The organism is Rhodococcus sp. IEGM 27 (assembly GCF_033142305.1).
GTDB lineage: Bacteria > Actinomycetota > Actinomycetes > Mycobacteriales > Mycobacteriaceae > Rhodococcus_F > Rhodococcus_F oxybenzonivorans.
Genome location: NZ_JAWLSG010000001.1, coordinates 399,765 through 511,151 on the forward strand (window position 1 = coordinate 399,765; position 111,387 = coordinate 511,151).

120 protein-coding genes and 1 pseudogene are annotated in these 111,387 nt (G+C 66.2%); 50 read left to right on the forward strand and 71 right to left on the reverse strand.

Going from position 1 to position 111,387, the window contains the following annotated elements:
* Positions 1 to 120: 120 nt before the first annotated feature.
* The 3 genes from R4P95_RS01830 to R4P95_RS01840 are packed head-to-tail and all read right to left on the reverse strand — an operon-like array spanning position 121 to position 2,272.
* A complete protein-coding gene (locus R4P95_RS01830; RefSeq protein ID WP_109327928.1) occupies positions 121 to 567 on the reverse strand; it encodes a DUF6918 family protein in 447 nt (148 codons plus the stop codon).
* Between the two features lie 45 nt (positions 568 to 612).
* Positions 613 to 1,614: an o-succinylbenzoate synthase gene (locus R4P95_RS01835; protein WP_213573079.1), complete on the reverse strand. Its 1,002-nt coding sequence runs from the start codon at positions 1,612 to 1,614 to the stop codon at positions 613 to 615.
* Positions 1,615 to 1,618: 4 nt separating this feature from the next.
* Entirely contained in the window at positions 1,619 to 2,272 is a 654-nt protein-coding gene (locus R4P95_RS01840) for a PaaI family thioesterase (protein ID WP_159920355.1), read from the reverse strand.
* A gap of 72 nt (positions 2,273 to 2,344) precedes the next feature.
* Between R4P95_RS01840 and R4P95_RS01845 the strand changes: the two genes are divergently transcribed.
* The 8 genes from R4P95_RS01845 to menE all read left to right on the forward strand — a co-directional run bounded on the left by R4P95_RS01845 (position 2,345) and on the right by menE (position 7,578).
* A complete protein-coding gene (locus R4P95_RS01845) occupies positions 2,345 to 3,238 on the forward strand; it encodes a 1,4-dihydroxy-2-naphthoyl-CoA synthase (RefSeq protein ID WP_213573080.1) in 894 nt (297 codons plus the stop codon).
* Between the two features lie 75 nt (positions 3,239 to 3,313).
* Positions 3,314 to 3,763: a hypothetical protein gene (locus R4P95_RS01850; protein WP_109327920.1), complete on the forward strand. Its 450-nt coding sequence runs from the start codon at positions 3,314 to 3,316 to the stop codon at positions 3,761 to 3,763.
* Between the two features lie 3 nt (positions 3,764 to 3,766).
* Positions 3,767 to 4,162, forward strand: coding sequence for a VOC family protein (locus tag R4P95_RS01855; RefSeq protein ID WP_208962342.1), 396 nt, complete (start codon positions 3,767 to 3,769; stop codon positions 4,160 to 4,162).
* Positions 4,163 to 4,241: 79 nt separating this feature from the next.
* Positions 4,242 to 5,456 (forward strand): inorganic phosphate transporter, encoded by a 1,215-nt coding sequence (locus tag R4P95_RS01860; RefSeq protein ID WP_213573081.1) that lies wholly within the window; start codon positions 4,242 to 4,244, stop codon positions 5,454 to 5,456.
* A 12-nt stretch (positions 5,457 to 5,468) separates the two neighbouring features.
* Complete coding sequence (locus tag R4P95_RS01865; protein WP_213573082.1) at positions 5,469 to 5,738, forward strand: hypothetical protein; 270 nt, start codon at positions 5,469 to 5,471, stop codon at positions 5,736 to 5,738.
* Between the two features lie 47 nt (positions 5,739 to 5,785).
* Positions 5,786 to 6,133, forward strand: a complete 348-nt coding sequence (locus tag R4P95_RS01870) for a DUF3349 domain-containing protein (protein ID WP_213573083.1) — start codon at positions 5,786 to 5,788, stop codon at positions 6,131 to 6,133.
* Positions 6,134 to 6,136: 3 nt separating this feature from the next.
* Entirely contained in the window at positions 6,137 to 6,436 is a 300-nt protein-coding gene (locus tag R4P95_RS01875; protein ID WP_208962346.1) for a DUF3349 domain-containing protein, read from the forward strand.
* Positions 6,433 to 7,578 (forward strand): o-succinylbenzoate--CoA ligase, encoded by a 1,146-nt coding sequence (gene menE, locus R4P95_RS01880; protein ID WP_317743439.1) that lies wholly within the window; start codon positions 6,433 to 6,435, stop codon positions 7,576 to 7,578. Before R4P95_RS01875 ends, menE begins: the two co-directional genes overlap by 4 nt.
* Positions 7,579 to 7,841: 263 nt before the next feature.
* Here the strand turns inward: menE and tatA are convergent, their stop codons facing one another.
* Genes tatA through R4P95_RS01895 form a run of 3 tightly spaced genes read right to left on the reverse strand, consistent with a single transcriptional unit; the run spans position 7,842 to position 10,317 of the window.
* Entirely contained in the window at positions 7,842 to 8,009 is a 168-nt protein-coding gene (gene tatA / locus R4P95_RS01885; protein ID WP_109327910.1) for a Sec-independent protein translocase subunit TatA, read from the reverse strand.
* Entirely contained in the window at positions 8,009 to 8,683 is a 675-nt protein-coding gene (locus R4P95_RS01890) for a Rid family hydrolase (protein ID WP_317743441.1), read from the reverse strand. Before R4P95_RS01890 ends, tatA begins: the two co-directional genes overlap by 1 nt.
* A gap of 29 nt (positions 8,684 to 8,712) precedes the next feature.
* Complete coding sequence (locus R4P95_RS01895; protein ID WP_317743925.1) at positions 8,713 to 10,317, reverse strand: flavin monoamine oxidase family protein; 1,605 nt, start codon at positions 10,315 to 10,317, stop codon at positions 8,713 to 8,715.
* 201 nt (positions 10,318 to 10,518) lie between these two features.
* Here R4P95_RS01895 and R4P95_RS01900 point away from each other — a divergent pair, with 201 nt between their 5' ends.
* The 3 genes from R4P95_RS01900 to R4P95_RS01910 all read left to right on the forward strand — a co-directional run bounded on the left by R4P95_RS01900 (position 10,519) and on the right by R4P95_RS01910 (position 13,737).
* Positions 10,519 to 12,033, forward strand: a complete 1,515-nt coding sequence (locus R4P95_RS01900; RefSeq protein WP_317743442.1) for an APC family permease — start codon at positions 10,519 to 10,521, stop codon at positions 12,031 to 12,033.
* Positions 12,033 to 12,773, forward strand: coding sequence for an IclR family transcriptional regulator (locus R4P95_RS01905; protein WP_213573088.1), 741 nt, complete (start codon positions 12,033 to 12,035; stop codon positions 12,771 to 12,773). The genes R4P95_RS01900 and R4P95_RS01905 overlap by 1 nt, the downstream gene beginning before the upstream one ends.
* A 94-nt stretch (positions 12,774 to 12,867) precedes the next feature.
* The gene (locus R4P95_RS01910; protein ID WP_213573089.1) at positions 12,868 to 13,737 is read left to right on the forward strand and encodes a 1,4-dihydroxy-2-naphthoate polyprenyltransferase; all 870 of its coding nucleotides are present in this window, start codon (positions 12,868 to 12,870) and stop codon (positions 13,735 to 13,737) included.
* Positions 13,738 to 13,743: 6 nt separating this feature from the next.
* On the opposite strand, the gene R4P95_RS01915 is transcribed toward R4P95_RS01910, so the two are convergent.
* From R4P95_RS01915 to R4P95_RS01930, 4 genes are all read right to left on the reverse strand, one after another.
* Positions 13,744 to 14,124, reverse strand: coding sequence for a phage holin family protein (locus tag R4P95_RS01915; RefSeq protein ID WP_213573090.1), 381 nt, complete (start codon positions 14,122 to 14,124; stop codon positions 13,744 to 13,746).
* A gap of 62 nt (positions 14,125 to 14,186) precedes the next feature.
* Positions 14,187 to 14,750 (reverse strand): Clp protease N-terminal domain-containing protein, encoded by a 564-nt coding sequence (locus tag R4P95_RS01920; protein WP_213573091.1) that lies wholly within the window; start codon positions 14,748 to 14,750, stop codon positions 14,187 to 14,189.
* A gap of 6 nt (positions 14,751 to 14,756) precedes the next feature.
* Positions 14,757 to 14,972, reverse strand: a complete 216-nt coding sequence (locus R4P95_RS01925) for a helix-turn-helix domain-containing protein (protein ID WP_109327895.1) — start codon at positions 14,970 to 14,972, stop codon at positions 14,757 to 14,759.
* 62 nt (positions 14,973 to 15,034) lie between these two features.
* On the reverse strand, positions 15,035 to 15,787 hold the full coding sequence (locus R4P95_RS01930; RefSeq protein WP_317743443.1) for a lysophospholipid acyltransferase family protein: 753 nt from the start codon (positions 15,785 to 15,787) through the stop codon (positions 15,035 to 15,037).
* Positions 15,788 to 15,916: 129 nt separating this feature from the next.
* Between R4P95_RS01930 and R4P95_RS01935 the strand changes: the two genes are divergently transcribed.
* Positions 15,917 to 16,462 carry a GNAT family N-acetyltransferase gene (locus tag R4P95_RS01935; protein ID WP_213573093.1) on the forward strand — a complete coding sequence of 182 codons (546 nt, stop codon included), beginning with the start codon at positions 15,917 to 15,919 and terminating at the stop codon, positions 16,460 to 16,462.
* A 31-nt stretch (positions 16,463 to 16,493) separates the two neighbouring features.
* Here the strand turns inward: R4P95_RS01935 and R4P95_RS01940 are convergent, their stop codons facing one another.
* Positions 16,494 to 17,603: a PLP-dependent cysteine synthase family protein gene (locus tag R4P95_RS01940; protein ID WP_213573094.1), complete on the reverse strand. Its 1,110-nt coding sequence runs from the start codon at positions 17,601 to 17,603 to the stop codon at positions 16,494 to 16,496.
* Entirely contained in the window at positions 17,600 to 17,983 is a 384-nt protein-coding gene (locus tag R4P95_RS01945) for a DUF4229 domain-containing protein (RefSeq protein WP_208962352.1), read from the reverse strand. Before R4P95_RS01945 ends, R4P95_RS01940 begins: the two co-directional genes overlap by 4 nt.
* 187 nt (positions 17,984 to 18,170) lie before the next feature.
* Between R4P95_RS01945 and R4P95_RS01950 the strand changes: the two genes are divergently transcribed.
* Positions 18,171 to 18,398: a BldC family transcriptional regulator gene (locus tag R4P95_RS01950; protein WP_109327888.1), complete on the forward strand. Its 228-nt coding sequence runs from the start codon at positions 18,171 to 18,173 to the stop codon at positions 18,396 to 18,398.
* A gap of 194 nt (positions 18,399 to 18,592) precedes the next feature.
* Positions 18,593 to 18,796 (forward strand): hypothetical protein, encoded by a 204-nt coding sequence (locus R4P95_RS01955; protein WP_249353950.1) that lies wholly within the window; start codon positions 18,593 to 18,595, stop codon positions 18,794 to 18,796.
* A gap of 25 nt (positions 18,797 to 18,821) precedes the next feature.
* Here R4P95_RS01955 and R4P95_RS01960 read toward each other — a convergent pair whose 3' ends face one another.
* From R4P95_RS01960 to hppD, 9 genes are all read right to left on the reverse strand, one after another.
* The gene (locus R4P95_RS01960) at positions 18,822 to 20,165 is read right to left on the reverse strand and encodes a MinD/ParA family protein (RefSeq protein WP_317743444.1); all 1,344 of its coding nucleotides are present in this window, start codon (positions 20,163 to 20,165) and stop codon (positions 18,822 to 18,824) included.
* Between the two features lie 96 nt (positions 20,166 to 20,261).
* The gene (gene ccsB / locus R4P95_RS01965; RefSeq protein WP_213573096.1) at positions 20,262 to 21,233 is read right to left on the reverse strand and encodes a c-type cytochrome biogenesis protein CcsB; all 972 of its coding nucleotides are present in this window, start codon (positions 21,231 to 21,233) and stop codon (positions 20,262 to 20,264) included.
* On the reverse strand, positions 21,230 to 22,894 hold the full coding sequence (locus R4P95_RS01970) for a cytochrome c biogenesis protein ResB (RefSeq protein ID WP_317743445.1): 1,665 nt from the start codon (positions 22,892 to 22,894) through the stop codon (positions 21,230 to 21,232). The genes ccsB and R4P95_RS01970 overlap by 4 nt, the downstream gene beginning before the upstream one ends.
* Positions 22,891 to 23,721, reverse strand: coding sequence for a cytochrome c biogenesis CcdA family protein (locus R4P95_RS01975; protein WP_317743446.1), 831 nt, complete (start codon positions 23,719 to 23,721; stop codon positions 22,891 to 22,893). The genes R4P95_RS01970 and R4P95_RS01975 overlap by 4 nt, the downstream gene beginning before the upstream one ends.
* Entirely contained in the window at positions 23,718 to 24,317 is a 600-nt protein-coding gene (locus R4P95_RS01980; RefSeq protein WP_317743447.1) for a TlpA disulfide reductase family protein, read from the reverse strand. Before R4P95_RS01980 ends, R4P95_RS01975 begins: the two co-directional genes overlap by 4 nt.
* Positions 24,314 to 24,973, reverse strand: coding sequence for a histidine phosphatase family protein (locus R4P95_RS01985; RefSeq protein WP_109327872.1), 660 nt, complete (start codon positions 24,971 to 24,973; stop codon positions 24,314 to 24,316). Before R4P95_RS01985 ends, R4P95_RS01980 begins: the two co-directional genes overlap by 4 nt.
* A gap of 73 nt (positions 24,974 to 25,046) precedes the next feature.
* Positions 25,047 to 26,372 carry a glutamate-1-semialdehyde 2,1-aminomutase gene (hemL, locus tag R4P95_RS01990; protein WP_213573100.1) on the reverse strand — a complete coding sequence of 442 codons (1,326 nt, stop codon included), beginning with the start codon at positions 26,370 to 26,372 and terminating at the stop codon, positions 25,047 to 25,049.
* A gap of 75 nt (positions 26,373 to 26,447) precedes the next feature.
* The gene (locus R4P95_RS01995; protein WP_317743449.1) at positions 26,448 to 26,933 is read right to left on the reverse strand and encodes a VOC family protein; all 486 of its coding nucleotides are present in this window, start codon (positions 26,931 to 26,933) and stop codon (positions 26,448 to 26,450) included.
* An 81-nt stretch (positions 26,934 to 27,014) separates the two neighbouring features.
* Positions 27,015 to 28,223, reverse strand: coding sequence for a 4-hydroxyphenylpyruvate dioxygenase (gene hppD, locus R4P95_RS02000; protein ID WP_213573102.1), 1,209 nt, complete (start codon positions 28,221 to 28,223; stop codon positions 27,015 to 27,017).
* Positions 28,224 to 28,341: 118 nt separating this feature from the next.
* Here hppD and R4P95_RS02005 point away from each other — a divergent pair, with 118 nt between their 5' ends.
* Positions 28,342 to 28,824 (forward strand): Lrp/AsnC family transcriptional regulator, encoded by a 483-nt coding sequence (locus R4P95_RS02005; RefSeq protein WP_213578218.1) that lies wholly within the window; start codon positions 28,342 to 28,344, stop codon positions 28,822 to 28,824.
* Here the strand turns inward: R4P95_RS02005 and R4P95_RS02010 are convergent.
* Positions 28,779 to 29,000, reverse strand: a complete 222-nt coding sequence (locus R4P95_RS02010; RefSeq protein ID WP_317743955.1) for a hypothetical protein — start codon at positions 28,998 to 29,000, stop codon at positions 28,779 to 28,781. The two genes, R4P95_RS02005 and R4P95_RS02010, sit on opposite strands and share 46 nt — an antisense overlap.
* 35 nt (positions 29,001 to 29,035) lie before the next feature.
* Between R4P95_RS02010 and R4P95_RS02015 the strand changes: the two genes are divergently transcribed.
* Positions 29,036 to 30,982: an acyl-CoA dehydrogenase gene (locus tag R4P95_RS02015; RefSeq protein WP_317743451.1), complete on the forward strand. Its 1,947-nt coding sequence runs from the start codon at positions 29,036 to 29,038 to the stop codon at positions 30,980 to 30,982.
* Here the strand turns inward: R4P95_RS02015 and R4P95_RS02020 are convergent.
* The 9 genes from R4P95_RS02020 to R4P95_RS02060 form a co-directional block, all read right to left on the reverse strand.
* Entirely contained in the window at positions 30,914 to 31,249 is a 336-nt protein-coding gene (locus R4P95_RS02020) for a hypothetical protein (protein ID WP_317743452.1), read from the reverse strand. The two genes, R4P95_RS02015 and R4P95_RS02020, sit on opposite strands and share 69 nt — an antisense overlap.
* Positions 31,246 to 31,725 carry a hypothetical protein gene (locus R4P95_RS02025; RefSeq protein ID WP_213573105.1) on the reverse strand — a complete coding sequence of 160 codons (480 nt, stop codon included), beginning with the start codon at positions 31,723 to 31,725 and terminating at the stop codon, positions 31,246 to 31,248. The genes R4P95_RS02020 and R4P95_RS02025 overlap by 4 nt, the downstream gene beginning before the upstream one ends.
* Positions 31,726 to 31,984: 259 nt before the next feature.
* Positions 31,985 to 32,623: a hypothetical protein gene (locus R4P95_RS02030; RefSeq protein ID WP_317743453.1), complete on the reverse strand. Its 639-nt coding sequence runs from the start codon at positions 32,621 to 32,623 to the stop codon at positions 31,985 to 31,987.
* A gap of 37 nt (positions 32,624 to 32,660) precedes the next feature.
* On the reverse strand, positions 32,661 to 33,638 hold the full coding sequence (gene hemB, locus R4P95_RS02035) for a porphobilinogen synthase (RefSeq protein ID WP_213573107.1): 978 nt from the start codon (positions 33,636 to 33,638) through the stop codon (positions 32,661 to 32,663).
* A gap of 78 nt (positions 33,639 to 33,716) precedes the next feature.
* Positions 33,717 to 35,282 (reverse strand): uroporphyrinogen-III synthase, encoded by a 1,566-nt coding sequence (locus R4P95_RS02040; RefSeq protein ID WP_109327853.1) that lies wholly within the window; start codon positions 35,280 to 35,282, stop codon positions 33,717 to 33,719.
* 75 nt (positions 35,283 to 35,357) lie between these two features.
* A complete protein-coding gene (gene hemC / locus R4P95_RS02045; protein ID WP_109327851.1) occupies positions 35,358 to 36,323 on the reverse strand; it encodes a hydroxymethylbilane synthase in 966 nt (321 codons plus the stop codon).
* Positions 36,320 to 37,741, reverse strand: a complete 1,422-nt coding sequence (locus R4P95_RS02050) for a glutamyl-tRNA reductase (RefSeq protein WP_213573108.1) — start codon at positions 37,739 to 37,741, stop codon at positions 36,320 to 36,322. The genes hemC and R4P95_RS02050 overlap by 4 nt, the downstream gene beginning before the upstream one ends.
* Positions 37,738 to 38,607, reverse strand: a complete 870-nt coding sequence (locus R4P95_RS02055) for a redox-sensing transcriptional repressor Rex (RefSeq protein WP_317743926.1) — start codon at positions 38,605 to 38,607, stop codon at positions 37,738 to 37,740. Before R4P95_RS02055 ends, R4P95_RS02050 begins: the two co-directional genes overlap by 4 nt.
* A 140-nt stretch (positions 38,608 to 38,747) precedes the next feature.
* Positions 38,748 to 39,008: a glutaredoxin family protein gene (locus R4P95_RS02060; RefSeq protein WP_159920287.1), complete on the reverse strand. Its 261-nt coding sequence runs from the start codon at positions 39,006 to 39,008 to the stop codon at positions 38,748 to 38,750.
* A gap of 179 nt (positions 39,009 to 39,187) precedes the next feature.
* Between R4P95_RS02060 and R4P95_RS02065 the strand changes: the two genes are divergently transcribed.
* Complete coding sequence (locus R4P95_RS02065) at positions 39,188 to 40,165, forward strand: HAD-IB family hydrolase (protein ID WP_317743454.1); 978 nt, start codon at positions 39,188 to 39,190, stop codon at positions 40,163 to 40,165.
* Between the two features lie 44 nt (positions 40,166 to 40,209).
* Here R4P95_RS02065 and R4P95_RS02070 read toward each other — a convergent pair whose 3' ends face one another.
* The 10 genes from R4P95_RS02070 to R4P95_RS02115 all read right to left on the reverse strand — a co-directional run bounded on the left by R4P95_RS02070 (position 40,210) and on the right by R4P95_RS02115 (position 48,781).
* The gene (locus tag R4P95_RS02070; protein WP_213573111.1) at positions 40,210 to 41,235 is read right to left on the reverse strand and encodes a lysophospholipid acyltransferase family protein; all 1,026 of its coding nucleotides are present in this window, start codon (positions 41,233 to 41,235) and stop codon (positions 40,210 to 40,212) included.
* On the reverse strand, positions 41,232 to 42,308 hold the full coding sequence (locus tag R4P95_RS02075; protein WP_201453527.1) for an NAD-dependent epimerase/dehydratase family protein: 1,077 nt from the start codon (positions 42,306 to 42,308) through the stop codon (positions 41,232 to 41,234). Before R4P95_RS02075 ends, R4P95_RS02070 begins: the two co-directional genes overlap by 4 nt.
* Before the next feature lie 162 nt (positions 42,309 to 42,470).
* Entirely contained in the window at positions 42,471 to 42,572 is a 102-nt protein-coding gene (locus R4P95_RS02080) for a 30S ribosomal protein bS22 (protein WP_003402602.1), read from the reverse strand.
* A gap of 194 nt (positions 42,573 to 42,766) precedes the next feature.
* A complete protein-coding gene (locus R4P95_RS02085) occupies positions 42,767 to 43,003 on the reverse strand; it encodes a helix-turn-helix domain-containing protein (protein WP_109327837.1) in 237 nt (78 codons plus the stop codon).
* Positions 43,004 to 43,127: 124 nt separating this feature from the next.
* Positions 43,128 to 43,943 (reverse strand): pyrroline-5-carboxylate reductase, encoded by an 816-nt coding sequence (proC, locus tag R4P95_RS02090; RefSeq protein ID WP_213573112.1) that lies wholly within the window; start codon positions 43,941 to 43,943, stop codon positions 43,128 to 43,130.
* 36 nt (positions 43,944 to 43,979) lie between these two features.
* The gene (locus R4P95_RS02095) at positions 43,980 to 44,822 is read right to left on the reverse strand and encodes a thioesterase family protein (protein WP_317743455.1); all 843 of its coding nucleotides are present in this window, start codon (positions 44,820 to 44,822) and stop codon (positions 43,980 to 43,982) included.
* Positions 44,819 to 45,451, reverse strand: coding sequence for a MerR family transcriptional regulator (locus R4P95_RS02100; RefSeq protein WP_213573114.1), 633 nt, complete (start codon positions 45,449 to 45,451; stop codon positions 44,819 to 44,821). Before R4P95_RS02100 ends, R4P95_RS02095 begins: the two co-directional genes overlap by 4 nt.
* Before the next feature lie 111 nt (positions 45,452 to 45,562).
* Positions 45,563 to 46,504, reverse strand: a complete 942-nt coding sequence (locus R4P95_RS02105; RefSeq protein WP_317743456.1) for a sugar phosphate isomerase/epimerase — start codon at positions 46,502 to 46,504, stop codon at positions 45,563 to 45,565.
* Positions 46,505 to 46,511: 7 nt separating this feature from the next.
* On the reverse strand, positions 46,512 to 47,831 hold the full coding sequence (locus R4P95_RS02110) for a hypothetical protein (protein WP_317743457.1): 1,320 nt from the start codon (positions 47,829 to 47,831) through the stop codon (positions 46,512 to 46,514).
* A complete protein-coding gene (locus R4P95_RS02115) occupies positions 47,828 to 48,781 on the reverse strand; it encodes a Ppx/GppA phosphatase family protein (protein ID WP_213573117.1) in 954 nt (317 codons plus the stop codon). The genes R4P95_RS02110 and R4P95_RS02115 overlap by 4 nt, the downstream gene beginning before the upstream one ends.
* A gap of 66 nt (positions 48,782 to 48,847) precedes the next feature.
* Between R4P95_RS02115 and R4P95_RS02120 the strand changes: the two genes are divergently transcribed.
* Both R4P95_RS02120 and R4P95_RS02125 read left to right on the forward strand, forming a co-directional pair.
* Positions 48,848 to 49,633 (forward strand): hypothetical protein, encoded by a 786-nt coding sequence (locus tag R4P95_RS02120; RefSeq protein WP_109327823.1) that lies wholly within the window; start codon positions 48,848 to 48,850, stop codon positions 49,631 to 49,633.
* Positions 49,634 to 49,730: 97 nt separating this feature from the next.
* Entirely contained in the window at positions 49,731 to 50,075 is a 345-nt protein-coding gene (locus R4P95_RS02125; RefSeq protein WP_213573118.1) for a hypothetical protein, read from the forward strand.
* A 7-nt stretch (positions 50,076 to 50,082) separates the two neighbouring features.
* Here R4P95_RS02125 and R4P95_RS02130 read toward each other — a convergent pair whose 3' ends face one another.
* From R4P95_RS02130 to R4P95_RS02160, 7 genes are all read right to left on the reverse strand, one after another.
* Complete coding sequence (locus R4P95_RS02130) at positions 50,083 to 50,772, reverse strand: response regulator transcription factor (RefSeq protein ID WP_109327819.1); 690 nt, start codon at positions 50,770 to 50,772, stop codon at positions 50,083 to 50,085.
* Positions 50,769 to 51,977, reverse strand: a complete 1,209-nt coding sequence (locus tag R4P95_RS02135; protein ID WP_213573119.1) for a sensor histidine kinase — start codon at positions 51,975 to 51,977, stop codon at positions 50,769 to 50,771. The genes R4P95_RS02130 and R4P95_RS02135 overlap by 4 nt, the downstream gene beginning before the upstream one ends.
* Before the next feature lie 150 nt (positions 51,978 to 52,127).
* Positions 52,128 to 52,883, reverse strand: coding sequence for a phosphoglyceromutase (locus R4P95_RS02140; RefSeq protein WP_213573120.1), 756 nt, complete (start codon positions 52,881 to 52,883; stop codon positions 52,128 to 52,130).
* Positions 52,884 to 52,954: 71 nt separating this feature from the next.
* Positions 52,955 to 54,544 carry an AMP-binding protein gene (locus R4P95_RS02145; protein ID WP_317743458.1) on the reverse strand — a complete coding sequence of 530 codons (1,590 nt, stop codon included), beginning with the start codon at positions 54,542 to 54,544 and terminating at the stop codon, positions 52,955 to 52,957.
* 149 nt (positions 54,545 to 54,693) lie between these two features.
* Positions 54,694 to 55,185 (reverse strand): YbjN domain-containing protein, encoded by a 492-nt coding sequence (locus tag R4P95_RS02150; protein ID WP_109327811.1) that lies wholly within the window; start codon positions 55,183 to 55,185, stop codon positions 54,694 to 54,696.
* The gene (gene mshA / locus R4P95_RS02155) at positions 55,182 to 56,552 is read right to left on the reverse strand and encodes a D-inositol-3-phosphate glycosyltransferase (RefSeq protein WP_397517667.1); all 1,371 of its coding nucleotides are present in this window, start codon (positions 56,550 to 56,552) and stop codon (positions 55,182 to 55,184) included. Before mshA ends, R4P95_RS02150 begins: the two co-directional genes overlap by 4 nt.
* A 25-nt stretch (positions 56,553 to 56,577) precedes the next feature.
* Positions 56,578 to 57,405, reverse strand: a complete 828-nt coding sequence (locus R4P95_RS02160; RefSeq protein WP_213573122.1) for an alpha/beta fold hydrolase — start codon at positions 57,403 to 57,405, stop codon at positions 56,578 to 56,580.
* A gap of 54 nt (positions 57,406 to 57,459) precedes the next feature.
* On the opposite strand from R4P95_RS02160, the gene R4P95_RS02165 reads away from it, so the two are divergent.
* Entirely contained in the window at positions 57,460 to 58,233 is a 774-nt protein-coding gene (locus tag R4P95_RS02165) for a PIG-L family deacetylase (RefSeq protein ID WP_250772736.1), read from the forward strand.
* Between the two features lie 118 nt (positions 58,234 to 58,351).
* Positions 58,352 to 59,383 carry a tocopherol cyclase family protein gene (locus tag R4P95_RS02170; RefSeq protein WP_317743927.1) on the forward strand — a complete coding sequence of 344 codons (1,032 nt, stop codon included), beginning with the start codon at positions 58,352 to 58,354 and terminating at the stop codon, positions 59,381 to 59,383.
* A gap of 80 nt (positions 59,384 to 59,463) precedes the next feature.
* On the opposite strand, the gene R4P95_RS02175 is transcribed toward R4P95_RS02170, so the two are convergent.
* Positions 59,464 to 60,738: an ROK family transcriptional regulator gene (locus R4P95_RS02175; protein ID WP_213573125.1), complete on the reverse strand. Its 1,275-nt coding sequence runs from the start codon at positions 60,736 to 60,738 to the stop codon at positions 59,464 to 59,466.
* A gap of 373 nt (positions 60,739 to 61,111) precedes the next feature.
* Here R4P95_RS02175 and R4P95_RS02180 point away from each other — a divergent pair, with 373 nt between their 5' ends.
* Together R4P95_RS02180 and R4P95_RS02185 are read left to right on the forward strand one after the other, a co-directional pair.
* The gene (locus R4P95_RS02180; protein ID WP_317743459.1) at positions 61,112 to 62,074 is read left to right on the forward strand and encodes a TauD/TfdA family dioxygenase; all 963 of its coding nucleotides are present in this window, start codon (positions 61,112 to 61,114) and stop codon (positions 62,072 to 62,074) included.
* Positions 62,075 to 62,097: 23 nt separating this feature from the next.
* The gene (locus R4P95_RS02185; RefSeq protein ID WP_109327803.1) at positions 62,098 to 62,844 is read left to right on the forward strand and encodes an SDR family NAD(P)-dependent oxidoreductase; all 747 of its coding nucleotides are present in this window, start codon (positions 62,098 to 62,100) and stop codon (positions 62,842 to 62,844) included.
* A gap of 228 nt (positions 62,845 to 63,072) precedes the next feature.
* On the opposite strand, the gene R4P95_RS02190 is transcribed toward R4P95_RS02185, so the two are convergent.
* On the reverse strand, positions 63,073 to 64,263 hold the full coding sequence (locus R4P95_RS02190) for an Ig-like domain-containing protein (RefSeq protein ID WP_317743460.1): 1,191 nt from the start codon (positions 64,261 to 64,263) through the stop codon (positions 63,073 to 63,075).
* A gap of 34 nt (positions 64,264 to 64,297) precedes the next feature.
* Positions 64,298 to 65,389: a UDP-N-acetylmuramate dehydrogenase gene (locus R4P95_RS02195; protein ID WP_249354679.1), complete on the reverse strand. Its 1,092-nt coding sequence runs from the start codon at positions 65,387 to 65,389 to the stop codon at positions 64,298 to 64,300.
* A gap of 25 nt (positions 65,390 to 65,414) precedes the next feature.
* On the opposite strand from R4P95_RS02195, the gene R4P95_RS02200 reads away from it, so the two are divergent.
* The 3 genes from R4P95_RS02200 to R4P95_RS02210 all read left to right on the forward strand — a co-directional run bounded on the left by R4P95_RS02200 (position 65,415) and on the right by R4P95_RS02210 (position 67,343).
* On the forward strand, positions 65,415 to 65,912 hold the full coding sequence (locus R4P95_RS02200; protein ID WP_204164888.1) for a DUF2505 domain-containing protein: 498 nt from the start codon (positions 65,415 to 65,417) through the stop codon (positions 65,910 to 65,912).
* Positions 65,913 to 65,996: 84 nt separating this feature from the next.
* Positions 65,997 to 66,497, forward strand: coding sequence for a DUF2505 domain-containing protein (locus tag R4P95_RS02205; RefSeq protein WP_213573130.1), 501 nt, complete (start codon positions 65,997 to 65,999; stop codon positions 66,495 to 66,497).
* A gap of 21 nt (positions 66,498 to 66,518) precedes the next feature.
* On the forward strand, positions 66,519 to 67,343 hold the full coding sequence (locus R4P95_RS02210) for a class I SAM-dependent methyltransferase (protein WP_213573131.1): 825 nt from the start codon (positions 66,519 to 66,521) through the stop codon (positions 67,341 to 67,343).
* Between the two features lie 82 nt (positions 67,344 to 67,425).
* On the opposite strand, the gene R4P95_RS02215 is transcribed toward R4P95_RS02210, so the two are convergent.
* The gene (locus R4P95_RS02215) at positions 67,426 to 68,043 is read right to left on the reverse strand and encodes a type IV toxin-antitoxin system AbiEi family antitoxin domain-containing protein (protein ID WP_213573132.1); all 618 of its coding nucleotides are present in this window, start codon (positions 68,041 to 68,043) and stop codon (positions 67,426 to 67,428) included.
* Between the two features lie 113 nt (positions 68,044 to 68,156).
* On the opposite strand from R4P95_RS02215, the gene R4P95_RS02220 reads away from it, so the two are divergent.
* Complete coding sequence (locus R4P95_RS02220) at positions 68,157 to 68,924, forward strand: DUF2993 domain-containing protein (RefSeq protein WP_317743461.1); 768 nt, start codon at positions 68,157 to 68,159, stop codon at positions 68,922 to 68,924.
* 13 nt (positions 68,925 to 68,937) lie between these two features.
* On the opposite strand, the gene deoC is transcribed toward R4P95_RS02220, so the two are convergent.
* The gene (deoC, locus tag R4P95_RS02225; protein ID WP_213573134.1) at positions 68,938 to 69,603 is read right to left on the reverse strand and encodes a deoxyribose-phosphate aldolase; all 666 of its coding nucleotides are present in this window, start codon (positions 69,601 to 69,603) and stop codon (positions 68,938 to 68,940) included.
* Between the two features lie 57 nt (positions 69,604 to 69,660).
* Between deoC and R4P95_RS02230 the strand changes: the two genes are divergently transcribed.
* Positions 69,661 to 70,494 (forward strand): class I SAM-dependent methyltransferase, encoded by an 834-nt coding sequence (locus R4P95_RS02230; protein WP_213573135.1) that lies wholly within the window; start codon positions 69,661 to 69,663, stop codon positions 70,492 to 70,494.
* Between the two features lie 13 nt (positions 70,495 to 70,507).
* A complete protein-coding gene (gene purU, locus R4P95_RS02235) occupies positions 70,508 to 71,392 on the forward strand; it encodes a formyltetrahydrofolate deformylase (RefSeq protein WP_213573136.1) in 885 nt (294 codons plus the stop codon).
* Between the two features lie 13 nt (positions 71,393 to 71,405).
* Here the strand turns inward: purU and R4P95_RS02240 are convergent, their stop codons facing one another.
* Genes R4P95_RS02240 through R4P95_RS02250 form a run of 3 tightly spaced genes read right to left on the reverse strand, consistent with a single transcriptional unit; the run spans position 71,406 to position 74,144 of the window.
* Entirely contained in the window at positions 71,406 to 72,437 is a 1,032-nt protein-coding gene (locus R4P95_RS02240) for an alpha/beta fold hydrolase (RefSeq protein WP_213573137.1), read from the reverse strand.
* 52 nt (positions 72,438 to 72,489) lie between these two features.
* Complete coding sequence (locus R4P95_RS02245) at positions 72,490 to 73,260, reverse strand: MerR family transcriptional regulator (RefSeq protein ID WP_213573138.1); 771 nt, start codon at positions 73,258 to 73,260, stop codon at positions 72,490 to 72,492.
* Positions 73,260 to 74,144, reverse strand: a complete 885-nt coding sequence (locus R4P95_RS02250) for a diiron oxygenase (protein WP_317743929.1) — start codon at positions 74,142 to 74,144, stop codon at positions 73,260 to 73,262. Before R4P95_RS02250 ends, R4P95_RS02245 begins: the two co-directional genes overlap by 1 nt.
* A 234-nt stretch (positions 74,145 to 74,378) precedes the next feature.
* Between R4P95_RS02250 and R4P95_RS02255 the strand changes: the two genes are divergently transcribed.
* On the forward strand, positions 74,379 to 74,819 hold the full coding sequence (locus R4P95_RS02255; protein ID WP_213573140.1) for a VOC family protein: 441 nt from the start codon (positions 74,379 to 74,381) through the stop codon (positions 74,817 to 74,819).
* 115 nt (positions 74,820 to 74,934) lie between these two features.
* Positions 74,935 to 76,407, forward strand: a complete 1,473-nt coding sequence (locus R4P95_RS02260) for an FAD-dependent oxidoreductase (RefSeq protein WP_317743462.1) — start codon at positions 74,935 to 74,937, stop codon at positions 76,405 to 76,407.
* A 121-nt stretch (positions 76,408 to 76,528) separates the two neighbouring features.
* On the opposite strand, the gene R4P95_RS02265 is transcribed toward R4P95_RS02260, so the two are convergent.
* The 5 genes from R4P95_RS02265 to R4P95_RS02285 all read right to left on the reverse strand — a co-directional run bounded on the left by R4P95_RS02265 (position 76,529) and on the right by R4P95_RS02285 (position 80,164).
* Positions 76,529 to 77,026, reverse strand: coding sequence for an SRPBCC family protein (locus R4P95_RS02265; RefSeq protein ID WP_213573145.1), 498 nt, complete (start codon positions 77,024 to 77,026; stop codon positions 76,529 to 76,531).
* 34 nt (positions 77,027 to 77,060) lie between these two features.
* On the reverse strand, positions 77,061 to 77,354 hold the full coding sequence (locus R4P95_RS02270) for a DUF2516 family protein (protein WP_213573146.1): 294 nt from the start codon (positions 77,352 to 77,354) through the stop codon (positions 77,061 to 77,063).
* Positions 77,355 to 77,427: 73 nt separating this feature from the next.
* On the reverse strand, positions 77,428 to 78,285 hold the full coding sequence (gene tadA / locus R4P95_RS02275) for a major lipid droplet protein TadA (protein WP_213573147.1): 858 nt from the start codon (positions 78,283 to 78,285) through the stop codon (positions 77,428 to 77,430).
* On the reverse strand, positions 78,278 to 78,784 hold the full coding sequence (locus R4P95_RS02280; RefSeq protein ID WP_213573148.1) for a helix-turn-helix domain-containing protein: 507 nt from the start codon (positions 78,782 to 78,784) through the stop codon (positions 78,278 to 78,280). The genes tadA and R4P95_RS02280 overlap by 8 nt, the downstream gene beginning before the upstream one ends.
* Positions 78,785 to 78,892: 108 nt before the next feature.
* Entirely contained in the window at positions 78,893 to 80,164 is a 1,272-nt protein-coding gene (locus tag R4P95_RS02285) for a DUF445 domain-containing protein (protein WP_317743930.1), read from the reverse strand.
* A 191-nt stretch (positions 80,165 to 80,355) separates the two neighbouring features.
* On the opposite strand from R4P95_RS02285, the gene R4P95_RS02290 reads away from it, so the two are divergent.
* Genes R4P95_RS02290 through R4P95_RS02300 form a run of 3 tightly spaced genes read left to right on the forward strand, consistent with a single transcriptional unit; the run spans position 80,356 to position 82,308 of the window.
* Positions 80,356 to 81,045, forward strand: coding sequence for a TetR/AcrR family transcriptional regulator (locus R4P95_RS02290; RefSeq protein WP_249354681.1), 690 nt, complete (start codon positions 80,356 to 80,358; stop codon positions 81,043 to 81,045).
* 49 nt (positions 81,046 to 81,094) lie between these two features.
* A complete protein-coding gene (locus R4P95_RS02295; RefSeq protein WP_159920200.1) occupies positions 81,095 to 81,400 on the forward strand; it encodes a DUF4873 domain-containing protein in 306 nt (101 codons plus the stop codon).
* Between the two features lie 47 nt (positions 81,401 to 81,447).
* Positions 81,448 to 82,308 carry a polyphosphate kinase 2 family protein gene (locus R4P95_RS02300; protein WP_317743463.1) on the forward strand — a complete coding sequence of 287 codons (861 nt, stop codon included), beginning with the start codon at positions 81,448 to 81,450 and terminating at the stop codon, positions 82,306 to 82,308.
* Positions 82,309 to 82,323: 15 nt separating this feature from the next.
* On the opposite strand, the gene R4P95_RS02305 is transcribed toward R4P95_RS02300, so the two are convergent.
* Complete coding sequence (locus R4P95_RS02305) at positions 82,324 to 82,545, reverse strand: hypothetical protein (RefSeq protein ID WP_109327758.1); 222 nt, start codon at positions 82,543 to 82,545, stop codon at positions 82,324 to 82,326.
* A 121-nt stretch (positions 82,546 to 82,666) separates the two neighbouring features.
* Between R4P95_RS02305 and R4P95_RS02310 the strand changes: the two genes are divergently transcribed.
* The 3 genes from R4P95_RS02310 (at position 82,667) to R4P95_RS02320 (ending at position 84,782) form a co-directional block, all read left to right on the forward strand.
* The gene (locus R4P95_RS02310) at positions 82,667 to 83,224 is read left to right on the forward strand and encodes a DUF2231 domain-containing protein (RefSeq protein ID WP_213573151.1); all 558 of its coding nucleotides are present in this window, start codon (positions 82,667 to 82,669) and stop codon (positions 83,222 to 83,224) included.
* 19 nt (positions 83,225 to 83,243) lie between these two features.
* The gene (locus R4P95_RS02315; protein WP_201453523.1) at positions 83,244 to 83,399 is read left to right on the forward strand and encodes a DUF6131 family protein; all 156 of its coding nucleotides are present in this window, start codon (positions 83,244 to 83,246) and stop codon (positions 83,397 to 83,399) included.
* 186 nt (positions 83,400 to 83,585) lie between these two features.
* Positions 83,586 to 84,782, forward strand: coding sequence for a glycosyltransferase (locus tag R4P95_RS02320; protein ID WP_317743931.1), 1,197 nt, complete (start codon positions 83,586 to 83,588; stop codon positions 84,780 to 84,782).
* Between the two features lie 32 nt (positions 84,783 to 84,814).
* On the opposite strand, the gene R4P95_RS02325 is transcribed toward R4P95_RS02320, so the two are convergent.
* Together R4P95_RS02325 and R4P95_RS02330 are read right to left on the reverse strand one after the other, a co-directional pair.
* Positions 84,815 to 85,123 carry an STAS domain-containing protein gene (locus R4P95_RS02325; RefSeq protein ID WP_249353953.1) on the reverse strand — a complete coding sequence of 103 codons (309 nt, stop codon included), beginning with the start codon at positions 85,121 to 85,123 and terminating at the stop codon, positions 84,815 to 84,817.
* Positions 85,124 to 85,481: 358 nt separating this feature from the next.
* Complete coding sequence (locus R4P95_RS02330) at positions 85,482 to 86,171, reverse strand: ANTAR domain-containing protein (protein ID WP_213573152.1); 690 nt, start codon at positions 86,169 to 86,171, stop codon at positions 85,482 to 85,484.
* Between the two features lie 222 nt (positions 86,172 to 86,393).
* Between R4P95_RS02330 and R4P95_RS02335 the strand changes: the two genes are divergently transcribed.
* A complete protein-coding gene (locus tag R4P95_RS02335) occupies positions 86,394 to 86,828 on the forward strand; it encodes an ATP-binding protein (RefSeq protein ID WP_213573153.1) in 435 nt (144 codons plus the stop codon).
* Positions 86,825 to 87,622 carry a SigB/SigF/SigG family RNA polymerase sigma factor gene (locus R4P95_RS02340; protein ID WP_213573154.1) on the forward strand — a complete coding sequence of 266 codons (798 nt, stop codon included), beginning with the start codon at positions 86,825 to 86,827 and terminating at the stop codon, positions 87,620 to 87,622. Before R4P95_RS02335 ends, R4P95_RS02340 begins: the two co-directional genes overlap by 4 nt.
* 1 nt (position 87,623) lies before the next feature.
* Here the strand turns inward: R4P95_RS02340 and R4P95_RS02345 are convergent, their stop codons facing one another.
* From R4P95_RS02345 to aceA, 4 genes are all read right to left on the reverse strand, one after another.
* Positions 87,624 to 88,664, reverse strand: coding sequence for an NAD(P)-dependent alcohol dehydrogenase (locus R4P95_RS02345; RefSeq protein ID WP_317743464.1), 1,041 nt, complete (start codon positions 88,662 to 88,664; stop codon positions 87,624 to 87,626).
* Between the two features lie 81 nt (positions 88,665 to 88,745).
* On the reverse strand, positions 88,746 to 91,040 hold the full coding sequence (gene metE / locus R4P95_RS02350; RefSeq protein WP_317743465.1) for a 5-methyltetrahydropteroyltriglutamate--homocysteine S-methyltransferase: 2,295 nt from the start codon (positions 91,038 to 91,040) through the stop codon (positions 88,746 to 88,748).
* 117 nt (positions 91,041 to 91,157) lie between these two features.
* Positions 91,158 to 92,054, reverse strand: coding sequence for a 3-hydroxybutyryl-CoA dehydrogenase (locus R4P95_RS02355; protein ID WP_213573157.1), 897 nt, complete (start codon positions 92,052 to 92,054; stop codon positions 91,158 to 91,160).
* A gap of 126 nt (positions 92,055 to 92,180) precedes the next feature.
* Entirely contained in the window at positions 92,181 to 93,470 is a 1,290-nt protein-coding gene (gene aceA, locus R4P95_RS02360) for an isocitrate lyase (RefSeq protein WP_109327738.1), read from the reverse strand.
* A gap of 538 nt (positions 93,471 to 94,008) precedes the next feature.
* On the opposite strand from aceA, the gene ramB reads away from it, so the two are divergent.
* The 8 genes from ramB (at position 94,009) to R4P95_RS02400 (ending at position 101,802) form a co-directional block, all read left to right on the forward strand.
* Positions 94,009 to 95,421, forward strand: coding sequence for an acetate metabolism transcriptional regulator RamB (gene ramB / locus R4P95_RS02365; RefSeq protein WP_109327734.1), 1,413 nt, complete (start codon positions 94,009 to 94,011; stop codon positions 95,419 to 95,421).
* A 209-nt stretch (positions 95,422 to 95,630) separates the two neighbouring features.
* Entirely contained in the window at positions 95,631 to 96,884 is a 1,254-nt protein-coding gene (gene urtA, locus R4P95_RS02370) for an urea ABC transporter substrate-binding protein (protein ID WP_109327731.1), read from the forward strand.
* Between the two features lie 40 nt (positions 96,885 to 96,924).
* Positions 96,925 to 97,809 carry an urea ABC transporter permease subunit UrtB gene (gene urtB, locus R4P95_RS02375; protein WP_317743466.1) on the forward strand — a complete coding sequence of 295 codons (885 nt, stop codon included), beginning with the start codon at positions 96,925 to 96,927 and terminating at the stop codon, positions 97,807 to 97,809.
* Positions 97,806 to 98,924, forward strand: a complete 1,119-nt coding sequence (gene urtC, locus R4P95_RS02380) for an urea ABC transporter permease subunit UrtC (protein ID WP_317743467.1) — start codon at positions 97,806 to 97,808, stop codon at positions 98,922 to 98,924. Before urtB ends, urtC begins: the two co-directional genes overlap by 4 nt.
* Positions 98,921 to 99,766 (forward strand): urea ABC transporter ATP-binding protein UrtD, encoded by an 846-nt coding sequence (urtD, locus tag R4P95_RS02385; RefSeq protein ID WP_213573159.1) that lies wholly within the window; start codon positions 98,921 to 98,923, stop codon positions 99,764 to 99,766. Before urtC ends, urtD begins: the two co-directional genes overlap by 4 nt.
* Positions 99,753 to 100,466 carry an urea ABC transporter ATP-binding subunit UrtE gene (gene urtE, locus R4P95_RS02390; protein WP_208962389.1) on the forward strand — a complete coding sequence of 238 codons (714 nt, stop codon included), beginning with the start codon at positions 99,753 to 99,755 and terminating at the stop codon, positions 100,464 to 100,466. The genes urtD and urtE overlap by 14 nt, the downstream gene beginning before the upstream one ends.
* Complete coding sequence (locus tag R4P95_RS02395; RefSeq protein ID WP_213573160.1) at positions 100,466 to 101,164, forward strand: GntR family transcriptional regulator; 699 nt, start codon at positions 100,466 to 100,468, stop codon at positions 101,162 to 101,164. The genes urtE and R4P95_RS02395 overlap by 1 nt, the downstream gene beginning before the upstream one ends.
* A 104-nt stretch (positions 101,165 to 101,268) precedes the next feature.
* Positions 101,269 to 101,802, forward strand: coding sequence for a carboxymuconolactone decarboxylase family protein (locus R4P95_RS02400; protein ID WP_317743468.1), 534 nt, complete (start codon positions 101,269 to 101,271; stop codon positions 101,800 to 101,802).
* A gap of 28 nt (positions 101,803 to 101,830) precedes the next feature.
* Here R4P95_RS02400 and R4P95_RS02405 read toward each other — a convergent pair whose 3' ends face one another.
* A complete protein-coding gene (locus R4P95_RS02405) occupies positions 101,831 to 102,448 on the reverse strand; it encodes a GyrI-like domain-containing protein (protein WP_317743932.1) in 618 nt (205 codons plus the stop codon).
* Between the two features lie 155 nt (positions 102,449 to 102,603).
* Between R4P95_RS02405 and R4P95_RS02410 the strand changes: the two genes are divergently transcribed.
* From R4P95_RS02410 to atzF, 3 genes are all read left to right on the forward strand, one after another.
* Positions 102,604 to 104,040 (forward strand): short-chain fatty acid transporter, encoded by a 1,437-nt coding sequence (locus R4P95_RS02410; RefSeq protein WP_213573162.1) that lies wholly within the window; start codon positions 102,604 to 102,606, stop codon positions 104,038 to 104,040.
* Between the two features lie 80 nt (positions 104,041 to 104,120).
* Entirely contained in the window at positions 104,121 to 107,753 is a 3,633-nt protein-coding gene (gene uca, locus R4P95_RS02415; RefSeq protein ID WP_317743469.1) for an urea carboxylase, read from the forward strand.
* 5 nt (positions 107,754 to 107,758) lie between these two features.
* The gene (gene atzF, locus R4P95_RS02420) at positions 107,759 to 109,510 is read left to right on the forward strand and encodes an allophanate hydrolase (protein WP_397517675.1); all 1,752 of its coding nucleotides are present in this window, start codon (positions 107,759 to 107,761) and stop codon (positions 109,508 to 109,510) included.
* Between the two features lie 171 nt (positions 109,511 to 109,681).
* On the opposite strand, the pseudogene R4P95_RS02425 reads toward atzF, so the two are convergent.
* Positions 109,682 to 110,029: pseudogene (locus tag R4P95_RS02425) on the reverse strand (IS21 family transposase); the annotation flags it as partial.
* 446 nt (positions 110,030 to 110,475) lie between these two features.
* A complete protein-coding gene (locus R4P95_RS02430; RefSeq protein WP_317743471.1) occupies positions 110,476 to 111,216 on the reverse strand; it encodes an SDR family oxidoreductase in 741 nt (246 codons plus the stop codon).
* Between the last annotated feature and the right edge of the window lie 171 nt (positions 111,217 to 111,387).

Consider the following 111,387-nt stretch of genomic DNA (forward strand, 5'->3'; position numbering starts at 1 on the left):
CCACACCCCCCCCCACGCCGGGCCGGGCCCGGCCCGGCCCCCCCCCCCCCCCCCCCCCCGCCCCCCCGGGGGCGGGGGCGCGGCCCCCCCCCCCCCCCCCCCCCACTTCCAGAGGTTCGTTCAGTTGGCGTGCTTCTGGACGAGTGCGCCCAGACGCGGAAGTGCTTCGATCACATTCTTCTTCGCGGACGGGCGCAGCGAGTTGTACACCTTCTTGACCGCGCCACGGTCACTGTTCTCGATGCGCTCGTCGGTGACACCGAGGAGCGAGTCCGACACGTCGTCGCCGCGGGCGACGAGGTAATCGGCGAACGAATCCTGGCCGCTGGCGGTGAAATCCTGCCAGTACGGCTCGAGCTTGGTGACGAACTCGGGCAGCAAGCCCTCGATAGCATCCGGCACGATGGACGGTCCCACCTTCTTGACCGCGGCGTAACCACCCTTCAATGCCAGCCCCGAGGCCCCCGACTTGTCCGAAACCTCCGCGTCGATCAGAGCCTGCACATCGGCGATGACCGCCGGCACGCGTGCCTCGTCGAGCAGGGTTTCGTTCAGAGCTGCAACCACTTTCAATGCCTCCGTATTGACTGAGCGATCAGGTCCGGCCAGACACTATACGAAAAGCTGCGGGTCGCGTTGTTCGAGCAGGCCATGACACCGGCGCACCCGCTCGATCCACCAGCGGGCACGCTCGGGCGTTGCCGCGAGGTCGGCGACCCGGGCGGGGTCGGGAGTCACGGATGCGACGCCCAGTTCACCGTCCACGGGCTCTCTGGGCTCGGCCACATCCGACTCGAAGAGTCCACCGGTTCCCAGTCCACACGCGAAATGCAGGTCGGGTAGTGCGGCCGCGGCCGCGACACCGGCGGCGATTCCCACGGCGGTGTCCAACGCACTCGACACGACCACCGGGACCCCGTACTCGGACAACTCGTCCGCGAGCGCGAGGAGGCGGCGCATTCCACCGAGGGGGGCGACCTTCACGACGGCGATGTCGGCGCCGCCTGCGCGAACCACCTTCGACGGATCGTCCGCACGTCGAATGCTCTCGTCGGCGGCCACGCGCACACCGGGCACACGTCGACGCACCTCTACCAGCTCCGGCACACTCGCGCACGGTTGTTCCGCGTACTCGAGCGGCCCGTCTGCCGTGAGTGCGTGCAGCGCCGTCACCGCCTCGTCGACCGACCATCCACCGTTCGCGTCGACGCGTACGCAGGGAATGTGTGCGCGGACGGCGTTCACCCGTGCGACGTCGTCGGCGAGAGTCTGACCGCGCTCGGCTACTTTCACTTTCGCGGTTCGGGCGCCCGGGTATCGCTCGAGCAGGGCGGGAACCTGTGCGGCGTCCACCGCGGGAACGGTCGCGTTGACAGCGACCCGGTCGCGGAGCGCGGGCGGCGGACCGAGCCAGGCGGCCTCGATCGCCGACTGCAGCCAGTGCGAGGCTTCGTCGTCCGCGTATTCGGGGAAGGGCGCGAACTCCCCCCATCCCGCGGGACCACGCACGAGCACGGCTTCTCGGGTGGTGATGCCGCGGAAGCGGACCCGCATGGGCAAACTCACCACGACCGCGTCGGCCAGGACCTCGTCGAGGGTCGGCAGAGTGGACACGAGGTCAGGGCTGTCCGGGCAGAAGCTCGAGCATGAGGGCCTCACAGTCGGCGAGCAACGTGTCGCCCTTCTTCAGCTGCGCAGTGATGAACGTCTTGCGCCCCTCTACCCGGTCGACGCTGCCCTCGACGGTGAGCGGTGTGTTGAGCGGTGTGATCGCCCGATAGTTCACATGCAGGTACGCCGTGCGACTGATGGGCCGTCCGTACGCGTGGACGATCATTCCCATCAGGTCGTCGAACAGCAGCGGCAGCGTGCCGCCGTGCGCGGCGCCGTTGCCACCGAGGTGGTAGCGACGGAACTCGCCCGCGCTGCGCACCCCGTCGGGTCCGAACTTCTCGATATGCCACGGCGGCATCAGCAGGCTCCCCCGGCCCGGCAGCTCGATCGTCCGCCCGGCCGGCGACCGTCCCTCGGGAACCACGTACGGTGTGAGCACTGCGGCCAGCTTCTCCACCTGGTCAGCCGCCTGCGCGACAACGTCGTCGGGGGCGTCCACCGACACCGCCAGATCCTGCAGGGTGCGCATTCCTTCCACGAACCGCGCCCAATCCGGGCCGGGGGTGATCGCCTCGTACTTGGGGAACCCGCCGTGGTGCTCGTAGTCGTCGTCGCGCTTCCCGTCGACACCGGTGACGTCCGCAGCCTGTTCGCTCATACCTGCACGGTAAACCCGGGCCGGACTCCCGCGCGCGGACACCCACGGGCGGCACCCGATAATCTCGGAGCCGTGACCTTCAACCCGCAGCACTGGCGACCCGTACCCGGCTTCGAGAACCTCACGGACATCACCTATCACCGGCATATCAGCGAGGGCATCGTCCGGGTGGCGTTCGACCGTCCCGAGGTGCGCAATGCCTTCCGTCCACACACCGTCGACGAGCTCTACCAGGCACTCGACCATGCCCGGATGACCTCCGACGTGGGCGCCGTCCTCCTCACCGGCAACGGGCCGAGCCCGAAGGATCAGGGCTGGGCGTTCTGCTCGGGCGGAGATCAGCGCATCCGCGGCCGCAGCGGATACCAGTATGCGGAAGGGGAAACCGCGGACACCGTCGATCGGGCACGCGCCGGGCGCCTGCACATCCTCGAGGTTCAGCGATTGATCCGGTTCATGCCGAAGGTCGTCATCTGTCTCGTCAACGGCTGGGCCGCAGGCGGCGGGCACAGCCTGCACGTGGTGTGCGATCTGACACTCGCCAGCCGTGAGCACGCCCGCTTCAAGCAGACCGACGCCGACGTCGGCAGCTTCGACGGCGGCTACGGCAGCGCCTACCTCGCCAAGATGGTCGGGCAGAAGTTCGCCCGTGAGATCTTCTTCCTCGGCGAGACGTACACCGCCGAGGAGATGCACCGGATGGGCGCCGTCAACAAGGTCGTCGACCATGCCGAACTCGAGGACGTCGGAATCGAGTGGGGCGCCAGGATCAACGGAAAGTCCCCGCAGGCGCAGCGCATGCTGAAGTACGCGTTCAACCTGCAGGACGACGGGCTCGTCGGACAGCAGTTGTTCGCGGGAGAGGCAACCCGCATGGCGTACATGACGGACGAGGCCGTCGAAGGTCGCGACTCCTTCCTCGAGAAGCGCGAACCCGACTGGAAGCCGTATCCCTGGTACTTCTGAGCCGCTCCCCTTCCCGGGCATCGTGGAAATGGCCACGCGCCAGCGCGGATTCACCGATTCCGGCACACTGACCACATGAGCACCGACCGCGAGCTCCCGGCCCCGGAACACCGCCGTCCGCCCGGAACCGGCGACGACACCGTCGCCGCGCTCGGGAAGTTGTCCGAATCCCTCGAAACCGTCGAGCGGGCCCGCGGACTGCTGTACTCGTTCCACCAGCTGATCGGGCACGCCGACCTCCAGCTCGGTGACGCCGTCGACGCGTTGCGGTCGGCCGGTCACGGCGCGACGGCGGACCGCCTGGAGACCGAGTTGGTCGGCCTCAACGTGCTCGACGGACGGTGGACCTTCCAGGTCGTGGAAGAGTTCGACGACGGGTATTGGTCCACCTTCCGTGAACTCGAGCGCGCCGCCCGTGACGAACTGTTGGACGGTCGTCGCCACCTGTTCGAGGCGGAGATGAAGGAAGCGCGACGCACACACGGCCGGGCAGGTCACGAAGCCCGCCCGAGCAAAGGAGAGTGACGGGTGGAAATCCTCAGCAGCAGGACGATCCTGCGGCCACGGGACTACGCGACGACGCTGAGTTTTTACCGCGACATCCTCGGACTCGCCACCGCCCGCGAATACCCCGGGGGCACGGTCTTCTTCGCGGGGCAGGGACTCATCGAGGTGGCCGCCCACGGCGCCGCGGACACTCCGTCGACGTTCGACGGTGCCCTGTGGCTGCAGGTCCGCGACCTCACCGCAGCGCAGACCGAACTGGTCCTCGCCGGGGTCAAGATCAACCGCGAAGCCCGGCAGGAACCGTGGGGACTGCACGAAATGTGGATCGCGGACCCCGACGGAATTCCGATCGTCCTGGTGCAGATTCCGGAGGATCACCCCCTTCGGCGCGACACCCGGCCGGTGAACGACAGGTGACACGGGGCCAAACGCCGGGCCGCCTCGAGGTGTCCGACCCCAGCTGTACTTTTCGAACTTCGATCCGCACAATCTGGGTGTGACCGCAGAGCTCGTAGTTCTTCTGGTGGTGGTCGTCACCGCCCTCGCTTTCGACTTCACCAACGGCTTCCACGACACCGGAAACGCAATGGCCACCTCGATCGCAACGGGAGCTCTGCGACCCAAGACCGCGGTCGTGCTCTCCGCGTCGCTGAATCTGGTCGGCGCATTCCTGTCGGTCGAGGTGGCCGCGACAGTGGCCAAAGGTGTCGTGAACCTGGGAACGGTGGGCGGTGAAGATCTCCTGCTCATCGTGTTCGCGGGACTTGTCGGCGGCATCATCTGGAACCTCGCGACCTGGCTGCTCGGTCTGCCGTCGAGCTCCTCGCACGCGCTGTTCGGTGGCTTGATCGGTGCGGCCATCGCGTCCATCGGCATGAGTGGTGTCGAGTGGGGCGGGGTCCTCGGCAAGGTCGTCATTCCGGCACTTCTCGCCCCTGTCGTCGCAGCACTGGTCGCCACGGCCGGCACTAAACTCGTATACCGCATCACCTCCGCCGTGCCGGAGGGAACGAAGGAGCACGGGTTCCGCGTCGGTCAGATCGGTTCCGCCTCGCTGGTGTCGCTCGCGCACGGAACCAACGACGCCCAGAAGACAATGGGTGTGATCTTCCTCGCACTGGTCGCGCACGGCAGCATCACCGCCGACGACGAGATGCCGTTCTGGGTCAAGCTCAGCTGCGCCGTCGCCATTGCCCTCGGCACCTATCTCGGCGGCTGGCGGATCATCCGCACCCTCGGCAAGGGGCTCGTCGAGATCGCCGCCCCGCAAGGCATGGCCGCCGAATCCTCGTCGGCCGCGATCATCCTGACGTCGAGCCACCTCGGACTTCCGTTGTCCACCACACACGTCGCCACCGGTTCCATCCTCGGCACCGGACTCGGCCGCAAGGGCGCCGAGGTTCGCTGGGGCATCGCCGGACGTATGGCGGTCGCGTGGCTGATCACTCTCCCCTCGGCCGCGTTCGTGGGCGCCGTGTGCTGGTTCCTCGCGCACATCATCGGCGGCCTCGCCGGCGTGCTGGTGGTGTTCGCGGCACTCATCCTCCTCGCCGGGTTCATGTACCTACGGTCCCGCAAGCAGCCGGTGCACTCCGGCAATGTCAACGCCGAGTGGGAGCCGGGTGCAGAGCATCCCGCGACCACGGCTGTACCACCCCCGGCCGACTTGGAGATCTCCGAGTCGCCCAGACCCACCACCACCAACCACTGACGGGAGCTGCTCATGACCCTCTTGACCACCACCGTCAACTCGCTCTGGCAAGTGATCCTCGTCGGACTGCTGTTCGGTGCGGGACTCCCCGCCATCTTCGCTCTCGGACTGAAGTCGCTCAGCATCGGAGCCGGAGGTGACACCTCCGCACCGCAGGCGTCCGTCGCAGGCCGGATCGGTGCCGTGGCCTGCTTCGCCGTCGTGCTGATCGCGATCATCACTGGGATACTGCTGTTGATGAGCGACTTCCTGGCCAGCACGTTCGGTATCCACATCTTCTGAGCGGCGACCGCGAGGTCCCCACTCCATCGACGAAAGAGGCCGAACGCGTGCCCAAATATTCACTTCGTTCCGTACTCGATTGGCTCCGCGCCGGATACCCCGAGGGGATCCCGGCGAAGGACCATTTCGCGTTGCTGGCGGTGTTGCGTCGTCGACTCACCGATGAGGAAATCGAGCAAGTGGTGGCGCTGTCGATCGAAACGGCCCACGAACACCCGAATCGCCACGTCGATTACGACAGCATCCGGCGCCTCATCAGTGAAATCACCCACGAAGAGCCGTCGGAGGAGGACGTTGCGCGGGTCACCGCGAACCTCACCACGGGAGGGTGGCCGGTCGCCGGTGACACCGACGAGGGTGCGGGCGATCCGAAAGAAACACGCGACGCGGGATAGCCGATGAGCCTTCCACCGTTCCTCACTTCCATCGTCGGGTGGCTGCGAGCCGGCTATCCCAATGGTGTGCCCGAGCAGGACTACATCCCGCTGTTCGCGTTGCTCACTCGCCGCCTGTCCGAAGACGAGGTGGATGCCGTCGCCGACGCTCTCGTCGAGGAAGGTGACCTCCCCATCGAGAAGACGGACATCCAGGTCCTGATCACCAAGGTCACCGACGAGCTGCCACTCGAATCGGATGTCGACCGGGTTCGCAGCAATCTTGCCGCGGGCGGATGGCCGTTGGCCGGGCCCGCCCAGTGAGCGAACTCCAGGTCCTTCCCGTCCCGTCGGGCGTCGGGGTCGTCGGCATCCTGCCGCAGCTGTCGGAGATGCTCGACGGAACCGCCCCCGCCGCGCTGCCCGTCCCCGCCGCGGACGAGCGGGAGACCCGGCGACTGACCGACGCCCTGCGTCCTGGGGAGCCGATCGACGACGGCGTCGCACTCGTCGTGGCGACTTCGGGTACGACGGGCGTGCCCAAAGGTGCGATGCTCACAGCGGCTGCGCTGCGCGCGAGCGGTGAAGCGACACACGCGAGACTCGGCGGGCCCGGCTCCTGGCTCCTGGTGCTGCCCGCCCACCACATCGCGGGGATGCAGGTTCTCCTGCGCAGTGTGCTGGCGGGCACCGAACCGGTCGTGGTCGATGTGACGGGAGGTTTCGATCCCGCAGCGCTGCCCGCCGCGGTCGAGACCATGACCTCGCGTCGCCGCTACACGTCGCTGGTTCCGACGCAGCTCGTCAAGGCCCTCGACCACCCCGGCGCGGTGGCGGCACTGGCCTCCCTCGACGCCGTCCTGCTCGGCGGCGCAGCCACACCTGCCCCGGTGCTGCAGCGTGCCCAGGAGGCTGGGATCACCGTCGTCCGCACCTACGGCATGAGCGAAACGTGCGGCGGATGCGTGTACGACGGCATTCCTCTCGACGGTGCGCGGGTCCGGATCGACGACGACGGCCGCGTCCTGCTCGGTGGTCCCATGCTGGCGACCGGTTACCGCGGCATTCCCGACCACCCCGCGTTCGCCGAACCCGGCTGGTTCCGCACCGACGACTCCGGGTCGCTCACCGACGGAATCCTCAGCATCACCGGCCGACTGGACGAGGCCATCTCGACCGGCGGCCTCACCGTCGTACCGCAAGTAGTCGAGCGCGCACTCAACGAGCACCCGGCCGTGCGTGAATGCGCCGTCTTCGGCCTCCCCGACGAACGACTCGGCCGGCGTGTCACCGCCGCCGTCGTCGCCGAACCCGGAACCCTCCCCACGCTCGACGAACTGCGGCAATTCGTCGAACGCACCCTCGACCCCACCGCTGCCCCCCGCGAACTGCACCTCGTCGACGCCCTCCCCCTCCGCGGTCCCGGCAAGGTCGACCGCCGGGCCCTGGAGTCCAGGTTCGGGTAAGGCGCGCCTGTTTGCGTAGATATTTGCCAGCCGCGGGCGCAATGGTCGCGCGTCTGGCCAATGTCTCCAGATGGAGTTGTCCACAGGCTGACCTCCATCCACAGGGTTGCACTGAAGTCCTGGTGAGCACACCAGTCCTGTCTGCCGCGTGCTGCACGATGCCCGCCATGACCGACGCTGACTCGCAATCACACGTCCGGCTGCGGCCGAACTGCTGAAGTACACGTCCACGCTGCACCATTCGGCGCCTCCCGCTCGGGCGCCTACTTCTCCAGTTCGGGGGCGTCCGCCTGCAACTCGCCCACCTCGGTTTTGAGGATTCGCATGGACCGGCCGAGACCGCGCGCAGCGTCGGGCAATTTCTTCGACCCGAAGAGCACCACCAGAACCACCGCGACAATCGCCCAGTGTGACGGGCTCATCGCTCCCATTACTGCGGTTCCTCACCGTCGGGGTACACGGCGTCCACCTCGACTTCGACGAGCCATCCCGCTGCCGGCAGGCTCGCCACCTCGAGGGCGAATCGGCTGGGACGCGCGGAGTTCCGTTCCATCGGGGCGGCCGGTTCCGCGGTGCCGAGGGGAACCAGTTCGGTGTCGCCGGTGTCGAGGTTGGTGTTCGCGAAGAATTGCCGGTAGGCGCGATTCCAGCCGGCGTAATCGGCGCGGTCCGTTCCGGGGGCGTTGTCGAGGAACACCCGCATGGTCACGACATCCTCGAGCGTCAGCCCCTGCGCCTCGAGATTGTCGCGAATTCGCTTCAGGGCATTGATGCCTTGCGCTTCGGTGATCGTGACCCCGCCGGGAAGCATGCCGCCTGCGAACACGTCCGTGTCGATGTACGACTCCGGGGTGCCCTCGGGCACAGCTTTGTTGGACACACCCGGTCCGATCCCGCTCGACTTGTAGACCGCGGTGCCACCGCCGATCGCCACCCCCTGCGCGATCATCGGACTCGCCTCGCCCGCTTCAAGAATGGATTTCGAGACGAAGGTGCTGCCGGGCGCCTCCGCTGCGGCTTCGTCGGAGGAGCACGATGTCGCCCCGGCGATCAGAGCGGACGCTGCGAGCGCGGCGGTCACGGCCTTGGTACGAAAAGACTTCACAGTTCAGAACTCCTTGTTAGAAGGGAAGGTCAGGCTTCCTGGGCCACGCGCTCGTGGATGTGGGTGACGACGTCGCGGGCGGACGTCAGAGCGCCGTGCTGCCAGGCGATCGCATTGGACAGGTGGTCGCCGGCGAAGTAGATCTTCTCGACCGGTTCGAGCAACTTCTCGTACTCGGGGGTGGCCGCCCCGCCGTGGGAGCCACCGCTTCCCGCCCAGTTGACCCACGCGCTCTCGGAGTACTTGGTGCGACGCCAGCTGCCGGAGAACGACGAGGAGATGTCGCGGGTGTACTTCTCACCGTGGATTTCGGAGCCCTCGGCGATCGCCTTGGCGAGCCGCTGCCGGTGGGTGAGCGACTCGAACGCCTCCTGCCTCTTGCCGCTGCTGTAGTAGGCGACGACCACGCCTCGATCGGAGTTGTAGTGGTCGTAAGGGAACATGATCTGCGAGATGTCCTTGTCGGTGTTGGACGCGCCACCGTAGATGCGGTCCTCCGTCTCCCACCACCGGCGCGAGTACTCGATGCCGAGCTTGCCGGACGACGACGGCTTGGCCGCCTTCAGCGCGGTGAGCACGTCGGCGGGCAGGTTGTTCTGCAGACGTCCGATCAGGTGTGGCGGAATCGTGCAGATCGCGTAGTCGGCGGTAATCGACTTCTTCGAGCCTCCGGCGGTGTATTCGACGGTGACGCCCTCGGACACGTCCTTCATCGACGTCACCTCGGCGCCGAAGACGATGTTGTCGGTGCCGATCCTGTCCTGAAAGGCGTAATAGATGCGGTCCATGCCGCCGACCGGGGTGAACATCATCATCGCCTGGTCGTAGCCGAAGTCGAAGCTGAAGTTTCGTCCGATGCCGCTGCGGATCACTTCCTGCATCGCGAACGGCTTCTTCTCGCTGCCGAAGTTCAACCCGGCACCGGGCTCGGAATCGTAACCGCGACGCGAGGATCCGAGGTATCGGCCGTCGTCGGACAGGTCACCGAAGTCACTGAGGAACTCCGACAACGCGTCTTTGTCCTCTTGGGTCAGCACCTGGTCCAACGCGCCCTGATCGGTTGCCTTCTTCAACAGTTCCGACATGTAGCCGAACGTGTCGGCCTTCGCGGCCCGGTACGTGACGGACTGGCCCGACAACGACGTGTCGCTCTGGTAGTTCACATACGTATTGGCGTTCTGGTTCCCGAAGCCCTGGATCTCGACGCCGAGTTCCCGGCAGTAGTCGAGGGTGATGTGGCTCTGCGGGATGCGGGTGGCGCCGACGTTGTAGAAGTGGCCCTCGGAGAAGGTGCACTTCTGCGTCTCACCGCCCAGGTCCGTTTCCTCGGTGCCGGCCCGCGCCGTCCAGACACGTCCGCCGGGGCGGGTGCGTGCCTCGAGGACGGTCACCGTGTACCCCGCCTTCTGCAGTTCGTACGCAGAACACAGACCGGCGGGACCGCCGCCGAGTACGACCACCGAATGGCTGCCCTTCACCTTGCCGATCAGGTCACCGGCGGCGAGTGGCGTGAAGGTGCGGGCGGGCGCGGCGGTCGACGGCGCCAGCCCGAGCGTCGACATCGCGCCGTACGCAAGGCCTGCGCCTCCGGTGGCCCCCAGGCCCTTCATGAAAGATCTACGTGTGAATGCCAATTCGCGCTCCCATTCGTGCGCCCGGTGACCCGGGTATCTGTCGGCACTCATCCTGGGAGCACTACGAGTCGGGAACTTGTCGGCCGCGAAACAGTTCTGGGCATTCGAGCGAGAAGGGGCACACCGCTTTCTCACTCCCGGGGCGTAATTCGACCCTGAACCGAAACTTTCCCGCAACACGGGCGGACTAGTTTTCGGCCAATGTCAGCCCTTTCCGACGCAATCGTGCGCTCGTTCGCCACCGGCGAGCCCGAGCGTCAGGCTCTCTCTCCGTTGCGAGCCCTGGGGCGACGGCAACTGTCGGGGCTGGAGGTTCTCGCGCAGTCGGTGGCCACCACCGCCCCCGCGGTCTCGATGGTCGTCCTGCCCGTCACCATGTTCACCCATCAGATGCTTCTGAGCGGTGTGGTCACCATCGTCGTCGCTACGGTCGTGATCACGCTGATTGCGGTGTGCGTCTCCCAGTTCACGCGGCGGATGGCCGCGGCGGGCGGCATCTACAGCTTCGTATTCCAGGGACTCGGTACCCGGGCCGCCCTCACCGCCGGCGTGGCCATGCTCACCAAGTACGTCGGTAGCGCCGTCATGACCCTGTACCACGGCGGTCAGGCCGTGATCACGACACTCGGTTTCCTCGGACTGGAGATGCGTGGTCCCGCCGACCGGGTACTGATTTATGCCGGCATCGGACTCGTCATTCTCGGATGTCTGGTGCGGGGCGTGCGGTTCGCAGCCCTCGCCATTCTCGCCATCGAAACATGTTCGCTGCTCTTCATCATCGGCCTGATGGTGGTGACGGGCGCGGGCGGGCAACACGCCGTGGTGCCGCCCGAAGACTCTTCGCACGGTCTCCTGACCATGGCGCTCGTTGCCGTGTTCGCTCTCGCCGGTTTCGAGAGCGCCACTTTCTTCGGACCCGAGGCCAAGCGGCCCCTCGCGACGGTGACCCGGACCGTCCTCCTCACCCCGATGATCTGCGGTGCCTTGTTCATCTTCGCCGGCTGGGCCGCGTGGTCCGGCCGCGCCGACACCCTCGTCAACGCCTACCTCCACGGCACGTCGACCGGTGTCGCCCCAGCGGTCGTCATAGCGCTGAATCTCGGGCTCGGGACGTCGTGGCTGGCCTCGGCGATGGCGTCGTCCAACGCCGCCTCACGCCTCGTGTATTCGATGGGCGTCGAATCAGTGGTTCCGCGGCTGTTCGCGCGCGTGCAGCGCGGCTACCGCACTCCGTATCCCGCTCTGGCCCTGATTGTCTGCACCGTATGCGTGGGCGCAGCGACCTTCGGAATAGTCGGCAAGTCGACCGCATTCGGTCACGTTCAACTGGCAGCACGCACGGCGGTGATCGCCGCCTATGTGCTGGTTGCGGTGGCGTCGGTTCGATTCCTCCTCCGAATTCAGGAGCACACCGCATTGACCTTGTGCGCCGGGGTCGCGGGCAGCGCAGCCGGTGGAACCGTCCTCACCTACCTGTTGTTCACCACTGCCTCACACGGCCTCGTCATGGTGCCCGCGGTGATGCTCACGCTGCTGCTGTCCGGTTCTGCCTGGCACCTTTTCCTTCAATGGCACCATCCCGCGAGTCTGGAGTCGATCGGCGTTTTCGACAGCGCCGAAACGGAGGACGTACTGCCGGGTGCGGGCGTGTTCGTCACCGACGCGACGGGCAACCTGGCATTGACCGCGAGTGCGCGAACCCACGAGATGCGCTGATGGCGAGGAGGACCGGGGAGCTCGCGGGACACGAACCCCGCGCCGTGCAGAAAGCACTCGCACTACTCGAGGCCGTCGCCCAACTGGGCTCGGGAGCTACCGCCAAGGACGTCGCCGCCCATGCGGGTATCCCCCAGGCGACGGCCTATCGGCTTCTGAATCTGCTCACCGCCGACGGCTATCTGGTGCGAATCTCCGACCTCTCCGGATTCGCACTCGGTCGCCGCACCCGGCAACTCGCGGGCGCCGACACGCCGGACCCAGTCGATCAGCACGCGATCGTCGAGGGACTGCGGTCTCAGGTGCGGTTCGGTGTCTACCTCGCATCGTTCACGGGGGGCGCGGTCCGGCTCGTCGACAAAGACCCCGACCACGAACTCAGCGGTGAAGGCACCATCACGGCGCATCCGCATGCGTCCGCCATCGGGAAGATCCTCCTCGCGGCGCACCCCGAACTCGTACAGCAGCAACTACGCCGGGTCACGTCCCGCACGATCACCGACATCTCGATGCTGCACGCCGAGCTGGAGACCATTCGGCACACCGGTTCGGCCCAGGAAGTGGACGAGATTCGTATCGGCCGCAGTTCCGTCGCCGTCCCCGTGCGCGACGCCCGACACGGCGTGGTGGGCTGCCTCGCCGCGATCGGGAAGACCGGACGGCTGGCCGTCGGCGATCCGGAGTTGACCGACCTCCTGCACGCTTGCGCCCACCGCCTCGGCGCCGGTGTGTCGGCCTGAACAGATCGCAGCCGTTACCAGTTCGCCCCGCCCGGTAACACTCAGGTACTGGTCCACCGCATTCGGCGGTGGTGCGGAGTGCAAAGATCGACACATGGCAACGGCTGCTCAATGGATCGAAGGCGCTCGTCCGCGCACCCTCCCGAACGCGATCGCCCCGGTGCTGGCGGGCACAGGCGCAGCGGCGTCGCTCGGCGGCGCAGTGTGGTGGAAGGCGTTACTGGCGCTCGTCGTCTCTCTCGCGTTGATCGTCGGGGTCAACTTCGCCAACGACTACTCCGACGGCATTCGCGGCACCGACGACGAACGGGTCGGACCGCTGCGGCTCGTCGGTTCCAAGTTGGCGAAGCCGTCGGCGGTGAAAGCTGCTGCCATCGCCTGCTTCGCCGTCGCCGCCGCCGCCGGACTCGTACTCGCCGTCACCACGGCGTGGTGGCTGGTTCTGATCGGCGCGCTGTGCATCGTAGGCGCCTGGTTCTACACGGGCGGCAAAAAACCCTACGGGTACAGCGGTTTCGGCGAGATTGCCGTCTTCGTGTTCTTCGGTCTCGTCGCCGTGCTCGGGACCCAATACGTGCAGGCGGAGAGGGTGGACTGGGCGGGCCTCGTGACGGCCGTTGCCGTCGGATCGTTCTCCAGCGCGGTGCTCGTGGCGAACAACCTCCGGGACATCCCCACGGACACCGAATCGGGCAAACGCACACTCGCTGTCCGTCTCGGCGATGCCCGCACCCGCATCCTGCACCTCGTCACCTTGACCGTCCCGTTCATCGCGACTCTCGTCCTCCTTGCGCGCACCCCCTGGGCGCTTCTCGGACTATTGGCCGTGCCCCTTGCGATCCGGGCGAACTCGCCGGTTCGTTCCGGCGCCACAGGCCTGGCCTTGATACCGGCGTTGCGAGATTCGGGCCTGGCCATGCTCATCTGGGGCGCAGCGACGGCCGTGGCGTTGTCGCTGGCCTGACCGAGCTCAGTCGCGGTCCGGAACGACGATGTTGACCAGGAAATTGACGACCGAGATGATCAGGCCGCCCCAGAGAGCCGTCCAGAAGCCGTCGACCGTCATGCCATAGTCCGTCTGTGAACTCAGCCAAGCGGTGAGCATCAACATCAGCGCGTTGATCACCAGGGTGAAAAGTCCGAGCGTGAGAACCAGGAGCGGCAACGACAACAGCTTCACCAGCGGTTTGACGAAGATGTTGACCACCGTGAATACCAGCGCGATACCGAGCAGCACCACGATGTCCCACGCAGTGCCGTTGCCCGAACTCGAGATGTCTATGCCCGACACCCAGGCGGCCGCGAGCCAGATCGCGAACGCGTTGACGACGAGACGTACCAAGAAGGTCATCTGTGCATGCTGGCACATCACTGCGACACACGGGCACCGCCCCCATTCGCGGAGAGCCCGGTTCAGGCCGCCCGGTCGAGCGCGGCGTGCACCCGACGCCGAAGTTCGTCCACAGTCACCGAAACCTCGAGTATCTCGCGGGCCGTGCCGTCCGCGGCTCGGAGCACGCCCAGCAGCACGTGCTCGGGTCCGATGTGATTGTCCTTGCGGGCAAGGGCTTCCCGTAGGGACAGTTCGAGCGCTTTCTTGGCGTCCTTCGTGAACGGGATGTGGCCCGACTTGCGCCCGAACCAGCCGCGCGGCCCCTTGGGCGGCTCGGGATCGAGGACGCCCTTACCGAAGGTCTGTTCGAGACTGCGGCGGACGGCGTCGAGATCGATGCCGATCGATCCGAGTGCGTCCGCATCCGCATCGCTGAGCGCTATACCCCGTTCGGCGACAGTGCGTCTCGCGGCCGCAAGGACAAGGCCGGAATCGGCGAGGATGCCCTGGACGGGTTCGGTCGGCACGGACAGAAGCCCGAGAACGAGGTGTTCGGGACCGATCCGCGGCGACTTCAGAGCGCGAGCCTCCTTCTGGGCATCGATCACCACGGCACGGGCATCCGTCGAAAATCGTTCGAACATGGGGAGCTACCTCCCTTTCCGATTGTGCTTCTGATGGACCGCTTGCCTGCTCACCTCGAGCGAGTCGGCAATCGCCTGCCAGGACCAGCCCTGAGCGCGAGCGTTGTCGACCTGAATAGCTTCGAGCCGCTCCAGAAGACGTCGCAGGGCACGCACGGCCCGTAACCCCTCGGCGGGATCCGGGCTTCCCGCTGCAGCTGCGAGTGTCGTTGCCTCCGTCATGCATGTCAATCTAGGTTGACAACCGGTCGGGTGTCAACCTTTCTTGACGCCTTCTCGACGGCTCAGTACGCGGCGACCGCCCCGTCGACCGCCTTCTGCAGCTCGCACTGCGCGGTGTGGGCAATGTCCATCGGCTTGGCGGGGAGAGCAGTGAGCGGTTGAGCGACATACACACTCGCGCCCTTCACCAGCTCGGTATCGGCGCCGTGCGCGTCCGGGCCGTAGCTGATGCCGATCGAGAGCAGCGTGGGAGCGACACCTCGATCGACAGCGCGCTTGGCGATGTGACCGATGCCGCTGTTGATGTGCTGGAGCCGGGTCGGGTCGCTCTCATTGCAGGTGCCCTCCGGGAAGATCGCGAGGTTGTCTCCCCGGCACAATCTTTCGGCCGCCACGTCCATCATGAGACGCCCCGCATCCGCCACGGCGCGCAAGCCGTAGTTCTTACTGCGGAACACTGGGATCCCGCCCATCATGTCGACCTTCTTGCGGAGATCGGGGTCGGTGAACAACTCGTCCTTGGCCAGTACGCGGGTCCTGCCGATCACTCGGCGCAGAGGCGTCTTCCATGCAGTCGCGGCAAGCGTGTACTGATCGCTGTGCGTCACATGATTGGCGGCCACGAGCAGTACCGCTCCGGACTTGACGAGCTCGGTCAGCTGCTCCTCGGCGCCGTCGGCGTATCGAACCCGCGGCCGGTACTTCATGCTCAACATCGCGTACGCCAGCTTGGCCAGCACCCGGTTCTGCTGATGATCGCGGTAATAGTCGTACACCGCACGGTAGTTCTCGAGGGTTACCTCGGGCCTGTCCATACCTAGTCCCCGATCGCATCGTCCTGACCTCAGGCTACCAACCTACGGTTCCGTAGCCTACGGAGGCGTAGGTACTGGGATCGTGCTGCAAAGGTGTATGAATTGACTGGTTTCGGGTAAAACAGACCTGTGATCCGCTCGGCCATCGTCACCGACCTGCCCACTCTCCAACAGATCGAAGTTGCCGCAGGAGCTCCGTTCCGCGACATCGGAATGGACGCGATCGCGGAGGATCCGCCGCCCTCACTCGACGAGTTGAGGGAGTTTCTGGATGCGGGGAGGATTTGGGTCGCCGCGGACGCAGACGGCGACCCGGTCGCATATGCCCTGGTTGCGCTCGTGGACGGCGCCGCGCACATCGAACAGGTCTCGGTCCATCCCAGCGCCGCCCGGCAGGGACTCGGCGCGCTCCTCCTCGACGAGATCTCGTCCTGGGCGGCGGAACGCGGCCTTCCGGCCCTCACACTGACCACCTTCGTCGACGTTCCGTGGAATGCGCCGTACTACGAGCGGCTGGGCTTTCGGCCCCTGCAGGATTGCGAACTCACCCCCGGGCTGTCGCAGATTCGCGCGGACGAGGCACGCAACGGACTGGCAGCGTGGCCGCGCGTCACCATGACGCGACCTGTCGCCACGCCCGCACGCCGGGCGCAGCCGACGAGTCAGCCGGCCTGACTCAGCCACTCCCGGTCTGACTCAGCCACTCTCAGGCGGTATGACCTGGCCAGACTCCGGTATGCGCGAACTCGTCCAGCAACGCAGTCGGCCCGGTGAGGTCGATGCCCTCGGCGCTGACCCACCGGTCGTCGTAATAAGTGTCCGCGTAGCGCTCACCGCCGTCGCAGAGGATGGTCACGACACTGCCGGAGCGGCCGGCCGCGAGCATCTCCGCCACCACCGAGAACGCGCCCCACAGGTTCGTGCCGGTGGAACCGCCCACACGCCGGCCCAGAGCCGAACTGGCATGGCGCATGGTGGCGATGGAAGCGGCGTCGGGTACGCGCATCATCCGGTCGATGACCTGTCCGACGAACGAAGGTTCCACGCGAGGCCTGCCGATGCCCTCGATACGGGACGGCAGCCCGGTCGCGTAGTCACAGGAATTGGTGTCGTACCCACCGAAGAAGGCCGAGTTCTCGGGGTCCACCACGAGGAGTCGGGTGGCGTGCCTGCGGTACCGGATATAACGCCCCAGCGTCGCGCTGGTGCCTCCGGTACCGGCACTCATCACGATCCACTCCGGCACCGGGTGCTCCTCACGCGCCATCTGCTGATAGATCGACTCGGCGATGTTGTTGTTGCCCCGCCAGTCGGTGGCCCGCTCGGCGTGGGTGAACTGATCCATGAAGTGGCCGTTCGTCTCCGCCGCGAGCCTGCGGGCCTCGCTGTAGATCTCGGGCGGGCGATCGATGAAGTGACAGCGCCCACCTTGCGCCTCGATCAGCGCGACCTTGGCGCCGCTCGTGCTGCGCGGCATCACCGCCACGAAGTCGAGGCCCAGCATCTTGGCGAAGTAGGCCTCACTGACCGCTGTCGAACCGGACGACGCCTCGATGACCGTGGTTCCCTCGGTGATCCACCCGTTGCAGATCGCGTACAGAAATAGTGAACGGGCCAACCGGTGCTTGAGGCTTCCCGTGATGTGCGTCGACTCGTCCTTCAGGTACAGCTGCACGCCCCACGCCGGGGGAAGCGGGTATCGGAGCAGATGCGTGTCGGCACTGCGCTGCGCGTCGGCCTCGATCAGACGAACCGCATTGTCCACCCAGTCTCGGGACCGGCTCCGGTCGATGACGACGCAGTCGGCGTCCGTCACCGGTCCTCGCCGCGGAGTTTCGCGCGCAGGTCAGCCTGGTCCGCGCGGCGCTGCGCGTCGAACGCAGCGATCCCCTCGTTCACCCGGCGCCGAAGTGTCGCGAACAACAGCAGAGACAGCGGAAGGGCGATCAGGACCCCGAAGATGGCGGCGACGAGCAGCGGGATCGTCACCCCGACCAGCGCCGCGACTCCGAGGATGATGCCCGCGATGACGACGACGAGGAGCAGTCGAGCGAAGGAGTAGAGCGCGACGTCGCGAGCCAGACGACCCTTCGTGACCCGTTCGGCCGGCTGCGGGGCCGCCGACCCTGCGGTCACGGGGGGCTCGGCCTGATCGGCTGGCTTCGGGTTCTTCGGCTTCTCACTGGGCTCGCTCACGACCCCCAGATTACCCACCCACCGGGGCGCGCTCGAACGTCCGACTTATCCGATTTGTCTATTACCTCCCCTTTACCAACATTAGATCGTTCGAGTACCTGAGGGTTGTGATGCCACGATGACCGTATTCAGTCGCGATTGCGACCAGCTGCAGCACTGACAGAACGAAAACAGCGGAGGACCGTCGATGAGCGCACCCACCTACAACGGATCCGGTTTCAGCGGACCGAACGAAGCCCTCATGACCCCGGGCCAGGTGGCCGCCCTGTTCCACGTCGACCCCAAAACCGTCACTCGGTGGGCGCACGCGGGCAGGCTCGGCTCGCTCCGGACACCCGGTGGCCACCGCCGGTTCCGTGAGGCCGAAGTGATGCAACTGCTCCGCTCGCTCACCACGGAGGCTGCCCGACCCTGAACACCTTGGCTGCCCGACCCTGAACACCTTGGCTGCCCGACCCTGAACACCTTGGCTGCCCGACCCTGAACACGGAGGCTGCGCGACCTGGAACCTATGGACGGGCCCGCCCCTGAGGGGGTAGGTGCCGTCGGCTTCTTACACGGCTACGCTCGAGGGATACCGGCTACCCGAGCGGTGTAAGGAGGTGCGCGGTGCTGTATTTGTTGGCGCTCATCGGGCTCGTGGTCGTGGCGTTTCTACTCTGGAAAGCGTTCGGCCCGAATACGAAGCCAGTTCTCGGCGACAGGGTTCTCGGACCCGACGACGATCCAGATTTTCTGTGGCGCATGAGTCGGGACGCCCGACGGAGGAAGTCGGACGAGCCCGACACGGGTTCGCCGGATACCACTGGGTGATTTCCCCCGCGGTTCGGTTACTGCGTCAGCGATGATCCTGGAGCGCGAAGGTGGAGGCTGGAAAGTCGGACGCCACCGCTGCAGCGAGTTCGAGTAGGGCATTGCGCGTCTTGGGCCGCAGGCGATCGAGTTCGATCTCGGCGCCTTCTTCGAGGTGTGGATCGAACGGGATGAGCCGGACCAGCCGGCACCGCTGTTCGAAGTGTTCGACCACTTTCGGCAGATCAACTTTGCCGGAGCGCGGGCGGACGGCGTTGACGACGGCCACGGACTTCGCGACGAGTTCGCGGTAGCCGTGCGCATCGAGCCAGTCGAGCGTCGCCGAGGCGCTGCGGGCACCGTCGACCGACCCCGAGCTGACCACCACGAGTGCGTCGGCCTCTTCCAGAATCGTCTGCATCGCGGAGTGCATCAGCCCGGTGCCGCAGTCGGTGAGGACGATGCTGTAGAACTTCTCGAGCATTGCGACCGTGCGCGCGTAGTCGTCCGCGCTGAACGCCTCCGACACCGCCGGGTCGCTGTCCGATGCGAGTACCTCGAGCCGATGCCGACTCTGTGACGTGTAACTGCGGACGTCACTGTACTTTTCGATGCTGTGTTCGTCGCGGAGCAGGTTCCGCACGGTAGCGGGGGTTTCCAGGGGGATCTTCTGGCTGAGCGTGCCGCGGTCCGGGTTGGCGTCGACCGCGATCACTCGATCACCGCGCAACGATGCGAACGTCGATCCCAGTGTGGCCGTGGTGGTGGTCTTGCCGACTCCACCCTTGAGGCTCAGCAGAGCGATCTTGTAGCAGCCCTGCAACGGCTGGTTGACCTGCTTGGTGAGCTCGATGCGGCGCTGTTCCTTGGCGCTGTTCCCCAGGTTGATGTAGCGACCGGACACCTGGTACAGCATTCTGCGCCACCCCGTGGTGGGGGCAGGCTTGACCTGCTTGAGCAGAAGTGACGTGGACAGGTCTCGCGCGGATACCGCGTACTGCTGCTGCTCGGGACGCACGGTCTGCGGACGGCTCGCCGGATGCTGCTCGGGAGCCGACGTGTACGCGGCGGGAGCAGGTTGCTGCGTGTGCGACGGCTGCTGTTGCGCGGGGGCCGTGAACGTCGGAGCCGGGGCGGGCTGCGGAGATCCGGGAGCCAGTGTGGGCGGCGGTGCCTGAGTGGGAGCCGCGGCCGGGGGCTGCGTCTGAGGACGCGCCGGCGTCGCGGCGGGGGCCTGATGCCCCGGCTGCGCGAAGGGGTTGGGACCCTGCGGCTGAACGTACGGCGCCTGCCGCGCGGCGTTGTGCGGTGTGGATCCCACGGTGGTGTCGGCGGGCGGGTTCGATGCCGGCCGCACCGGCTCCCACACGCCAGCGTTGTTTTCGGACATGGCCGAACATCCCCCCTAGATGAAGTCTCCGTAGTCCCCACCGCTTCACACCGCTGGGAGACGTCGCGGCGGAAGAATATCAGTCGGTGGTGACCGTCAGGTCAGGCCCGCATACGAATGCAGTCCCGACACCACCATGTTGATGATGAACAGATTGAACAGCATCGCGACGAAGCCGGCGATGTTGATCCATGCGGCTTTGGTATCGCGCCATCCGGAGGTCGCTCGGGCGTGGAGATATGCCGCATAGATCACCCAGGCGATGAACGACATCGTTTCCTTGGGATCCCATCCCCAGAACCGCCCCCAGGCGGCTTCGGCCCAGATCGCCCCCAGGATGACACCGGCGCCGAACAGCGGGAACCCGATGATCGTGGTCTTGTACGCCAATCGGTCCAAGGTCTGCGCGTCGGGCAGGCGCTCCGCCACCCGCGCGAAGACGCCCGTTCCTTCCTCGCCGCGCGGGTAGCGCATCCGCAGCAGGAACAACAGGCTGGCGATGCCCGACACCAGGAAGACGCCCGAACCCACGCTGACGATGGTGACGTGGATGGGAAGCCAGTACGACCGCAGCGCCGGCACCACCGGTGCCGCATCCGCGTAGAGCACCGTGGCGGCGAGGAACATCAGGATGAGAATGGGGACGAGCAGGAAAACCCACATCGGCCGGTATGCCGGCTTCGACAGGAGCGCCAGCCCCACGACGAGCGCCGCCCCGCAGGCCATGGTGACGAACTCGTACATGTTGCCGAGCGGGAAACGCTCGGTGGCAAATCCCCGGAGCACGATCGACGCGAAGATGAGAACAGTGCCCACCACGAGCACCGCAGACCCCATGCCGCCGAAACGCTCGGCCATCGGCTTCTTCGGCTGCTCGACCACGCGTCCGGGAACCGTCGCCGAGCCGGCGGGCCTGGCACCCGCCGCCACGAGCTCCTTGTCCTGCACGGCGCGCGCCCTCGTCGACGCGTACTGCACGATCAGCAGCACGAGCGCGAGCGCGAGCACCGTGAACGCTGATCGGAAGGCCCAGTCGCTGTACTGCGCCAGTGTCTCGTTGGTCGTCATCGTCGCTTCTCCTGCGCGTCAGGCTTCGTGTCGTCCGTCAGCAGACGGGCGCAGAGCCGGTCGAACTCGTCACCCCAGCCGGCCTGATCGGTCCGGGCGAGTCCGCCAAGCTCTACTACAGTACGTCGTGGGTCAAGATCGGCGGGGTCCGCGGGATAGATGCGGGCCCAGACGCGGCGCCGCTTGATCAGCAGCGACACCAGCAGCCCCGCCATCATCGTCAGAGCCGACACCAGCACCCACTGTTGCGCCGGATCGTGCGACACCTGCACATTGACGAAGTCCACGGCGCCGTCGAACCGCACCTGCGTGCCGTCGGCGAGCGTCGCGCTCTCCCCCGGCATGAGGTTGACCCGATCCTGCTTCACCAGCCGGCCCTGGTTGATCAGTTCGGTATTGAGGGAGAACAGCGACTGCGGGTTGCCGGTGTCGAGGCCGGTGTCGCCCTTGTAGATGTCGATTGCCACCGCCGGGTCCTTCATCGCCGGATGACTCGACGCGAGCAGGTTGCCGTGGAACAGCGCGGTGGGGGCGAACAAGCCCTCGATCGCGATCTGATTCTTACGGCGTTCGTCCGTGTCGGGGTACATGCCGCCAGGCGGATCGAATCGCATGGCCCCGCTGCTGAGGAACGTCGTCGCATCGTCGGGTCGCCATTGCAGCGTTTCGGTCCGCGTCTCACCGCCAGGGAACGTGACGGTGAATGTCGGCGCGTATCCGTGTCCCTGCAGGTAGACACGGTCCCCCTCGACACGGAGAGGATGATTGACCTGCAACTGATTGTCGCGCCAGGTACCGGTTTCGAGGTCGTCACCGGCCTGGTACGAAATGTTCGACGTGAACATCTCGGCCTGACCGTTGTCGAGGTAGTCGGCGGTGAAATCCTTGACCTTGAGACACAGCGGGGTCATTCCCGTGCCGTCCTGCGTGTTTCCTGCCTTGAACGAATCGAACACGGCAGGGGACGTGGTGCAGAAGCCGGGACCGTTGTTGGCGACCACGATCACGTTGCCCTCGTACCCGAACAGTTTGCCGACGGCGATGGCCACCAGCAGACCGACGAGCGAGAGGTGGAAGACGAGGTTGCCGAGTTCGCGCGTGTAGCCCTTCTCCGCAGAGAGCGTGATCTCACCGTCGCGGACCGGGCGTGCGCCGCCGGTGCGGGTCTCCACCCGCCACCCTTTCAGCGAAATACGGATACGGGCGGCGAGTTCGTCGGGCGTCTCGTCGACCCGGCGCTCGACGTGGTGGGGCAGACGCGCGAGGTTGCGGGGCGCCGCCACCGGACGCGTGCGCAGTGCTTTCGCATGGTCGACACAACGCGGAAGGATGCAGCCGACCAGCGAGATGAAGAGCAGGACGTAGACCGCGGTGAACCAGAAACTGCCGAATACGTCGAAGAGTTCGAGCCGGTCCATCCAGGGACCGAGGGTCGGCCGATTCGCGATGTACTCGTCGACCTTGCCCGCATTGAGGCTGCGCTGGGGCAGCAAGGCCCCGGGTATCGCCGCGAGCGCCAGCAGGAACAGCAACACCAGGGCCGTCCGCATCGACGTGAGCCCACGCCAGGTGTTGCGGACCAGCGCGAAAGCCCGGCCCGGCAGCGATTGGCGGGGTACCGGTGCGGCTTCCGGGGCCTCGGGGATCTGGGTGTCGCTCATATGGGCAAAGTCACTTCCGAGATGAAGGCGTCGCGAATCCAGCCGACGAATTGATCCCACGCGCCGGTGACGAGGGCGATGCCCACCGCCACGAGCATGATGCCGCCGAAGATTTGGATGGTTCGCGCGTTGCGGCGCAGCCAGCCCACACCCCGCAGCGCGCGGGAGGAGCCGAGGGCCAGGATGACGAAGGGCAGGCCCAGGCCGAGGCAGTAGGCGACGATCAGGGCGACGCCGCGGGCCGCGGTGGCGCCGTCGGTGCCGGCGGCAAGGGAGATGACGCCGGCCAGTGTCGGACCGAGGCAGGGTGTCCACCCCAACGCGAATACCGCACCCAGCAGCGGGGCTCCAGCCAGGCTGGAGATGCGCCGCGGCTCGAGCCGGGTGTCACGCTGCAACGCCGGGATCAAGCCGATGAACACCAACCCCATGGCGATCGTCACGACACCTCCGACCCGCATCAGTACTTCGCGGTTGACGGAGAGGACCGAGATCGCGCCGAAGACCGACGCCGTGGCCATGACGAACACGACCGTGAAACCGGCCACGAACAGAGTTGCGGCCCCGGCGACGCGCAGGCGTCCGTCTGTCACCGTCTTCGTGCGCGTCGCGGCTTCTTCGGCGGTGACGGCTGGAGCGTCGGCTCCCACGACACCCGCCAGGTACGACAGGTAACCGGGGACGAGCGGAACTACGCACGGCGAGGCGAACGAGACCAGGCCGGCGAGAACGCAGGCGCCGAGCGCAAGGAACAGAGGTCCCGACGAGGCGGTGGACTGGAAGGCCTCGCCGACGCCCCCGGCGAGAAGGGTGGTACCGGTAGTCACGATTCCTGCGCCACCCGTTCGACTACCGGCTGCAGGTCGTCCGCCAGCAATTCCTTCAGGAACACCGCTGCGACACGGTGTTCACGATCGAGCACGACCGTGGTGGGAATGACACTCGTCGGGTAGTTCGCCCCCAGGGCGATCATCGTCCGCATGGCGGGGTCGTAAATCGACGGATACGACACGTTGTTGTTGATCACGAAGTCCTGCGCCTTGTCTTGCTGATTGTCCCGGACGTTGATCCCGAGAAACGCGACACCTTGGTCTTTGGTCGCCTCGTAGACCTGCTCGAGGTCGTTCGCCTCGCCGCGGCACGGCCCGCACCACTGCCCCCAGACGTTGAGGACCACTACCTGGCCCTCGTAGTCGTCGAGGGAGGTGGTCTTGCCCTCCGTCATGAGGTCGGGTCCGGACACGGTGCCGATGGTGCCGCGATCGGCCGGTGGATCGTAGAAGATTTCCGTCTGACCGCCTGGGGAGACGAAGTCGAACGTGCCTCCCTGGGCCACGGCGTCGTCGCCGGACGCACACGCCGACAGCGACACCGCGGCCATGCAGATCACCGCGAGAAGCCCGGCGAAGCGCCCCCGAATCATGCCCCGCTCACCCTCGGATCCGATGCGCCCGCGGGCTCCGAGTACACGATGTCGATGAGGGTGTCGCCCTCGTAGACGAGCGACGTCAGCGACGCCAGCGAGCACTGGCGGTGACGCGGGTCGTGCCACAACCGCTCCCCCTGCAGGAATCGGCGCAGCGTCCAGACGGGAAGTTGGTGGCTGACGACCACGGCCTCGTGACCGACGGCGGCCACGCGCGCGCTGTTGACGGCGGCAAGCATTCGGTGCGCGATCTGCAGGTACGGCTCACCCCAGGACGGAGTGAACGGATCTCGCAGCTTCCACCAGTGACGGGGGCGTGCGAGCGCGCCGTCGCCCACCGACACCTTGAGTCCCTCGAACTCGTTACCCGCCTCGATGAGGTTCTCGTCGGTTGCGATCTCGAGTCCGTGCTTCTCGGCGATCGGCGCCGCCGTTTCCTGCGCCCGTTGCAGCGGCGATGCAACCACGTGGGTGATGTCGTGGGTCGCCAGGACGGACGCTACGGCGCGGGCCTGTGCCTCACCCGTCACCGACAGGCGGAAACCGGGAAGCCTGCCGTAGAGAATTCCTCGCGGGTTGTGCACTTCGCCGTGCCGGAGCACGTGCACGATCGTGCGGGTCTGGGTGTGGTCGGGGTGAGCGGCATCGGTCACGGTGCGGTTCCTCGGGTCGGGGCGGGGAGTCGGGTGGCTGAATCGACGCGGCGCGTCAGGACTGGACAGACGGTCAGGGCTGGGTGGCCGCCGCGGCGGCCTTCGCTGCATGCGGCAGGGCGTCGGCGATGATGGAGAAGGCTTTGTCGTCCATGGCAGCCGAGACGAACCAGGCCTCGAACGCGCTGGGCGGTGGGTACACCCCGCGCGAGAGCAGGCCATGGAAGAAGGCCGGGAACCGCCACGTCTGCGCCGCTTTCGCCTCGGCGTAGTTGGTGACCGGTTCTTCGGTGAAGAAGACGCTGAGCATCGTTCCTGCGGTCTGCACTCGATGGGGCACGCCTGCCGCGGTCAGCGATTCGGACAGCAAGTTCTGCAGGGTGACGCTGTTGCGCTCGAGGGCGTCGTAGACACTCGCATCGGCCGCGCGCAGGCTCGCGAGACCGGCGGCGACGGCGACGGGGTTTCCCGACAGCGTGCCCGCCTGGTAGACGGGACCGGCGGGCGCCAGGTGAGCCATGACGTCGGCGCGGCCACCGAAGGCGGCAGCGGGCAGACCGCCGCTCATCACCTTGCCGAACGTGTAGAGGTCGCCTGCGACACCCTCCAGTCCGTACCAGCCGGCCGAGCTGACGCGGAATCCCGTCATCACCTCGTCCATGATCAGCAGCGCGCCGTGCTCGCGGGTGAGCGTGCGCAGTCCCTCGTTGAATCCGGGCTGGGGTGCGATGGCACCCATGTTGCCTGCGGCGGCCTCGGTGATGACGCACGCGATCTGGCCCTCGTTGGCGGCAAACGCCTGCGCGACGGCCTCGAGGTCGTTGTAGGGCACGACGATGGTGTCCTCCGCCTGCGCGCCTGTCACGCCGGGCGATGTCGGCAGGCCGAACGTGGCCAGGCCGGAACCGGCGTCGGCGAGCAGGGCGTCGACGTGGCCGTGGTAGCAACCCGAGAACTTCACGATCTTGCTCCGGCCGGTGAATCCCCTGGCAAGTCGGACCGCGCTCATGGTGGCCTCGGTGCCGGAATTGACCAGCCGCACCTTGTCCACCGGCGCGACGCGGGCGACGATCTCCTCGGCCAGTTCGATCTCACCCTCGGTGGGTGCTCCGAAGGACAGCCCCGTGGCGGCCGCCTTCTGGACTGCCTCGACGACAGCGGGATGGGCGTGGCCGAGAATCATCGGACCCCAGGAACAGATGAGGTCGACGTAGTCGTTGCCGTCGACGTCGGTGAGTGTGTAACCGGCAGCCTTCTCGATGAAGCGCGGGGTTCCGCCGACCGAACCGAAGGCCCGCACCGGTGAGTTGACGCCGCCGGGAATGACCACGTCGGCCCGGTCGAAGAGCTGAGCGGAACGGGAAGCGTGCACGTCGGGGCCACCGGAGGAAACAGTCACGGCCTCCAGTGTCCCAGTTCTGTCGAATTTGCCAACGACAGGGTGTAGTGGGTGGCCAGTATCACTTGTGTGCGGTCACCCGGGGACGAGGGAGTCGAACATCGCCCGCATCTCCTCGGACAGCTTCATCAGCTCGACGTAGCCGCCGAGGGGGCCGCCGTCGAGGTAGGCGAATTCCATCCCGACTCCCTCGAACCGCCCCTGCTGGACGACGGCCAGCCCGCGGCGCGCCGCCTCCGCCAGCGTGGCCTCGAAGTCGTCGGGAACCCACGCCACGTGGTGCACTCCGGGACCGCTCCTCTCCAACTGCTCGACATAGAGGTTGCGGCCCGACACCGGCTCGATGAGTTCGAGCTGCTGCCCTCCGGCGTACCCGAGCGACACGTGGACGACGTAGTCGGCGGGCTCCCCGCGGTACGTGCAGTGATCGGGACCGAAATGCACATTCGGCAGTCGCAGCCATTTCGCGACTCCGAACTGGTCGGTGAAATGGCGCTCCGCCGTGTCGAGGTCCTCGACCACCCAGCAGACCTGAAATATCGGTCCGGTGACGAGACTCATGCCCCGGGCTCCGTCAGGCCGCGCGGAGATGCGGTTTTCGTGTCCATTCCCTGGATGATGCCCTGTTCGCCGTTCGGGTACTCACAGATTGCCGCGCGCCGCCTGCTCCCGCTCGATGGACTCGAACAGCGCCCGGAAGTTTCCCGCGCCGAAACCGAGGGATCCGTGCCGCTCGATCAGTTCGAAGAACATGGTGGGCCGGTCGCCCAGCGGCCTGGTGAAGATCTGGAGCAGATAGCCGTCCTCGTCTCGGTCGACGAGGATTCCGCGTTTGTGCAATTCCTCCACCGGCACTCGGACCTTGCCGATCCGGGAGCGAAGCTCTGGATCCTCGTAGTACGCATCGGGGGTACTCAGAAATTCGACACCCTCCGCTCGCAGAGCGTCGACGGCCGCGAGGATGTCGCCTGTCGCCAGTGCGAGGTGCTGGCATCCCGGCCCACCATAGAACTCGAGATACTCGTCGATCTGCGACTTCTTCTTGCCGACGGCGGGCTCGTTGAGCGGGAATTTCACGCGGTGGTTTCCATTGGCGACCACTTTCGACATCAGTGCCGAGTACTCCGTGGCGATGTCGTCACCGACGAATTCGGCCATGTTCGTGAATCCCATGACCCGGTTGTAGAAGCGGACCCAATGGTCCATCCGGCCCATCTCGACGTTGCCCACCGCATGATCGAGCGCCTCGAACAACCGCCTCGGCCTTCCCGGCCTCGGTACGAAAGCGCTACTGCGCGAAACGTATCCCGGCAGGTACGGGCCGTCGTACCGGCTGCGGTCGACGATGGTGTGCCGAGTGTCACCGTAGGTGGCGATCGCCGCCAGCCGGACGGTACCGAACTCGTCGGCGACGTCGTGCGGCTCTTCCAGGATCGTGGCGCCCTGCGAACGCGCGTGGGCGATGCACCGGTCGACGTCCAGCACCTCCATCGCGAGATCCGTGACGCCGTCGCCGTGCGTCCGGTGATGATCAGCGAGAGAGCTTTTCGGGTCCACCGCACCGTGGAGCACGAATCGCGCCGAACCCGACTCGAGCACGAACGACTTGTGCGTGCGCTGACCGGTCTCGGGGCCGGCGTACGCAACGAGTGCCATCCCCCAAGTCGACACGTAGTACTGCATGCTCTGTGTCGCATTGCCGCACACGAACACCACGGCGTCCAAGGCGACCACGGGAAAGGGATCCGAGGCGTCGTCGTGTTCGACGAGGCCGACCAGTTGCCGGAGCCCGGCGGTGTCGAGCCGGGCGGCCACTTCACGCGGAGTCAGTCGAATGTCGGCAGTAGTCATGCAAAAACTGTGATTCAGATCACTGCCATGCGCAACTGTGCGATTTTAGGATGGTCAATGTGTACACAATGTTGGACACTATCCGCATTTCATCGTACAAGGTGACCAAGGGATGACGATGGCTCTCGACCGGCTCGACGCCGCACTCCTCGATCTTCTCCATGACGAACCGAAGGTCGGGGTCCTCGAGGCCTCACGCCGACTCGGGGTGGCGCGTGGCACAGTCCAGGCGCGGATCGACCGCCTCGAACGCTCCGGGGTGATCACCGGCTCGGCGCCGACCCTCGATCCCGAGGCCCTGGGTTTTCCGGTCATCGCATTCGCCACCCTCGAGATCGCCCAGGGCACCGGACACGCCGCCGTGGTCGAGCATCTGACCGCCATCCCCGAAGTGTTGGAAGCGCATACGATCACGGGCGCCGGTGACGTCCTGGTGCGGGTGGTGGCGCGCACGAATGCCGATCTGCAACGTGTGATCAATTCGATCGTCGACGGCCGCAACGTCTTACGCTCGTCCACCGTGATCGCTACGCAGACCCAGATCGCACTACGCCATCAGCAACTCGTCCGGGCTGCGGCCAACGGTTCCGCCACCCGGTAGAACTCGGCCGCGTTCCCGACGACACCGAGTCCGGCCACCCGTCCCGTGTAGTGGGACACGGTGAACTCCGGCGGCAGATAGCCGTCGTTCGGGACAAGTGGGAAGCGAGGATCCACGACGTGCAGATGTGCGTCGAAAACCCGTCGTCCGCCCGTGCCGTCGTTGCCGGTACTCACACCCGCAACTGTAGGGCTCCCGCTAGGGTCGACTCATGGCCACCACAGCTGACCACCTGAGAAGCACACTCGACGGGCGCTGGAGGGAAGTACGCGAGCGCGTGCGGGCGGAATTGTCCGCGACGCCCGATTTCGCTCCGCACTACACCCCCGATCTGGAAGAGGCGCGAGCCAAGACGCTCGAGCAGATGCGTCTACTCGCAGGCAACGGCTACGCAGCCGACGGGTTCAGGAAGGACCACGGCGGAACCGGGGACGCCGGGGCCGCGGTGACGAGCATCGAAATGCTGGCGATGTCCGACCTGTCGCTGATGGTCAAGGCGGGCGTGCAGTGGGGACTTTTCGGCGGAGCCATCGAAAATCTGGGCACCGCTCGCCACCACGAGGCATACGTCAAGCCTCTCATCGACCTGGACCTGCTGGGTTGCTTCGCGATGACGGAGACCGGCCACGGCAGCGATGTCCAGGCACTCGAGACCACCGCCACCTACGACGCGACCACCGGTGAATTCGTCGTCCACTCCCCCACCCCGTCGTCCCGCAAGGACTACATCGGCGGGGCCGCACAACACGCGACGATGGCGGCCGTCTTCGCGCAATTGGTGACGCAGGGTGAACACCACGGCGTGCACTGTTTCCTCGTCCCGATTCGCGACGAGGACGGCAACGACCTTCCGGGCGTTCACACCTCCGACTGCGGCTACAAGGGTGGGCTCCCCGGAGTCGACAACGGCCGCATCACCTTTGATCAGGTGCGCATTCCGCGGGTGAATCTGCTCAACAGGTACGCCGACGTCGCGGAGGACGGCACCTATTCCTCCCCGATCGACAACGCCAATCGCCGCTTCTTCACGATGGTGGGAACCCTCGTGCGGGGACGCGTCACCGTCGGTGGATCAGCCGGCGCCGCGGCCCGCGTCGCACTGTCGATCGCGACCCGATACGCGTTGCAGCGCCGCCAGTTCAGTGCGCCGCAGAGCGAAGACGAAGTGCTGCTCATGGACTACCTCGTGCACCAGCGACGGCTCTTCCCGTTGATCGCACGGTCCTACGCGCTGCAGTTCGCGCAGAACGAACTGGTATCGAAGATGCATGACATCCAGAGCATCGAGGATGCCGATCCGCAGGAGCAGCGCGAACTCGAGGGTCGGGCGGCCGGCCTCAAGGCAGCGAACACCTGGCACGCCACCCGCGCCATCCAGGAAGCCCGGGAAGCGTGCGGCGGCGCCGGGTACATGGCGGAGAATCGGCTGACGGCTCTCAAGGCGGACACCGACGTGTTCACCACTTTCGAGGGCGACAACCACGTGCTGACCCAGCTGGTTGCCAAGGAACTGCTCACGTCCTACGCCGACGAGGTCCGCGGGATGAGTCCCGTCGAGTGGATGCGTTTCGCCGCCACGACCGTGTCGGACGTCGTCAAGACCCGCACAGCGGCGCAGCAGATCATTCAGACCATCCTCGACACGCGTCAGGACAACGAAGAGGACGGCAGCCTCTTCAACCGCGGGACACAGCTCACCATGTTCGAGGACCGCGAGCAGTACCTGCTCTCGACCGCGGCTCGCCGGCTCCAGGGTGCGCAGAAGCGTGAGGAAAACCCGTTCGACGCGTTCAACTTCGTCCAGGATCACGTAATGCACGCCGCGCAGGCGCACATCGACCGGGTGGTGCTCGAAGCATTCATCGCCGGTATCGACGAATGTCAGGACGAGGAAGCACGCAACCTTCTGAGCGACGTTTGCGACCTTTACGCGCTCAGCATCATCGAGGAAGACAAGGCGTGGTTCATGGAACACCGCCACCTGTCGGTCGAGCGGTCCAAAGCGGTGCAGCGGGGAATCAACGACCGTTGCCGGAAGCTGCGCCCCCACGCGGCGACGCTCGTCGAGGGACTGGGAGTGCCGGAGGCGCTACTCGGCTCCGCGATGATCGACGGGCCGGGAACCGACACGATCCGCAAGACTCAGATCTTCCGGTGACGTCGACGGCTCGGCGGGGTGACCCGTCGGGCCGGCAACCCGCCTGCGGACCGCGTCGATCACGAGCAGGCCCGCAACGGTGACGAGGGCGGCGGCGCCGGCGATCCACGAACCCGAGTACTCGGTTCCCTGGTAGGACGGGGCGCCCGGTGCGACCGGACCGAAATCGGAGGTAACTCGTGCCGAGGTCCAGCACCACACCGCCAGAATTGATAGGACGATGGCCGAGGCGATCTCCGCCGCCGACCCTATGGCGCGTCGATTCACTGTTCGGCCCCTCCGTCGGCCTTTGCGAGCAGTGACTCGAGCTGCGCCCGCAACCCCTCGTCGTCCTTCGCCCATGCTTGCACCAGTGCGCCGCCCCGCAGTCGAAGCCCGATACCCGATCGTCGCCGGGGCACCGCGGACAGCTCACCGAGCGTCCGGGCCGTCTCCCAGGGCTGGGGTGTGTACGTCTCGGTGTCCGGCGGAGGCAGGATCTTCACGATCTCGCTGATCGGTAGTTCCTCGGTGCCCTGCCGCAGCAGAGTAGGTGTGAGTTCCACGCTCGCGTGCCGGCGGGCGGCAACTACCTGCACGTAGAGGAACCCGCTGAGGAGGGCGGCGAACAACGGCAGGGCGAACCAGTGCACCACCGGACCTGTCAGAAGTTCGATTACCAACGCGACAGTGCAGAACACCGGGCCGAATGCCACCAACCGCCAGCGCGCGCCGGGCTCACTGAACAAAATCTCCTCAGCCACGGACTGCCCGGCTTCTTGCGGTCGCGCGGTGGTCCACGCCCGGCGGGATCACCTCAGGAAACGGCACCGGGAATGACGACGAGCAGCAAGGTCAGCAGTACGAAGGCCACGATAATGGCGAACATCAGTGCTTCCCTGCGTGACCCGTGTGCCCGATCTTCAGCGCGCATGTAGAAAAGCCCTTCGGTAGAAGAAGTCTGCCGTGTGCTGTTGTGACGTACTTCACGGTACATCTTTATGTTTCACGATCAAACTCGAGCTACGACGCGGGCAGCTTCGAGAAATAACTGTTCGAGTCTTTCCGGTGCATCAGCACGACGGCACCCACCGCCACCACAGCCTGCAGGATCTGCACACCTCCGACGGCGAGCGCGATACTACTGCCGTCCGATCCGATTCCGAACAGCACCGGCACCGTCCAGACCACCATCGTGACGCTCACGACCGTCAGCAAGGTTCTCGCCCAGTTCCTGCCCTTCCGCATGAAATGGACGAAAAGGACGAACAGGCCCGTCAGGAGCACAATGACGACACCAGTGACGGCTATACCTACGTAGAAGAGCATCTCCACGTTCTCCCGCGTCATCGCGACCTCGCCGGATTTCACGCTGGGATTGGTCATCAGTTCGTCGACGAAGGTCGACTTCTCACGAACGACCAGGACCATCGCCGCCACCGCCTGGATCACACCGAGCACGGCCACCACCCACAGCAGCTGCGCCGCCGTGCCCACATCGACCGGTGCGGGGCGCTCGGGCTTCGGCTGCGGCGCGGGCGGCGGATAGGCCCCGTACTGGTTCGGGCCCTGCGGCGGTGCCTGTTGTGGCGGAATCTGGTGTTGCGCCGTCTGATGTGGCGGTGTCTGGTGTGGCGGGGTGTGCGGCCACTGCGAAGTCATGGCACCACCGTATCCGCCACCGGACGCCGCGCCGCATTCATCCCAGCCAGCCCGCCGCTTCGGTGGCCCAGTAGGTGAGAACGATGTCGGCGCCCGCCCGCCGGATGCTCGTCAACGATTCGAGGATTGCGGCGTCCCGATCGATCCAGCCGTTCTGCGCAGCCGCCGTGATCATCGAGTACTCACCCGAAATCTGGTATGCCGCAACAGGAACCGGCGACTTGTCCGCCACTTCGCGCAGAATGTCCAGATACGACATCGCCGGTTTCACCATGACGAGGTCGGCGCCTTCCTCGATATCGAGATCCACTTCGCGCAGCGACTCCCGCCGATTGGCCGAGTCCTGCTGATACGTTCTCCGGTCACCCTGCAGGGACGAGCCCACAGCCTCACGGAACGGCCCATAGAAAGCGGAGGCGTATTTCGCGGAGTACGCCAGCTGACCGACTTCGGTGTGACCCGCGGCGTCCAGCGCCTTCCGGATGGCGGCAACCTGACCGTCCATCATCCCGCTCGGACCGAGCAGGTGGGCACCGGCATCGGCCTGTGAAACGGCCATGTCCACATACCTGAGCAGCGTCCGATCGTTGTCGACCGCGCCGCTGTCGTCGAGCACCCCACAGTGACCGTGCTCCGTGAACTCGTCCAGGCACGTGTCCGCCATGATGACGGTCGCGTCACCGAGTTCCTCTGCAAGGGAGCGCAACCCACGGTTCAAGATGCCGTCCGGATCGCTGGCGCCGGAACCCTCGGCGTCCTTGTCGTCGGGACGCGGCACGCCGAACAACATCAGCCCACCGACACCCGCCTCCACAGCCTCGATGGCCGCCGACCTCAGCGATGCGAGCGTGTGCTGGAAGACGCCGGGCATCGAGGAAATCTCCCGCGGCTCGTCGATGCCGTCCGCCACGAACATCGGCAGAACCAGATGTCGTGGCTCGAGCGAAGTCTCGGCGACGAGTCTGCGCAACGCCGGAGTGCGGCGCAACCGCCGCGGCCGGTGGGTCGGAAACACGGAAGGGCCCTCCTTCGTCGGGCCTGTGAGTGGTTGACGAGTGCCTGGACTCCTCAACCACTCACAGGCGCGTAGCGCCTATCGCCGGGCGCGGGACTTCTTGCGCGGCGGGGGCAGTGCACCCTCGGCGCGCAGTCGCGCGGCGTGCTCGGCGAGAGCCTCCACCAGCGGGCCGACCTGAGCGGTCTCCGGCTGTACGTCCACGCGCAGTCCGAACTCCACTGCGGTTTCCGCGGTCTTGGGACCGATGCAGGCCACGAGGGTCCGTGCATGCGGCTTTCCCGCGATACCGACGAGATTGCGGACCGTCGACGACGAGGTGAAGCAGACCGCGTCGAACCCACCGGTCTTGATCATCTCGCGGGTCTCGGCCGGCGGCGGCGCAGCCCGGACGGTGCGGTAGGCGGTGACATCGTCGATTTCCCAGCCGCGTTCACGCAAACCCTCGGCGAGTGTTTCGGTGGCAATGTCGGCGCGGGGCAACAGAACTCGGTTGACGGGATCGAACACGTCGTCGTACGGAGCGAACTCGGCCAGCAGACCCTCGCTCGACTGCTCACCGGACGGCACGAGTTCGGGGTTGATCCCGAACGACCGGACCTTGGCGGCCGTGGCCTCGCCGATGCAGGCGATCTTGACGCCGGAGAACGCGCGGGCGTCGAGCCCGAACTCCTCGAACTTCTCCCACACCGCACGCACCGCGTTGGTGGAGGTGAACACCACCCACTGGTAGCGGCCGTCGACCAGGCCCTTGACGGAACGTTCCATCTGGGCGGGACTGCGGGGCGGCTCCACGGCGATGGTCGGCACCTCGATCGGGATGGCGCCGTGAGTGACCAGGCGGTCGCTCATCTCCCCGGCCTGATCCTTCGTGCGGGGCACGAGGACCTTCCAGCCGTACAGGGCACGCGATTCCCACCACGACATCTTGCTGCGCTGGGCCACCACCTTGCCGACCGTCACCACGAGGGAGCCGACCAGTTCGGAACCGGCCTCGTTGAGGGTGGCGAGGGTGGCCTCGACGGTGCGCTGCTGCCGGGTGGTGCCGCGAACGGTGATCGCGGCCGGGGTCTGCGGAGCAAGACCGTGTTCGACGAGCGCGCTCGCCGTCTCGGCCAGGTGCCCCGACGTGGCGTGCAGCACCAACGGTCCGGGCGCCGCGGCCAGCGCCGCCCAATCGACCTCACCGCGGACGTCGGCCTCGGTGTGTCCCGAGCCCAGCGCCATGCCAGCGTACGACGGCACAGCGGACGCGGCAGGGAGTCCGGGCAGGACCTCGAACTGCACCTGAGTGCGCGCCACTGCCGCGACCTCGGCGATCACCGAATCGGTGGTCAGCGGGTCACCGGACACGAGGCGGACGACGTCGTGGCCGTTGCGGGCCTCGTGCACGAGGGTCTTCGCGACCTCGGCCGGTTCACCGAGAGCCGGGCGGACCTCGGCGAGCGGCTCACCGGTTTCCGCGTCGACGCCCAGGTCGGTGCCGACCAGGACGGTGACGCCCTTGTCGACGTCGGGGTCGGTGAAGGCCAGCGTCGCTGCGGCAAGGACGTCCCGTGCGTGCACAGTGAGCAGGGCCGGATCGCCCGGTCCGGATCCCACGAACAGGATCCGTCCGGGGGTGTTCTTTCGGACTCGGCTCATCGGTAATTCTCCAGTGCGATCATGTGTCGAGATGGGTACAGGGGGCGGGCCGGCCGATCGGTCGGCCTTCGCACATCAAACATCGGCATCACCGGCCTCGGTGACGTTCATCAGCTCGCGCGCCCCGAGTTCGAGGAGTTCCCGTGCGACCGAGCGGCCGAGTTCTTCGGCGTTGTCCGGGGAGCCCACTGCCCCCGTGCGTATGACGTCCGAACCGTCGATGGCTGCTGCGCAACCCCGGACGGAGAGTTCGTCGAAGCTGCGGCCGTCGTCGTCGAGTGATTCGACGACTTCCGCGATTGCCCCGACAGGTGCGGTGCATCCGGCCTCGAGTTCGGCGAGGAGGGCACGTTCCGCGGTGACGGCGGCGCGGCTGTTCGGGTCGTCGAGCTCGGCCAGGATCGATACGAGCGCGGTGTTGCCGGACAGGCATTCCACGGCCAACGCACCCTGGGCAGGTGCAGGCAGCATCTGGACGGGTTCGAGGGACTCGGTGATCAGGTCCAGTCGGCCGATACGCGCCAGCCCCGCCCGCGCCAGGATGACGGCATCGAGTTCGCCCGACTCCACCTTGCCGAGCCGACGCTGCAGGTTGCCGCGCAGAGGGCGGATGTCGAGACCGAGGCCGAGTGCCCGCAGTTGCGAGGTGCGGCGCGGCGCCGACGTACCGACCTTCGACCCGACCGGAAGTTCACCGAGAACGAGTCCGTCGCGGGCGACCAGCGCATCACGCGGGTCCTCGCGCGGCGGAATCGCGGCAATGGTGAACCGTTCGTCCCGGGCGGTCGGCAGATCTTTGTACGAGTGAACGGCCACGTCGACGCGGCCGTCGACGAGCGCTTCCCGAAGTTCCGCGGTGAAGACACCGACCCCGATCTTCTCCACCGACTCCATGGACTGATCGCCCTTGGTCTTGATGATGACGAGTTCGGCTTCGTGTCCGGCGGAGATCAGTGCGTCACGCACGGTGCCGGCCTGGGTGGTGGCGAGTTCGCTTCCGCGGGTACCGATCCGCAGGGTGCGGGTGCCGACGGCGCTCATGCCTGCGGTTCCTTCCCTTGGTTGTCGCCCGCGACGAAACGGCGCAGACGGGGGTCCTGACCCGCGATGAATCCGTCGGTGATGTCGATGGCACCGAGATCGGTCGGCTTTGCCACCGCCTCCACGGATCCGGGGCTCAGCTCGAACAGTTCGCGTAGCGCGGCGGCGTACGAGTCGCCACCCGGCGCCGACGCGAGCTGTTTCACCCGCACGGTAGGAGCGTGCAGCAGCTTGTCGACCACTCGACGGACGGTGCGTGCCACCTCGTCGCGCTCGGGGTCGTCGAGCCCGGGGAGCCGGGAATCGAGCCTCAGCAACTCGGCTTCGACGACGTCCGCGGCGCGCTGACGCAGGGCGGTGACGGTCGGCGTCACCTCGGCCAGCCGCTGGCCGGCGAGATACTGGGCGAGCTCACTCGCCACGATGGCCCGGGCGGCATCGGCGTCCGATGCGGCGGCCCCTGCGGCGGGGTCGCGCTGCAGCGACTCCATGTCCAGCACGGTGACCCCGGGCAGTCCCGAGACCGCGTGCTCGACGTCGCGGGGCAGACCGAGGTCGCAGATGACGAGTGGACGTTCGGGGTCGCGGTCGGGCTGAGCCAGCGCACGGTGCGTATCCGCGAGTGTGACGACGGCACCGACCGCGCCGGTACAGGTCACGAGCACATCCGCCTGCGCCATCGCCGTGGGCAGGTGACCGAGCTCGAACGCCTCCGCTTCGACACCGCCCGACCGGGCCGTGTCGGCCAGGTGCTCCGCTCGCTCCGCGGTGCGGTTGACGACGAGTATCCGGCCGATGCCCGCACGGGTGAGGTATGCGACCGAGAGTCCGCCCATCGAGCCGGCGCCGACGACCACCGCGGTCCGGCCACTGAGCCCACCGGCGCCGATGACGCCGGCGGCGCGGTCGAGGGCCACCGAGACGACCGACGCGCCCGCCGAGTCGATTCCCGTCTCCGCGTGAACCCGCTTGCCGACGCGTAACGCCTGCTGGGCGAGCTCGTGCAACGTGCGTCCGGCGGCCTGCTGGGCGTCTGAGGACGCGTAGGCGGTCCGGATCTGACCGAGAATCTGCTGTTCGCCGATCACCATCGAATCGAGTCCGCTGGCCACCGCGAACAGGTGCTCCGCGGCCGCCTCGCTGTACCGCACATAGGCGTGGCGGTGCAGGTCGGTGAGGTCGAGCCCGGAATGATCCGCCAGCAGTTCACCGACCTCGGTGAGCGCACCGTGGAACGCGTCGACGACGGCGTAGATCTCCACCCGGTTGCAGGTCGAGACGATCATCGCTTCCGAGATGTGCGTCGACGCCAGAAGCTTGTCCGTCAGCTTCGGTCGATCGGTCTCGGTGACAGCAACCCGCTCGAGAACCGGCACGGGAGCCGTCCGGTGCGAGACCCCGACAAGCAGAACACTCACGGCGCGATCACTGATCCGTTTCTTGGTGCGGTGGACGGGACAGCCGAATGTCCGATGCGCACGCGCGGGGCCGTGGGTACGACGTCCGCGGCCCGAGCGCCAGGAGCCGACTCGGTGTTGCGTGCGCTGTTGAACGAGAGGACCTGCATCTCGACCGCAAGGTCGACGCGGCGCATCTCGACGTGGTCCGGGACGTCGAGTGCGGTCGGCGAGAAGCTGAGGATGCACCGCAGCCCGGCGCCGACGAGGCGGTCGCATACGTCCTGCGCGGCCTCGTCCGGAGTCGAGATGACGCCGATGGTGGCTTCGAGTTCGGCGCAGGCCTGTTCGAGTTCGTCGACGTGGCGCACCACGAGGTCGCCTACCGGGGTGCCGACACGAGCCGGGTCGCTGTCGAACAGACCCACCATCGAAAATCCGCGGCGACCGAAACCGCCGTAACCCGCGAGGGCCTGGCCGAGGTTTCCGACACCGACGAGGACCACCTTGTGCCCGCGGTCCAGACCGAGTGCTCGTTCGATGCGTGCCCGCAGCCGCGTCACGTCGTAGCCGACCCCCCGCACCCCGTTGGGGCCGAGGAAAGACAGGTCCTTGCGGAGCTTGGCCGAACCCACACCGGAAGCGGCGGCGAGTTCCTCACTCGAGACGATGATCGTGCCGCGGTCCGCCAGCATTCCGAGGACCCGCAGGTACGTCGCCAGCCGCGTGACCGTAGCCTGGGGGATGTCCCGCGATTCGGGGAGCGGCGATCCGGGGGCTGGTGACTGGACGGCGGACGGACCGACTGCGCCCGTGACGCCATGGGCCACAGACCCATGCGTCTGGTGCGTTTCGGTCACGTCGTTGGCTCCTCGTCCGACCGGCATTCTCTGCCGTTCTCCACGATGCTCCGGGGAATTGTTCACACCACGGTAACTGCTTGTGAACCCATGCACAAAGTCGCTGCGACTGCGCGACATGCACTCCTACCTGCACAGCATCCGAAGTTCGCAGTTTTAGGGTCGCCTTACTTGCGTAAATCCGATCGGAGGCGCTCTTCATCGACCTCCCAGTAACTGTGCTCACGTCCGTCGAGCAGGACGACCGGCAATCGGTCACCGAATTCGGCCCGCAGTTCCGGGTCCGTGGAAGCCGCCTCGTCGACGTCTATGCACGTCAGTTCCAGCCCGAACTCCTCGCACAGAATCAGCAACTGCTCGCGTGCCGGCGTGCACGCCCCGCAGCCCGCCCGCGTGAGAAGCGTCACCTCGTGTTCGCTGGTACTCATGTCGGATACTTTCCTTTCGCCACCTCTGCGGGACTCACTGTGCCGTTTCCGGGACCGGTAACGCCACCCGGCTCGGAGATGAACGTCACACGATTCGGTGCACGCCGCCATCCGCCCGCCCAGGGTCGGAACCGCGGGATAGGCTGCGTCCAGAGGCTTCAGCGATAGGGGAGGTGCGAGTGCCTGCGCGATCACTACCGAACGGCTCGGGTTTCGGTTCAGGACTGGCGGGGATGATCCTTCCGGGCCGTCGGCAGTTCAGGAATCCGCTGGGCCCGAGCGAGGCCGAGGTACGTGCAAACGTTGCGGGCGAGGCCAGCGCCGATGCCGCGCTGGCCCTCCACGAAGCAGGCACAGAAACCGAAGAGCCCCAGGTTCCCCTGGACCTGACCGCCGCGGCCTTCTTCGACGTCGACAATACGATGGTCCAGGGTGCGTCGATCATCCACTTCGCCCGCGGATTAGCCGCCAGGAAGTACTTGAAGTCCGCCGACCTCCTGGACTTCGCGTGGAAGCAGGTCAAGTTCCGCGTGACCGGCAAGGAGAGCAGCGTCGACGTCGCCTCCGGCCGGGAGAAGGCCCTCTCGTTCGTGGCCGGTAGGTCCACCGCCGAACTCGCCCGGCTCGGCGAGGAGATCTACGACGAGGTCATCGCCGACAAGATCTGGGCAGGCACCCGGGCACTCGCGCAGATGCATCTCGACGCCGGACAACAGGTGTGGCTGGTGACGGCCACTCCCGTGGAACTGGCCCAGGTGATCGCGAAGCGGCTGGGCCTGACCGGGGCCCTCGGCACCGTCGCCGAAAGCGAGGACGGCGTGTTCACCGGACGTCTGGTCGGCGACATCCTGCACGGCCTCGGCAAGGCCCACGCGGTGCGCGCGCTGGCCGTCCGCGAGGGCCTCAACCTCAAACGCTGCACCGCCTACTCGGACAGCCACAACGACGTGCCCATGCTCTCGCTCGTCGGCACGGCCGTCGCCATCAACCCGGACACCGACCTTCGCGAGCTGGCCAAGAACCGGGGGTGGGAGATCCGGGACTTCCGCACCGGCCGCAAGGCCGCCAAGATCGGCGTGCCCACCGCGTTGCTGCTCGGCGCGGCCGGCGGCGCGCTGGCGGCCGTGGTCGCCCGCCGCCGCGAGCACGCGGTCTGACCGGTAACTGCGCCGGTTTCGACCCCGGCTACGACGTGTCGGTGTCAGCCCAGGAAGACGTTGCGCCTCTTCGCGAGGAGCCGGTAGAGCGTCTGCTGGATGGTCTCGCGAACGTGGTCGGTGACCTCGAACAGCTCCATGGGGTCGTCTGCGGCCGACGCGTCGTAGGTATCGGTGACGATGGGCTTGCCGAACTCGATGTACCACTTGGACGGCAGGGGAACCAGCCCGAGCGGCCCGAAATGCGGAAACAGTGGTGTCACCGGGAAGTAGGGCATGCCGAGTAGGCGGGCGAGCGTTCCGAGGTCACCGATCTTCGGATAGATCTCCTCGGAACCGACGATCGAGCACGGGATGATCGGTGCCCCGGTCCGCATGGCGGCGGACACGAACCCACCGCGGCCGAATCTCTGCAGCTTGTAGCGCTCACTGAACGGTTTGCCGATCCCTTTGAAACCTTCGGGGAACACGGCCGCGACCTGACCGGTTTGGAGCAGGCGAACAGCGTCGGGGTTGCACGCCAGGGTGTGCCCGGCCTTACGGGCGAGGTCACCGACCACAGGCATCTCGAACGCAATATCGGCCGCCAGCATGCGCAGCGGCCGATGAGCGGGGTGGTGGTCGTGCACGGCGACCGAGGTCATCAGGCCGTCGAGGGGAAGGACACCGGCATGATTGGCCACCACCAGGGCGCCACCGGTCGACGGAATGTTCTCCAGACCACTGACCTCGACGCGGAACCACTTGTCGAACAGGGGCCGCAGAATCGGCAGCCACACGTTCTCGGCGAAGTGCGGGTCGTAACCGAAGTCGTCGACGTGATAGTCGCCCGACAGGCGTCGGCGCACGAACTCCGCGGTGTTGACGATCTGATCGGCAAGGACCCGTCGGACGGCGTCGACCGCCGACGATCCGGTGTCGGGCTGGGGATCCGGCGGGCTGATCACGGCCGGTGGGGGCATTGCGGACGGATGTCGGCTCTCGCTCTGCTCGCGCCTCGAATTTCCCAGTGCAGCCCCGCGCGCGGTTGATGCACCGTGCAACGGAATGACCTTCGCCACTTCGTTCACCTCTCCCCTTTCGCCGTACCGGTCAGAGCGAGTAGTGCGTTCTCTGCTGCGTCGATCCATTCGTTCTTGATGATGGCGGTGACCCCCGCGGCGCGCGCGAAGTCGTCGAGCGCCTGCATCGTGGTCCACCGTGGCTCGAAGGATAGTTCGGTTCGCATGCGCGTGGTGTCCAGTCCGCAACCGAAGTGGAAGTACTCGAGCTGCTCGTTGGAATACGACCGCATGACCGGCCCCATCAGCGCACGGCCGACATTGCGGAACAGGCTGAACGGCATCGGCACCTCGACACGTCCGGCCCGGCGGATCGCCTGCGACAACATGACGACGCCGTCGCCTGCCACATTGAACGTTCCGGCAGGACCCGACACGGTTGCGCGTTCCAGAGCCGCGAGGGCGTCCTCTTCGTGCAGTACCTGCAGGCGTGCGTCACGGCCCAGGATGGTCGGTACCAGCGGCGATGTCAGGTACCGCGCGACCGTCGCGTTGAGGCGAGGACCGACCAGCGGGGCGAGGCGCAGGATGGACACCGCGATGTCGGGACGCCGGCGTCCCATGCCGCGCAGGTAGCCCTCGATTTCGATGCAGTCCCGTGCGTAGGCGCCGCCGGGGCGGCGGCGCGCGCTCATCTCCTCGGTGAACTTCGCCGGGTCCTGCGCCGTGCTGCCGTAGACTACGGACGCCGAGCGCAGTACCACCTTCCGCACCGTGGGCGCCTTCTGGCAGACCGCGAACAATTGCATGGCGCCGATCACGTTCATGTCTTTCATCGCCGCCCGGCTGCCCGCTTTCGGCGGTCGAGCCAGAGTGGAGGCATGCACTACCGTGTCGACCCCGGCGTTGCGGATCACCTTGCCGATCAGCGGATTGCGGATGTCGGCGCGCACGAACTCGGCGCGGCCCATTCGCCGCAGCATGTCTTTGCTCGGCGACACCGCATCCACCGCGATGACCCGCTCGATATCCGGGTTCTGTGCCAGCCTGGTGACGAGGTATCCCCCGAGGAACCGGCTCGCGCCGGTGACCAGCGCGACGCGCGGCGGCGCCGTACGCTCAGAGCTGCCATCGTCACTCACAACCACTAGAACCCCCGATCACGTAGCGAGTGAGGTCAACGATACGTGCAGCGGGCGGATAGCGCTTCGCACAACGACATTTGGTCGGTCGCCCAGAAGTCGACCCGTCCGAAACGACGAAATGCCCGCCACTCGAGGTGGCGGGCATCGCGGCGTATCTCTTTACTTACCGAGTTTCCTGCGCTGCACTCGGGTGCGGCGAAGCAGCTTACGGTGCTTCTTCTTCGACATGCGCTTACGTCGCTTCTTGATCACTGAACCCATAGCGGGTGTCCCTCACGTTCTTCTCTAGCGTTCCTGCGCACGCCGGTCACGTACGCCTGCGCCTCTCTGGCGCCTGGGCCTCGTTTTAACTAGCTCAGCGCCTTACGACACCAGCTGGCTGGTACGACAGTCGCTAATCGTACCGGTGAGGTTCGCCCGGGAGAAACCGAGGTCACCCTCTTCGTGCCGATCGGTCAACCGGCATCGAAGTACGAGGTTTCAAGGTAGTCGTGCACCGCTTTCGCATGCACTCTGAACGAACGGCCCACCCGGACGGCAGGCAGTTCGCCGCTGTGCACCAACCGATACACAGTCATCTTGGACACTCTCATCAGCGTCGCTACCTCGGCGACGGTGAGAAATTGCGTTCCGGCCAGGGCCGGTTGTCCGTCTTGGGCTGAGCCCTTCGACGGCTTTTTTCCAGACGTCATCAAACACTTACCTCCGGCACGTCTCGCGCCGCCGGCTTCCCCTCCGGCGGAACAGACACGCACGTGCTACTTCGAGCTTAGCGGGACGGATGGGGTTACTGCGACGGGTGTGGGCAATCGAATATCATTCGGTAGAAGTGCCGAGCTCGGCCGATCTCGATTTCGCCGCCTCCAGCGCGTCGTAGAACGCCGATCGGAGACCGTTCTTTTCCAGCTGACGGATCGCGGCAGCAGTCGTTCCACCGGGCGAGGTGACCGCCGCGCGGAGTTCCGTCGTGCTTTCCCCCGACTGGTCGAGCATGGCCGCGGCACCGACCATCGTCTGCACGACCAGCTCGTTCGCCGTCGCGCGGGTCAGCCCGAGACCCACACCGGCGTCGATCATCGCCTCGGCGACGAGGAAGAAGTAGGCGGGTCCGGACCCGGAGACGGCAGTGACCGCGTCGATCTGCGACTCCGGCACCGTCACGACCTTGCCCACGGCAGACAACACCCCACGTACCAGGTCGAGATGGTCCTTCTTCACATGGCGGCCGGGAGCGAGCACGCTGACGCCCTCCCCTACCAGCATCGGCGTGTTCGGCATGACCCGGACGACGGGGAACCCGGCAGGCAGGCGCTTCTCGTAGTACGAGGTGGGAATGCCCGCCGCCAGGGACACGAGAATCTGTTCACGCTCACCGTCGAGGTCGGCCTTCGACACCGCCGTGAGCGCGGACTCGACGTCACCGGGCTTGACGGCCACCACGATGACGTCGGCTCCCTCCGCGGCGTCCTGGGGGCTGCTCACACACACGGAGTACTCGGCTGCCAGTTCGGCAGCCCGCGGTGGATGCTGCTCGGCCACCACGAGATCCTTCACCGCGTGTCCTGATTGCAGGAGGCCCGAGATGAGCGCCTCGCCGATCCGGCCGCCTCCGATAACCGCAATTCTCGTCATGCCGGACAGCCTGCCACGACCCGTGGCGGCGTGTTTCTAGCGGGGGATCATGGCCAGCTGACGGCTTTGCACGACGATTGCACCGGTCGAGTCGAGGACCGTGTGGTCCTCTTCGAACCACGCACTGCCGAGCACCGTGCTGCTGGCCATCACGCGGAGCCACCCCGGTGCGGGCTGCCTGCGCAGATAGGTGGTGAGCTGCACGGTGGGTGCCCACCCGAACATTCCGCGGTTCATCGTCACGGGTGCACTGATGTCGCCCGTCATGATGGCGAACAGTGCGGCGGTGTCGGGGTCGTTCTCGTCGTCGGCACGCGGTCGGACCCACATGCGCACCTCCGGCTCGCCCTGATTGCCGGCGAGGAAGTGGGCGGACGTGCCGTCGACGCGCATGTCGCATCCCTGAGCCACGTGCACGATTTGGCCCATCGGGTGGTCGGGCGTGAGTATTACCGCGTCGGCGGGCGGCTCCACCGGAAGCTGGGCCAACGCATGATCGACGCTGTAGTGAGGTTCACCCGCGTCGGGAACACCCAGCGTGACCGACGCATGGACGGCGACCCGGTCGCCCTGCCGGAGCTCGACGTCGACGAACGACACCTGCTTGCCCCGCTTGCGCACCGTGGTCGAGAGGGTGACCTCGCCGGGGTCGGGAGCGGCAAGGTAGTTGGCCCCCACTGCGAGTGGCTGAACCCGGGCGAGATCGCCTGCACCGCCGTCGTCGGCCAGGCGGGCGCGTGCGGCCGCCGCGCACAGCGACATCATGGAGCCGCCATGCACCTTCGGCCCGATGGTCCAGATGGGGTCGATGTGCGCCTTGAACGTCCCGTCACCGCCGGGAGTGAGGGCGTTGAGGTCGCGGAAGGGTGCAGAGCTCACGAAACGTCCTGTTCATCGGTTTTCTGAAAGAAATTCTGGGCAATGTCCTGATGGGCGAGTCGGCGCATCGCGGCGATCACCGGTTCGTAGATCGCAGTCCCGAGCACCGCACAGCGCACAGCATCCTCTGCCGAGCCGGTGGGCATCAGCCCGATGTCCACCTCGGCGATACCGCGAATGTGCCGCCCGTAGGCGTCGAGGCGCTCATCGGTCATCGGGATACCCGCATCTTCCAAGGCCTCGAGCGCGCGTTCGAGTTGCGCGACCGCCACGTACCGGGGGTCGTAGATCTGCCCGAGTTTCTCGAGCACGGCGCGCGCCCGCGGATAGTCACCGGGATCGGCCGGAATGTCGAGGTAGGGCGGTAGTTGACCGATCGCCTGGCCGAGCACCTCGAACAGCGAGCCGTCGGGGTGGTCGATGAGCTGGAGGACCTTTCGGATGCGCGGGATCGGGAGTCCGGCCCCGGCGAGTGCCTTCACCAGCCCGAGGCGCCGAACGTGTTCTTCGCCGTACCTGGCCTGAGTCGCGCTCGTCGCCTCGCCCGGCATCAGCAGACCCTCGCGCAGGTAGTACTTCACGGTCGCCAGAGGAACGCCGGTACAGGCAACCAGTTCCGACACGCGCACGGTGCCTCCTACCGCGACTCGATCAGGGACTCCATCGTTGGATACTCCAGCTATCCAATGGTGGTGTCAGCTTACCGCAGCAGGAATGGCCTCATCGCCCGCGGGTTCAGGTCAGGTGTCGTCGTGATCGCCGCCGGGGCGGCTTTGTGCCGAACCGGACGTGGCGCGGCCTGTCCCGAGGTGCTCCCTGGCGAAGGCCAGCGCCTGACCGAGCATCGACGCCCGCTCGCGCCGGGTCCGCGCGTTCTGAGTGTTGATCTCGATCACAGCCTGTCCCTCGAAGCCCGAGTCGACGAGGTGACGGCATACCTCGGCGCACGGCTGTCCGCCGTGCCCAGGAATGAGGTGTTCGTCCATCGAGGCTCCCCGGCCGTCGGCGAGGTGCAGATGCGCCAGACCCGACCCCATCCGCTCCGCCAGCTTCATCGCGTCCATACCCGCAGTGGCGGTGTGCGAAAGATCGAGCGTGTAGTGGGCATGACCGGAATCGGTGGGGTCGTAGGAGGGACTGAACGCCGACAACGCGGCCCCGGGGCCGCCGCGACGACGAAGCCGCTCGGCCGAACGCTCCTTGCTTCCGAAGAAGCCGTCCGCCCGCATCGGGAACATGTTCTCGACTGCGACGATCACGTCGCTGCGCTCCTCCAGCGCGGCGACCTGGTCGCTGAACCCCTCCGCATACCGGCGTTGCCAGCGGAACGGTGGATGCACCACGACGCTCGTCGCGCCCAACGCCTCCGCGGTGCGCACCGAACGGTCGAGCTTCGCGACCGGGTCGGCGCCCCACACTCGCTGCGAGATCAGCAGACATGGAGTGTGAATCGCCTGAACCGGCATCGCATACTTGCGAACCAGTGCGGCGACGGCACCGATATCCTGACTCACCGACTCCGCCCACACCATCAACTCGACGCCGTCGTACCCCAGCTCCGCCGCGTATCGGAAGGCGGCCTCAGTGTTCTCCGGATACACCGACGCCGTCGACAGCCCGACCAGAACCTTGCGCCCGCGCGGTGTCTGCCGCGCCTGCACGTACCCACTGTCCCCGACCATGAGCAACTCAGCCCGACGCAAGCATGAAGGCGAGCGGCCCCAGAGTGACGATCATTCCGACCACGACGGCGATCACGAAGCTGGTGATGTCGTCGGTGCGGCGCAGGATGCGCACCATAGCCACCAATCCGACGATGACGAGCAAGGCGAGGATCAGCGCGACCCACGGGAACACGTCCCACAGCTTCTCGAAGCCCTTGAACAACAGGGCGCCGGCGATCACCGCGATCACACCCTGGCCCGCCAGAACCGCCCACTCGCGGGCGGCACTACTTTCCTGCTCGGTGCCGTCGACGTCCTTCGCGGCCTTGGCAGCTCTGGCGGCTTCCACTTTCGCCTCTTTACGCGAGCGACGTGGAGTGGCGGCCTGTTCGGTTTCCGCCTCCGGCGCCTCGTCGGTGGCGGCGGCGATCAACTCGGTGTCCTCACCGGCCTTCGCGGCATCCGCGTCGCGCGACTGCCGCATCAGGTCGCCGGCAAGCGTCGAGCCGGACAGCAGCCCGGGCTCCTGCTGTGTTCCCGACTGCCTCGCTCCCGACTGCTTCGTTCCCGACTGCTCGGCCGCCTTGTTCTCGGATGCGGTCTCGGGCTTCTTCGGTGTCTTGACGAGCATGCCGGTGCCGGCTGGCGCCGGCGTGCCGTTCGGGACGGCCTTTGCCTCCGCCTGCGGCTTCGCCTCCGGGGCCGGCTTGGCGGTAGCAGCCTGATTCGCGGCGGGACCAGGCTTGCCGGCGGGAACAGGCTTGCCGGCGGGAGCCGCCTGCACGCGGGGTGCGGCGACGGTGGGCGCCGGTTCCGGCGTTTTCGTCACCGAAGCGGGTTCGGCGGCCGCCGGCGCGACAGGTGCGGCGGCCGGCTTCGGGCGCTCCTGCGTGACGGACCGACTCACCCAGGCGCCCTGATGATCACGTGATGTCGCCGTGGCGGAGGCGCCATTGCGACCGGCGGCGGGGCGACGGGCGGCAGGGCGACTGGCGATGGGCTCGTCATCGTCGTCATCGTCGAACGGTGCCTTGAATGCGGCAGTGCGCTCATCTGCCGTCACCGACCGCGGGGTGGCCCGCGTGGGCGTCGCCGCAGGTTTGGGCTCGGGCTTACGTTCGGGCTCGGGCTTACGTTCGGGCTCGGACGCAGATTCGGGCTCCGGCTCGGAATCGAGTGCCCGCGACTCGGACGAATCCCGGACGACCGGGATCTCACCGGTCAGCTCGGCAACGGAGATTCCGCCCTTGACGCCGCGACGACGTCTTCCCCCACGGGACTCCACTTGCTGCCCATTGCGTTTGAGCAGTTCTGAAACAGAGATCTGTTGACTGTCCTCGGTCATCGAGCACCCACCATCAATTCACCGCCCATTTCCGTGTCGAGCTTTCGGAGGATCAGACCCTCCCGCAGAGCCCAGGGGCAGATTTCCAATTCTTCTACCCCGAGAGCTCTCATGCTGGCCTCCGCGACGAGTGCTCCGGCGACGATCTGCTGCGACCGGTCGGAGCTCACTCCCTCTAATTCTGCACGGTCCGCCGCCGTCATCCGCGAAATGAAAGCTATGAGTTGCCTGAGACCGCTCGAGGTGAGCGTGCGCTTCACACGGGGACCGGCACCGGACGGCGCGGCGCCCGTGAGACGGGCCAGGGACCGGAAGGTTTTCGACGTGCCGACGGCACGATCCCATTCCCCTGCCGCCCGCAGCTCCTTCGACGGGACCGCGAGTTCGGCATCGAGCCAGTCACGCAGCACCGCGACCCTGCGTTTCCCCGGCGGGTCAGCCTCGAGCCAGTCACGCGTGAGGCGGCCCGCCCCGAGCTGTAACGACAGCGCGACGTCCGGGTCCTCGTCGCCTCCGCTCGTCAGTTCGAGGGATCCGCCACCGATATCGATGTTGAGGATGCGCCCCGCGCTCCATCCGTACCAGCGGCGCACGGCGAGGAAAGTCAGCCGCGCTTCGTCGACGCCGGACAGGACTTCGAGTCTCACCCCGGTCTCGGCATGTACGCGGCCGAGAACGGCATCCGAGTTTTTCGCGTCACGCACGGCCGAGGTGGCGAAGGCCATCAGCTCGCCGCAGCCCGAGGTCTTCGCGATCGCCGCGAAGTCGGCGACCGTCGCCACCAGGCGGTCTGCGCCCGCAGCTGTGATGTCACCGAGTTCGTCCGTGTTCTCCGCCAGCCGCAATGTCGACTTGGTGGAGCTCATCGGTGTGGGGTGGCCGCCCCTGTGGGCGTCCACTACGAGCAGATGGACGGTGTTGCTTCCGACGTCGAGTACCCCTAGTCGCACATTGACACGGTACTGGGTCTACCGTCGGGCTTTGTGACAGCAGGTAAAGCAGGGCGTTCCCACAAGATGACGCCCAGCCCCGAAGTTCCCCTCGATTTCGCTCGCGAGTGGGTCGAATTCCCCGATCCGGACAACGCCGAGCACATCATCGCTGCCGACATGACGTGGCTGCTCTCCCACTGGACCTGCGTGTTCGGCACGCCGGCGTGTCAGGGAATCCTCGAGGACCGGCCCGATGACGGTTGCTGTTCGCACGGGGCCTTCCTCTCCGACGATGAGGATCTCGAGAAGCTGAACGAGTCGGTGAAGCTGCTCACACCCGAGGACTGGCAGTTCATGGACAAGGGTCTCGGCAAGAAGGGCTACGTCGAAGAGGACGACCTCGAGGACGAGCCCGCCCTGCGCACCCGCCGATACAAAGGCGCGTGCATCTTCCTCAACCGCCCCGGATTCGCGGGCGGCGTCGGGTGTGCGCTGCACTCGATGGCGTTGAAGCGAGGGATCGAGCCCCTCGAAGTGAAGCCGGACGTGTGCTGGCAGCTCCCGATCCGCCGCACCCAGGAATGGGTCGAACGCCCGGACGGCGAGCAGATACTCAAGACGACGATCACCGAGTACGACCGGCGCGGCTGGGGCGAGGGTGGCGAGGACCTCGCCTGGTACTGCTCCGGCTCACCCGACGCCCATGTCGGCGCCAAGGCGGTGTGGCAGTCGTATGCGCCCGAACTGGCGGAACTGCTCGGTAAGGCCGCCTACGCCGAATTGGCGAAGTTGTGTGCTCGCAGGGCAGGCCTCGGTCTCATCGCCGTCCATCCCGCCACCTCTATCGCGCAACGGAACCCGGCCCGGTAACGGATCGGACCCAGCGGTCGATTTCCCAGGCACGGCCCGCTTGCGGGCACAGCCACGGCACGGCCCGTTCGCGGGCACAGCCACGATGGGAGAGAACATGCTTGCTCGAATTCTGTCCGCTGCCCTGTTGACCGCCGCCGCCGCACTGACCCTCGCCCCGGTCGCCGCCGCGAACCCTGCCGATGACCCGTACGGCTGGAACACCTATCACGACAAGACCGCGAACTTCGTCGCACCGCTCGACCCCGGCGCATTCGGCGACAGGGGCGACAAGGCCATCGTGTTGAGCCCCTACGGCACGTCCCGCGTCATCGAGTGCAAGGGCGACGGACACTATGTCGCCGTGTCGTGCCGTCAGTTCGACGACCAGGCGCGCGAGCACGCCATCACGCAGGTGATGTTCGCCCCGTTCCGGCCCGTCTACGTCTACAACCCGTTCTGAGGTCGGCTCAGGCCTCGAGCTTGTAGCCGAGGCCGCGCACGGTCACCAGGTGCTCGGGCTTGGCCGGGTCCGTTTCGATCTTCGAGCGGAGACGCTTGACGTGGACGTCCAGGGTTTTGGTGTCGCCGACGTAGTCGGCACCCCACACGCGGTCGATCAGCTGACCCCGCGTGAGCACCCGGCCCGAGTTCCGCAACAGGTACTCGAGTAGGTCGAATTCCTTGAGCGGCAGGGTGACCGCCTCGCCGTTGACCTGCACTACGTGACGTTCGACGTCCATGCGGACCGGGCCGGCCTCGAGGACCGCCGAGTCCTGCGCCACGTCGAGATCGTTGTCGACGCCGCGGCGCAGCACCGCGCGGATCCGGGCGATCAGTTCCCGCGCGGAGTACGGCTTGGTCACGTAGTCGTCAGCTCCGAGTTCGAGTCCGACCACCTTGTCGATTTCGCTGTCGCGCGCCGTCACCATGATGACGGGCACACCGGATCGGCTACGCAACTGCTTGCACACGTCCGTTCCGCTCATACCCGGGAGCATGAGGTCGAGGAGGACGATGTCCGCGCCGGAACGATCGAACTCGGCAAGGGCCGAGGGGCCGTCGCCGACGACGGTCGTCTCGAACCCTTCCTTGCGTAACAGGAATGCCAACGGGTCGGCCAGGGATTCCTCGTCTTCCACGATCAGCACACTTGTCATCGCTTGGCCTCCATACCGATTTCTCTCTTTCCGACGTTTCCGCCGTCGGCGTCCCCGCCGTTCGGATCTACTGTCTCGATGTGTGCAGGTATTTGCAGGGTAAACGTCGAACCCGTTCCGGGCTTGCTCCACAATTCGATGGATCCGTTGTGGTTGGCGGCGACGTGCTTCACGATGGCGAGTCCGAGTCCCGTGCCGCCGGTCGCCCGCGCGCGGGCCTTGTCGACTCGGAAGAAGCGCTCGAACACCCGCTCCTGGTCGGCTTTGGCGATCCCTTCGCCGCGGTCGGTGACCGAGATCGCAACGTTGGCGCCCCGCATCGAGCGGCTCACCGACACCGGTGTCCGCTTCGGTGAGTAGGCGATGGCGTTCTGCACCAGGTTGGTGAGGGCGGTGACCAGCAGTGCGCGGTCACCGAGCACTTCGAAGCCGCTGGGATGGTCGGTGGTGACAGAGATGCCGGCCGCCTCCGCAGAGATCTTGCACCGTTGCAGGGCCTCGTCCACCACCTCGTCGACCGACACAGCCTCGAGGTCGGGGAGCTTCTCGGCGCCCTGCAGCCGGGACAGCGCGATCAGTTCGGTGACCATTTTGCCGAGGCGGACCGATTCGTGGAGCACCCGCTCCCCGAAATGTCGCACCGACTCCGGGTCGTCCGCCGACTCGAGAAGTGCCTCGGCGAGCAGTCCCATGGCCCCGACCGGGGTTTTCAGTTCGTGGCTGACGTTCGCGACGAAATCGCGGCGGGTCGCCTCCATCCGCACCTGTTCGGAATCGTCGTCGGCGAACAGGACCACGAATTTGTGGTCTTCCTTGCTGAGCAGCCGTGCGGTACCCCGCACAGCGATCCGGTCACGTCCGCGTTGGGGGGTCTTCGTGCTGAGATCGACTTCTACGGGCTCACCGGTCTCGAGGACGCGCAGAGCCGCCACCCAGGCGCGGTCGTCGACGAGCCGGTTGCGGACCAGGCCGAGTTCCTCGGCGCGGGGGTTGAAGAGGACCACGTCGTGGAACTGGTCCACCACGGCGATCCCGCTTTCCGACGCCAGAACGATCAGGTCGAGCACTTGCGACATGGTCAGCCCGGATTGCTCCGCCATCCGCTGCGAGTGCCGTGTCGACAGCATGGGAATCAGCACACCACCGATCAGGTAACCGACGAAGCCGCCCATGACGGCAAGCAGTACGCCTTGAACAACGCTCACGCCTGAATCGTACGTTCGCGGGAACCGCTGGTGATGCAGGGTTCAGCCATTTCCGTGCACGTCACACGTCGGAACCGCACTCTTCGCCCGTCGTTCACCCGTTGTTGGCCGGGTGCCCCGCGCACGGGGCACCCGGCCGGCCCACACGGACTACTTACCGCCCTGATTCGCCACCGCCGCAGCGCCCGCGGCCGCCGCTTCGGGATCGAGGTAGGTACCACCCGGGTTGAGGGGTGTCAGGTTCTCGTCCAGGTCGTAACGCAGCGGGATCCCTGTCGGAATGTTGAGCCCGGCGATGGCGTCGTCGGAGATGCCGTCGAGGTGCTTGACCAGGGCTCGGAGCGAGTTGCCGTGGGCGGTGACGAGGACGGTCTTGCCCGCCAGCAGGTCGGCGGAGATCGTGTCTTCCCAGTACGGGATTAGGCGCTTGACGACGTCGAGGAGGCACTCGGTGAGGGGTACCTCGTCGAGTCCCGCGTACCGGGCGTCGGTGTCCTGGCTGTATTCGCTACCCGCGTCGATCGGCGGCGGCGGGGTGTCGTAGCTGCGGCGCCACAGCATGAACTGCTCGTCGCCGTACTTGTCCTTCACCTGAGCCTTGTTGCGCCCTTGGAGGGCGCCGTAGTGGCGTTCGTTGAGACGCCAGTCGCGGACCACCGGAATCCAGTGCCGATCGGCTGCGTCGAGCGCGATGTTGGCCGTGCTGATCGCCCGGCGCAGCAGCGACGTGTACGACACGTCGGGAAGCAGGTCGTGCTCGCGCAGCAGTTCGCCGGCGCGCTTGCCCTCGGCGATGCCCTTATCGGTCAGGTGAACGTCCACCCAGCCGGTGAACAAGTTGAGTGCATTCCATTCGCTCTCGCCGTGACGGAGCAGCACAAGGGTTCCGGTACTCATGCCGTTCATCCTGGCATGCGTCCCGGAACCCTTGCGTCCTGAACCCCTCTACCGCCCGCCCACAGGCCGGCCGGGAGCGCCTACTTCGCAGCCTCGGCGGCGCGTAGGTCCTTGCGGAGGATCTTGCCGGCGGCCGATTTCGGCACCAGGTCGATGAACTCGACCTTGCGGACCTTCTTGTGCGGGGAGACCTTCTCGGCGACGAACGCGATCACCGCGTCCTCGTCCAGGTCGGCGCCCTGTTGCCGGACCACGAACGCCTTGGGCACCTCCTCACCCTCCTCGTCGAGGACGCCGATCACGGCGGCGTCGGCGATCTGCGGATGCGTCAACAACAACGCCTCCAACTCGGCGGGCGGCACCTGATAACCCTTGTACTTGATCAACTCCTTCATCCGGTCCACGATCGTCACCACCCCCTCGGCATCGACCGTCGCGATGTCCCCGGTATGCAGATACCCGTCCGCATCCAGGGTTTCCGCGGTCGCCTCCTCGTTACCGAGATACCCGGCCATGATGTTCGGACCCTTGCACCACAACTCCCCCGCCGCGCTGACCCCCTCGGTCGGCTGCTCGATCTCCGCACCGGTCCCGGGATCGACCAGCTTGCATTCCATGTTCGCGATGCTCGGACCCACCGAGTCCAGCGCAATGTCATCCCGGTCGAACGGAATGACATGCGAGACCGGGCTCATCTCCGACATCCCGTACCCCTGCCGCACCCGGCACCCGAGCCGGTTCGCCACCGCCTTGCCCAGTTCCTGATCCAGCGGGGCGGCCCCTGAGAAGATCGAGTGCACACTCGACAGGTCGTACTGATCGATCAGCGGATGCTTGGCCAACGCCACCGCCACCGGCGGGGCGATGAACACATACGTGCACCTCTGCTCCGCGACGATCGTCAAGAACTCGACCAGGTCGAACTTCGGCATCGTCACCAGGGCGGCCCGCTTACGCAGGGCGGCGTTGAGCAGCACCGTCATCCCGTAGATGTGGAAGAACGGCAACACCGCGAGGACTCTGTCGTCGGCGCGGATCCCGATCGGCCGGTCGATCTGGCAGACATTCGCCACCAGGTTGCGGTGAGTGAGCATCACCCCTTTCGGCCGGCCGGTGGTGCCCGAGGAGTACGGCAGCACCGCCAACTGGGTGCCCGGGTCGAACGACACCTCCGGCGCCGGCGCCCCCTCGGCCAGCAGATCCTTCAGTGACGGGTGCCCGTCGGCGCCGTCCAACACGATCACATGCGCGGCCGGGATCCCGACCTGCGCGGCCGCGGCCTTCGCCTGCGGCAGCAGCGGGGAGACGGTGAACAGGAACTTCGCCTTCGAGTCGGTGAGCTGCTTGGCGATGTCCTCGGCGGTGTACAACGCGTTGATCGTGGTCGCGACCCCACCGGCCCGCAGGATCCCGTGGAACACCGACGCGAACGCCGGCACGTTCGGCGAATGCAACGCCGCCACCTCACCGACGGCCAGCCCGCGCGCCGCGAGCGCCCCCGCGACCCCGTTGATCTGGGCGATCAACGACCGATAGGTGGTGACCGCACCGGAAGCGCCGTCGATCAACGCGGGCCGATCCCCCTCGGCCTCATCGACCTGGCCGAAGAGGAAGTCGTAGACGCTGAGGTTCGGAATCTCGACGTCCGGAAACGGGCTCTTGAAGCTCACTGGGGCCTCTCCCTCGAAATGTTGCAGCAGCAGTTGTCGACACAAGTTTCTGTGAAAGTCAGAAACATGTACCTATCCTGTGATGACAGTCACAGGCTGCAGCAACTCTACCCGCGCGTATTTCTTTGCCGCGGGCGGTTGTCGGGACCTCATTCCTCCGTGTCGTCGATCAGATGCTCGAACGGTTTGAGGTTGGCGAGCGACTCCCCACGGGAGACCCGCCAGTCCCACTCCCGCTTGATGGAGCTGGCGAATCCCAACTCCAGGAGGGTGTTGAAATCGCCGTCTGCGGCCTCGAGGACCTGCCCGAGCACGCGGTCCAGTTCGTCCTCGTTCACGGCGTGGCCGGCAAGCTGCCCGACCAGATAGATGTCGCCGATCTTGTCCAGCGTGTACGCCACCGAGTACAGCCGCCGATTGCGGCGCAACAGGAACTTGTACACGCCCTCGAAGTTCTCGTCGGGTTTGCGGCACACGAACGCCTCCACCCGAACACCATGCGTGCCGACGGTCAGCAGGGTGGTGGTCTTCAACTTGCGCTCACCCGGCAACTCGACGATGAAATGCGTCGAGTCCTTCCTGGTGAACTCCATCTCACGCTCGGTAAGGGCAGACTCGATGACTTCGGCAAGATCGCTCATGCGCGCACTCCCCCGACCCGGCGCAGTTTCCACAATCCGCGTCCGCGGCGCGGGGAGAACTCGCTCGGCCCGATTCCGTAGTTGTAGTTGACTGTCGCTTGCCGGTAACTCTCGAGAAGCCCTTCCGCGGTGTGCTCCCACGAGAAATTCTCGGCGTGTCGCGGCGCCTCGGCGGCCAGGGCAGCCAGCCGCCGCGGATCGGACACCAGCGAGTGCAACGCCGTCGCCCAGTCCCCTGTGCGGTGCCCGTCCACGAGCAGTCCGGTCTCGCCGTTGCGTACCGCGACACCGAGGCCGCCCACGTGCGCGGCGATCACCGGGGTGCCGCAGGCCTGCGCCTCGATGGCGACCAGACCGAATGATTCCGAATAACTGGGTACGGCAACGAGATCAGAAGCGCGGTAGACGTCGGCGAGTCGGTCGGGTGCCTGCGGAGGAAGGAAGGTGACGTGGGCCGCGATACCGAGCGAGGAGGCGAGTTCGATCAGTGCGTGGGGTCGGGCCAGCCCGGTACCGGACGGACCACCGACGACGAGAACCCGCAGGCTCGACTCGGGATCGCGGGCGATGAGTTCCGCGGCGGCACTCAGCAGCACATCGGGAGCCTTGAGTGGCTGGATGCGGCCGACGAAAGTCACCACGGTCTCGCGGGGGTCGATGCCGAGCGCGCGCCGGGCCGCACCCTTGTCGCCGGGCCGGTACCGCGTCAGGTCGGCGCCGGGGGCAACGACATCGATCCGGCTCGGGTCGGCGCCGTAATGCCGGACCAGTTGCTCTGACTCTTCGGCGGTATTGGCGACGAGACGGTCCGACTCGGCAACGACCTGCTGTTCGCCGATCTGGCGAGCGGCAGGCTCGGGGGTGTCGCCCTCGGCGAGCGACGCGTTCTTCACCGCGGCCAGCGTGTGCGCGGTGTGGACGAGCGGCACGCCCCACCGGTCGCGGGCGAGCCAGCCGACCTGACCGGACAACCAGTAATGCGAGTGCACGACGTCGTAGTAGCCCGGTTCGTGGCGCGCCTCCTCGCGGAGCACACCCGCAACGAACGCGCAGAGCTGCGTGGGCAGGTCCTGCTTGTCCAGTCCCTCGAACGGGCCGGCCACCACGTTGCGGACCAGCACGCCGGGTGCCGCCTCCTGCACCGCCTGATCAGCGGACGACGTGGCCCTGGTGAAGATCTCCACCTCGACCCCGCGCCGGGCCATCTGCATGGCGGTCTGCAGGACGTACACGTTCATTCCGCCCGCATCGCCGGTACCCGGCTGCGCCAACGGTGACGTGTGGACCGAAAGCACGGCCACCCTGCGGGGGCGCGCACCCCGGCCGAGCCCGCCGAGGTCGTTGTACATGGGCGTCACGAACTCCATACTGCCCCCTCGCTCGGCGGGGCTTCTAATCGAGGTTGCCGACGAACTCGCCGATCTCTTTGACGAACCGGGCCGGATCCTCGACGAACGGTCCGTGGTCGCAGCCGTCCCAGAACGACGCCTGCGCGTTCGGCACGAGGTCGGCGGCGTGCCTGCCTGCCGCGACGTCCACGACGGAGTCCTCTGTGCCGTGGATCACCAGAACAGGGACGTCGAGCCGCCGCAGCAGGTCGTCGTGGCTCGCAGCGCGGTCGAAGAGCGCCGCACGTACCCGCGGCGGGGTGCTGAGGCTCGCACCGAACAACGCCTGAGACTGCGCACCCTTTCCTTCGGGCGGGCCGGTGAGGGCGGTCCCGAACGCGCCGAGCGCGCGAATGGCGACGCGCGGCTCTTCCGACATCGCACCGGGAACCGCTTCCCGCATCGCGGGGCCGACTTTGCCGCCCTTCTCGCCCCGACCGATGCTGGTGATCGCACCGACGAGCACCACCCCGTCGACCGCAGCGCTCCCGTGCGTGGCGAGATAATCGCAGATGACGAGCCCACCGTACGACCATCCGAGGAGGACGGCCCCGGACGTGACGTCTTCGGCGGCGAGGACCGCGCGCACGTCTCCGGCCCAGACCGCGGAGTCGTCGTATCCGGTGGCGGGCACGCCCGAATACCCGTGCCCGCGTAGATCGGGAGCGATCACCCGGTACCGGGCCGCCAGTTCGTCCAGCACCTCGATGCCCCAGCACTTCGAGGACTGCGCCCAGCCGTGCAGCAGGACGAGGGGGCGCGCGTCCTCGGCGCCGGTGACCGAGTAGACGAGCGGCGTTCCGTCGACGCCGAAGGTTTCACGAATAGCCATGCGGCCACCCTAGGGGGCCGCCGCCTCAGCCGGGCGCGTGCAAGTATTGCCCTCATGAGTGTCCTGGTGTGTTTCCACGCCCATCCCGACGACGAAGTGTTCACGACCGGCGGTGTGATGCGGCAGGCCGCGGATGCCGGTCATCGCGTGGTCGTCGTCACCGCCACGGACGGTGCGCTCGGCGAGGTTCCCGACGGGATCCTGAGCGAAGGCGAATCGCTCGCCGAACGGCGCAGGCGCGAGCTCGAGCACTCGACCGCCCTCCTCGGCGCCGCGCGGGTAGTGATGCTCCACTACGCGGACTCGGGGATGGCCGGGACGCCGGAGAACGACAACCCGGCTGCGTTCTGCAACGCCGACGTCGAGGAGGCGGCCGCCCGGCTGGCCGCCGTCCTCGTCGAGGAAGCCGCCGACGTCGTCACCATCTACGACCCCAACGGCGGGTACGGGCACCCCGACCACGTCCAGGTGCACCACGTGGGAGTCCGCGCCGCAGAGATGGCCGGTGTGCCGCACGTGTACGAGGCTGCCGTGAGCCGCGACCACATCCGGGGTCTGCTGGCCGCCAACCCTCAATGGTCCGAGGACGCGCAGCCGCCGGACCTCGACAGCTTCGGCCTACCCGAGTCGGAGATCACCACGGTCGTCGATGTCAGTGGGGTTCTCGAGGTCAAGCGGGCGGCGATGCATGCGCACGCCACCCAAATCGGCGATTTCGGGCCCTTCCTCGCCATGCCGGACGAGCAGCTTCGTGCGGTGTTCGGCCAGGAGTGGTTCCGCCGCCGCGGGGCGCCGGACGGTCTCGCGGAATCGTCGCTCCCGCTCTGAGGAACTCGACGCGTGAACTGCCTGCGGGGAGCGGACTCCGCGCCTAGCATCCACGGGTATGGGACCCGCCGATCTCCTCGCCAGCCTCAGGCGGTCCTGCGACCGGCGCGCTGATCCGATGTCTTCGTTGCTGCGCTCCTACCGCGCCACGGGAGCCGACCTGCCGTTCGGCAACCTCCTCGCAGCGCACGGCGTCGCAATGGAGGGTTACTTCTGGCGGTTCACCCAGCCGGCCACGGGCCAAGTGGTCATCGCGCTGGCCGGCATCAACCGCGCTGAGGACGGCCAGTGGTCGACGCTCGGCCTGGCCGCCCATCCCAGCCGGTTCCTGCGCACCGACGCCTACCCGGAGGGACACGCGGAGTCCGCTGGGCTGGGAGCGTTCGCAGGCAAGGCGTTCCGCGGCACCGCCGACCGCGTCCAGGTAGATCTCGGACCGGATGCGCGACTCGACGTCCGGGTGACCGATCGGGTCGGGTGGCCGCATCGCCGCTTCGGCGGATCCAGCGTCTTCCAGAGCGTTCCGGCGCTCAACCAGTACTGGCATCCGTGGTTGCTCGGTGGCAGAGCCGAGGGCACCGCGGTGCTCGGCGACACCGAAATCGATCTCGGCGGCGCACAGGTGTACGCCGAGAAGAACTGGGGCAAGGGCGGTTTCCCCGACTCCTGGTGGTGGGGGCAGGCTCAGGGATTCGCCGACCGCCGGGCGTGCGTGGCGTTCGCGGGCGGCGAGATCTCCGCAGGTCCGCTGCGGACCGAGGTGACCGCCGTGGTCGTCGCCCTGCCCGACGGCACCGTGTTTCGCCTCGGCAATCCCGTCACCTCCCCGGTACGAGCGCACGTGACCGAAGATCGCTGGTCGCTGCGGGGGCGAAACCGCACCTGGAGCGTCGAGATCGAGGGCACTTCACCGCTGGGCTCCGCACACGTGCTGCCGGTCCCGCTGCCCGAGGAACGTCGCAACATCGCGGGCGCCCTCGAACATCTCGCCGGGTCGATGAGCGTCACGGTCCGTCGCCGTGGTCGTCTCGTGTGGGCAGACGAATCTCCTCTGGCAGCGCTCGAACACGGGGGCATCGAGCGCGCCCGCGAGGAACTGGGGCGACGGGGAGCCGCGCCGGACGCCACTTCGGCGCCGCCCCTCAGCTGACCGCCGTCCGACCGCCCCGTTGCCGACGGAAAGGTCAGCTGCGCGGCCTGTACGCGCGCGGCTGACCAATCCATCCGCACCTACTGGAGAGACACACGCCGCATCGCACCGACCGGGTCCGAGTACAGAGCGCTCAATGACACCACCGTCGACGCATACTCCTGCACCCGGTTTCCGAAGCCCGTGATGCGAATGTCCTTGCGCTCCAAAGACGACGCTCGAGCGAACGCCTCGGCCACGTGCGGAATCCCGGCGGGATACTCGGTAAAGGCCTGACCACCGAGGATCACCCGATCCGGATTGAACAGGTCCCGCAGCATGGCCACCGTCCTACCCAGCACCTGAGCGCGGTCGACCAGAAGATCCTGCGCAGCAACCGATCCGGCCGCCGCCACCTTGTACAGCGCACTCATCGACGGCAGCCGTGCCGACTCCGGCAGGATGCCCGCCGACACTGCGGCGCCGAGAATTGCACGATCGCTGATCGTCGCTTCGAGGCATCCTCGCGAGCCGCAGGAGCACTGCGCCGAGGAACCGGTGGGGAGGTGTGCGATGGAACCCGGCCCACTCGACGGCGTGTGCACCCGGCCGTCGATGGTGATGGCAATTCCCGCGGTTTCGCGCGCGTAGAAGTACAGCCCCGTTTCACCCTGCGCCACGAAATCCTCACTGTCCGGGCTCAGTAACAGTTCCGACGCGGCCATCGCTTCGACGTGGGCGGCGACGGACACCGGCAATCCGAGCCCGGCGGCGATGATGGCTCCGACCTGCGCCGACTTCCACCCCAACCGGGGATGATCGACCACACCCGTCTGTGCATCGACGCGTCCACCGAGGGCGACGCCCGCCCACAGCGGACGGCGCCGGTGCCAGCGGGATGCGAAAGCCCGTGCGCTGCGGGCGATACCGGTCAGGGCCTCGGCGGACGGACCGCGCGGCGTCGGAACTTCCACAGCCCCGAGCACCTTTCCGCGCAAATCGCTCGCGAGGATGCTGGTCACCACGGCGCCGATGTGGATTCCCACGGTGAGGTACGGCTCGTGGTTCACCTCGAACGGGACGCGGGGACGACCGATCGCACCGGAGGGCGTGAGATCGCCGCGCTCGCGGAGCAACCCGAGATCGAGAAGCGCCGACACCTGACGATTGACGGTCGCAATACTGAGGCCGGTCGCCTTGGCAGCCACATCCCGCGACAGGGGGCCGCGAGCACGGGCCACGCGCAGGACACCGGCGGCGGGACCGTCGCTGATCCGCAGGTCGGGAGGAACGATGGTCAGGCGCGGACGAGACAGGGGACGCTGGAACCGCGTTGAGGCGCTCAGATTCGAACTGGAAAGAGTGGGGGTAGACACGGAGTAGTCCTTGCGTACGGAGGCGGTGCGCACCTTCGTCCGAACACGGCGTCGTCCCTGCGGGGACGCGGACGGCTGATCAGGAGAAGACTGCGCGGGTCAGCTGGAGACGCTGAAACAGCGACAACACAGTTCCCGCGCCAACGGCAGCCGCGATCCCAGCGCGGAAGTCACATAGGTGACCCGCGGAGCGGTCGGCTGGCCTGAGGACATGCCAAGAAAAATAGCACCTTCGGTCGCTTTCACCAATCTCTGCCGATTCGGCGGTCCCCGCGACTCTTGCGATCAGAGTGACGCCAAACCTTCCGGCGGTGGCGCGCCGATGGTTCGGTTGCAGGACTGCACATCGCTTCCGATACCCGAAAGGCCCATCATGTCTATCGATTTCGCGCCCGATCAGGTTGCCGACTCCCCTGCCGTTCCGGGTGCCGCCGGCGTCGTACAACTGGGCGAACACATCGGAGCCCGGATCGACGGTGTTCGGCTCGGCGGCGACCTCGACCCCGCCACGGTGTCGCTGATCCATCGGGCGCTGCTCACCCACAAAGTGATCTTCTTCCGCGGACAGCAGCACCTGACGGACGATTCCCAGTACGAGTTCGCGCAGCTGCTCGGCTCCCCCACCACCGCGCACCCCACCGTCACCTCCCGGGGAACCACCGTGCTGCCCATCGACTCCGACTACGGCAAGGCCAACAGCTGGCACACGGACGTGACCTTCGTCGACCGCATCCCGAAGGCGTCGATTCTGCGTGCCGTGCAACTTCCGACCTACGGCGGCTCCACCACCTGGGCGTCCGGGGTCGCGGCTTACAACGCGCTTCCGGAGCCTCTCAAGATTCTCGCCGAGAAGCTGTGGGCCACCCACACCAACGTCTACGACTACGCCGCGACGAGCGCGGAGCGGGCGCAGAACGAGAAGACGCAGGAGTACCGCGCCGAGTTCCAGTCCACCTACTTCGAGACGGTGCACCCGGTGGTGCGGGTGCACCCGGAGACCGGCGAACGCACCCTGCTGCTCGGCCATTTCGTGAAGAATCTCGTCGGCCTGAGCTCTGCGCAATCGCAGGCGCTGTTCCGGATTCTGCAGGATCACGCCATTTCCCTCGAGTACACGACCCGGTGGAACTGGCAGCCGGGCGATGTCGCCATCTGGGACAACCGCGCAACGCAGCACTACGCCATCGCCGATTACGGGGATCAGTACCGCCGGCTCAATCGCATCACCCTGGCCGGGGACGTGCCCGTCGACATCCACGGCGAACGCAGTCGCAGCATCGCAGGCGACGCGAGCAGCTACTCGGTCATCGACGAGCCCGCGCCCGTTCGCGGGTAAGGCTCGAGCCCTACCATGGCCGCATGATCATCTCACCCGACACCCGCGTCGCCGTTGTCACCGGAGCGAGCTCCGGAATCGGCGAAGCCACCGCCCGCACACTGGCTGACCAGGGTTTTCATGTGGTCATCGGAGCGAGGCGGGTGGATCGACTGGAAAAGATCGCCGGAGACATCGGGGGTACGGCGCTCGAGCTCGACGTCACCGACGACGACTCGGTGGACGCCTTCACGGCAGTCCTGCCCCGGGTGGATGTGCTGGTGAACAACGCGGGTGGGGCCAAGGGGCTGGCGCCGGTCCTCGACGCCGACCTCGACGACTGGCGCTGGATGTGGGAGACGAACGTCCTGGGAACCCTGCGGGTGACCAGGGCGCTCCTGCCCAAACTCGTCGACTCGGGCAACGGACTGATCGTCACCATCACGTCGGTGGCGGCGCTCGAGGCCTACGACAACGGCGCGGGCTACACCTCCGCCAAACACGCACAGGCCGTGCTGCATCGGACGCTGCGTGGAGAGTTGCTGGGCAAGCCCGTTCGCCTCACCGAGGTTGCGCCGGGCGCCGTGGAGACGGAGTTCTCGCTGGTGCGGTTCGAGGGCGACAAGGAGCGCGCCGACAAGGTGTACGAGGGGATCACTCCGCTGGTGGCCGCCGACGTCGCCGACATCATCGGGTTCGTGGCGTCGCGCCCCTCGCACGTCAACATCGATCAGATCGTCGTCAAGCCCCGAGATCAGGCCTCCTCGGGACGTTTCCACCGCACGACGTGACCTGAGACGTCAGTGACCGACAAGCCTCACTGCGGCTCGTCACCGGTCCCGTCCGTCGGCGCGGCGATCCTGATATTCGAGCAGTAGGACCACGGTCCACACCGCGGCAACGATCAACGCCACCGATCCCAACAGCATCCATCCCGCCACCGCAGCCCCCTACCGTTCGAACTGTCCCGAAAATCGAGACTCGTTCAGGTAGACGCAGCGGGAGTCGGTTCGGTTCCCCTACGCGAGCGCGGACATCGACTGCCAGGTCGGCCAATCGACGGCCCAGTCGTAGATGTCGCCGTCGGCTGCCGACAATTCGATGGAGGTGCCGGTGACCTCCACAGGATCGCCGTACATGGCCGTGCCGAAATACTGTTGGGCGTCGCCCAGCGACAGATTGATGCAGCCGTTGGTGACGTTCGACGACCCCTGCACTCCGAGGGTCTCGGGATTCGCGTGGATGAATTCGCCGTTGTTCGAGATGCGCACCGCCCACCGCTCGCGGACGTTCTCGTAGAACGGCGGGTTGGACATGAGGAAGTCCTCGTGCTTCTCCGTCACCATGTGGATGCCGCTTCGCGTGACGTTGCGCGGTTCGTTGCCCTCGCCGTAGCTGACCGGGATGTCCATGATGGTCTGGCCGTCCCGCACCACCTGCATACGGTGGCTGGGCGCGTTGGCAATCACGGTCTGACTGCGGCCGATGGTGAAGTCGAGCGACAGGTCCTCTGCTCCGTAGGCTCCGTCACCGAAGTCGAGCCCGTACAGCCTGGCGTCCAGATTCACGGTGGTGCCCGGTGCCCAGTAGTTCTGCGGTCGCCAGTGCGCACGCGACCCGTTGTCGTCCGGCAGCCAGGCCCACGACCCCGGAGTGGGCGGCGTCGTCGTCACCGTCATCGCCTTCTCCACCGCAGCCTTGTCTTCGACGGTGTCGTGAAACTGCACGATGATGGGGGCGGCGATACCGACCTCTCGACCGTCACCGATGTTCAGGTTGGCCGAGATCGTCTGCTCGGGTTGCACGGTGGTGAAGCCGCCGTCGACAGTGACCGTCTTGCCGTCGGTACCGACGGCAGTGCCCTGCCACGTGTAGGTGGCTCCGTAGCCGAGAGCCTCACCGACAGTGAACGTGGTTCGGTCGGGCGACAGGACGCCCTGTACGGCACGACCCTCCGCATTGACGAGAGCGATATCGGTGAAAGTGCCCTCGGTGGCGGTGGCGGTGGCCGAGACCGGCGACACCGGGTTCACGTCCTGCGAACCCGACTCCGGATTCTGGGTGACCTGAACCACCGGTTCGGGAGGGGCGACGGGCGTCCCGGATTGCGGGCCCACCGTGCAACCGGCGAGCAAGGCGACGAGAGCGATCAGCGCCGCCGCGACATACGCGACCCGCTTCGGGCTTGTCCGAGAACCCAGTTCATGCACGACTGACACGTTACCTGCGCTACGGACCGACCTTTCAGACCGCGCAGCCTACCGTGACGGGTTCCGGTTCGAGGCGGACACCGAACGCCGACTGGACACCGTCCCGCACGTCCCGCGCAAGGGCCAGGAGATCCTCGGTCTTCGCCGCGCCGCGATTGGTGAGTGCCAGGGTGTGCTTGGTGGACAAGCGGGCTGCAGCGCCTTCGGCGGGATACCCCTTCGAGAACCCGGCCCGCTCGATCAGCCATCCGGCGGAGAGCTTGGTGCCCGTGGCGGCCGGATACTGCGGCACCGAGACGTCACCGAGTCGAGCTTCGACGGCAGCGAGAACGGCGGCCAGTTCGCTGTCGGGCACGACGGGATTGGTGAAGAATGACCCCGCACTCCAGGTGTCGTAATCGTCGGGGTCGAGCACCATGCCTTTGCTTCTGCGCAGGTCGAGGACGGCGTCGCGGACCTCGACCGACGGTCGCCGGTCCCCTTCCTCCGCGTCCAGGGCAGAGAACAGTTCCCGGTAGCGCAACGGCTCGCTCAAACCGTCCCGGTGCACTGTCAGTTCCACCGCGAGCACGAGAGCGGCGTCGGTGTGTTTCAGGACGCTCGTGCGGTACCCGAGTCCCAGTGCGTCGGGCTGCACCCATCGGACCTCGCCGGTGCGGCGGTCGAGGAGCCGCACGCGCCGCAACATGGTGCCGATCTCGACGCCGTACGCCCCGACGTTCTGCACCGGAGTGGCACCCGTCGAGCCGGGGATCCCGGACAGACATTCGAGCCCGCCGAGTTCGGCGGCGACGGTCTGCGCCACGACCTGATCCCACTCGGCACCGGCCTCGGCAGTGACGAATCCCTCGTCGAATTCCACGGTGGTGTTCGACACACGGACCACCACGCCGTCGAAACCGTCGTCACCGACCACCAGATTGGAACCGCCCGCGAGGATCAGCGTCGGTATGCCACTCGCGTCGAGCAGGCGGATCACATCGACCAGCACCTCGGTGGTCGGGCACTCGGCCACGATGCGCGCCGGCCCGCCCACCCGCAGGGTGGTCATTTCCGAGAAGTCGAGATTCTCGGACACGAAGGCGCCGGAATCGACGAGTTGACTGACAATGCTCACATCCCACACATCCGCAAACGGTAGCCTGCGGACCGTGAGCCGCCGCATCGAGCATTCCTCGACCTACTCCTTCCCCGTCGAACAGGTCCACGCCGGCCTGACCACCGAGCAGTACTGGCGCGACCGGATCGCCGAGGTCGGCGGGCCGGGAGCCACGCTCGACGAGGTCACGACCGGGCCCGGGACCATCTCGGTGTCCATGTCGCAGTCGATTCCCGCCGAGCATCTGCCGAGCATCGTCGCGAAGGTCCGATCGGGGGACCTCGTGATCGCGCGCACCGAAACCTGGAACGCGCTCGACGGCGGTCGCGCGTCCGGCACCTTCACTGCTCGGGTCACCGGCGCACCCGCTGAGATCTCGGGATCGCAAACCCTCACCAGCGAGGGCTCCGGCACGAAAGTCCAGGTCACCGGCAAGGCCGAGGTCAAAATCCCGTTGATCGGCGGCAAGATCGAAGGCGCCATCGGAGACGAGGTGCTGCGCCTGATCGACAAGGAGCAGGAGTTCACGCAGCGGTGGCTCGGCGCCTGACGCCCGCCGAGCGGCGTCTCGACGGTCCCCGACCTGGGGCGGGCGTCGATTGTGTTCGGTCACAGTCCGGTAACCTTGACGATCATGGCTCGCCGCATCGACTACTCAGCCCGTTACAAGCACACCCCGAAAGAGGTGTACGGCGCGTTCACCAACCGCGACTACTGGGACGCGCGCATCGAGGAGATGCGGAAGTACTCCGAGAACCACATCGAGCACTTCGAGGTCAGCGACGACGGAATCGACATCGTCCTTCACCACATCCTGCCGCGCTCCGAACTCCCGGAGATCGCGCAGACCGTGATGAAGAAAGACATGGTCATCACCCGTAAGGAGTCGTACACCCCGTTCGGTGACCCGACCACCGGAACGTACGAGGCATCGATCCCCGCCGGACCCGGCAGCCTGACGGGCACCATGAAACTGTTCGCCACCGACACCGGATGCACGTTCCGCACGTCGTCCGAGGCGAAGGTGTACCTGCCGTTCATCGGCGGGAAGCTCGAGCAGCTGATGCTCGTCAACCTCATCGACCTCTTCCGCGCCGAGGCCGAGATCACCGAAAACTGGTTGTCGCAGCAGTAGCTTCCACAGCACACAGCTCCCATGACTTCAGCGACGCTGAGGCGGCCCCGTGGTGCCCAGGCCGGCCTCACCCCCCGGGGTGTCATCACTCGGGGCACTACCGGCATCAACCGTCTGCGGCGCAGCGATCGCTGGCTCGTGAACGACGCGTTGGTGCGCCGCACGCTCGGGGACAGCGCCGACCCACTCGTCGTCGACCTCGGTTACGGCAATCGCCCGCACACCACCTTCGAACTCGCCGACCGACTCCTCTCGGTGCGGCGGGATCGACGGGTGGTGGGTCTCGAGATCGATCCCGAACGGGTGGTCGAGGGCGGCAACGGAGTGAGTTTCGCGCGGGGCGGTTTCGAATTGTCCGGCCTGCGGCCGGTCTTCGTCCGCGCATTCAATGTGCTGCGGCAGTATCCGGAGGAGTCGGTCGGGCCGGCCTGGGCACTCATGCAGGCCGGCCTTGCGCCGGGCGGGCTGATTCTCGAGGGCACGTGTGACGAACTCGGCCGACGCTGCGCCTGGGTGTTACTCGACGCCACCGGCCCCCTGTCGCTGACGCTGGCCTGGGATCCTTTCGACGTCGAGACTCCATCGGACATCGCCGAACGCCTGCCGAAGGCGCTGATCCACCGCAACGTTCCCGGCGAACCGATCCACGCGCTGCTCGCCGCCGTCGACCGGGCCTGGGCCATCGCCGCACCGCACGGCTCGTTCGGTCCCCGGGTGCGGTGGCGAGCGTCCCTGCAACTGCTGCGTGCGCAGGGTGTCCCGGTGCAAGCGCAGCGCAGGCGTATTCGCGACAACGTGCTCACCGTTCCGTGGGACCTGGTGGCGCCGGCGCAGTCGCCGAGGTAATCCCCTACTGCCCCACAGAGCCGTCCCGTCCCGTTCCTCACCGAAAGACGTTGCGCGTCGGGATTGTTCGGCGGGGCCTTCGTCAGGTGCAGGTGGCCAGCGCATGCTCGACGCGCTGAGCTACCTGCGCGGGCAGCAACCCACACTCGCCGTGCAGGGTCCGCACATCCAGGCGACCGATCGCGACCCCGTCGGAGACCACCTCGTCGAGCAGTTCCTGTGAGATGCCGCTGGCGGCGAGGTCGAGCGCGGTACACGTCGGTGTGGTGATCCGCAGCGGTCCCACCTGCTCGCAGTCCTCCGCGCGAAGCGAACGGCGGTGCAGCGCCAGTTGCTGCGTGGGCGAGGGTGGCGACAGCACGGTGGAGAGGTGGATGAACCGCGGGTACAAGTGCCCGAGACCGTGCAGTTCGGCCGCGCTCTGGTGCGAGACGGCCGCGGCGGCACCGAACCACGTGCACCACTTCGCGAACTCGTCGAGGTCGGAGTGGGGACTGCCGTTCAGTCGGAACAGGTCTCGCTCGATCTTGTCCCAAGACCCTGCGCTGACGTGTTCACCGATCTCATCGGCCGTGAAGCCGAGGCGCAGCACTTGCGCCGTGGTGAAATATCCGGCTTGCGCCGTAGCGAGACGTGTCAGTTCTTCGCCGACACCGTCACGCCCGGGGCCGCCGGGACGTGGAGCCAACCATCCGGACATTCCCTCACATTACGGTCTCTTGTGTCGTGAATCACACTTTCTCGCGAACTTTGCGTGCGCCCCGCGGCGGTATTCACAGAAATTGTTCAGAGTTGTCGGGAAGAATCCGTGCAATGGCAGCCCGAACGAACTCCGCATCCCGAAGTAACCGTGTGCTCGTCATCTCGCTGATCGTCATCGCCGCGCTCGTCGCCGTGCTGGTCGGCGGTGAACTCTATGTCCGCCACAGCGTGAAGAGCTGCATGGCAGATCAGTTCGAGAGCCAACTCGGGTCCAAGGTGGACGTGGGCCTGAGCTGGAAACCCGTGTTGCTGCAATCGCTGGACAAGAACGTTCCCTACATCACCATCGACAGTGACGACACGAAGTTCGGTCCCGCAGTGGGAATGCAGGTCAACGCCCAGATCAACGACATCCGCATCGAGGACACCCCCGAGAGCAGCGGCACCATCGGCAGCTCGGACGCCCACATTCACTGGTCGACCGAGGGAATCCTGGCGACGCTGCAGCAGCAGGCGTTCGGCTCCCTCGTCAGCGCCGTCAAGGCGGATGCGGACGCCGGGACCCTGACCTTCTCGGTCGGTCCTGCCGGACTCGCCGAGCTGACCGTCCGGCCCGAGGCCGGCGGCGGAACCGTTCAGGTGAAGACGGTGAACGCCGAGATTCTCGGGTTCGGCCTTCCCACCGACCTGGTCGACGGAATCGTGCAGACCCTCACCTCGAGCCTGCAGACCTACCCGCTCGGAATGCAGCCGACCTCGCTGGAGGTCACCGACGACGCCATCGACATCACCCTCGAGGGTGGCGCATACACGATGCCGGCAGCCGGTACCCAGCAGCAGCAGGAACAGCAGCAGAGCAGCTGCGGGCTCCTCGTCTGATCGAGCGGACGGGTCAGTCGGGCAGCCCGTCGAGGACGGCGCGGGTTCCCGACAGGCCTAGTCGCGTCGCTCCTGCGTCGATCATGTCGATCGCTGCCTGGGCGGTGCGGATGCCCCCGCTCGCCTTCACGCCGATCCGTCCTCCGACGGTCTGGGCCATCAGCCGTACGGCGTCGACCGACGCTCCGCCCGCAGGATGAAATCCGGTGGAGGTCTTGACGAAGTTGGCACCTGCGCGTTCGGCGGCGCGGCACGACTCCACGATGGCATGGTCGGTGAGGGCCGCTGTTTCGAGGATCACCTTCAGCACCGGGCCGTCGCCGATGGCCTCGCGCACGGTGAGCACGTCGGCGAGGACGGCGTTGAAATCACCCGCCACCGCGGCGCCGATGTCGATCACCATGTCGATTTCCTGCGCGCCCTGATCGACCGCGAGCCGGGCTTCGGCACCCTTGACGAGTGAGTGGTGTTTTCCCGACGGGAACCCGACCACTGCCGCCGTGACCAGACCCGCGGCCCGGACGGGCAGCATCGACGGTGACACGCAGATCGCGAGAACGCCGAGCGAGCGGGCCTCGGTGATGAGCGCGTCGACGTCGGCGGTGGTCGCTTCGGGTTTGAGAAGTGTGTGGTCGACGAGGGCGGCCACCTGGGAACGGGTCAGTGCAACGTCCGGCATGCTCCGAGCTTCGCACAACGCCGCCGGGGACCCGCGTCCACGGCCTAGCATCGCGGTATGACCAATCCCGGAGCGATCTTCGACGAGGCCTGCCAGGAGTTCGATCGACTCACCACGGCAGTGTGGTCCCCGGCCGGGCAGTCCCTCGTCTTCCAGCTCGGACTGCACCCCGGCGATGCCGTACTCGACGTGTGTTGTGGTGCAGGAGCTTCGGCCATCCCCGCCGCTACCGCCGTAGGGCCCACCGGGCTGGTCCATGCCGTCGACCTCGCAGACGAACTGCTCGAACAGGGCCGGGTGAAGAGCGCGGAACGCGGCTTGAAGAACATCGAGTTCGTGTGTGCGGACGCCACCACCTGGGAGCCGCCGAGCACGGTGCCTTCGGCCGGTTACGACGCGCTCGCATGCTCGTACGGCGTCTTCTTCCTGCCACACATGGATGCGGCCTTCACCCGGCTCGCCGGTTTGGTCAGACCCGGTGGGAAGGTGGGGATCACCGTGTGGCGACGCGGAGCGCTGCGCGAATTCGCCGACGCGTTCCTGGCCGCAGTCGCCCGGCAGCAGGAACCGGCACCGGAGCAGAGCGCGTCTCGGTTCGACGTTCTCGATCGCATCGACACCCCGGACGGTCTCCGTCAGTGGCTGGCCGACCTCGGTGCGGAGTCCACGGAGGTCCGTGAGTTGTCCAATCTGATCCCCGCGACACCGGAGTTCGCCTGGGATCTCGTGCTGGGTGGGGCACTGCGCGGAGCCCTCTCGCCCTTCGACGACAACACCGTCGAAGTGATTCGCCGGGACTTCCTGCAGCTCCTGACCGAGCGGGCGATCCATGACGTCGACGCCGGAACTCTGGTGGGTACCGCAGTCGTGACCGGCCGGCGGGCCACCTGAAAGACTGTTGCCCATGAGCACTGCTTCTTCCGACGATCACCGGTACGTTCTGTCCCTCGGCTGCCCCGACCGCACCGGCATCGTCGCCCGGATCTCGACGTTTCTCGCCGAGGTGGGCGGGTGGATCGTCGAGGCCGCGTATCACGCCGACGCCGACACCGGCTGGTTCTTCACCCGGCAGGCCGTGCGGGCGTCGTCGGTGCACATGTCGATCGACGAGCTGCGCGAACGATTCGCTGCCGTCGCGGCCGAGCTGGGCCCGGACACGGAATGGACGGTGTCCGACACGGGTGAACGCAAGCGTGTGGTGCTGCTCGTGAGCAAGGAAGCGCACTGTCTGCACGACCTGTTGGGTCGGGCGGCGGGCGGCGAGCTGCCGGCAGACATTTGCGCGGTGATCGGCAATCACCGCGACCTCGAGAGCGTCACCCGACGCCACGGCATCGACTTCCACCATGTGCCCTTCCCCAAGGATCCGGCCGAACGTGGTCCGGCCTTCGAGCAGGTCCGGGAACTCGTCGACGCGCACGATCCGCACGCTGTCGTCCTCGCCCGGTTCATGCAGGTGCTGCCCTCGGAACTGTGTGAGCACTGGGCGGGACGCGCCCTCAACATCCACCACAGCTTCTTGCCGTCGTTCGTCGGCGCCCGCCCGTATCACCAGGCCTTCGCACGGGGAGTGAAACTGATCGGCGCCACCTGCCACTACGTGACGGCAGAGCTGGACGCAGGCCCCATCATCGAACAGGACGTGATTCGCGTCGATCACGCCGACGAGGTCGCGGACATGGTGCGGCAGGGCCGCGACATCGAAAAGCTCGTGCTGTCCCGCGGCCTGCGCTGGCACCTCGAGGACCGCGTCCTCGTGCACGGCCGGAAGACCGTGGTCTTCAGCTGAAAAACCGCTGCGGCTACAGGTTGCGCAGCCGGACGATCTCCTTGTCGAACTCGTCGATGTTCTCGACGGAACTCATGTGCCCGACACCGGGGAGCACGATGAGCCGGTCGAGATGTCCCGCTTCGTCCAGCACGCGAGCGAGCTTGCGTGCGTGGACCGGTGGTGTGAGCCGGTCCATGGACCCGACGAGCACGGTGGTCGGCACAGTGAGGTGGTCGAGAGCTTCGTGGATGTCGAGCCCGCTCAGCGCGGCACCCCAGCCCCCGCGAATGCGGGGCTGGCACTCGCGCACGATGTTCTCGCAGAAGCTGACCTCGGCGGGACTGGCGTTCGGCGACATCGCCACGTACTGGATCGCCCGGGTCATCACCGGTGAAGACACCAGCGGCATCGGGGCGCTCAGCACCGCACGGCCGACCGGGACCGGCACTCGCGGGAAGCGATTCGGGAGGGGAATCACCGTGGTCTCGGCGATGAGCCGGTCGCAGGCGGTGCTGGCGAGCAGGACCGCGGACGCATACTTCTGTACCTCGTCGGGATGACGGCCGGCCCAGGCCATGATGCTCATGCCGCCCATGCTGTGGCCGACCAGGACGGCCTTCTTGTCCTCGCGGACAGTCGCCCTCAGTACCTCGGACAGGTCGTCGGCGAGGACGTCGGGGCCGAGAGCGAGGGAGCCGACGGTGCTCCGACCGTGCCCGCGCTGGTCGTAGGTGATCACGCGGTATTCGCCTGAGAGGGCGTTCACCTGCGGGTACCAGTACTCGGTCGAGCAGGCCCAGCCGTGGCTGAACACGATGGGGTCGCCGTCCACCGGACCATAGGCGCGCACGTACAGGGTGGCGCCGTCGTCGGTGACGATCTCGTTGACGTCGGGTCGCAGGCTCGGGGTACGCAGCAGGTCGTTCGGTGCAACCTCGGTCGTCAGCGTCAGACCACGGGTGGAGCGCTTGTGCCGAATCGCCGCTGCTGCGGCGAAGGCAGCGCCCACTCCCGCGACGCCGGCGAGTGCCCGCAGGGCGGTGGTGCGCGAACTGCTGGTCATTCTTACCCCTGTCATCTGGGTGACACCGCCGTGCGGCGACGTCCGTGAGTTGTCAACTTGCGCGGCCGTTGTCGGCCGTCCGCGCGGAACTCGGCGGATCTCCGAGTTGCTGTGCGGCTTTCTCGAGGGCGCGGGAAATCTGCTCTTCCATCGCCTGCGTGAACAGTGTCTGGACGGCGTCGTGTGCGAGTGGCCGCATCTGCTCGACGAGCCGCACGATGTCCGAGATCTTCGCCTCGTCGAGCTCGAGTTGCTCGCCCTCGGGTGCGAGGTACCGATCGGCGACGACCGCGACGAATCGAGCTGCGACGTCGGACAGGTCTTTGCGCACGGCTGCGGTCTGTTCGAGCACGTCCTCGAGTGAGATACCCGCGTCGACGAGAACCTGGGCCGCCTCCACGAGTCGAGGACTGTTCACCGCGTAGTCGTCACCGGAGGGGACGAGCACGCCGAGCTCGGTTCCCCGCGCAATATTCTCGTCGGTGGTCTGCGCACCGAACATCCGCCGGAGTTCCGCCACGGTGAGTCGCGCGGCGCGCTTGCGTTTCCTCCACCGGCTGCCGGGATCGTCGGTCTCGAGCACATCGGTGACGTGCAGTCCGTATTGGGCGGCCGTGAGCAACTCGCTGATGGTGGCGAAAGTGTATCCGCGGTCGAGCATCCGGCCGATGAGGTGTAGCCGGGCCAGATGCGACTCGTTGTACCACCCGGTCCGCCCCTGTTTCCGCGGTGGCGGGAGAAGTCCGCGGTCCTGGTAGACGCGCACGTTGCGCACGCTCACCCGCGCCTCGCGTGCGAGGTCGTCGATCCGATATTCCTTCATCAGACGATGTGCGCCCGTTCGAGCAGAAGCCTCGACGGACCACCGATGAGTCCCACCTCGTCGAGGAATTCGACGGTCTTGGCGCAGCCCTCGCGGATCTTGTCGTGATAGTGGCGATTCGATCTGGCTGCCCTCTTCGCCGCGTCCACGTCGAGACCCGCCGCCGCGTAGACCTGCGGGTTCACCAGACTGGTGACGATGAAATATGCGATGACGCCGAGCGCCAAACGCACCCGGGCCCTCGCGAACCAGGACGCCGATCGGATTCGCCGGATTGTTTCCTCGCGTGCGTACTTGATGTGCCGCGACTCCTCGAGGACGTGAATTCTGCTGACCGTGCGTGTCACCGGCTGAACTCGCTCGTCCCGCATGAAGTCGCGCTGCATCATGTCGAGGATCTCCTCGGCGAACAACGTCCCGCCGTACGCCAGGGATCCGGTGGCGGTCGCCTTGAAGGCGCGAGCAGCCTGACGGATCCACCACTTGGGCCGGTACGACGGAATCCCGAAGCGCTGCGCCGACCTCGCGAACATCGTGGAGTGACGGCACTCGTCGGCAATCTCGGTGAGCGCGAACTGGACGTGCGGGGTGGCCGGGTCGTGGAAGTAGATGTCCCGCACGAGCATCTGCATGAGGATCAGCTCGAACCAGATTCCGGTACCGGCGATGCTCGCCGCCTCGTGCTTGGTGAGGGTGACGCGTTGTTCCTCCGTCATGGTGTCCCAGAGTTCGGTGCCGTAGAGGCTGCACCACTCGGGGGTCATGCCGTACCGGTCCGTGGGGATGGGCGCATCCCAGTCGACCTCGATCAGCGGGTCGTAGGACTTGCGTGCCGCGGAGGCGAGTAGCCGCTCAGCCGTGTCCTGACGGTCACTTACTTTCATTTTCCGGGACGTCGCAGGGGCATCACGGAGGAAGTCCCGTGCACTCTCGACGGACATCACCACTCCTCGGTCTCCTTCTTCACCCACAATAGCATTGTCACAATGCCCATTGTCATCGTCGGGCGGGAATTGCCTGCGGACACGCATGATGTCGAAAATCCAGACCCGGCTCCGTCCCAGCGTGGAATCGGCAAGACGGTCGAATCGGCGAGACAACACTGGAGGATGGATCCCATGGCACACGTACAACGCTTCGACCACGTCGGCATCACCGTCGCGGACCTCGACTCGGTAACGGCGTTCTTCGTCGGACTGGGTCTCGAGGTAGAGGGCACCGGATCCGTGGAGGGTGAGTTCGTGGAGACAGTCTGCGGCATCCCCGGCGCGCGCTGTGAGATCGTGATGCTGCGGCCACCCGGCGGCGGGTCCCGGCTGGAACTCGCGACCTTCGTCACGCCCGATCACGTGCCCGGATCGCCCGAAGCGATGGCCAACGAGCTCGGGCTGCGCAACGTGTCGTTCGAGGTCGGCGACCTCCAGGCGGCCGTCGACGCGGTGGCTGCGGACGGGTACGGGCTCATCGGTGGCATCGGCGAGTACGAGAACAGCGTGCGGATGGCCTACGTGCGTGGGCCCGAAGGGATCATCGTGTCCCTGTTCGAGCAGCTCGGCTGACGCGCCGTACCCAACGTATCTCCGATCCCCGGGCCGGGCCGTCACAAGATGAGGCGGAGCCCGACATCACCACAGCCCGGTGTCGCTAGCATTGAAGAGTCCCCAGGAGGTTGCGGTGACATACAGTGCTGCGTCGGCTGAGACGTCCGTGCGGGTAGAGCGCTGCGACGTCTGCATCGTCGGTGCGGGCATCGCCGGAGTCAATGCCCTGTTCGTCGCCAGTCGATACTTGTCTCGCTCGCAGAAGATCATCCTGGTCGACCGCCGCGATCGTCCCGGCGGCATGTGGGTCGACACCTATGCGTATGTGCGACTGCACCAGCCGCATGGCCTGTTCACCGCCGGCAACATCAAGTGGTCGCTCGGCCGGGATCGCTCCTACCTGGCAACAAAGGACGAGGTGCTCACGCACTTCGAACACTGCCTCGACGTTGTCAAGCAACGAGTGCACGTGGACGAGTACTTCGGCTGGACGCTCGAGTCGCATGACGAGTCAGGTGGGATGGTGCGCGTCACCTGCACATCGTCGGACGGCCACGTCATGGTCGTCGAGGCGAAGCGACTGATCAAAGCCAGCGGTTTTGGAGTCGTGCCCAACGACCCGCTCGAGATCTCCAGCGCGCGCGTCCTGTCGGTATCACCCGATTTCTGCGACATGCGAGGGGACGACATGCGGGCGAGCAACGCCCCCGTGTGGGTCGTGGGCGGCGGAAAAACCGCGATGGACACCGCTCACACGCTGGTCACGGAATACCCCGGTCGGGAAGTGAACCTAGTGGCAGGCTCGGGCACATTCTTTTCGAACCGCGACCGGTTGTTCCCTACCGGCGGCCGACGATGGTGGGGCGGCACGCCCGTAACTCGCATCTTCACGGAACTGGGTCGGCGCTTCGACGGGACCAACGAGACCGATGTCGCGACCTGGTTCCGCACTACCTACGGCACCTGGCTGACCCCCACCGCAGACAACTACCTGCTGGGTTTGCTGTCCGAGGCGGAGAACAAGACGATTGCCGCCGGCCTCAGCGAGGTGATCATGGATCACGTCGTTGATGCCGTCGACCGCAACGGCGACACCGACTTGATATTCCGCAGCGGCTCAGCGAAGACAATTCAACCGGGCAGCTGGATAGTGAACTGCACCGGATACATGCTGCGCGGCGAGAACCCCTACGAGCCATACGTTTCCGACAGCGGTGCGGTCCTGTCGATTCAACCGCGTTCTGCCACATTACATCTGACGTCGTATGTGGGATACTTCCTGACCCACCTACTGTTCTTGGACAGGATCCAGGACCTCCCGCTGTATGAACTCGACGCGCCGGATCTACGGAAGAAGTCGAAGGCGGCATTTCCCTATACGCTCGGATCGCTCACCATGCACAACCTCAGTCTCATCGTCGACAGCGTGCCGAACAAGGTGTTCCTCGATTGCGGACTCGATCTCGATCGCTGGTACCCGCGGCCACGCCGCATGATCGGAACAACGCGGTTCCTGTTCACCCACCGCCGCGGACGCGATCACCTCCGCCGCACCCTGGACACTGTGCGTGAGCGATTCGATGTTCGCTGCGGCCCACTGAGATAGTCGTAACCATCAGTTCCACACGCGAATTCACCGATCGAACCTCTGCAACCGACGTTGCGTCCGGCCGGGGCCGGCTGAAGTTCAGGCGCACACTGCCCGCCGGTGATGACAGAACGAAGTGTCAGTCCGGCGTGTGCTCGGTGGGCTCCGGCATGAGCAGTTGCTCGGACAGCACCTCCAGTGCCTGTCGTGCGTAGCCACGCCACATCGAGGCGATCAGCGGCATGACGAGTGTCCCAGGGCCCCTCGGGTGCAGGACCCATCGCCAGGTGATTCTGGTCCCGGTCCCGCATGGGACGAACTCCCAGGTTCCGTCGATGCTGTCAACCAGCGGCCGCAGTGGGCCGGTGACGTCGCTGAGCCGGTAACTGAACGAGCGTGGGGCATCGACATTTGTCAGCAACTCGCGCATCGTTCCGCCGTCCGTGGTGACCACTGTGCGGGACTGTCCGACCCGGCCCCACATTCCGTCCTGTCCGCGAACCTGCTTGATGGGCGGCAGCAGGGCGTAGCGGCGGGAGAAGATCGCATCCAGCGGGATCGACAGGGTCCCGTCGAATGCTTGCGCGCATGTGATCGGGATAGCCCGCGACTGCTCGACTGTGGTGAGCGTGGCCATCACGCGAGCCTAACGCAGGCGAGCCGTTGCCAAACTACCAGCGGGGTCCGCGTTGAACGTCGTCCACTCGCGGCCGGACATCCACGAGATAGACGCAGACTGCCACCACCGCGACGATGCCGAACAGCTGCACGGCGGGGAACAGCAGCAGCACAAGGAAGGCCACTGAGAGAATGCTCAGCCAGATGGGTTTGCTCAGCTTGTCGACGGCCGTGAAGGCGTCTTTGCGCTGGCGAGCAGCGTGAAACAGGGCGAACGCCGCGCCGCCGAGGGCGACGATGCGAATCACCAACAAGATCACCGAGACGATGCCGTCAACTTGAATCACACGCTCATACTACGAGCTGAAGACGCAAACGGCCCCCGCACCGTAAAGTGCGGGGGCCGAGAGCGCGAAAAGGTCAGACCTTCTTGGCCGGAGCCGTCTTCTTGGCCGGAGCCGTCTTCTTGGCGGGCGCGGGCGGAGTTGCAGCAGCCTTGGCCGGAGCAGCCTTGGCCGGGGCCGGGGCCGGGGCCGGGGTCGCCTTCTTCGCCGGGGCAGCGTGCTTGGCCGGCGCTGCCTTCTCGGCGCGGGCCTGGACGTCGGCAGCCGTAGCGTTCACCCGATCGGCAGCCTCCTTCGAGACCTCTTCCGCCTGGTCACCCAGGTCGAGAACGCGAATCGCGGCCTCGTCGCCGGCGTCGGCAATCGCTTCGCCGACACCCTCGGCAGTGTCGGAGATCCGGACGGACGCGCGGCCGGCGAGCTTCGCGGCCTGCTCGCCCACAGCGCGGGTCTGGCGTGCCACGGTGCCGAGAGCTTCCTCGGTCAGCTCGACGGCGTCACCGAAGGCCGACTCGGCGCGGCCGAGACCCTCCTCGACGACCGGCTGCTTGCGGATGCGCTCGACTGCATCTTCGCCACGCTCCGCGAGGGAGGTGTAGAGGTCGGACGCAACCTTCAGGTAAGCCTCGGCGACCTTGCGCAGTTCGTCGGCGGTGAACTTCTCGCGGAGCTCGGCGAGCTCCTCGGGCAGCTCGGACGGCAGGCCCGCGAGGCGCTCGCGGAGGTGCTCGACACCCTCGGTGACCTCTTCCTGCAGACCGGCGATGCGTTCGCGGGCGCCACCGACGCGCTCCTCGACATCATCCTGGGTGGTCTCGGCGCGCGAGCGGACCTGGGCGACGACGTCGGCCACGGCCTGCACCACGACGTCACCGGCACCTACGGCTGCGTACAGCGAGGTCTTGACGCTGTCGATGGTTTTCTGGTCAGTCATCGGCTATCTCCTGTTCAACGTTGGGGGGGTCGGGTTCCGGCGTCTCGGGTCCGGACCGATGTGGTTCGGGGGTCCGAACCTCGGACATCCTGGATTCGGCGGACTCTGCCGAGTCGTTCTCACGACAGAAGGACTCGTAGATCTCGAGCAGCACTTGCTTCTGCCGCTCGGTGATGGCCGTATCCGCAAGCAGGGCGTCGCGAACAGGACCGTGGGGTCGTTGCTCGAGGTACCCCGCCTGGACGTACAGGACCTCCGAGGACACCCGGAGACCCTTCGCTATCTGCGCCAGCACTTCGGCCGAAGGCTTGCGCAACCCGCGCTCGATCTGACTCAGGTACGGATTACTGACGCCTGCGAGTTGCGCCAGTTGTCGCATCGAGACCTGGGCGGCTTCACGTTGTGCACGAATGAAGCCACCGATGTCGTGTGCGGCGTTACTGACTACGCGAGCGGCCACATCTCCTGCACCGGCTGCCTCGCGGTCGTCGCTGGCCATCAGTCCTCCCGAATTGCTGGGCAATTCCGAGTGTAAGAGAGGGTGCTAGCAATTGCAAGCGCTCTGCTAGCAGTGGGCACGTGGCCGTCGCCACAGGGTGCCGGGCGGTCAGCCGAACATCAATGAGGAGACCGTGTAGATCAGTAACCCGGCGATCGAACCGACCACCGTGCCGTTGATCCTGATGAACTGAAGGTCCCGTCCCACCTGCAGTTCGATCTTCTTGCTCGCTTCCTCGGCATCCCAGCGTTCGACGGTGTCGGAGATGATCCCGGTGACCTCGTCGGTGTAGTTGTCGACGACGTATCGCGTCCCCGCCATGACCCACCCGTCGACCTTGAGTCTCAGCTCGTCGTCGTCGCGCAGTCGTTCGCCGATCCTGACGACGTTCTCGGCGACCTTGGTCCGCAGCGTGCTACCCGGATCGTCGACGGACTCCATGATGAGGCGCTTGGCAACCTTCCAGGTGGCGGCGGCGAGCCCGGTCACCTCCTCGCGACCCATGATCTCGGCCTTGATCTTTTCGGCCTTCTCCATCGTGACGGGGTCGTTCTGCAGGTCGTCGGCGAAGTCGACGAGGAAGCGGTTGGCCGCCTGACGGACCTCGTGCTCGGGGTTCGAGCGCACCTTCCACGTGAATTCGACCAGCTCACGGTGGATCTTCTCGCCGAGCATCAGGTCGACGAACTTGGGCGACCAGGACGGCGAGTCGCGGGTGACGATGCGGTCGATGGTTTCCTGGCTTCCCAGGGCCCACTGATGGGCGCGCTCGGCAAGCAGGTCCAGGATCGGCAGCTGACGGTTCTCACGGAGTAGTTCACCGAGCACCCGCCCGATCGGCGGCCCCCACTCCGGCTCGGCCAGCCTGCGCACGATGGTGCTGTCGATGATCTGCTGCACGTCCTCGTCGCGCAGCACCTCGACGAGTCCACGCAGCACGGTCGCTGTCTCGGCGGCGACTCGCGCGGCATGTTTCGGCTGCGCCATCCAGGTGCCGAGCCGTAGCGGGATCTGGGCGGCCTCGACCTTGGCCGACACCACTTCGGGCGCCAGAAAGTTCTGACCCACGAAACTGCTCAGGCTGGCACCGAGCTGATCCTTCTTCCGTTTGATGATCGCCGTATGCGGAATGGGCAGGCCGAGGGGATGACGGAACAGAGCCGTGACGGCGAACCAGTCGGCGAGCGCGCCCACCATTCCGGCTTCCGACGCGGCTCGCACGTAGCCGACCCACTCCCCCGCGCCACGCGATTCCTGCCACCGGCAGACGAGGTAGACCACGGTGGCGAACACGAGGAAACCCGTCGCCACGGTCTTCATCTTGCGGAGATCGCGCCGCTTCTCCCCGTCGTCGAAAGCAGAAAGACTCGATTGATGCACAGTTGCCATTGTGCCGAAGGTCGATGACGCGGCGCTTCCCAAAGGAGTGACGAGCGAGCTGCACAGACGGCATTGTGCGAGCCGACAACACACGAGCACTAAGCTGAGAGAAGAATTGCGATACGAAACGGATGTGAACAAGCTCAGTGGCGAATGACGACCTGAAGGATGCCGAGCAGGTGACGGAGTCGATGACGAAGCTGGAGAAGGCGACCAAGCCCGACGGGCGTAAGCGCCGCTGGCGTGAGCACAAGATCGCGCGCCGGGAGGAGCTCGTCGACGGAACGATCGCCGCCATCCGCTTGCGTGGGCGCGACATCGGCATGGATGAGATCGCCTCGGAAATCGGCGTCTCCAAGACCGTGCTGTACCGGTACTTCGCCGACAAGAGCGATCTCACCAATGCCACCATGGCCCGCTACGTGGAAACCACGCTGGCACCCCGGATCTACGAGGCCATCGGCGAAGATCTCGACGACTTCGAACTCACCCGCGCCACGATCACCGCCTACGTGGAGACGGTGGCATCCGATCCCGACGTGTATCTGTACATCATGTCGAACGGTTCAGGGCCGGGCAGGGACACGGTGGCTGATTCCGAACGGATGATCGCCGAGGTCCTCTCGACGGTGCTCGGCGAGCGACTGCGTCAGATGGAGATGGATTCCGGAGGCGCGGTGCCGTGGGCGTACGGCATCGTCGGCGGTGTCCAGTTGGCTACCCACTGGTGGATCTCGAACCGGTCGATGTCGGTCGAGGATCTGATCAACTACCTGACGATGATGACCTGGGGAGGCATCACCGGCATCGCTGCCTTCAACGGTTCCCCCGCGCGATTCAACGCGGCACCGCATCCGCTGCTTCCCACAGCCGACGAGTAGACGCCCACTCAATATTGTGTGACCAGAAGTAACAGGTAAACTCGGGGTCATGAACGACTCCGAGGAAGAAGAGGGTTACCGCGGGCCGGCAGAGGTCGTGGTGGGTGCACTACCCGCCGTGACGGTCCAGGTCCAGCTCGCAGGGAACTTCGAACCCATCAGCGGTCGCTACGTCTGGCACGGGCGGGTACGCACGCTGACGGACGCCCTGGGCGAGGACGCCGACCTCTCACCCGGCACGGAGTTACGGATCACGGGACCGCAAGGTACCGCCACCGCCAGGATCACGGGTGTGGATCTGTGGGGCAGCCACCTCGTCGACGGGGTCACCCCGCCACCCTTCAGCCGAGTGTGAAGCCGAGTTCGCCTGTCCGAAGCCCCCGACTGTGACACTGTTCGTAGATGGCAGACAACGCAGCAGGGTTGTGGGAGACACCGGCCGCCGAAGTGCTGCGCTTCCGGCCCGGCATGCAGATCGCTGATCTCGACAGTCGGAGCACACCCGGATTGGTCAGCGGCAAGACCGACGGGAAGCGCGCCCTCCACGAACGGGGAACGGTCCTCTCCTCGTTGCAGGAGAAGCTCTACGCCAACGGCCGATCCGGCGACAACCGCTCGGTGCTGCTCGTCCTTCAGGGCATGGACACCGCGGGCAAGGGCGGAATGGTTCGTCACGTCATCGGGCACGTCGATCCGCAGGGTGTCGATCACGTGGCGTTCGGGGTGCCCACCGACGAGGAGAAGCGGCACCACTACCTGTGGCGGGTCACGAAGGCGCTGCCCCGGGGCGGGCAACTAGGCGTCTTCGACCGCTCCCATTACGAGGACGTCCTGGTGGTGCGCGTACACGGCTTCGTTCCCGAGACCGTGTGGCGTAGCCGCTACGACGAGATCAATCAGTTCGAGAAGGAACTCCTCGGCACCGGCACCACCCTGGTGAAGGTGGCCATGTTCGTCTCCCTCGACGAACAGAAGTCGCGGCTGCAGAAGAGACTGGAGCGCCCGGACAAGTACTGGAAGTACAACCCTGGCGATGTGACCGAGCGCAAGTTGTGGCCGGCGTATCAAGACGCCTACCAGGCGATGCTCGACAAGACGTCCACCGAGGACGCGCCCTGGTATGTGGTTCCGTGTGACCGGAAGTGGTACAGCAGAATTGCGGTCACCGAGCTGCTGATCGACGCATTCGAACGCCTCCGCCTCGAATGGCCGAAACCTGATTTCGACATCGACACGGAGCAGCGCCGACTCGCGGAGTCGTAGGCGAACGCGGTCGCTTCAGAAAAGGTGCGGCGTGTCGTGATGCACCCGGTGATCGTGGCGCACTGTGCCGCCGTACAGCGCCATTGCTGCTGCGAGGGCGACGACGCACAACGAACCGGCGATCACCGCCCAGCCGCCCTCACCGGATCCGGCAGCGACGAGGAACCCGGCGATGCAGACCACCGCGAACAGGACGAGCGCGAAGCTTGTCCACGCGGCGAAGAGATTGAGTTTCATCAGTACTCACCTCACCTGGTGGAATCTGTTCCCGACGCTACGCCGCACTGCAATCGGCGACAAGATGTCTCGGTGGCGTCAACGGGGGTTTCACGCCGTCCGGCCGGGGTAATCGAGCCGAATGAACGTACCCGGTCTGTTACGCAAGACGGAGTCCGCCGACTTCCTCGACAACGTCAGCGCACTGTTGCAGCGCAGGATCGCCGGCACGCTCAGCGGCACCGGAGCCCGTGAAGTTCTGCGAGGTTCCTGGTTGGGTCACCCGCTGCATCCCGTGCTCGTCACCGTCCCGATCGGCGCCTGGTCCGGGTCCCTGGTCCTGGACACCGTGCTGCGCGACCACGTCGCCGCCAGACGGCTGATCGGATTCGGTCTCCTCTCGGCAGTGCCCACCCTCACGACCGGCTGGGTGGACTGGGCCGAACGCGATGCGACGCAACGCCGTGTCGGCCTCATTCACGCGGGTGCGAACGCACTGGGAATCGCCGCCTTCACCGCGTCGTTCCTGCGCCGCCGCCGCGGTACCGACGCGCAAGCTGTCGCGCTGAGCGTCGCCGGGTTTCTCGCGGTCGGCGTCGGCGGAACGCTGGGCGGACATCTGACCTACGCAATGGGCGCAGGAGTCGGCGACGTGGAGCGCAGTCCCTCAGCGGACACGTTTCCCGCGTCGAGAGGATGAGGAAGAAACGAGGAACGTCATGATCGTGCTCGGATTGATCTTGCTCCTGATCGGATGGCTGGCCAATCTCAACTGGCTCTGGGTTCTCGGCATCATTCTCCTGGTGATCGGCGCGGTGCTGTGGATTCTCGGTTCCACCGGACGCGCTGTCGGCGGCAGGCGCCACTGGTACTAGATCGCGACACCGACCGGTCCCGTGAACCCTGTCCTGTGACAGAGTGCGAGCCGGTCGGTTTACAAACCCACAGTTCGGGAATCCCCTGGCATGACCGCCACTCATCGCCAGCCGAGACCCGACTCCTGCGTCGGTCAGCCGATCAGAACCGCGCCTCTCGTCACCGCCCGGCGGCTACGAATATCGATGGTCTCCGGCAACGCGGGTCCGCTGACCGATTCGGACGGCGACGGAGGTGGGCAGAGCATCCATCTGGCGGAACTGTCCGCTGCCCTCACCCGCGAGGGCCACGACGTCACCGTGTACACGCGCCGCGCCGACGAGACCCTCCCGGACCGCTTCACCATGCCGGGCGGATACACGGTCGTGCAGGTACCCCTCGGCCCGCCCCGGCCGATGCCGGAAGCCGAAATACTGCCCCTGATGGGTTGTTTCGGCAATTTCCTGAAGAACGAATGGGAGGCCGAAAGGCCCGACATCGTTCACGCCCACTATTGGATGTCGGGTATTGCGACGCAGCTCGCGGCGCGCCTCCTCGGCATCCCCACCGTGCAGACCTTCCACGCCCTGGGCGTCGTCGAGGAGCGGTTCCAACGTCCGATGACGAGCCAGTCCAACCGAGTTCACCTCGAGCAGTTGATCGCCCGCGGAGCCACCCGGGTGGTGGCAACGTGTACTGACGAGGTCTTCGAACTGGCCCACCTCGGTCTGCCGCGGTCCCGGACATCGGTGGTTCCTTCCGGTGTCGACGTCGCGGAATTCACTCCGGACGGTCGCGCCGACGACAAGGGGATGCGTCATCGCATCGTGATGGTCGGCAGGCTGGCGCCGAGCAAGGGTTACGACACCGCCATCGCGGCGCTTACCCATCTTCCCGATACCGAACTGGTCATTGCGGGCGGACCGGCCGCCGAGCGGGTCGCCGACGATCCGGAGGCGATGCGACTGCAGGCTCTCGCGCGTGAGAGCAAGGTGAGCAACAGGGTACGGATCGTCGGCCACGTTCGGCACGACGTCATGCCGTCCCTGCTGCGCTCCGCGGACGCTGTGGTGTGTACCCCGTGGTACGAGCCATTCGGCATGGTCCCCCTGGAGGCGATGGCCTGCGGCACCCCGGTGGTCGCTTCCGCGGTCGGCGGCATGCGGGACACGGTCGTCGACGGAATCACCGGGCGGCTGATCTCACCCCGAAATCCGGTGCGACTGGCCGAGGCACTACGGCAAATCTTCGACGATGATGCGCTGCGTGCGGGCTTCGGCATGGCGGGCTGCGACCGTGCCCGCGCACGGTATTCCTGGGATCGAGTCGCCACCGACACACTTCGTGCGTACGGACGTTGCGTTTCCGCTCCCCCGCGCACGAGTCGAACCGGTGCGCACTGATCTCCGCACCGGTTCCGGCCGTGGTTCTTCCGTCAGGCGGTTCTTCCGTGCCACGCCCCGAGCGCGCTGTCGACCGACGGGAAGCATGGGTAACTCGATTCCTGACCCGCCGCCCGTAACAGCCGATAGAGCGGGCGCCCGCAGATCATTGCCCAATGCCGCCCGTCCCGAAGGTTCGATGCGTGGACGCTGTCGAGGACCGACAGTCCTGCCGTCCCGATGAAGTCGACCTTGGACATGTCGAGGATGAATTGCCCCTCAGGCGAGATCTGGGTGCAGACGTATTCGTGGAACACGGGCGCACTGAACAGATCGATGTCACCGCGCACTCCGAGAACCATCACTCCTGAACCTATTCGCTCGGAAGAGAATTTCGCACTCGCACAGCGTGTCGGAACGGTATCGACCGCTGCGAGGACTACTTTCGGTGTGTAGTCGACGCCGGTACCCGCGCCCGAACAGGCCAGTTCAGGCTTTGGGACCCCTGGAACAACAGACATGGCTCACCCCATCTCGAACTTTTGAGAGGGGAAGCGGAGCACCTGCAGACAAACCCGACCTCGGACACCTCTCACCGTCTGCTACGGCAGCGCTTCCCGACATCGGCTGTGTGTTCAACCTCGGTTCGAGACTACTCCCGGCAGTGATGTGTCACAAGGAAATAACAGATCCCTTGCCGACATCTGCGCAGGTGAGCTATTACAAAGCGTTACCTATGGGCGCGCGTCTCGCGACGGCGCGCACCACTTGCTCGGCGACCACACGCAGCTTCACGTTCTCCTGTTGCGAGCGCGCGACGAGGACGCCGAAAGCGGCCCCGGCATCTACTCCCCGCAACGCCATGACGATGCCCTTGGCCTGATCGATGACAGCCCGCGAATCATTTGCTATCCGCAATTGTTCGAGCAGGCTTCTCGCTTCCTCGCATCGTCGTACCTGACGCAGTGCGGCCGTCGCCGCGTCGACGTGCGACCCGAGCACCGACTGATCGAGGTCGTCGAAGGCGTGCGGGCGGCTGCCGTACAGGTTCAAGGCACCCAGCGTCTCGATATCCCCTGACCGGGAGTCTGCCCGTGCTGTTCCGTCGGTCAACGGCACCGACAGGGAGCTACCGCCGGTACCGAACGCCGGGGCCTCGCGCAAGTGGAACACCTCGTCCGATGTTGCGGCCACGAATGCCGGTCCGGCTGCGCCCAGTAGCGTGATTCCGGCCATTTCCGCTCCGGGAAATGCCTGAACCGCCTGCCTGCACAAGTTGTTCAGGAGGGCAATGACACTGTCTTCGGTCTCGAGGAGCCGGAGCACCGCCTCGAGCGACACGGTGACCGGATCGACGTCCGCGGGGGGGTCGACGCTCGTCGCAGTCTGCCGTCGGAGATCCTTCCGCATCCCACTCGTCTCCTCTGACCACATGCCCCATCGAGAGCCTGAGGAACGCTCATCGCTTGCGCCAACCCTACCTGCGCATACGTACCGCGCGGACTGGTTTGATCGGGGTTGTTCTGCGGTATCCCACCTGCGGTGTCCCCGGATCGCTACCCTGACTTGTCACCACCCGCGAGCCGGCAACACTCCCGCCGTCAACCCGGTAACGCCCGACCCGGAGGTCTCATGGCCATCGCCAAGACAATCGAACCCGACCAGGATCACACTCATCCCGTCGTCGAACTGCGCGTGCGAGCAACGCCCGATCAGCTGTCCGTTCTACGCGCCCTGGCAGCCACCGTTGCCATTCACGAAGACTTCGACCTCGACTCCATCGCCGACATCAAACTGGCCATGGACGAGATCTGCACCCAATTGATCGTCCGCGCGACGCCCGATGCTGTCCTGGTGTGCCGGCTGCAGTACCTCGACGGCACACTGCGAGTGGCCGTGTCGAGCACCACCACGAGCATTGATTCGCTCGGGCCGCGCTCGTTCGGCTGGCACGTACTTCAGGCCCTGACCGATTCGGTCGATATGCGCCACGAGCCGGACCCGCCCTCGTCGGGATTTGTCACCACCATGGAATTCACCAGGGTGAAGAACGGCTCGATTCTGTGACGTCCGGTACTCGCGGTGGGGGGCAGACGGCACGCTGGCCGGACGAGTATCAGGATGTGGCAGCACTGTTCGAGCGGAAGGCCGCGCTCGACGAGGACGATCCCGAAAGACGAATTCTCCGCGACGCGCTGGTGACGCGTTGCCTCCCCCTCGCGGAGCACATTGCCCGTCGATTCGACGGGCGAGGCGAGGCGCACGACGACCTGGTACAGGTGGCGCGCCTCGGCCTCGTCAATTCGGTGGATCGGTTCGACGTGACCCGTGGTTCCGACTTCGTGTCCTTCGCGGTGCCCACGATCATGGGCGAGGTACGCCGGCATTTTCGAGATACCGGGTGGGCCGTGCGCGTACCGCGCCGCATGAAGGAACTGCATCTCGCGCTGAGCCTCGCGGTGGGCGAGCTGTCGCAGACCCTCGGCCACGCCCCCACCGTCAGCGAGCTGGCCGAACATCTCCACATCGACCAGGAGGACGTGGCGCAGGGCCTCCTCGCCGGCAACGCCTACCAGACGGTGTCCGTGGACAACACGTCGTCCGAGCGGTCCGGCGAACTGTCCATGGTCGAGACGATCGGTGACTACGACGCCGCGATGGACGAAGTCGAGAATCACGAGACCCTACGCCCGCTGCTCGAGTCGCTGCCCGAACGGGAGCGGACCGTCCTGATGCTCCGGTTCTTCGGCAACATGACGCAGACCCAGATCGCCGACCGCGTCGGCATCTCGCAGATGCACGTCTCGCGGCTGCTGGCGAAAACACTGGCGTCGCTGCGGGATCAGCTCGGGGAGGCGTGAGTCAGATCGTTGCCGCGTCGATCACGAACCGGTACCGCACATCGCTGGCGACGACGCGATCGTAGGCGGCATCGATGTCGCTCGCCGGAATCACCTCGATCTCCGCGCCGATGCCGTGCTCCGCACAGAAGTCCAACATTTCCTGAGTCTGGGCCATACCGCCCACCATCGAACCGGCGAGACTGCGCCGATTGGCGGCGAGACTGAACGCGCGTACCTCGATCGGCTTTTCCGGCAGGCCGAGTTCGACGAGGGTGCCGTTGATCGCGAGCATCGACAGGTACGCGTCGATGTCCAGGTTCACCGACACCGTGTTGACGATCAGGTCGAACCGGCTCCGCAACGATCTGAACGTTTCCGGATCGTTGGTGGCGTAGTAGTGATCGGCTCCGAACTTCAGCCCGTCCTCCTTCTTGCCGAGGGACTGGCTCAGAACCGTGACCTCCGCGCCCATCGCACGAGCGATCTTCACCCCGACGTGTCCCAGCCCGCCCATGCCGATGACGGCGACCTTCTTGCCCGGGCCCGCGCCCCAGTGCGCGAGTGGTGAGTACAAGGTGATTCCGGCGCACAGCAGCGGCGCCGCGACGTCCAGTTCCAGCCCGTCCGGAATGGAGACGACGAAACGTTCCGTCACGACGATGTGCGTCGAATATCCGCCCTGCGTCCACTCGCCGTCGCGGCCGCGAGCGTTGTAGGTGCCGGTGACGCGATTCGCGCAGTACTGCTCCTCACCGGCGCGGCAGGCGTCGCACTCACCGCAGGAGTCGACGAAGCACCCGACTCCGACGCGGTCACCCACGTGGTGGCGGGTCACCCCGGAACCGACGGCGGTCACCACACCGGCGATCTCGTGGCCGGGGACGACGGGATAGTGGGTTCCGCCCCACTCGTTGCGGGCGGTGTGGATGTCCGAGTGGCAGATGCCCGCGAACTTGATCTCGATGAGAATGTCGAGCGGTCCGAGCTCCCGACGTTCGATGGTGGTCTTTTCGAAGGTGCCCTCAGCGGACGTGACGGCATATGCGGCGGCGGTAACCATGCACACATGCCTACCTGTTCGCGTCGCTCGGCGTCCAGGCGGGCCGTGTCCGAGAACAACGGCCCGCCCAAACGAATCGACTCAGTCCTCGAGTTCTTCCTTCTCGGCCCGGCGGCGGAGCCTGCGCGCGGCCGCCACCAGATTGCGCAGCGAGGGTTCCAACTGCCAGTAGTGACGGGTCTTGAGACCCCCGTCGGGGTTGGCCCACAGCCGCTCGAGAGAGACGGATTCGCTGGCCTCGGTGAGCAGTTCGTCCAGCTCGTCGATATCGGGTATCCGGGCCGACCTGCTCTCGTACACACCGGGACCGACCCCGTGAGTCAGCGCCCGTTCCTTGAGAGCATCGAGCACCCAGGTAATGGACCGGGTGGCCACGATGGCAGTGACGTCCGCGTCGAGGCGCTCGATGGCATCGACGACCGACGCGCGGCTCGTGTAGGTGAGGTGAGTGTGGATCTGCGTCTCAGGCTTGGCACCACCGGTGGCGAGGCGGAACGCATCGACAGCCCACTCGAGATACGCCTCACGACCGTCCTCGCGCAGAGGCAGCAGCTCACGGATGGCCGGCTCGTCCACCTGGATGATCGCGATACCCGCGGCCTCCAGATCGGCGATCTCGTCGCGGATCACCAACGCCAGCTGGTCCGCCGTTTCGTACAACGGCTGATCTTGGCGGACGAACGACCGCGCGATCATCGTGACCGGACCGGTGAGCATGCCTTTGACCGGCTTGTCCGTCAAGGACTGCGCGTACGAGATCCACTCGACCGTCATCGGCTTCGGCCGCGACACGTCCCCGTAGAGGATCGGCGGACGCGTGCATCGCGAACCGTAGGCCTGCACCCAGCCGTTGTGGGTGTACGCGTAACCCTCGAGCAGCTCCGCGAAATACTGGATCATGTCGTTGCGCTCGTGCTCGCCGTGCACCAGCACGTCCAGACCGATGTCTTCCTGCAACCGGATGGTGTTCTCGATTTCGGCCTGGATCCGCTTGTAGTACTCGTCCCACTCCAGGCGTCCCTCCCCCAGCTCGTAGCGAGCCTGACGGATCTCGGTCGTCTGAGGGAACGAGCCGAGAGTCGTCGCGGGAACCAGGGGCAGATTCAGCCGCTCCTGCTGCGCGACGCGCCTCTCCTCGTACGGGACCCGGACACGGTCGGACGGCGTGATGGCATTGACCCGGGCACGCACGGCGTGCTTGAGCTTGAAGTGCACCGAGGTGGGGCGCTTGCGCCACTTCTCCGACGGCCCCTCGGTGAGAGCCTTCGCGAGCGACACGACCTCACCGACCTTCTGCTTGGCGAACGCCAGCCGGTCTGCCACATCGCCTTGGATGTCGTACTCGGACAGCACGTCGTAGGGAACGTGCAGCAACGACGTGGACGTCGAGACCACGAGATCCGGCACGACGTCCTTGATCGTGTTCAGGTACGTCAGGGTGTTGTACCGGTCGACCCTCCACACGTTGCGGCCGTCGACCACACCGGCGTAGATGCGCTTGCGCCGAATGCCAGGGATCTTCGCGAGGTCATCGGCGCTCATCCGATGGCTGACCAGGTCGAGACCGAGAGCCTCGACCTTGGTCGCAGCGAGGAGGGCGAGTGCTTCACCCAGGTGTCCGTACGGCCCGGTGACGAGGATGCGGGGACGCAGCGGCGCGTGCGACAGCTTCTCGTACGCACGCGCGAGCGCGGCCAGCTCCTCGGGTGTGCGATCTTCGGTGAACGACGGTTCGTCGAGCTGGACGCACGTGGCGCCGGCCTTCGCGAGCTGCTCGAACAACAGCTCGTACTCCGGCAGGATCTTGTCCAGCAGGTCGAGCGTCGAGAAGCCGTGCCGCCGGGACGTCGGCCCCACCTTCGACAGGAGCAGCAGCGACACCGGGCCGAGCACGACGGGACGCAGTTCGATTCCGCGCGCCTTCGCCCGTGCGAACTCGTCCATCAGCGTGTCCGAACGCAGGGAGAAGGTGGTGTTCTCGTCCAGTTCGGGCTGGCGGTAGTGGTAGTTGGTGCCGAAGAAGCGCACCAGCTCGAGAGGCGGGAAGTCGGGCCGGCCGCGACACATCGTGAAGTAGAAGTCCAGCGGATCCAAGTCGCTTTCGAGCGCGGCGAACCGCTCGGGCACCGCACCGAACAGCAGCGCGTTGTCGAGTACGTGGTCGTAGTACGAGAACGTGTTGCCCGGGACCTGGGTCAAACCGGTCGCGGCAAGCTCACTCCACGTCTCTTCCTGCAGGTCCCGCCCTACGGCGACGAGTTCTGCCTTCGTGCTGGTGCCATGCCAGTAGGACTCGAGGGCGCGCTTGAGTTCGCGGTGCGGCCCGATGCGGGGATACCCCAGGATGCTGGATCCGTATGTTGCGGTGCTGGACATGCGGTCGACCTTTCTGGGCTCAGTCCGGGGGCGGAAAGCACCGCGGACTCGATGCACCTGTGCGCCTCTCACAACCGGGGTCGTGAAAGGCGCACAGGGTAGTCGCCTACCTACCTACTAGCTTGCTTTCTTGCTGGCCCGGCCGTTCTCGGCGTACTCGTAGAAGCCGGCCCCCGCCTTCTTGCCGACAAGTCCCGCCTCGACCATGCGAAGCAACAGCGGCGGTGCCGAGTACAGGGGCTCCTTGAACTCCTCGTACATGGAGTCGGCAATGGACTTGACCGTGTCCAGACCCACCAGGTCGGTCAGCGCGAGCGGACCCATCGGGTGTGCGAGGCCGAGCACCGTTGCCTTGTCGATGTCTTCCTTGGTGGCGAACCCCGACTCCACCATGCGAATGGCGGAGAGCAGATACGGCACCAGCAGGGCGTTGACGACGAAGCCGGAACGGTCCGCGGAGCGGACGACCTGCTTGCCCAGCACATCGCTCGCGAAGGCCTCGGCCCGCTCGGCCACCGCCCTGCTCGTCTTGAGCGTGGTCACGAGCTCGACGAGGGGAAGCACCGGAACGGGGTTGAAGAAGTGCATCCCGATGACCCGTTCCGGGGACTTCGTGGCGATGCCCAGCTTCATGATCGGGATCGACGACGTGTTGGATGCCAGCACGGCATTCGGATCCGTCACGACCGAGTCGAGCTCGGCGAAGATGTCACTCTTCACCTTCTCGTCCTCGACGACGGCCTCCACGACGAGCTGGCGATCCGCGAAATCACCGAGATCGGAGGTGAACCGGAGCCGCCAGGCCGCCTGTTCACGTTCACGTTCGGTAATCTTGCCGCTGCTCACGCCGCGGTCGAGCGAACGCAGGATGCGTGAGCGCCCTGCAGCCGCAAGCTCACGGGTCTGCTCGAACACCAGAACATCGACGTGCGCGCGAGCGCACACCTCTGCGATTCCGGCGCCCATGATCCCGGCGCCGATAACGCCGACGCGCTGAATTTTGTCGCTGGTCACGTCGTCAGCTCCTTTTTCGTCTAGTGGAGTCGTCGCCCCGGGAGGGGCCCTGGAACAGGCCCCTCCCGGGGGTCGGGATTGATCAGGTCACACCGTGATCGGTCGAATCCTTGTTGTGGACAAGGCTCAGTGGAACTGACCCTCTTCGGTGGAACCCTTCAGAGCAGCCGTCGACGTGTTGGGGTCGACCGTGGTGGCGATGCTGTCGAAGTAGCCGGCACCCACCTCACGCTGGTGCTTGATGGCGGTGAAGCCACGCTCCTCGGCGGCCTTGAACTCGCGCTCCTGCAGGTCGACGAAGGCGGTCATGCCCTCGCGGGCGTAGCCGTGGGCCAGGTCGAACATGCCGTAGTTGAGCGAGTGGAAGCCGGCGAGGGTGATGAACTGGAACTTGAAGCCCATCGCGCCGAGCTCCTTCTGGAACTTCGCGATGGTCGAGTCGTCCAGGTGCGCCTTCCAGTTGAAGGACGGCGAGCAGTTGTAGGCGAGGAGCTGGTCCGGGAACTCGCTGCGCACGGACTCGGCGAACCGCTTGGCGACCTCGAGGTCCGGCACGCCGGTCTCCATCCAGATGAGGTCGGCGTACGGCGCGTAAGCCTTGGCGCGAGCGATGCAGGGCTCGATGCCGTTCTTGACACCGAAGAAGCCCTCGGCGGTGCGGGTGCCGTCCAGGAACGGCTGGTCGCGCTCGTCGACGTCCGACGTGATGAGGGTCGCGGCCTCGGCGTCGGTACGTGCGATGACCACGGTGGGAACGTCCGCGACGTCGGCCGCGAGGCGAGCCGAGGTCAGGGTGCGGATGTGCTGCTGCGTGGGGATGAGCACCTTGCCACCGAGGTGGCCGCACTTCTTCTCCGACGCGAGCTGGTCCTCCCAGTGCGAACCGGCGACACCGGCCGCGATCATGGCCTTCTGCAGCTCGTAGACGTTGAGTGCACCACCGAAGCCGGCTTCACCGTCGGCGACGATCGGGGCGAGCCAGTTGTCGACGGACGTGTCGCCCTCGACCTTGGCGATCTCGTCGGCGCGCAGCAGCGCGTTGTTGATGCGACGCACGACCTGCGGAACCGAGTTGGCCGGGTAGAGGCTCTGGTCCGGGTAGGTGTGTCCGGACAGGTTCGCGTCACCGGCGACCTGCCAGCCGGAGAGGTAGATGGCCTTGAGGCCTGCACGAACCTGCTGAACGGCCTGGTTGCCGGTCAGCGCGCCCAGCGAGTTGATGTAGTCCTCGTTGTTCACGAGGTCCCAGAGGATCTCGGAACCACGGCGTGCGAGGGTCTGCTCTTCGACAACGGTGCCCTGGAGCTTGGTGACCTGCTCCGCCGTGTAGTTGCGGGTTACTCCCTTCCAGCGCGGGTTGGTGTCCCAATCCTGCTGAATCTCAGCTGCGGTCTTCGGGGTGCCGGTGGTCGACATCAAGACTCCATCTCTTCGATCTGCTGGTCCGGTACGGATGTACTGCTTCACATCCTTGCCAGGCCCTTCCTAGTTACTCATCGAGAATGACACACACAAAAAGTGCCGTCTACCTGTTGCTACTGCCAATCTTCGCTAGCTTTTCATCGAGCCTTGCAAACTTTGCGAAGAAGGAATGGGTCACGACCTGCCCTGTCGGCGAGGAAAGATACCCGCCAGTAGTAAGAACGCGCAGGTCGCGAACACAATGCACGCAACCCCTCGTACACAGGTAATTGCACCCCTGCGGCCCGCACCTCCCCGCGGCGGCACACCCCTCGACGCGCCGGTTGTGATGGCAATCACCGATCGGGCCGGGTACCGCGCTCAGCGGCCGTTACCGCGCTCGCGTCCGATGGCCGGCCCCCGGCGTCGGGGGCGAATGTACCTTTCGGCGCGTCCACAGCGCCGGAAGGTACGTTCGCCCCCGGACCGCAGCACCCGCGAAGGCTGCGAAGCCCCTCTTGCGAACCCCGCGAACCCTTCGTAGGCTGGGGAAATGTCGAAGACCTTCGTCGGTACCCGGTTGCGTCAGCTCCGCACCGAACGAGGCATGAGCCAGGCAGCACTGGCCAAGACGCTGGAAATCTCCGCCAGTTACCTCAACCAGATCGAGCACGACGTCCGGCCGCTCACCGTGCCGGTCCTGCTGCGCATCAGCGAGGTGTTCGGCGTCGACACCACCTTCTTCGCCTCCCAGGACGACACCCGCCTGATCGCCGAGATGCGGGAGGTTGCCCTCGATCAGGAGATGGGTATCGACGCCGACGCTCAGGAGATCGCGGACATGGTGGCGTCGCATCCAGGCCTGGCGAAGGCCATGGTCAACATGCATCGCCGGTTCCGCAACACCACCGCGCAGCTGGCGGCGGCCACGGAGGACCGGTTCAGCGACGGCAGCGGCAGCGGTTCCATCACGATGCCGCACGAAGAGGTCCGGGACTACTTCTACCAGCGTCAGAACTACCTGCACGAGCTCGATACTGCTGCGGAAGAGCTCACCGCCCGCCTGCGTTTCCACCGCGGCGACGTGGGTGGTGAGATCGCCCGCAGGCTGGAAACGGTGCACGACGTACAGATCGTTCGCCGCATCGACCTGGGCGAGAACGTGCTGCACCGGTACGACCCCGAGTCGCGGGTGCTGGAGATCTCGCCGCACCTCTCGGGCGGGCAGCAGGTGTTCAAGTTCGCCACCGAGCTGGCCTACCTGGAGTACGGCGACCTCCTCGACAAGATGGTGGCGGAGGGCGGCTTCACCAGCGACGAGTCGGTGGCGCTGGCCCGGCTCGGACTCGCCAACTACTTCGCCGCCGCGACGGTGCTGCCCTATGGGCAGTTCCACGACGTCGCCGAGGATTTCCGTTACGACATCGAGCGCCTGTCGGCGTTCTACTCGGTCAGTTACGAGACGGTCTGCCACCGCCTCTCCACCCTGCAGCGGCCGAAGCTGCGCGGGGTCCCGTTCATGTTCGTGCGCGTCGACCGCGCCGGGAACATGTCGAAGCGCCAATCCGCCACCGGCTTCCACTTCTCCACGAGCGGCGGCACCTGCCCGCTGTGGAACGTCTACGAGACGTTCGCATACCCCGGCAAGATCATGAACCAGATCGCGCAGATGCCCGACGGCCGCCGGTACCTCTGGGTCGCCCGCACCGTCGAGCGTCGTGCCGCCCGCTACGGGCAGCCGGCCAAGATCTTCGCGATCGGGCTCGGCTGCGAGATCAGACACGCGCACCGCCTGGTCTACGGCGACGGACTGGACCTCGACGAGTCGAATCCCGGGACGCCGATCGGAGCCGGCTGCCGGGTGTGCGAGCGGGTCAACTGCCCACAACGGGCGTTCCCGCCCCTGGGCAAGCAACTCGACATCAGCGAACACCGCAGTTCGGTGTCCCCCTACCTCATTCGGTGAGGTACTGCACCTTCCGCCGCGCACCGCTGGCCCTGTGAGCGCTTGTTCACACGTCTGTAATTCGCGACACGAACACGTCACCGACAGACATTCAGGCGCAACAACCGCGGCTTAATGTTCGCCCCACGAATACACCTCTGTATACGTGGGGCGGATACATCCGTTCCGGAATACGGGGTTCCCACCTCCTCCGACGGAAAGGCCCGTACATGCGCACCTTCTCCAAGCGCGCCCTCGCTGCACCGACCGCGCTCGCCGCCATCGGGCTCGTGCTGACCGGTTGCGGCAGCAAGGCATCCGACACGGCCACGGAGTCCACCGCGGCATCCTGCGTGGACACCTCCGGGGACACGATCAAGGTCGGGTCGTTGAACTCGCTGTCCGGCACCATGGCCATCAGTGAGGTGACCGTCCGGGATTCGATCGCGCTCGCGGTCGACGAAATCAACAGCGCGGGCGGCGTGCTCGGCAAGAAGATTCAGATCGTGGCCGAGGACGGCGCCTCGGAACCCACCGTGTTCGCCGAGAAGGCCGAGAAGCTGATCAGCAGCGACTGTGTCGCAGCGGTTTTCGGTGGCTGGACCTCGTCGAGCCGCAAGGCGATGCTTCCGGTGTTCGAGGACAACAACTCCCTGCTCTACTACCCCGTCCAGTACGAGGGCCTCGAAGATTCGAAGAACATCTTCTACACGGGTGCCACCACCAACCAGCAGATCGTTCCTGCCCTCGACTACTTGAAGGAGAAGGGCGTCACGTCGCTGTACCTGGTAGGTAGCGACTACGTGTTCCCGCAGACCGCGAACCGCATCATCAAGGCCTACGCCGAGGCCAACGGCATCGAGATCAAGGGCGAGGACTACACGCCGCTCGGTTCCACCGACTTCTCCACCATCATCAACAAGGTTCGCTCCGCCGACGCCGATGCCGTGTTCAACACGCTCAACGGAGATTCGAACGTCGCGTTCTTCCGGGAGTACAAGAACGTGGGGCTGACAGCCCAGGACATGCCCGTCGTGTCGGTGTCGATCGCGGAGGAGGAAGTCGGCGGTATCGGGGTCCAGAACATCGAAGGTCAGCTTACGGCCTGGGACTACTACCAGACCATCGACTCGCCGGAGAACAAGACGTTCGTCGACGCCTACAAGGCGCGGTACGGCGCAGCCAAGCCGACGTCGGACCCGATGGAAGCCGCCTACACCTCCGTCTATCTGTGGAAGAACACCGTTGAGAAGGCGAATTCGTTTGCTACGGCCGATATTCAGGCAAATGCGGACGGAGTGGCGTTCGACGCCCCCGAGGGGAAGGTCACGATCGACGGTTCCAACCACCACATCAGCAAGACGGCCCGAATCGGTGAGATCCGGGGAGACGGCCTGATCTACACGGTGTGGGATTCCGGCACCCCGATCGAGCCGGACCCGTACCTGACGTCCTACCCCTGGGCCGAGTCGCTCGGTAGCTAGCACCACGTCCGACGAGTAGAGGGAGAGAGGACATGCATCCATGGATGTAGTGATCGGGCAGTTGTTCACCGGGCTGAGTATCGGATCCATCCTGTTGCTCGCAGCGCTGGGACTGTCATTGACGTTCGGTCAGATGGGCGTCATCAACATGGCCCACGGCGAGTTCATCATGGCGGGCTCGTACACCGCTTACGTGGTGCAGCAGGTGATCTCGAGCGCCACCGAATCCCTGTTCGTCTCTCTACTCGTCGGCTTCGTGGTGGGTGGTGCCATGGGCGTCCTCCTCGAGGTCACTCTGGTCAAACGCATGTACCACCGGCCGCTCGACACCCTGCTGGTGACGTTCGGTGTGGGCTTGATCCTGCAGCAGCTCGCGAGGGACATCTTCGGTGCGCCGGCGGTCAACGTCGTCGCACCGGGGTGGCTCTCGGGCGGTGTGGAGATTCTGGGAGCTGTGGTCCCCAAGACACGTCTGTTCATCCTCGTGCTCGCCGTCGCGTCGGTGGTGGCGCTGTCGCTGGCACTGAAGAGATCGTCGATGGGTCGTCGTATTCGGGCGGTCGTGCAGAACCGCGATCTGGCCGAAACGAGTGGAATCTCCAGTCGCCGTACCGATGTGACGACGTTCTTCATCGGATCCGGTCTCGCCGGTGTCGCGGGTGTGGCGCTCACCCTGATCGGTTCGACCAGCCCGACCATCGGTCAGAGCTATCTCATCGACGCCTTCCTGGTGGTCGTGGTCGGCGGTCTGGGGCAGATGAAGGGTGCGGTGATCGCCGCGTTCGCGCTCGGCCTGCTGAACTCGTTCATCGAGTACTCGACCACGGCGTCGATCGCCAAGGTCATCGTGTTCGTGGTCATCGTGGTGTTCCTCCAGGTTCGGCCACAGGGCCTGTTCGCCGTCAAGACGAGGAGTCTCGTATGAGCATCCTGACGAGTGGCCGTTACCGTGCGTGGGCGGGCTTCGCGATCGCCGCCCTTCTCCTCTTCGTTGTCGCCCCTGCCGTTCTCAGTGATTTCCGGTTGAGCCTGCTCGGGAAGTTCCTGTGCTTCGCGATCGTCGCGGTCGGTATCGGCCTCGCGTGGGGCCGCGGGGGGATGCTCACCCTCGGGCAGGGCGTGTTCTTCGGGCTCGGCGCCTACATGATGGCCATGCATCTGAAGATTTCCGACGCCCAACTCCGCGGCGACACCGTGCCGGACTTCATGCAGATTGCCGGCATCCGCGCCCTGCCCGGTTACTGGGTGCCGTTCACGTCGCCGGTCGTGACGGTGCTGGGCATTCTGCTGATCCCCGGACTCGTAGCTTTCGCGCTGGGTCTCGGCGTGTTCAAACGCCGGGTGAAGGGCGCGTACTTCGCGATCCTCAGTCAAGCGCTCGCCGCCGCGTTCGCGATCCTGCTCGTCGGGCAACAGACCACCGGCGGCAGCAACGGCCTCAACCGGTTCCGCACCTTCTTCGGTTTCAACCTGAACGATCCCGCCAACAAGCAGATGCTGTTCTTCATCACCGCCGGTGTTCTCCTCGCGGTGGTGGCGATCGTGCGGCAACTGATGAACAGCCGCTACGGTGAACTGCTCGTCGCTGTACGTGACCAGGAAGAGCGTGTCCGCTTCCTCGGGTACGATCCGGCGAACATCAAGCTCGTCGCCTACGTGACCGCCGCCTTCTTCGCCGGGATCGCGGGTGCGCTGTTCGTGCCGATCGTCGGCATCATCTCCCCCGCCGACGTCGGAATCGTTCCCTCGATCGCCTTCCTGATCGGGGTCGCCATCGGTGGCCGCGCCACCCTGCTCGGCCCGGTTCTGGGTGCGATCGGTGTCGCATGGGCGCAGAGTGCCTTCTCCGAGTCCTTCCCCTCCGGATGGATTTACGCCCAGGGCCTGCTGTTCATCGTGGTGGTCGGATTCTTCCCGGCCGGTGTGGCCGGCCTGTTCGCACTGCTGAAACGCAGGCAGAAGGCGTCCCCCGAAGAACCTTCCTCGCCCGGACCGGAGGACGACACGGAGTCGACGGAACGAATGGAGATGGCGCGATGACTACGTCCACCACGTCCAAGGAACCAGTGCTCGGCGGCAACGCCGGGATGTCCAGCGAGTACCTCGAGGTGCGCGATCTACGCGTCAGCTTCGACGGGTTCAAGGCTGTCGACGGCGTCGATCTCACTCTGTTGCAGGGTGATCTGCGGTTTCTCATCGGACCTAACGGTGCGGGCAAGACCACGCTCGTCGACGCCATCACCGGGCTCGTCCCTGCGACGGGATCGGTCACCAAGTCCGGTGTCGAGCTGATCGGCAAGAAGGTGCACCGCATCGCCCGGCTCGGGGTGGGACGCACGTTCCAGACTGCGAGTGTGTTCGAGGAGTTGACGGTTCTCCAGAATCTGGACATCGCCGCGGGTGCGGGCCGCTCGGCACTCACCCTGCTGCGCCGCCGCAAGACGGTGCTCCCCGCCATCGAGGAGGCTTTCGAGGTCACGGGTCTCGGCAGCCTCCGCGACACCCCTGCCGGGATTCTCGCGCACGGGCAGAAGCAGTGGCTCGAGATCGGCATGCTGCTGGTGCAGAATTGCTCGGTTCTCCTGCTCGACGAGCCGGTTGCCGGGATGAGTTCCGAGGAGCGGGAAGAGACGGGAAACCTGTTGCGCCGCATCGGCGGTGAGCGGACCGTCGTCGTGGTCGAGCACGACATGGATTTCATGCGCGCGTTCGCGACGTCGGTGACCGTGCTGCATGCCGGGAAGGTGCTGAGCGAGGGAACCGTGGAGCAGGTGCAGGCCGACCCACGTGTGCAGGAGGTGTACCTCGGGACCGCCGCGGCCGGCGCCGCTCCCGAGTTGCAGCCCGACGTTTCGAAGGAGGACAGCGATGCTCGAGCTTGACGACATCCGGGCCGGGTACGGCCGAACCGAAGTAATCCACGGGGTCTCGCTGACGGTGCCGTCGGACGGCGTGGCAGCGGTGATGGGTCACAACGGCGCGGGCAAGACGACGCTTCTGCGGGCTGCGGTCGGACTGATCAAGGTCGATTCCGGGCGGGTGCTGTTCGACGGCGAGGACGTGACGGCGCTGCGCCCGAGCGCCCGCGTGGCGCGCGGCCTCGCGTACGTCCCGCAGGGCCAGCAGTCGTTCGGGCAGCTGACCACCGCCGAAAACCTCCAAGTGGTTGCCGACGGCCGCAAGCGCGGAAAGGAACTCATCGGGGAGGCACTCGATCTCTTTCCCGCATTGCGTGGCCTTCTCGAACGACGTGCCGGTCTCCTCTCGGGTGGTCAGCGTCAGCAGCTGGCCATTGCCCGGGCGCTCATCACCGAGCCGAAGATGTTGATTCTCGACGAACCGACCGAGGGCATTCAGCCGTCCGTGGTCGCGGAGATCGAACGAACGATCATGGAGCTCACGCGTCGGGGCGGGCTCGGCGTCCTGCTCGTCGAGCAGCACATCGGCTTTGCGCTCGAATCGGCGGAGCGCTACTACGTGCTCGAGTCGGGGCGGGTCACGTCGTCGGGTGCCGGTGGCGCCGCACCCGAGTCCGACGTGCGTACCGCGGTGTCCGACGTCCGCGCGGCAATGGCCATCTGATGGCTCGCCGAGAATCAGCCGGTCCACTCAGCGACCAGGTGTACCTTGCGCTGCGGACGGATCTGATGAGCGGACGAATTCCGCCCGGACAGCGTCTCGGCGAGGAACGCCTCGCCGAGACGTACGGCGTGTCCCGGACGCCGGTACGGGAGGCTCTGGCTCGTCTGCTGGCGGACGGGCTCGTGCAACGCGATGTGGGTGGGCTCTTTCCGTACCGTCCGCGCATCGACGAACTCGCCGGGCTCTACGAACTCCGCATCACGCTCGAACTGCAGGGCATCGCACGGGTCAGGGACGACGAGTCGAGGCAGCACGACCCCGACGTCCTGGGACCCGAACTCGACAAGTGGTACGCCCTACGCAAGGACACTCCGGAGCCCGACGCCGGATTCGTGGCACTCGACGAGCAGTTCCACACCGTTCTGCTGCGGGCTGCGGGCAACACAGCATTGTCGGACGCCCTCGTCAACGTGAATGCGAAGGTACGACCGGTGCGGATGTTCGACTACCTCACCCCCGACCGCATGACTGCGACCATCGACGAGCACATCTCGGTGGCAGAACTGACGCTGGATCGCAAACTCGATGCCGCCTACGACACGCTGCTGGCGCACATCAGCGAGTCGCGAGAAGTGGTGATCGAACGCGCCGAACAGGCGCTTTCGCTGGCGCGGATGGCGTGGGCCGTTCGGGATTGAGCCGCGTTCCCCTCGCGTGGGATCCCTCTTCTCGACCGAGAAGCCGAGCGAGTGCTAGCGTCTTGCTACCGCTCGGTAACACAGTCTCGACGGAAGGGAGCGGCATGAGCGCACGCATTCCACCAGGACGGCTGAAGGAGCTCGGACCGGTCAACTGGGTGTTGTGGCGGATCCTTTCGACTGTCGCCGGTGTTCCCGACGCGCATCTGTTCAGCACGGTCGGCCGCGCGAGGGGCCTGTTCCGGGCGTGGCTGCGCTACTCCAGCAAGTTGATGCCGGGCGGAAAAATCTCCCGACACGAGACCGAACTGATCATTCTCCGCGTAGCTCATCTGCGGAAGTGCGGGTACGAGATGGATCACCACGTCCGTCTCGGACGCCGCGCCGGCGTCACCCCGGCCCTTCTCCAGCAGGTGCTCGACGGTCCGGACGCCGAGGGCTGGGATGTGCGCCGCCGCGCCATCCTCACGGCCGTCGACCAACTCGTCACCACCGACAATCTCGACGATGCCGCGTGGTCGGCGCTCAGCGCCCACTTCGACGACCGCCAGCTGATCGAGTTCTGTTTTCTGGTCACGCAATACGACGCGCTTGCCACGACCATCGGCACATTGCGGATCGAGCGGGACTACTCGTAGACGCCCCGGTCCGGTTCGCTCCCCTTCGCTACGCCGGGCGGACGGGCTGCCGGAGAACCGTCCGGAGTTTCGCCGGTGCCGTCCGCCGGGGGTCGCTGAGGTAGATCTCGTGATGATCGCCGTTGAAGACCAGTCCGTGCTCGGGCATGAACTCGTCGTGTAGTCGGGCGAGGGTAGGCGCCTCGTCGTCGTAGGAGCCGAGGTGCAGGATCTGCACGCTTGCGCCTTCGACGAACGTGAGCGGGCGCAGCAGATCGAGAGCGGGAAGCTCCTTCTTGGCGGCGACCACCGACCGTGCATCCTCGATGTCGGTCGTGGTGATCCAGTCGGGTTGCACGACCATCATGGTCCAGTCCCAGCTGTCCTTGTCGCGGGTGATGAAGCTGCGTGGGTCGGCGGCACGCCACAGACCTTCGAGCGGACCGACGACGAAATCGCGACCGTGGGTGATCTTGCTGGCGAATTTGATCGTGTAGGCGGTGGCATACAGCGCCTCGACGGCGGCGGCGTACTCGGGTGAGGTGTTCGGGTCGCCATGTCCGTCCACTGCGATATAGGTCAGCTCCGGGACGTCGACAAGAGCGAACCGTCCGGCGCTCGGCGCGTACAGCGCCTTGCGCTCCTTCTTGCAGTCGTACTTGTCCACGGTGGCGCCTTTCCTGTTTCTGCATTTCTGCAGTCGGTGTCTGCGAATGTCGGCCTTGTCTGCGCTGAAGTCTGCATCGATACTCACCGACTGAGCGTGACGCACCGCGCCACAGCTCGACCGAGTGGACATCGCACAGAGATGGGGATCGACGAATGACGGACACCGCCCAGAGAACCAGCTCCGAAAGAGGACTGGCACGGGTCGCCCAGTCACTCGCCGCCTGGACCGAGAAGTGGTTTCCGGACGCCTACGTTTTCGCGCTGGCCGGTGTCGTCATCGTGGCCGTCGCCGCTCTGGCCAACGGCTCGTCCCCGCACGCGGTCGTCGATGCTTTCGGTGACGGCTTCTGGGATCTCACGGCTTTCACCCTGCAGATGGCCATGGTGGTGCTCACCGGATACGTCGTGGCCACCTCGCCCCCGGTTGCAAGGCTGATCGACCGGCTGGCCACCGTGCCGCGCACCGCCAGCAGTGCGGTGAGTGTCGTTGCATTCCTGTCGATGTCGGTGTCCTTCCTGAACTGGGGACTGAGTCTCGTCTTCGGTGGTCTGCTGGCCCGTGCGATCGCCCGCCGGACCGATCTACGCGTGGACTACCGCGCGCTCGGCGCAGCGGCCTTCATGGGACTGGGGGCCGTGTGGGCGCTCGGCATGTCCTCTTCGGCTGCGCAACTGCAGGCCACTGCAACCTCGCTGCCTCCGGCACTGCTGAAGATCACCGGCGTCCTCGACTTCGGTGACACGATTTTCACGTGGCAGTCATTGCTCATGTGTGCCATTATCACCGCGCTGACCGTGGCTATTGCGCATTTCTCCGCGCCGAGGGGTGCCGCCATCAAGACTGCCGAAGAATTAGATGTCGATGTCGACGACCAGCCCGCCGAGGTGGCGCCGCGCTCACGGCCGGGAGAGTGGCTCGAGTACAGCCGTATCCTGCCGGTCCTCGCCGCCCTGATGACGCTGGGATGGTTGGTCTCTCAGCTCGTCACGAAGCCGGTGCTCACCGTTGTCAGCAGTTTGAATGGATATCTGCTCGTATTCCTCATGCTGGGGCTGGTGCTGCACGGGACACCCCGCAAGTTCCTGCAAGCTGTCACTCTTGCTGTACCGGCCACGGCCGGTATTCTCGTCCAGTTTCCCCTCTATGCCGCGATGGCCGCGATCCTCACCGAGGCCGAGGGCAACGGGGGTCTCACCATCTCGGAACACCTTGCGGAGTTCTTCACGAACATCGGGGGCGGCGGGAGTTTCGCGGTCGTCATCGCCCTCTACACCGTGGTGCTGGGGGTCTTCGTCCCGTCCGGCGGCGGAAAATGGCTGGTCGAGGCCCCATATGTCATGCAGGCGGCCACCGACGTCCAGATGAACCTGGGCTGGACGGTTCAGATCTACAACGTGGCCGAGGCACTGCCCAACCTCGTCAATCCGTTCTTCATGCTGCCGCTCCTGGCGGTGCTGAAGCTGCGCGCGCGCGACCTGGTGGGATTCACATTCTTGCAGTTCATGTTCCACCTGCCGGTGGTTCTGCTCCTGGTGTGGCTACTCGGGATGACATTCGACTACGTGCCGCCGGTAGTACCCACGCCATGACGGCGCGCGAGAGGTTCTACTAACCCACCCTTTACCGCGAGAAATCTCCGCGCAACACGCCGTCCTTAGCGTATACAAGCATGTCCACAGGGATGAATACGCCGCCGGTCGAGTACTCGTTCGACACGCTCCTCGTAGCGAATCGGGGCGAGATCGCTTGTCGCATCATGCGCTCGGCGCACATTCTGGGACTCAAGACGGTGGCGGTGTATTCCGACGCCGATGTGGCGGCTGCGCACGTCGAGATGGCCGACATGGCAGTGCGACTCGGACCCGCTCCCGCAGCCGAGTCGTATCTACGCGCCGATGCCGTCGTCGAGGCTGCGCTGGCCACCGGCGCGGGCGCAATCCATCCCGGGTACGGGTTCCTCTCCGAGAACGACGCCTTCGCCACCGCAGTCGAGTCGTCGGGCATTGCCTTCGTGGGTCCCACACCGGAACAGCTCCGAATTTTCGGGAACAAGCACACCGCCCGGGAAAAGGCTCTGGCCGTGGGGGTTCCACTCGTTCCGGGCAGCGGCCTCCTCGATTCGGTGGATGCGGCGCTGTCCGCAGCCTCGGATATCGGATACCCGGTGATCATCAAGGCAGTCGGTGGCGGCGGCGGAATCGGTATGCAGGCCTGTTTCGACGCCGGCGACCTCACGGAAGCGTACGACCGCGTCCAGCGGCTGGCCGAGGCGAACTTTTCGTCTTCCGGTGTGTTCCTCGAACGCTTCGTCGCCCGGGCGCGGCACATCGAAGTGCAGGTTTTCGGTGACGGCCTCGGACGTACCCTCAGCCTCGGCACACGCGACTGCTCGCTTCAGCGGCGCCATCAGAAAGTGATGGAGGAGGCTCCCGCACCCGGACTGCCCGATGACGTCGTCGAGCGATTGCTGAGTTCGTCTCGCATGCTGGCGTCGTCCGTCGACTACCGATCCGCAGGGACGGTCGAGTTCGTCTACGACGTGGATCGCGGCGAGGCGTCGTTCCTCGAGATGAATACCCGCTTGCAGGTGGAACATCCGGTCACCGAGGAAGTCACCGGTATCGATCTGGTCGAGTGGATGCTGCGGCTCGCACGAGGAGATTCGTCGATGCTCGAGGGCCTCCCCGACACCGGACCGGACATCGTGGGTACCGCGGTAGAAGCCCGGATCTACGCCGAGGACCCGGGCCACGACTATCGCCCCAGCGCGGGGCGGCTCACCGGAGTCGAGTTTCCTGCCCACACGCGGGTGGAGACGTGGGTCGACACCGGCACCGAGGTGAGCCCGTACTACGACCCGATGCTCGCCAAGGTGATCACTCGAGGGCATCGGCGCACCGGTGCGTTCGCCGCGTTGGCCGAGGCCCTGTCCGACACGCACATCTACGGAATTCAGACGAACCTGCCGCAGCTGCGGCGAATCTGTTCTGCCGCAGACGTTCTCGACGCCGTCCATACCACCGACTTTCTCACCGACTTCCGTTCCACCGGCCGTCGTATCGACGTCCTCCGGGCAGGGACCATGACCACCGTGCAGGACTATCCAGGCCGCACCGGGCTGTGGAGCGTCGGCATTCCGCCGTCCGGACCGATGGACGACCTTTCGTTCCAGCTCGTGAACTCCGCCGTCGGCAACCCTGCCGGGGCGCCGGGCCTCGAATGCACCCTGCAGGGTCCGCGACTCGAGTTCTCCGATGCCACCCTGATCTGTGTCGGCGGCGCGGATGCACCGGTCACGATCGACGGCGATGCCGTCCCGTTGTGGGAGCCGGTCGAGGTGCCCGCCGGTTCCATTCTCGACATCGGCGGTCCCACCGACACCGGTCTGCGCACGTACCTCGCCGTCCGCGGCGGCATCGACGCGCCGCTCTTTCACGGCAGCGCTGCCACTTTCCCGCTCGGTGGTTTCGGCGGCATCACAGGTAAGGCGGTTGCCACCGGGGACGTACTCGGAATCGTCGACGACACCGGCGGCCTGGGCACTCCACACCCCGTTCCGAAGGAGTCGCGTCCCCACTGCACTCACCTGTGGCATCTGGCGGTCACCGAGGGTCCGCAGTCTGCGCCGTCGTACTTCACCGAATCCGACATGGCGCAGTTCTACGGCACCACCTGGAAGGTGCAAACGCACGCCAATCGCACCGGTCTCCGCCTCGACGGACCCAAACCCACCTGGTCGCGAACCGATGGTGGCGAGGCGGGACTACACCCGTCGAACCTGCACGACAACCCGTACAGCGTGGGTGCCCTCAATGTTTCCGGTGACACGCCGATCCTCCTCGGTCCCGACGGCCCGAGTCTCGGTGGCTTCGCCTGCCCGCTCACGGTCGTCAGCGCCCACCGGTGGAAACTGGGGCAGATCCGGCCGGGTGACGGGGTGCGCTTCGTGGCGGTGTCCGAATCCGATGCGCACGAACTTCGACGATCCGATTCCTTTCGCGCTCTGGATGTTCCGCGAGGAATCCGGACTCCTGCCCAGGCAGACGGAGGCGTTCTGGGGCGAACCGGGCCCGTACTGGACCGCCCCGCGGTGGCATACCTTCGCGGCGGGGACGACAACATCCTCGTCGAATACGGTGAACAACAACTCGACCTCGGACTCCGGATGCGGGTGCACGCGCTGTCGGAAGAGTTGATCCGACGCGGGGTGCGCGGCATCATCGACATCACGCCCGGGGTGCGGTCGCTGCACCTGCATTTCGACCCGGACGTCCTGCCCGGTGGCCGCCTACTCGACATCCTGCAGGACATCGAGGAACTGCTGCCCGCCACGCACGACCTGGTCGTGCCGAGCCGAACTGTCCGGTTGCCGTTGTCCTTCGACGACCCGTCCATCGCGGAGGCGATCGACCGCTACCGCAGCGGCGTCCGGGACGAGGCTCCCTGGCTGCCCTCCAACACCGAATTCATCCGGCGCATCAATGGGTTGGACAGTGTCGACGACGTGCGCGACACCGTGTTCGATGCCGAATACCTGGTACTCGGGCTCGGTGACGTCTACCTCGGTGCCCCGCTGGCCGTGCCACTCGACCCCCGGCACCGCCTGGTCACCACCAAGTACAACCCGGCACGCACCTGGACGCCGTCCGACGCCGTCGGCATCGGCGGAAAGTACCTGTGCGTCTACGGCATGGAGTCGCCGGGCGGCTACCAGTTGATCGGTCGCACGGTACCCATCTGGTCCGGTTACCGGCAGCACCGCCCCTTCCACGAGGGCACACCCTGGATGTTCCGGTTCTTCGACCGCATCGTCTGGGAACCGGCGACCCCGGAGGAACTGCGGAAGTACCGCGAGCAGGCCGTGGCTGGCCGGTTCGATACCGAGATCTCCGAGGGCACCTTCGCACTCGCCGATCACCTGAAGTTCCTGACCGACAACGCCGAGTCGATCGCAGCGTTCAACAGCCGGCAGTCGGCGGCGTTCGACGCCGAGAAGTCTGCCTGGCGTGCGTCCGGTGAATACGACCGTGTCGAACCGCCACCCCTCACCGAACAGCCGCCCCTCGACCTGCCACCCGGTGCGGTCGTCGTCGAAGCTCCGCTGGTGGGCAGCGTGTGGCGAGTCGGGGTCGAGGTCGGGCAGCGTGTCCGGCTCGGCGACAACGCCGTGGTGCTCGAGGCCATGAAACTGGAGATGCCGGTGCCTGCAACCGCCTCCGGAACGGTTCTGCAGGTGCTTGTTTCACCGGGATCGATCGTCGAGCCCGGCGCCCCCCTCTTCGTGATCGGAGCAGAGAACTGATGAGCGTGAGTGTCGATGCCAGCAAGTTGGGGCCCACCAGGACTACCCTCTCGCCCACCGAACGCGTCGACGACGCCTTCCGGCGGATCGCCGCGGTGGACCGCCCGGAAATCTGGATCACACTACGGCCCGCCGAGGACGTATACGCCGACGCGGCCGCCATCGAATCGAGAATCGCTGCAGGCGAATACCTCCCGCTGGCCGGGCAGATCCTGGCAGTCAAGGACAACATCGATGTCGCGGGGCTGACTACCACGGCGGGGTGCCCCGAGTTCGCCTACGTGCCCGACCACACCGCGACGGCCGTCCGCCGACTGGTAGATCAGGGTGCCATCGTCCTCGGTAAGACGAACCTCGACCAGTTCGCCACCGGCCTGGTGGGCACGCGCAGTCCCTATGGGGCGGTGCGCTGCTCGTGGGACCCCGAGCGGGTGTCCGGTGGTTCGAGCTCCGGCTCGGCCGTCGCCGTGGCCCTCGGCATCGCCGACATCGGGATCGGCACGGACACCGCCGGTTCGGGTCGGGTGCCGGCGGCCTTCAACGGTCTCGTCGGTATCAAGGCCACGCTGGGTGTGATCCCCGCGGACGGCGTCGTCCCCGCCTGTGTCGACTACGACTGTGTCACGGTGTTCGCCACCGAACTCGACACCGCCGCCGCCGCGGCCCGGATCATGGCCGGGCCGGCGTCGAGGGACCCGCGCAGCAGGGCTTGGCCTACCGACGTGAGGTTGGCGGCACCTGCGCAGCCACGGGTCGCCGTCCCGCGCGACGAGGACCTCACCGCGCTCGGCGCCGACTACCGGCAGGCATTCGACGACACGGTTCAGGCGTTGACGGACAAAGGCTTTCGCGTCGACACGGTAGACATTTCCGCACTGCTCGACGCTGCCCGGCTGCTCTACGACGGAGCGGTCGTCGCGGAACGGTACACCGCCGTCGGACGGTTCCTCGACACGGCGCCTGCCGGGGCGGATCCGGTCGTGACCGCCATCGTCGGGTCCGCGAGGCGGCCGGCAGGGCACGAGTTGGTGGCCGACCTCGACACCCTCGTTCGCGTCAAGGCGCAGACCCGGGATCTCCTCGCCGGCTTCGACGGGCTACTCCTGCCGACCACCACCGAGCACCCGACCATCGCCGCGGTCCAGGCCGAGCCGATCGACATCAACCGGCGAATGGGCACATACACGAACTTCTGCAACCTGCTCGACATGGCGGCCGTCGCGGTGCCCGGCATGCCCACGGCGGCGGGTGAACCGTTCGGGGTGATGTTCGTGGTGCCCGGTTTCGCCGATCAGGTTGCCGTCGACCTCGCTGCCCGGCTTACCGATGTTCCCGCGCCGGCGTTGGTCGAGGACGGTGTCGAGCTCGCCGTATTCGGGGCCCACCTGCGCGGGCAGCCTCTCCATTTCCAACTCGAGGACCTCGGTGCCCGTTTCGTGGACACCGTCACCACCACCGACGCGTACCGGCTCACCGCACTCGCCACCACACCCCCCAAACCCGGGCTGGTGCGCCGGGGCCCCGGCGCGGGCGCACCCATCGTCGGAGAGTTGTTCCGAGTCTCCCCCGCCGGATTGGGACGATTCCTGGCGGCACTTCCAGCGCCGATGGCACTGACGAGTGTCGAACTGTCCGACGGCCGCGCCGTGGTGGGCTTCAGCTGCACCCACGACGCGGTCGACGGGGCCACGGACATCACCGAATTCGGTAGTTGGGTGGCCTACCTTGCCGCTTCGCGTCCCGTGAGTACTTCTTAACCGCGGGCGGTTTGTTGAGTCTGGGGACATGTGAGACAGATGATGTCTACCCAGAATCATGCGCAGCCCGCTCACGGTGGCGGCGGCCGCGGCGGATCGTCATACCTGCGAGCGCCGCGCACAGGATGATCAGATCCCAGCGCGGTCCGTCGGTCGGGGCGGCGGGGGTGTGCGGGCCTCGACGGCGACCACTTCCGCGCAGGCGGCACCGACAGCGACCGCGGCGCGGAGCCCGGCGGTCGCATCGGCGTGTGCCATGTTCCGGTGCAGCAGCAGCACTTCGACCAGGGCGCGGGTGCCGTCGGCGTCCCCGTGCACCGATCGTGCCAGCGCCCAGAACGCCTCGTGGTCGGCGGTGAACGTCCCCGCCGCCCGCGCCGGGGACAGCGGGGTCGACCCGGGTAGGGCACTGGGTTTGCGGGCGAGGACCTCGAGGTAGTGATCGAGCACCAAGGCCTGCGCGCCCTTGCGGGCGAGGCGGTGATAGCGGGCCGCCTCCCGCCGGCCGTCGAAGATCACGCGCATCGCGGCGGATGTCCTCGAACAGTTGCACCCGAGACTCCACCCGAACCCCTCACGGCCGGCGGTGTGGTCGTCTCGATCATCGCGCCCACACCTGTCACCGGGATTCACACCGACGAAAACAGCCACCCCGGCCGTGTCGCGGTGGGGCCACTTCGAGCCGTCACACCTCTCACCGGATAAGGGTCGGCTGGGTCCAACTCGAGCCGCCCGACCGGGGCCACTTCAGACAGCCAGAGCCACGCGGATGTATTGCTACCTACTCTCGACCCTGAAGGCACTGTTTCCCTACCCGATGGGCGGGAAGTCGCCCTCGATCAACATCTCACCGTGAATTCTTTCTGCCGCACCATCCTCAGCGCGAGCGAGACCACCTTGGGTGCCACGCCGGCATTCGGGTGACGGTTTCCACACCAAGGTGACGCTATGGGCCACCATCGACTTCAACCTGCAGTTCGTCCACCATCGATGACGTAGCACTGACCGATGATGTGGCTGGCCTCGTCGGACGCTAGAAAGAGCGCCAAATTCGCAACTTCGGTCGCGGTACCCAACCGGCCCTCGGGTGACCGCGCCTCCAAGCTGGCGACAACCTCGTCCGGAGCACTGTCGAGAATCGGCGTGCGTATGGTGCCCGGAGCAATCGCATTGACTCGAATACCCTTCGCCGCATACTCGTAACCGGCCTGCCGCGTCATCATGACCATCCCGCCCTTCGAGATGATGTAACCGCTCGAACCGGGAGTCGCACGAAACCCCCCAGTGGATGCTGTGTTCACGACCGACCCGCCACCGCTCGACAGCATCAGGCGCAGGCCTGCCTGAAGCACGAGAAATGCCCCGCGGAGGTTGACGCTGTGCACCTTGTCGAAGACCTCGATCGGATACTCGTGCAACGGCGTGTTGGACGCTCCGCCGATACCTGCATTGTTCACCAGAATATCGAGACCACCGAACCTCGCCTGCGCCTCGGATTCCAGTCGTCGAACGTCGCTGTCGTCGCTGACGTCACACCGAAACGGGAGGATGAGCTCCGACTCTCGCGCAACGGCCTCGACCCCGTCGTTCACGTCGGCAGCGAGAACCGTCGCGCCCTCCGCCGCGAATCTCAGCGTGATTGCCTGTCCGATCCCGGACCCGGCCCCGGTGACGATTGCGGTCTTTCCCGCGAGACGGTTGCTCATTCGTTCGGCTCCTTGTGTGTGCCGGACATCGAAGTCCGGTGGTTCGGCGATTTAGGTGACACCGACTGACATATAATGTAATCATACAACTTATTGGCGCTAAGAGTCGTTCAGTCACCGTCACAGTCGACTTACGACTCGAAGCACACCCGAGACGAAGGAGCGATGCCG

What these genes read in the sequence shown, in the direction of transcription:
- R4P95_RS02170 (WP_317743927.1), top strand. Translation starts at nt 58,352, where the DNA reads ATGTCTTCGTTGCTGCGCTCCTACCGCGCCACGGGAGCCGACCTGCCG.
- deoC (WP_213573134.1), bottom strand. Translation starts at nt 69,603, where the DNA reads ATGCCGGACGTTGCACTGACCCGTTCCCAGGTGGCCGCCCTCGTCGAC.
- R4P95_RS02400 (WP_317743468.1), top strand. Translation starts at nt 101,269, where the DNA reads ATGAGCGCACGCATTCCACCAGGACGGCTGAAGGAGCTCGGACCGGTC.
- R4P95_RS02040 (WP_109327853.1), bottom strand. Translation starts at nt 35,282, where the DNA reads ATGAGCCGAGTCCGAAAGAACACCCCCGGACGGATCCTGTTCGTGGGA.
- aceA (WP_109327738.1), bottom strand. Translation starts at nt 93,470, where the DNA reads ATGTCGACCACCGGCACCCCGAAGACCGCAGCTGAGATTCAGCAGGAT.
- hppD (WP_213573102.1), bottom strand. Translation starts at nt 28,223, where the DNA reads ATGACTACTGCCGACATTCGACTGACTCCGCGTGAAGTGGCCGCCCGG.
- R4P95_RS02255 (WP_213573140.1), top strand. Translation starts at nt 74,379, where the DNA reads ATGGCACACGTACAACGCTTCGACCACGTCGGCATCACCGTCGCGGAC.
- ccsB (WP_213573096.1), bottom strand. Translation starts at nt 21,233, where the DNA reads ATGACGACCAACGAGACACTGGCGCAGTACAGCGACTGGGCCTTCCGA.
- R4P95_RS02315 (WP_201453523.1), top strand. Translation starts at nt 83,244, where the DNA reads ATGATCGTGCTCGGATTGATCTTGCTCCTGATCGGATGGCTGGCCAAT.
- R4P95_RS02060 (WP_159920287.1), bottom strand. Translation starts at nt 39,008, where the DNA reads ATGAGTACCAGCGAACACGAGGTGACGCTTCTCACGCGGGCGGGCTGC.
- R4P95_RS02265 (WP_213573145.1), bottom strand. Translation starts at nt 77,026, where the DNA reads ATGGCCACGCTCACCACAGTCGAGCAGTCGCGGGCTATCCCGATCACA.
- R4P95_RS01970 (WP_317743445.1), bottom strand. Translation starts at nt 22,894, where the DNA reads ATGAGCGACACCCAGATCCCCGAGGCCCCGGAAGCCGCACCGGTACCC.
- R4P95_RS02300 (WP_317743463.1), top strand. Translation starts at nt 81,448, where the DNA reads ATGGCAGACAACGCAGCAGGGTTGTGGGAGACACCGGCCGCCGAAGTG.
- urtA (WP_109327731.1), top strand. Translation starts at nt 95,631, where the DNA reads ATGCGCACCTTCTCCAAGCGCGCCCTCGCTGCACCGACCGCGCTCGCC.
- R4P95_RS02325 (WP_249353953.1), bottom strand. Translation starts at nt 85,123, where the DNA reads ATGGTTCTCGGAGTGCGCGGTGACATCGATCTGTTCAGTGCGCCCGTG.
- R4P95_RS02210 (WP_213573131.1), top strand. Translation starts at nt 66,519, where the DNA reads ATGACTTCAGCGACGCTGAGGCGGCCCCGTGGTGCCCAGGCCGGCCTC.
- R4P95_RS01950 (WP_109327888.1), top strand. Translation starts at nt 18,171, where the DNA reads ATGAGCGCACCCACCTACAACGGATCCGGTTTCAGCGGACCGAACGAA.
- tatA (WP_109327910.1), bottom strand. Translation starts at nt 8,009, where the DNA reads ATGGGAGCGATGAGCCCGTCACACTGGGCGATTGTCGCGGTGGTTCTG.
- urtB (WP_317743466.1), top strand. Translation starts at nt 96,925, where the DNA reads ATGGATGTAGTGATCGGGCAGTTGTTCACCGGGCTGAGTATCGGATCC.
- R4P95_RS02030 (WP_317743453.1), bottom strand. Translation starts at nt 32,623, where the DNA reads ATGACTTCGCAGTGGCCGCACACCCCGCCACACCAGACACCGCCACAT.
- R4P95_RS02150 (WP_109327811.1), bottom strand. Translation starts at nt 55,185, where the DNA reads ATGAGCGATCTTGCCGAAGTCATCGAGTCTGCCCTTACCGAGCGTGAG.
- R4P95_RS02245 (WP_213573138.1), bottom strand. Translation starts at nt 73,260, where the DNA reads ATGAAGGAATATCGGATCGACGACCTCGCACGCGAGGCGCGGGTGAGC.
- purU (WP_213573136.1), top strand. Translation starts at nt 70,508, where the DNA reads ATGAGCACTGCTTCTTCCGACGATCACCGGTACGTTCTGTCCCTCGGC.
- R4P95_RS01925 (WP_109327895.1), bottom strand. Translation starts at nt 14,972, where the DNA reads ATGACGGAGGCAACGACACTCGCAGCTGCAGCGGGAAGCCCGGATCCC.
- hemC (WP_109327851.1), bottom strand. Translation starts at nt 36,323, where the DNA reads ATGAGCGCCGTCGGCACCCGCACCCTGCGGATCGGTACCCGCGGAAGC.
- R4P95_RS01875 (WP_208962346.1), top strand. Translation starts at nt 6,137, where the DNA reads ATGAGCCTTCCACCGTTCCTCACTTCCATCGTCGGGTGGCTGCGAGCC.
- R4P95_RS02180 (WP_317743459.1), top strand. Translation starts at nt 61,112, where the DNA reads ATGTCTATCGATTTCGCGCCCGATCAGGTTGCCGACTCCCCTGCCGTT.
- R4P95_RS02220 (WP_317743461.1), top strand. Translation starts at nt 68,157, where the DNA reads ATGGCAGCCCGAACGAACTCCGCATCCCGAAGTAACCGTGTGCTCGTC.
- urtE (WP_208962389.1), top strand. Translation starts at nt 99,753, where the DNA reads ATGCTCGAGCTTGACGACATCCGGGCCGGGTACGGCCGAACCGAAGTA.
- R4P95_RS01920 (WP_213573091.1), bottom strand. Translation starts at nt 14,750, where the DNA reads ATGTTCGAACGATTTTCGACGGATGCCCGTGCCGTGGTGATCGATGCC.
- R4P95_RS02005 (WP_213578218.1), top strand. Translation starts at nt 28,342, where the DNA reads ATGGCTCTCGACCGGCTCGACGCCGCACTCCTCGATCTTCTCCATGAC.
- R4P95_RS02280 (WP_213573148.1), bottom strand. Translation starts at nt 78,784, where the DNA reads ATGGCCAGCGACGACCGCGAGGCAGCCGGTGCAGGAGATGTGGCCGCT.
- R4P95_RS02320 (WP_317743931.1), top strand. Translation starts at nt 83,586, where the DNA reads ATGGTCTCCGGCAACGCGGGTCCGCTGACCGATTCGGACGGCGACGGA.
- R4P95_RS02015 (WP_317743451.1), top strand. Translation starts at nt 29,036, where the DNA reads ATGGCCACCACAGCTGACCACCTGAGAAGCACACTCGACGGGCGCTGG.
- R4P95_RS02335 (WP_213573153.1), top strand. Translation starts at nt 86,394, where the DNA reads ATGGCCATCGCCAAGACAATCGAACCCGACCAGGATCACACTCATCCC.
- R4P95_RS01840 (WP_159920355.1), bottom strand. Translation starts at nt 2,272, where the DNA reads ATGAGCGAACAGGCTGCGGACGTCACCGGTGTCGACGGGAAGCGCGAC.
- R4P95_RS01905 (WP_213573088.1), top strand. Translation starts at nt 12,033, where the DNA reads ATGGCGAGGAGGACCGGGGAGCTCGCGGGACACGAACCCCGCGCCGTG.
- urtD (WP_213573159.1), top strand. Translation starts at nt 98,921, where the DNA reads ATGACTACGTCCACCACGTCCAAGGAACCAGTGCTCGGCGGCAACGCC.
- R4P95_RS02110 (WP_317743457.1), bottom strand. Translation starts at nt 47,831, where the DNA reads ATGACCGAGGACAGTCAACAGATCTCTGTTTCAGAACTGCTCAAACGC.
- R4P95_RS02305 (WP_109327758.1), bottom strand. Translation starts at nt 82,545, where the DNA reads ATGAAACTCAATCTCTTCGCCGCGTGGACAAGCTTCGCGCTCGTCCTG.
- R4P95_RS02215 (WP_213573132.1), bottom strand. Translation starts at nt 68,043, where the DNA reads ATGTCCGGATGGTTGGCTCCACGTCCCGGCGGCCCCGGGCGTGACGGT.
- R4P95_RS01960 (WP_317743444.1), bottom strand. Translation starts at nt 20,165, where the DNA reads ATGTCCGAAAACAACGCTGGCGTGTGGGAGCCGGTGCGGCCGGCATCG.
- R4P95_RS02295 (WP_159920200.1), top strand. Translation starts at nt 81,095, where the DNA reads ATGAACGACTCCGAGGAAGAAGAGGGTTACCGCGGGCCGGCAGAGGTC.
- R4P95_RS01980 (WP_317743447.1), bottom strand. Translation starts at nt 24,317, where the DNA reads ATGATTCGGGGGCGCTTCGCCGGGCTTCTCGCGGTGATCTGCATGGCC.
- R4P95_RS01930 (WP_317743443.1), bottom strand. Translation starts at nt 15,787, where the DNA reads ATGGACAGGCCCGAGGTAACCCTCGAGAACTACCGTGCGGTGTACGAC.
- R4P95_RS02185 (WP_109327803.1), top strand. Translation starts at nt 62,098, where the DNA reads ATGATCATCTCACCCGACACCCGCGTCGCCGTTGTCACCGGAGCGAGC.
- R4P95_RS01900 (WP_317743442.1), top strand. Translation starts at nt 10,519, where the DNA reads ATGTCAGCCCTTTCCGACGCAATCGTGCGCTCGTTCGCCACCGGCGAG.
- R4P95_RS01915 (WP_213573090.1), bottom strand. Translation starts at nt 14,124, where the DNA reads ATGACCTTCTTGGTACGTCTCGTCGTCAACGCGTTCGCGATCTGGCTC.
- R4P95_RS02395 (WP_213573160.1), top strand. Translation starts at nt 100,466, where the DNA reads ATGGCTCGCCGAGAATCAGCCGGTCCACTCAGCGACCAGGTGTACCTT.
- R4P95_RS02290 (WP_249354681.1), top strand. Translation starts at nt 80,356, where the DNA reads ATGACGAAGCTGGAGAAGGCGACCAAGCCCGACGGGCGTAAGCGCCGC.
- R4P95_RS02130 (WP_109327819.1), bottom strand. Translation starts at nt 50,772, where the DNA reads ATGACAAGTGTGCTGATCGTGGAAGACGAGGAATCCCTGGCCGACCCG.
- R4P95_RS02230 (WP_213573135.1), top strand. Translation starts at nt 69,661, where the DNA reads ATGACCAATCCCGGAGCGATCTTCGACGAGGCCTGCCAGGAGTTCGAT.
- R4P95_RS02165 (WP_250772736.1), top strand. Translation starts at nt 57,460, where the DNA reads ATGAGTGTCCTGGTGTGTTTCCACGCCCATCCCGACGACGAAGTGTTC.
- R4P95_RS02105 (WP_317743456.1), bottom strand. Translation starts at nt 46,504, where the DNA reads ATGGTCGGGGACAGTGGGTACGTGCAGGCGCGGCAGACACCGCGCGGG.
- R4P95_RS02055 (WP_317743926.1), bottom strand. Translation starts at nt 38,607, where the DNA reads ATGCCGGTCGGACGAGGAGCCAACGACGTGACCGAAACGCACCAGACG.
- R4P95_RS02345 (WP_317743464.1), bottom strand. Translation starts at nt 88,664, where the DNA reads ATGGTTACCGCCGCCGCATATGCCGTCACGTCCGCTGAGGGCACCTTC.
- uca (WP_317743469.1), top strand. Translation starts at nt 104,121, where the DNA reads ATGTCCACAGGGATGAATACGCCGCCGGTCGAGTACTCGTTCGACACG.
- R4P95_RS02250 (WP_317743929.1), bottom strand. Translation starts at nt 74,144, where the DNA reads ATGAAAGTAAGTGACCGTCAGGACACGGCTGAGCGGCTACTCGCCTCC.
- R4P95_RS02080 (WP_003402602.1), bottom strand. Translation starts at nt 42,572, where the DNA reads ATGGGTTCAGTGATCAAGAAGCGACGTAAGCGCATGTCGAAGAAGAAG.
- R4P95_RS01995 (WP_317743449.1), bottom strand. Translation starts at nt 26,933, where the DNA reads ATGAGTCTCGTCACCGGACCGATATTTCAGGTCTGCTGGGTGGTCGAG.
- urtC (WP_317743467.1), top strand. Translation starts at nt 97,806, where the DNA reads ATGAGCATCCTGACGAGTGGCCGTTACCGTGCGTGGGCGGGCTTCGCG.
- R4P95_RS01850 (WP_109327920.1), top strand. Translation starts at nt 3,314, where the DNA reads ATGAGCACCGACCGCGAGCTCCCGGCCCCGGAACACCGCCGTCCGCCC.
- R4P95_RS02160 (WP_213573122.1), bottom strand. Translation starts at nt 57,405, where the DNA reads ATGGCTATTCGTGAAACCTTCGGCGTCGACGGAACGCCGCTCGTCTAC.
- mshA (WP_397517667.1), bottom strand. Translation starts at nt 56,552, where the DNA reads ATGGAGTTCGTGACGCCCATGTACAACGACCTCGGCGGGCTCGGCCGG.
- R4P95_RS02125 (WP_213573118.1), top strand. Translation starts at nt 49,731, where the DNA reads ATGCTTGCTCGAATTCTGTCCGCTGCCCTGTTGACCGCCGCCGCCGCA.
- R4P95_RS02330 (WP_213573152.1), bottom strand. Translation starts at nt 86,171, where the DNA reads ATGCGGAAGGATCTCCGACGGCAGACTGCGACGAGCGTCGACCCCCCC.
- R4P95_RS02240 (WP_213573137.1), bottom strand. Translation starts at nt 72,437, where the DNA reads ATGACCAGCAGTTCGCGCACCACCGCCCTGCGGGCACTCGCCGGCGTC.
- R4P95_RS02310 (WP_213573151.1), top strand. Translation starts at nt 82,667, where the DNA reads ATGAACGTACCCGGTCTGTTACGCAAGACGGAGTCCGCCGACTTCCTC.
- metE (WP_317743465.1), bottom strand. Translation starts at nt 91,040, where the DNA reads ATGTCCAGCACCGCAACATACGGATCCAGCATCCTGGGGTATCCCCGC.
- proC (WP_213573112.1), bottom strand. Translation starts at nt 43,943, where the DNA reads ATGACGAGAATTGCGGTTATCGGAGGCGGCCGGATCGGCGAGGCGCTC.
- R4P95_RS02085 (WP_109327837.1), bottom strand. Translation starts at nt 43,003, where the DNA reads ATGACGTCTGGAAAAAAGCCGTCGAAGGGCTCAGCCCAAGACGGACAA.
- ramB (WP_109327734.1), top strand. Translation starts at nt 94,009, where the DNA reads ATGTCGAAGACCTTCGTCGGTACCCGGTTGCGTCAGCTCCGCACCGAA.
- R4P95_RS01865 (WP_213573082.1), top strand. Translation starts at nt 5,469, where the DNA reads ATGACCCTCTTGACCACCACCGTCAACTCGCTCTGGCAAGTGATCCTC.
- R4P95_RS02410 (WP_213573162.1), top strand. Translation starts at nt 102,604, where the DNA reads ATGACGGACACCGCCCAGAGAACCAGCTCCGAAAGAGGACTGGCACGG.
- R4P95_RS01910 (WP_213573089.1), top strand. Translation starts at nt 12,868, where the DNA reads ATGGCAACGGCTGCTCAATGGATCGAAGGCGCTCGTCCGCGCACCCTC.
- R4P95_RS02205 (WP_213573130.1), top strand. Translation starts at nt 65,997, where the DNA reads ATGGCTCGCCGCATCGACTACTCAGCCCGTTACAAGCACACCCCGAAA.
- R4P95_RS02120 (WP_109327823.1), top strand. Translation starts at nt 48,848, where the DNA reads ATGACGCCCAGCCCCGAAGTTCCCCTCGATTTCGCTCGCGAGTGGGTC.
- R4P95_RS02140 (WP_213573120.1), bottom strand. Translation starts at nt 52,883, where the DNA reads ATGAACGGCATGAGTACCGGAACCCTTGTGCTGCTCCGTCACGGCGAG.
- R4P95_RS02430 (WP_317743471.1), bottom strand. Translation starts at nt 111,216, where the DNA reads ATGAGCAACCGTCTCGCGGGAAAGACCGCAATCGTCACCGGGGCCGGG.
- tadA (WP_213573147.1), bottom strand. Translation starts at nt 78,285, where the DNA reads ATGACTGACCAGAAAACCATCGACAGCGTCAAGACCTCGCTGTACGCA.